Raw genomic sequence first — 115,343 nt, 5'->3', positions numbered from 1 at the left:
CCATTAATTTGCGAGGCACGAATTTTAATTAGCTCCCACAGTTTATGGTCAAGACCGCTCTTCTTCACATACCCTTCTAGTTTTAAAAGTGTTTGAAAAGATTCTGGGCGTACTTTCGTATAATCCAATCTGATTTCCATTTGTCATTACTCCTTTATTTTGAATTTATAAACTCACATTGCGTCGACGATATCGAACAAAGCATGCAGTACTCCCCAATGCATAGTTGAATCTAATTCCCATAATATCTTCTCCGTGTTTAGATAATTTATCTCACGGATTAAATGTCGACAATAGTTATCGTCGATTAACTTCATCTACAATATAACTTTTCCTTTCTGTGTTGTCAACCAGCATCCAACTGGCATTTTTTGCGTGCAAAACTCCCCAGACTTCTATTTGACAAGGTTTATTAATCTATCTAATATGTAAAATATCAACTTTTGTATGTAGAAAGCAGGTGTTTGCATGCAGTATAGTATTGGCGTTGAGTATGCACTGCATTGCTTAGTATATTTGATCGATATTCCACCTGATTCGACTATTGGTATCAAAGAGTTATCTGCCTTTCAAGGGGTATCGGAAACTTACTTGTCCAAGATTTTCGGCAAATTATCGAAAGCTGGTATTGTTAGCTCTGTTCCCGGGGTAAAAGGCGGTTATAAATTAGCCAAGCCTCCTGCGGATATCTCGTTTTGGAATGTCGTAGAAGCCGTTGAAGGGGCCACGCCTATTTTTCAATGTAAAAACATCAAAAATAACAGCTATCTTTGTCGCGACGAAGAGTCTGCGGCATGCGCCAAAGCCACTCCCTGTGTGATTAATTTAACGATGCGTACGGCCGAGGAAAGCATGCGAAATATGCTGCGTAATAAATCCTTGAATTGGCTTAATGAAGAACTCGATCGCGTGTTAACACCAAAGGCGCGCCAAGAAACCCGCGACTTTTTTGCAGGTGGCGTTAACGTTTAATGTCGATCCAACGTTCTACATTTTAATAGATGCGAATAAATTTGATCTTAAATTTATCAAATGAAGGAGAGATCAAATGGCAGGTGAAACGCAGCATTTATACCAATTGATTTTTGGTGGGTGGATCCAACAAGCCTTATCCGTTGCCGCGAAGTTGGGCATTCCGGATTTGTTACAAGAGTCTCCTAAAAGCCATGAACAACTTGCTATAGAAACAAAAACGCATGCACCTACGCTATACCGTTTATTGCGAGCGCTCTCAAGCGCAGGGATATTCAAAGAGTTGGACAATAAGTGCTTTGAAAATGGTCCGCTTGGTGTACTCCTACAGACAGACATTAAAGGTTCTGCCAGAGGCATCGCTATTATGGTAGGAGAAGAATGGGATAGGAATTCATGGAGCAATCTTCTGCACGCCGTTGAAACCGGGGAACCCGCCTTCCGGAAAACGTATGGCATCCCCTTCTTCGATTATTTATCGGAGAACCAAGAAGCTGGAGAAATTTTTAATAATGCGATGTCAGGTTTTTCTAAAGTAATTGGACCTATGCTGGAAGTTTACGACTTTTCTCCATTCAACAAAATTATCGATATCGGTGGTGGACATGGCAGATTGATGGAAGGCATACTGTGCAAACATCCTCATGTAACAGGAGCGATTTATGATCTTCCAGCTGTCATTGAAGGTACAAAAACATTTATTCAGAGCGTAGGCCTCAATAACCGTTGCGAATGCATCGCTGGAAGTTTCTTCGATTCTGTTCCGGTTGGCGCAGATGCTTACATTTTAAGAAGTATTATTCATGACTGGAGCGATGAAGAGTCCATTAAGATCCTTCAACATTGCAGACAAGGAATACTGGATCATGGAAAACTTATATTAATTGAAAATGTCATTCAAACAGATAGCGCATCTAATCCCTTTCTTAATTTTGTTGATTTGGAAATGGCTGTGCTCTTAACTGGAAAGGAGCGTACGGAAGCAGAGTTTAGTGAACTATTCGAAAAAGCTGGATTTAAATTATCGAAAATAGTCCCTACGCCAATGAATAATTTTATTATTGAAGGGATCCCCGTATAAGGTTCCTGATAAAAGAAACAGCGGCAGCCCCGACTGGCAATAAAGTCATGGCTGCCGCTGCATTATGCAATTATCTTTCTCCATTAAACGACACATTAAGCTTTTCAAACTCATCTTTTGTTTGCCCAAATACATACTCGTCGTAATGCTTACCCTTCGTAAAAATCATTTCTCTGAGTATCCCCTCTTGGACGAATCCAAGATGCTTCTGCAAAGCGTGCGAACCTTCATTGAAGGCATACACATAAGCGTTAACCTTACGGTACCGTAATTCCTCAAAGAAATAACGAAGCAAAATCCTTACAGCCTCGGAAGCATAACCTTTTCGCCAATATTTACGGAAGATAGCTACACCGTATTTAAAGGTGCCATTACGTGTGTCACAACTGCTTGCCGTTATGCTGCCAACATGAGTTCCATCGAGTGTTTCAATTGCTAGAAATACATGATTACCTTCGGATTCCTTTGAGGATGTGCGTTCCGCCCAAGCTTTTGTGCCATCTTCAGACCTCGGGAAATATAGGGAATCGCATAGTCTTGCCCCCTCCGAATCCTGGTCATTCTCATGGAATTCTTTCCAATCTGATGGTATCACAGGGCGTAATCTGACTTTAGAACCTGACCAAATATTGGCGACCATTTCAATTCCCCTTCACAGCCTTTGCCCCAATTTTACTATTATTGCTCGGAGAATATCTTATTTTAATTAAACTTTCCTGTAATAGCTAAAATTCTACGCCAGTCTATATCTTTATTTTCTCGGTTTATCAAGACTTGGTCAAAATCCAAAATTGACTTACTCAAGTGAGCGCTTCCATACAGACTTTGTGAAGGCAACCCGAAATCCTAACCTCTGCAAATTTCGAAATGAAGTTGTACCAAACTCACATTGAGCAACAATCAGATTGCACCCTTTTGTTTTCGCATCTTTTAGACGCCTATGCAACATGGCCTGTTGCATGCCATTCCCCCTAAACTCTGGAATTGTTCCTGCCATTGCCAGACAACCTACCCCATCGTCTGCAATGTGCATCATAGAAAATCCAGCTGGCTCGTTTCCAATGAAACCAAGATATAATGACCACGAAGAGTCTTGTTGCAAAAAGGAGAATGATTCTTCATTTTCTGCAATGGTGGGAGGCAATTCTAATGATTTACAAAAAACTTCACTAAATAATTGAACATCAACATCTTGTACATTCAGAATTTGAACAGAAGACTTTTCTATTTCAAATATGTTTGGTGAAGTTGTATATAAGGCGGTATGAAACCCTTCCTGAAAAAAACCTTTTTGGCTGAGTTTTAATGTCATTCCATCAGTGATATCTGTCGGAATGAGATCAATTTTAAAATCAGGATTACCGGAATCGAAAAATGTTAGAATTTGATCCAATAATGGCAAATCAGACGGTCCAAAACACCACAATTTGTTGAAATCATTGGAAAGACCCCTGACTGATAAAGCTGTAGATTGTCCGAACCTTCTTACCTCTACTTGATAGGGATTGCCGCTTCGGTTCCGGATTGCATTCATCCGTCCGAACATCACTTCAAAATCTGAAAACTCAATGCGCCTAGCTAAATCATTTGTTAAAATTAGCTCCATATTACCCTCACCTCCTTCATATCCCTTTGAAAAAGAAAACCGATCCAATTATAATTAAAGGAAATTAGTGGGATTTCCCCAAATTTCTCATCATCATTGTTACCAATTCTTATGTGATACGTATAGCAGATATTCAACTAAACTAATTTATCCCCTTAAATAAAGCAGTGGAATATTTGTCCACATAGTAGACGTATAATAAAACTGAATGATATCGTTAGGGGCGAACCAATCCAATGGAGAGTTCATTACTTAGTGCTTTAAGTGTTTCATTTCTGCTTGTTGCTATGTTAACCCCTATTTTAATATGGGCGTTGCGTAGTTTAAAGCTAACTCAACCTATCAGGGTAGAGTTGCCACCGGACCATCAAGCCAAACGTGGTACTCCTCTGATGGCAGGTATTATCCTACTTATAGGGGTAATTACTTCAACATACTTCCATCCTAAGCCATTGGTACTTTTCCTTGGAGCAACTTTTATTTTATTTGGCTTATTAGGGTTTATGGATGATTTTAAAAAGGCTGCTTTTCAAGACCCCTCTGGTATATCAGGAAAAACGAAACTGATTTTTCAATTCGCTTTCACTATCGTATTGTTATTTGTATTACTTTATCAGTTCAATTTGAGTTCAGAAATCACCCTATTTAAAGATTTTAACCTCCACTTACCAATTTTCGCATATCTGATCCTAATGATGTTATTTATTGTGGGTTCGGCCAATGCAATAAATTTTACTGATGGGCTGGATGGTCTTCTAATAAACGTTGCAATACCAACTTTCTTTTTCTTTTTTGTGATTTCGGAAAGTATTGAAGTACAGACTTTCTCGTTAGTTATGATTGGCTGCTTGTTAGGTTTATTTATGTATAATATTTATCCAGCAAAAGCGTTTATGGGGGATACTGGGTCTCTTGCAATAGGTGGTTCTCTTGCTTTCTTGGCTGTAATTGAAAAGGTTGAAATTTTGATTCCGATCTTATTTTTTGTTTATCTAGCAGAGCAACTATCTGTCATATTGCAAGTTTGGTATTACAAGAAAACCAAATTGAGAATATTCCGAATGGCACCTATTCATTATCACTTTAGTTTGAAGTATGGCTGGAGTGAAAATAAAATTGTGATGATATTCGGATTCATATCTTGGATATCCGCATTAATTTCTTGGATGATTTGGAAATACATACTATAACCAAAATGCTCCTACATCTTCCCTTAATAAACAAAGCAGGTCGCCGCGCGCCTGCTTTATTTGTTATGCAGCTAACGTTCCTACTTGGTCGCTCCCGCTAGCTTGAGCTCTACTTTCGGTGTGATCGTTACTTTCGACTTAGCAAAAGCCGCTGCCCAATCGTTTTGTACCGTTTTCCAAGCTGAATATTGATAAGCCCTTACATACAGCCCAAAGCCGAAAGGATCAACCTCGTTTTTCTGGCATTTCGCGACTAAATCCGTAAACTCTTGCTGGAGCTCAGAAGCGATCGCCTCTTCCAATTGCTTTTGTTGTTTGACGATGTCGAGTTTAAAGTCGCGAGAGGTTAGATCGACAGCCATTTTCAAATCAACGTCAAATGCAAAGCCTGTATGATCATCTAGTCTAGATTTAATTTTCATTTTGATTTTCTTTACGTTTATGGTAATAACATGATCGGGAGGATCAGATTGATTAAGCGTTTCCGCGACAGGGATCGAGAGCGAGATGTCTCCCTTGGCTTCCTTTTGCAGGATCAACAATAATGAGCTCTCTTGCAAACCGACTGAGGTGGCGTACGATCCATCGTCATGCAGCAACCCCGTACCTGTCACTTGGATCTGCTCTTTATCCATCTTTACGTTGGAAATCGAAGGCGTTGTGCCCTTCTCTTCCATTTGCCAAGTTAAATTCTGCAGTGTGGTCGATGTGGTAATAATCCGATGATTCGCCGTATCGATTAACTTCCTCATATGTAGGGAAAGTCGGGGCTTGTCTTTCGGTTTACTATCGAAGATCTCACCGATCGGCCCGTCCACGAGGATCATTCGCGAGGTTACGGTTGATTTGGGATCACGAATAAGTACATCGAGTAACTGAAACCAATCCTCCCTTTTTTGAAGCAGACGCTTACCAAGTAGAATCGTTTGAATTTTGCCTCCTATGGTTAGCCCTGTCGCAATGGAGTCGAATTTCGTACGCGATTCACGTATGGAAGTTACCTTCACTCCGATGGACTCTGATTTTTCCTTCGCTTCCTTATAAAATACAGGGCTTTGCTGAAAGATGATTAAATTATTTTTCTCATCCAAATCCAAGCCCAACATCAGGGTCAGCGAAGAATCCTCTAAAGCCATTTGGTCGTAGCACCCCGTATTCATCAAAAGACTTGCAACGATAATTAGCCCCGTAATTACGCGTTTCATAGCGAAGCCCCCTTTCGCAGCCTTCTGAATAGGGTTGTATACAGCCACAAAAACCAAGGAAATATAAATGCAAAGATGATCCCTGCATTTCCTGACCACTCTTGAAACTTCTGCCCACTGCTATATCCCGGAGCATAGAAAAAGGAAGCCATCAGCAACAATAGGACATAGATCCTTACATAAGGACGATGGTCTTGTTTGCCAAAAATCAGGCTAGACCCCAGTGAGGCATAATACAGAGCAAAGATCCAAACTCTTGAAAGAATAAAAAGATAGCCCACAATCCATATCACTTCAAATCGCTCCATAAAACGAAATTCAATCGTTTTTAATAGCCGAAGCGGAGGCCAATTATAATGCGTGATGCCATCCGGCGGAAAATAAACAAAACAAACGAGCACCGCCATGACATAAATGAACAACGTCAACGTATTGGCAATAAAGACTCCCTTCATCGCTTGTTCTTTGTGTTTCAAAAAGGGATACAAAATAAAAAGCGTTTCAAATCCCTGAAAGGAAAGTGAGGTTGATTTCCCCCCTTGAAGGATAGGCATCCAACCCTCTTTTAGAATGGGTAACAAATTTAGCCAAACACTCTCTCTCAAGGCATACATAAACAAAGGAATCAACCATAAACAGCCCCAAAACGTTAATTCCGCATATCTAGCTAAGATACGAAGATGGTTTCTGGCAATCGTATAAATCGGGATGCAAACTAAAAGCGCGAGTAAGTAATTGGGTGTCTTCGGTAGTAACGTTTGCTTAACTACGGAAAGTGCTGCGAAGGTACTCGAGAAAAAAGCCAGCAGAAAATAACCGACCACCAAGAGGTTTAACAACAGGCCGAGCCATTTTCCAAAATACCTCGGAAGCAAGTCATACAGCGTATCCTCCGGATGGTGCTTCATGATTTGAATGATAACGACACTTAAGATGACTATAATCGCCCAACCAATAAAAAGCGATATCCACCCATCCGTTCCAGCGACCTTGGCCAAATCCGCAGGTAGGGTAAGGATCCCAACGCCTAATTGCGCACCATGAATCATGAAAATAAACTGCATCAGCGTAATGTCGTTCAATGCATACCTTTTCATTCACCATCACCTTTAGGCGGATTTGAAGCTTGTCGTTTTAATTGTGTAGGCCTTGCGTTAAGAGGACGTTTATCCAATTTCCAGAGCGGGAAACGGATGAACGTATCTTTCCAATCTGCAAAACGGACGGGACTAAAGGGACTAAAATACGGTGTCCCCAACGATTCCAATGCAATTAAGTGCCCGATGAGCACCATCGTGCCAATGCCAACGCCCACAAGCCCGAAAAATGAGGCCAGCAGCATCATCGGAAAACGAATTAAGCGAACGGTGGAGGACATATCACTGTTTGGAATAATATAGGAGGATAAACCTGTCAGAGATACGACGATAACCATAATATTACTAACAATTCCTGCCTGAACCGTCGCCTGACCGATTACAATGGCTCCTAATATACCGACAGTTTGACCAATCGGAGATGGCAGACGAATACCCGCTTCTTTCAACATTTCCAAAGTGAACTCCATGATCAAAGCCTCCAGAAGTGGCGAAAAGGGAACGCTAGCCCTAGATTCCCCAACAGACAGCAGCAGCTGTAAGGGAATGACTTCGATGTTAAAGGAAATGACGGAGATATAAATGGCAGGTAATAAAATAGCGACAAAGAAGGCGCTGTAGCGCAGTATTCGCATGAACGATGCGACTTGCCATCCCATCGAATAGTCATCGATATTTTGAAAAAAGTTCACTAATGAAGCTGGTCCCATCAGGACGCCCGGTGACCCGTCGAGTACAACCGCGATTCTTCCTTCGAGAACATGCAACGCTACAACATCGGGCCTCTCCGAAGTAAGAAATTGCGGAAAAGGTGAATAGGGATTGTCCTCAATCAGCTCCTCTAGTTCCCCCACGCCGATGACAGAATCAATATGTAATTGCCTGATCCGATCTTCGAATTCTTGCAGAACTTCTGGCTCGGTGACATCTTCCAAATAGATCAGGCTAGCTTTTACCTTTCCCCTCTGACCTACTTCGATTTCTCTCACTCTCAATTCTTGGTTCGGAATGAGCATTCTAATCAAAGCAACATTGGTGCTTCCCTTTTCAATAAAGCCTTGATGCGCACCTTTGATCGACATTTCTGATTGGGGATCTTGGATATCCCTTTGTGGCAATTTGCTCGTATTCAGTACTTCTACGGTCACTTTGCCTTCCTCAAATAACGCGCTTTGACCTAATAGAATAGCTTGTTTAACTGCGGACCAATCCTCTGACTGAGAAACATTGCCAATCGTAATAAGTTGTCGGATCGGTGTATTCCCTGCTCCCTCGTGCATCAGCGGATGGAGTATATTGTTATGAATCATATCCCTATCAGATAGCAGATCCAAATAGACGAGGATAGCTGATGTACCAGAAGACTTGATCTGAAACTCACGAACGATGAGCCCAGGGATTTCATCTTGCATGCTCTGAAGCCTTGTGTGCGTATCTGCGAAATCAGCTTGAATTGGCATCTTTTCTTGCGAATTGGAACCCATTGTGATCCCTACTTTTTTCACGGTTACTCAGTAGCATGCGGAATAAATTGAATTTTATTCCAAAATAGGCTAATTAGTCTCAACAAAAAAATGACCGCTCCCCAGCTGACGAATGGGAAGCGGTCTCTAAGAAAAGTAAGAAGCCCGAACCTGGTTCGGGCTTCTTCGAAATCCTCTTTAACGAAATGGTCGGAACGCCATGCGAAGCTCCTCGGAGAACAGCAACGGCACCTGCCACGCGGCGAAGTGTCCTCCCCTGGCGACCCGGTTGTAATAGAATAGCTTCGGGTACGCTTCCTTCGCCCAACTAAGAGGAGCCTGATAGAGCTCGTCGGGAAAGACGCTGATGGCGACCGGGATATTATTGACGCCTTTGACAGAGAAGAACGGGAGCTTGTTTTCCCAATAGAGGCGAGCCGCAGAGACAGCCGTGTTCGTCAACCAATAGAGCGTGATGTTATCGAGGAAATCGTCTCGCGAAATGCCCCCGGGGTGACCGAAGAAAGCTCCCGAAATGAGATCCAAGCTTTTCGCGTCATGGTCGAGATTGAATGCCGCGAGGCCCGCCGGCGAATCCGCCAGCGCGGTCAGCGTTTGCGGGCGCCTTCCCATGATCTGGGAGTAACCGACATGCTGAAAGAAGAAATCCAGCTGCATCCAGGCGTTCTTCTGTTCTTGCGTTAAATCGGGGGGCATCGGATCCCCGTTAATGATCGCCGTTTCGTAGGCGGGAGGCACCGTGCCGGGCATGTTGCTGTGAATGGCGAACAACCCCGGGACCTGTTGCACCCCCATCATGTCCGAGACGAGTGCGCCCCAATCGCCCCCTTGGGCCGCGTATTTCGTATAGCCTAACCGGTTCATCAGCACCGCCCAAGCTCGGGCGATTCGAGGAATATCCCAACCGGGCTTGGGCGGCTTGCCGGAGAATCCGTAACCCGGCAGTGAAGGAATTACGACGTGGAACGCGTCCGAGGCCGGCGCTCCGTACGCCGTCGGCCGGGTCAGCGGATCGATGACTTTCAGCAGTTCGACGATCGAGCCCGACCATCCGTGCGTCAGAATCATCGGGATCGCTCCCTCGTGACTCGACCGAACATGAATAAATTGAATGTCCAAGTCGTCGATTTCCGTAACGAATTGCGGGATGGCGTTCAGCCGTGCTTCGAATTTGCGCCAATCGTATTCGGTTGCCCAATAGCGCGCGATGGTTTGAATCGTCTCAAGCGGCACGCCTTGCGACTGACCCGGGGCATTTTCCTTGTCGGGCCATCTCGTTGCGGCGACTCGCTGGCGCAGGTCCATAAGGGCCGACTCCGGAATGATTCCGGGTCGAAACGGTCGAACGGCGGTATTGTCTCTCATCGGCAATCTCCCTTTTTTCCAATGCTAGCCTTTCCCCTATTGATACGATGGTAAAACCCGAATTATTCTCGATATCCGGATATAGCGCAACAGAAATAGCCCCCTGCATCTACGGCAAAAGGGCTATTCTAAAGGGGCATTTCATTTACGCCTCTTTTCCTTACTTATGATGCGGTTCACTCATTAACCGCTGGAGCCGGCTTTCGTTAGCCTCCGGCCCACCAGGTCGCACAGGATCGGCAACAGAACTATCATCAATCCGCTTCAGCCGAACGCTCATGCCATACGCTGAGCTCTTTCAGCTTATTGTTATACGATTCGCGAATCGTGTCTGCAGAATAAGATCCAACCGGCAGCCGGAGCGGCACATTACCGCTTTTAATGACGGAAATAATATATTGCACCGCTTTGGCCGGATCGCCGATCTTGACGTTCGAAAATCCTTTTTGAAAAGCTTCGTAAAGCGGCAGGTACTCCGGCTTCATCGCGGAGCGGTCCATCGAGTGTCCGATAAACTCGGTTGCGAACACGGCCGGTTCCACGATGGTTGTCTTGATCCCGAAGCTTGCGAATTCCTGTGCGAATGACTCAGAGAAGCCTTCGACAGCAAACTTGGAAGCGGCGTAAAGGCTGAACGGCGGATAGGACACTTCTCCGAAGAAAGACGAGAAATTAATGTAATGCCCCGAGCCTTGACGCTTGAACACGGGAAGCGTCGCGCGAATGACATCCAGTACGCCGAACAAGTTAACGTCGAACTGTTTCCGGATTTGTTCATCCGTATACTCTTCCAGCATGCCGAAAAGTCCGTATCCCGCATTATTCACGACAATGTCGATTTGCCCGAATACGTCAACGGCTTCTTGAACGGCGGCTTGAATTTGGTCCTTCTTGGTCACATCCAGAGCAGCAAGATGGACACGATCCGGTGCCAACGCTTTAAAATCCTGAATAGCATCAAGTCTGCGTGCCGTTGCGACGACTTTGTCTCCCGCTTGAAGCAGCTGCTCCACAAAATGGCGGCCAAATCCTGTCGAAGTTCCTGTAATAAACCACACTTTACTCATTGTAATTTCTCCTTTTTATTTGAGATCGATCGTTCTTATATTAGCAAAAAAAAGCTTTACTTAGGCATTAAGCATCGCCATTGTAAAATCGACTATGCGGTGAAGCTTCTCTTTGTCGGTGGAGGTTCGAGCAAGTACGCGCAGCCCCACCATCGTGTTATGAATATTCGCCGCAAGTTCACTTGCGTCATGGGTCGTGGCGAACTCTCCGTTTTCCTGTCCCTTTCGGATCAGTCCGGCAATAAGCTGTTCCGACCTGTCAAAGCTTTCTTCAGCCATAACGTCCACTTCGGGATCCCACGGGGCAAGCTCCACCGCCATATTAACGAGCAAGCAGCCCAGCGGCTTCTCTTCGTTTCCTTCAACCATATAGTCAAATAGAAAACGTAAAGCGTCTTTTGCGTTTTTGGCGCGAGTAATGCCTGAATCAAAGTGCACGAGCAAGGTCTTGGAATAACGGTCGATGACTTTTAGAAACAATTGATGTTTGTCTCCAAACGTATCGTACAAACTTCTGCGATGGACACCCATATTCTCGACCAGGTCGTTAATGGACGTCTTCTCATAGCCTTGTGCCCAGAATAAATGCATCGCTTTTGTCAGAACTTCGTCCTCATCAAATTTCTTCACTCTAGGCATTATGTTCTCCTCCACCCCCTTTCTTTATTCCACATCGAGTACTATACCATAATGAGAACGATCGGTAAATAACATTTTTTACTGGTCGTTCCCGTATTTTTCGCTGTCACTTGTGATAGGGTTCACCGCGCTGTGTGAAACGGCAAGTTTAAAGCCATCCCGTTTAGGATGGCCCTCTTTTTGATCTCGCATCTCTTTTGCAAAAAGAACGTGAATGGAATACTCGAATTTAAAGCAACTTAATCAAATCTTCTAGCTCATTAACCAATACTTTTGCTAGTTCAAAATTAGTATCTTTTAAAGCCAATTCTATTTTCAGTTCAAGCGATTTTTTATTTTGTTCAGTTTCTAAATAGTCTTTACCAAAATGACTAGCATAAATCATCTGTCTAAATTTTCGCATACTCATTTTTCTAATCGTCTTATCGTCAATGATTAACACATAATCCATACCATTTACAACAGAATAGAAATCATGAGAAATCATGAGAATCGCACCTTTATAGTCTTCAATGGCTTTTTCCAGTGCTATTTGTGAATAGATGTCTAAATGGCTTGTCGGTTCATCAAGAAGCAATACGTTTGCTTTACTGGCAGAAACTTTAGCCAATTGAAGCATATTTTTTTCTCCACCAGATAAAGATGCTATCTTTTGATTAACGATTTCTCCTTCAAAGCCATAATTTGAAATATACGATCTAACCTCATCATACGTTTTAAACCCAGCATCCATGAATTCTTCTAGTATTGTATTAGAGTCCTTTAGCACTTCTCCTTGATTCTGAGATAAATAAGCCACTTTAACATCCGCATTTATTTCAATTGAAGCATGATTATTTTTAAAGATATCTCGGAGTAAAGTCGTTTTCCCGGTACCGTTTGGACCAATAATGGCTACTTTATCCGTAGATTTTATCTCAAAGTTAACATTGTCTAAAAGCAACTCACCAAAAGTAACACTATAGTTATTGACATTTACAACAATGGTGTCTTCCATCTCATTTTCAATACCAAAACTAATATTCGGTTGCTTAATATCAACAAAAGGCGCTTTAATTCTACGCGCTTCCAATCTTTCTTGAAACCTAACTCTAGCTTTTAACGCTCTACCTCTAGATGCTTCTGAATTATACGTTGCGATAGCTCTAAGATTATCAATAATGTTATCGTATCTCTCAATTTCTTCTTGTTCAGCAACTGCGATTTCTTGCAACTCAATTTTTGTCTGAAGTAATGAGAAATTGTACTCAATATATCGCCCATCAAACTCTTGGATCTCCATGTTTTCAAGGTGTAGTATTTTGTTGAAACAATGATTTAATAGATATCGGTTGTGTGTAACGACTAGCAGCATTCCTTTGTGAGAATTAATCAGATTTTTAAGCGCATTTAGATTTCCAAAGTCTAAAAATACATCGGGTTCGTCCATAATCATTAAGTCTGGACTACTAAGCATTTCCTTCATCACTTGAATAAGTTTGAATTCCCCGCCACTCAGATCGGATACTCTTAGATCTTTTAGTTTCATGAGGTTTGCTAGATTTAGTTTCTTATTAATGTTACTTTCAAAATCAGCACCACCGATTGAATCAAACGTGTCTAAAGCTAATTGATACTTTTCTAATAACGCATCCATATCCGATGATGTTTCCATCTCCGTACAAATAGCTGTTATTTCATTTTGTATCTTAATAAACTCTTCCCCTATATATTCAAAAACGGTTGTTTCTTTCGTTTTGTCGAATTGTGGGAATTGACTTACATGCCGAATTTTGCAAGTCGGGTCTATTTCTAACTTGCCCTCGAACAAATATCTTTCTGGATCCATCAGTATATCTATTAATGTACTTTTCCCACTGCCGCTTGTTCCTATAAAAGCGCAATGTTGTCCCTCTTCAAGCGTAAATGTAATGTTTGTATATAGTTCTTTTTGGGGAAATGAGAAGGATAAGTTATCAACTTTTATCATAGTATTACCTTTCTTTATAACTAAAATGGTGACTATTTTTAGATGTGTTGCAAAACATAGACTTTGAGTTTACCGTTGTTAGAGTAACACTGTTTAGAACCAACTTCAATCTATTAGTATTTCCATCCCTTGGGGGTCAAAGTTCCATGCTACCTTAACTGTCCTCATAAAAGCACCGGAATGAATTGATAAGGCGAGAATACCTCCTGACGAATAGCCTAGTCGCGGAGCTCGAAGGCGGCGCGGCTGATTCTTCGAGTCCATAGAAGTCCACCCTCTTTTCCTTATGATCATATCACAAGTAAACTAACTAGTTGAGAAAAGGCAACCGATCACTAGGTCGGCTGCCTTCTCTTGTTTCCTTACTTATTTGAATTTGTAGTAACTTGTTGAACCTTTTTAGATAGTAGCTCAGCTAATTCATCTTTTGGTGGAGATGTAATGCCTGGCTTCTTATTTTCTACTGCTCGTAGTTGTATTTCAACTTGGGCTTGTATAATTACATCGTTCACTTCTTTTTCTGATACATTCTTTGAAGCTGCAACTTCAATAACTGTCTTACCTGTATCTAATTCTTTTTGTAGTTCCGCTGCATCCATTTGCAACAATTCAAATAGTTTAGCGTTATTTAACATACCAGCACCAAATCCTTTGAGGATACCCTCTTCGGCTTTCACATAGACCTTTTTTTCTTGGTTAGAAATTTCATTGACTTGTTCACTTTTTTGTACGCTTTGAATCTTTTTTACATTCTCTTTTTCAGCAGCTAGAGCTTGTTCGTTATCTAAATCCCATATATTTCTTTCATTAATTGCGGATTCCGTCCATTTAATCATTGCCTCTTTTTTACTAGAATCGGGTTCAATTCCTTGTGATGCATTAAACTCTTCCTGTGATTTTGCTGCAATTTCAGTAAAGAAATCAATTATCTTCTGTTTTGGAACATTTTTAGATTCTGCAATTTCAACGATGGATTTACCCGAAGCTAATTGTTCTTTCACAGTGGCGGCATCCATATTAAGTAAACTAAATAATTTATCGTAATCTAAGTATTCTGCGCCCGGCCCTTTATATTCAAAATCTTGCGGCTGTCCTTTGGGTGCATCGAATACTTTTCCGCTTGCACTTATTACTTGCTTATCTTTTAATGATAACTTAGAACTAGCAAAGGCGCTTCCTGCTCCTACAACTAATACTGCTGCTGTCAAACCCATAATTAATAATTTCTTTTTCATATGATCACCTATTCCTTTGTTTTTTCTTACCCATAAAATTTATCACCCCTTTGTCAAGTTCAAATGAAGATAAAACGAAGATAGAACGAAGATAAAATGAAGATGATATCAAGATAAACTAAATTAAATAGGCGTTCACCCAATAGAGTGAACGCCTATTTAATTTCAAAACTTAGTTTGTTACTTCAAGACTTTATTGTTTACTTCAATACTTTAATGTCCACCAACACAAACTACTTCAAAACTTATTCGTCAACCGATATACTCAATACTTTATTGTCAACTTCAAAACTTATTTGTCACCCGATAAAAAGAAGGTGTTGGATGACAAATAAGTTTTGAAGTGCAAGAAACCAGCAAACGCAAGGGTTTGCTGGTTATTCTTTTAAAAACAATTTACAAATTAAGTTTTGAAGTGGTGTTTTCGGGTGAAAAGCTTGAATTACAAATAAGTTTTGAAGTACTTTTTACAAAGAATCGAAAAAAGTAATCGTTTTTTGGAGATTATTACATCATGTCGCCTATGAGGTTAGTGGATGTAACATCGTTAAAGACAGTTTGTGAATTTTACTGTAACTACTTTAAAGATAATTAACCGTTTTTCATATACTTAAGGCACTTTTTTGGCACCCTAAAATAACGATGAACACGACAGAGTATTGGCATCATATAAAGTATTCATACTCCGGATTGATTTATCTCAAAGAAGCACCCATTAGCAGACCTGCTGATGGCGTGCTTTTGTGTTTATTCCGGACAGCATTTTACAAAAAAACAAACCAGTTTCAAACCGACTCCGCCATTTTTTGAAGTCTCTTCTAATTACTTATTGCCATTTCCACATCACCGTTATTAACATCATAATCTATCTGTAACATCGTTAATGCTAAATCACAACAGGATAAAATGTACGCCACTCCAAGGATTTTGCCATTAATGAAGTGCAACATCGTTAACGGCATATCACCGATTGTGAGCATACTGCGTGAGCATTTCGTGATCATGTGACCCAAGTTGTCCCCATACCTCAATGGCATTTCGAAAGGGCCACCAGTTATGTAGCCCCTCTGTTTTGACTTCAGAGAACAAACAAATCCCTTATTCGAGAGAGGTCTTTGACTCTTACACCTACCTGTGGTACGGTTCACCTCATCAGGCATGCGATCTTATTTTTGGTCTTATTTTACCTATAAGACGCCCCTCGGTTTTGTGAACCTTGGGGCGACTTATTTAGGCGATCAGCGTAGTATTATTATTTCGATGGAATAAGTAAGGTACGAATCACAGAGGCGACCGCATGTTGAATCCAATCAGATGCGTTATTCATTGCTTCCTCAAGCGGTATGGGAGATTGAGTCGCTCCGATGATAACGTCAATACCAAGCGCATGCAGGGCTATTGTATCCAGAGTGATGCCTCCGGAAACACAAATGACCGGTTTGTTGTACTTCTTGGAAAGAGTCGCAACCCCTGCGGGAGCTTTTCCGAACGCGGTTTGTGAGTCGGTGCGTCCTTCGCCTGTGAACACCAAATCTACCTCTTGGACCCATTTCTCAAATTGAATAGCCTCTAGGACAATATCGATTCCTCGGTTCATCCGTGCGGACAGAAAGGCTATCAGGCCTGCTCCCAAGCCTCCCGCAGCTCCCGCACCTGGCACGTTCTGAACGTCAATGCCAAGATATTCATAAATGACTCTGCTAAAGTTCCGCAAACCATCATCTAGAACTTGCACCATTTCTTGCGTAGCCCCTTTCTGGGGACCGAAGACAACTGATGCGCCTTCCGGTCCACACAAAGGATTGGTAACATCACTCGCAACTAAGATTTCACAGTCAGCGATACGCGGGTCCATGCCGGATATATCGATGCGGCTTAATGAGAGTAGTTCACCGCCGCCGAAGGAAATCTCCATGCCCTGGTCGTTATAGAGATGAACGCCTAACGCTTGAGCCATGCCTGCTCCTCCATCGTTGGTCACGCTCCCGCCGATACCGATGACGATTTGGCGGCATCCTTGATCCAATGCGGCCCTTATGAGCTGTCCAGTACCGTAAGTAGTCGTGATTAACGGATTTAATCGATCCTTAGAAACAAGCAGCAGCCCTGATGCTGATGCCATTTCAATGACTGCCGTTTGCCCGTCACCCATAACGCCGAAGTTAGCCATAACAGGCTCCCCCAGCGGTCCTATTGCCTCAACCTGATGCAGCTTTCCGCCTGTTGCATTTACGATTGCATCAACGGTGCCTTCCCCACCATCTGCTAGAGGAAGCTTGATCACGGTCGCTTGAGGCAATACCTCTACGATCCCCTTCTCCATGCATGTCGCAACTTCCGTGGCATTTAGACTTCCCTTGTATGAATCCGGTGCAACTAGCACTCTCATAGAATCCGCTCTATACTTATTCAACTCGAACCGCTATTGCCTGTGCAGTCAAACAGAGCTCAGCCGCCTTAAAGGCGTGCTTCTGCGTCATTGCGTTCTCTGTGCGATTGAGACAATCCATTATCAGTTCTCCGAAGAAAGGGAAGCCCACTTCCCCATTAAGTTCAATATGCCTTTCTCCTTGCTCATTGGCCATATAAAGGTGATTACCGGTGCGGCAACGCGCCAAATCGATATATTTTCGAAGTTCAATATAACCTGTAGTCCCTAAAATGAACGTCCGGCCATCTCCCCAGGTAGGGAGGCCGCTCGGCGTCAACCAATCGACCCTGAAATATTGAGTAGCGCCATTATCGCCTAGCAGACTCGCATCCCCGTAATCCTCTAGCTCCGGGTACTCTTTACTAGCGTAATTTCCTACTTTGCTGTGCAGCACTTTTGCATCTTCGCAGCCTGCATAATACAAGAATTGTTCTATTTGATGGCTTCCGATGTCACACAGAATTCCACCGTACGTTTCCTTCTTGAAGAACCAATCTGGACGACTGGCCGCGCTTAGACGGTGTGGACCAAATCCAGTAACCTGTACCACCTTACCGATAGCTCCCGTCTGGATGAGCTGTCCGGCGAACACAGCACTTTCTACATGCAGGCGCTCACTGTAGTAAACCATATATTTCTGACCGGTCTTAGCTACCATCTCTCGGGCTTGCCGCAGCTGTTCCATCGTTGTGAAGGGAGTTTTGTCCGTAAAATAATCTTTGCCATGGTCCATCACCCGAAGTCCCAACGAACAGCGCATCGAGGGTATCGCCGCACCAGAAACCAATTGAACCTCTGAATCCATCAATATAGTCTCTTCCGAAGGTGCTACCAATGTCTTGGGATACACCTTCAGGAAGGCCTCTACTTTCTTGGGATCAGAGTCGTAAACCCATTTCAATGTTGCACCGGCCTCGGTTAATCCGTTGCACATACCATAGATATGACCATGATCCAAAGAAACTGCTGCAAAAATAAACTCCCCTGGTTTCACGACAGCATTTGGTTTTCCTTGCGGCGCATAGTTCATTCCATCGCTTCGTTGCACGGTCATCCCTCCCCTTTTCGAAAGTGCTGTTTCATAAAGGCTAAGCTCGGAGCGTACTCCTCTTTATCTTGGACCGTGCACTCTGCAGAAATCATGCCGGTATATCCGGATTGACGCAAATAGGATGCAAACGCAGTATAGGGATACTTGCCTGTTCCAGGCGATAGACGCCCCGTATCGGCGAGATGAATATGGGCGAGCCAATCTTTATGATCGCTTAAGGTCTGGAGAGGCTCATCTTCTTCTTCCATATGATAGAAGTCTGCGAGCGCTCGAATTGGGTCGCGATTAATCATTCTGGCGAAACGACTCGCATCTTCTACACTGTTGATTAAATTGCATTCTCTACGATTTAACGGTTCTACGGCCAAAACAACGCCAGTCCCCGTAAATTCGTCAGCTATCCGCTCCAGCAATCTGACGAACTGCTCTTCTGCCCTGGCCTTCTCCCAACCTTCTGGAACTCTACGGGATCGGCCGCTTCCGAGAACAGAGATTCGTGCCCCGACTTGGTGAAGCGCCTCTGCAGCTCTGGCTACATACCGCCGAATACGGTGCTCATCAATGTCAGGACCGACAACCTTCAGATCAGAAGGGAAAAACAGATTAAATGAATGCACTGGCAATGAACTATTCAAATAGCGAGGTAACTCTTCTTGGTAAGACTTATCATCCTCAAGCTTTAATGCCGTCAGGGCACATTCTATATAATCAAAGCCTGTTACCCGGAGGAGCTCAGCTTCTTCAATTCCTCTACACCAGCCAAAAGAATACATGCGCAATTCAACTCCTTCAACTTAATTCCACTGGATAAGCGTTCCGATCATATTTACGTTAGAGGACAGCATTTCGCGATATAATTGTTCCGCTTCCTGCCAATGAACGCGATCTGTAATTAATTGTTCTAAGGACAATCTTTCATATTTCAGTAGGTTTAGGAACGCAGTCGCGTCATCCCTCCACGACCAAAAGCCTGGCCTGGAATCCGCAACCGGATTGCCCGATATATGCGCGCCTACAACAGTTAACGCTTTCTTATGAACGTCCCTGTAAAAGTTAATCGTGCTATTGCCGCGGGTGCTGCTCAGGATAACAACACGACCGAAATCCCTTGCGGTCTCGAAAGCAGTGCTAATTACTTCAGGGACTCCCGTACCCTCAATGACCACATGGGGGCCTTTGCCCTCAGTTTCCTTAAGCAGCTCTTCTCTCCAATTTTCATCGGCTGAATTCAGTGTTAGGTCTACACCAGAGCGCTTCGCAAGTTCAATCCGATTGTCCGCGCGATCTACGCCAATAACCGGTATAGCCCCGTTCAGCTTAGCCAATTGAATGGCCAGCTGTCCGATAATGCCAAGACCAATGATCATTGCAGATTCACCAAGCTCGATTCTCGCTTTGCGAATACCCTGCGTAGCAATGACCCCTAGCGAAGTAAAGGCAGCCATTTCGAACGATACCCCGTCTGGGATTTTCGCTGCCCGCGCCTGCCGTATGTTACCATAAGAACGATGGGTAATCCCGTGGCAAGCAATACGATCGCCGACTTTGAAATCCGTCACAGCTTTCCCGATCTTCGTGACAACGCCTGCCGAGCTGTATCCAGGATACATCGGATATTTCCCAGAGGTGTTTTCCATATTCAACACAAAAGCTCTTTCCGTTCCAGGACTGATTAAGGATGCGTGAATTTTCACTTGGATCTCCATGTCACCTGGTTCTGCGAGTTCAAGCTCCTTAAGCGCGATAGCTCCTGGTTCATCACTCGTCAACACATGATATTTCATCTACTGTCACCTGTCCTATCCTTATTTGATGTGGATCGGCTTGCCCGTTCTTGCTGATTCATAAATGGATAATATGATTTGCAGTGTCTTTCTGCCTTCCCACCCATTTACCAATGGCTCTTGGTTATTTCTAATGGCAGATAGGAATTCATCGATTTGCAGCATATGGGAATGATGCGAGATATCCGCACTGGATGCTCCGACCAGCGAATTTAGCCCTGACGCCGGAGGTTCATACAGAACCCCGTTTCGCAGCTTCCACTCTTTCACTTCATCATTCTCAATAATGATACTGCCGTCATCACCGTAAATATCGAGCCGCGTACAGAAGCCTGGGTAAGCTGTCGTGTTGCCTTCGATTAATCCAACCGCTCCGGATTTAAATTTAACCGCAGCAACTCCAATATCTTCAACATCAATTCTCGCATGCGCCCTCGTTGCACAATAAGAGAACACTTCATCCATAGGACCCATAATATACTGAAGCAAGTCAATATAATGAATCGATTGGTTGATTAATGCGCCGCCACCGTCCAATGCCCACGTGCCGCGCCATTCATTTTTGTCGTAATACTCCTGGGAGCGATACCATTTGGTATGCGATGCACCGAAGTTTAGTCGACCAAGCTGGCCGGTATCTACCACATGTTTTAATTGAACGATGGAAGAATCGTACCGATGCTGTGAAATGCAGCAGAGTTTTACGTTGTACTCTCTGCAGGATTCGATCAATCGGTCTGCGCTTTCCAAAGTGATATCGATCGGTTTCTCGACAATGACGTGCTTGCCAGCCCTGGCCGCGGCCACTCCAAGCTCGGCATGGCTTCCGCTAGGCGTAAGGATACAGACAATATCGATATCCGCGTTTTCCAGCATGCTATTATAATCGGTGTACCCTTTCGCTCCATATTTAGCAGCAAAGGATTGCGCCTTTTCTACGTTATTTCCATATACCGCGACCAGATTAGCGCCTGGTATTTCAGCAATACTTCTCGCATGGATATCGGAGATCATGCCGTATCCAACGATTGCAAAATTCATAACCTTTTTCATTTTTGAAGACCCTCCGCTATCCTTTTAGCCCGGTAGTGGAAATGCCTTCGACAAAATGCTTCTGAGCGAAGAAGAATATGAGTAAGAGTGGGAGAATGGAAAGAAAGGATACCGAGAACATCGCACCCCAGTTCGTTTTTCCCGTATTGTCCAGAAACATATTCAAGGCAAGTGTTAGCGGATATTTTTCTACAGAATTGATATACAGTAGGTGGGATAAGAAATCGTCCCAAGACCACATAAAGGCGAAGATTGAGATCGTAAATAAAGCTGGCTTAAGCAACGGCAATAAAATGAAGAGGAAAAATCGGATTCTACCCGCACCGTCCACGACGGCTGCTTCATCGAGCTCAAGTGGAATTCCACGAATAAACTGGATTAATAAAAAGATAAAAAATGCACCGTTAAATTCACCCAGCCAGGCCGGAATTATCATCGGGAGATAAGAATCGAGCCAGCCTAAGTCAGCAAACATAAGGTATTGTGGAATAATAATGATTTGCTTCGGAAACATGATCGTGACCAACAGGACAGCGAACCATACTTTTTTGAGCGGGAAATTGATTCTGGCAAATCCATATGCCGCTAATGAACAAGAAAATATAGAACCAAACAAGATGCTGAAAGAAAGAGTAAAGGAATTTCCAAAAAATACATGAAAAGGCATTTCATTGATTGCAAACCATCCATCATGATAGTTCGACCATTGCATTTCTTTAGGAAATAGGGACGCATTGCCGAATATCTCGTCATTATTTTTGAAGCTTCCGAAAAAGAGCCATAAAATTGGATACACCATGATTAGCCCGAACGCGGAGAGCAGTATATGTTTGGGTAATTGTTTTAATCTTATAATAAGCATAAGAGCTATCCTTTCTTTCCATCGGAATCTTCGTAATGGACCCAGTAACGCGAAGCTAAGAAATTAATGATAGTCGCAACACCGATAATAACGAGCAACACCCACGAGATCGCTTGTGCGTACCCCATCTTGAGTGAACTAAATGCTTGTTGGTAAATATAGATAACCATGAATAGCGTTTCATCCACTGGACCGCCCTTGGTAATGACATAGCCTTGTGTGAAAGTTTGAAACGTTTGAATCGTCTGCATGATTAAGTTAAAGAAAATAACAGGCGAAATTAACGGCAGTGTAATATGCAAGAATTTTTTCCAGCGCCCAGCGCCATCTATAACAACGGCTTCATACAATTCTTTTGGCACCTGCTTAAGTCCAGCCAAGAAGATGAGCATCGTAGAGCCGAACTGCCAGACCATTAATATGACAATCGTATAAATAGCCGAATCCGGGTTAAATATCCAATCCTTCCCAGTGATTCCGAACATATGGAGGAATACATTAATCAATCCTTCCCGTCCGAATATTTGCATCCACATGATCGCTACGGCTACGCTTCCTCCGATAATGGACGGCAAATAATAAACGGTACGGTAAATGGATAGACCTGAAATACCTTTGTTTAAGATCATGGCAATGAATAAAGAGAACGCCAGCTTGAGGGGAACCGACAACAGCACGAGCTTTGTCGTCACCCAAAGCGATTTATGGAACCGCTCGTCATTCGTAAAAAGCTCCTTAAAGTTATCCAGCCCGACGAACGAGTAATTCGCGGAGAAATGATAGTCAGTCAAAGCTAAATAAAAAGAATAAATGAACGGCCATAACATGAACACCAGAAAACCGACTAACCAAGGTAAAATAAACATATACCCTAGTGAATATTCCTTTAAGCGATTTACCCATTTTGTGCTCATTATCTAAAACTCCTTAGCATTCATGATAGGGACTGGCCCTTTCCTAATCCTCTTAAAAAAGGGCCAGCCATACCTTACGTATTATTTTTTGAAAATAGCATCGGCTTTTTTGCGGAGCTCTTTCACGGCTTCATCGAGCGTGATTTTATCGAAAGCCAGCTTCTGCATGACTTGGTCAAACAGCTTCCCGCCTCCTCGGAACTCGTCGAACTTCTCTGGAGTCGGTTCCATGAGAGGAAGCTCCTTCGAATAAACTTCACTGTTGATCTTGAATAATTTGCGAGTACTGTCATCGAGAAGCTCAGGCGAATTCGCCAGCATATCACGAACCTTCGAGTTAGAAGACACGCCTCTGACGTTCTTTAGAATTTTTGCTGCGTCCAAATCGTTGATGAAGAAGTCAATGAATTTGGCTACCTCTTCTTGATGCTTCGAATTTTTGTTTATCGTCATGATGACTTCTGTAATTGCAGCGTCGCCGTTAAATTGGTCGCGAGGTACTGGAACCATAGCCAGCTCATCTTTTGTATTGCTTTGCAAGCGACCGAAAATACTCGCGCCACGGAACTGCATGGCGGCTTGACGCTTCACGAGAGGACTATTCTGATTGCTGTCATCTGCTGCTGCAATATCCGGCGGCGTTACAGCGCCCGAAGCGCGCAGGTCTTCCCAATATTGAAGCGCTTTCGTTGCATCCGCGTCGGAATACACGATTCCGTCTTTGGAATACACCGGTTTGCCTGTAAGGGATTTCATTTGTGCGTAGAAGATATCTCCGCTCGCATGTCCGGCCATATCATCCACCGCGCCATATACTTTCCCTTTGGATTTCTCCTTGACTTCCTTAGCTGTAGCGGCATAATCTGCCCAAGTCCAATCTTTTTTCGGTTCTGCGACGCCAAGTTCCTTAAACAAAGTCTTGTTATACATGATTGCATTCACTGCTTGATATACAGGAACTCCCTTTACTTCTCCATTTACCTTAGCTTGTTCCAGCAAAGCATGGTTGATATTGTCCATTCGGATTGACGGGAACTTCTCAACATTAACATAATAATTAGGATCGATTCCCCATGCCAATTCCGCAAAGATAACGTCAGGACCTTGACCGGCTATCAGTTGGGTTTTCAATTTATCCGTAAAGCCATCCCACCCGCCGTACTCAGGAACGATATCGATATTGGCGTTTTTCTCTTCGTACAATTTGATAGCAGCCAGCGTAGCATTATGTCTTTCCTCAGATCCCCACCAAGCAAACCGTAAGGCGACTTTTTCACTATTTCCGCTCCCTGCTTGTTTTGCCCCAGTTGTTTCTGTCTTGCCACTGCCGTTTTCCGCTTTCGAACAGGCCATTACAAGAGAACTGAGCACGACCATTGAAGCCATAACGAGAAGCATTTTTTTACCATTTGCCATTTCCATTGCCCCTTTGACTGTGTGGTGTTTATTTCATACCTCATACTACTGCCAACCACTGAGGTCAAACAATGTTAAATAATTAATCTGATGTTGAAATTTTTAATCTAAAAAAAAAAGAGCCGTAAGGCTCTGTTTCTCCGGATTACTTAAAGAGTGCTCTATATTCAGATGGAGTCAGCCCGACTAGCTTTTTAAATACTTGACCGAAATACCTTGCATCCGCAATCCCAACACTTTCAGCAATTTGGCTCGTTTTCATATCGGTTTGCTCCAGCAATTCCTTGGATTTATCAATCCGATATCTCGACGCATAATCAATAAAATTCATGCCCTTATTTTCTTTGAACCATTTCGAAAAGAAGTTGGGATGCATATCGAACTGCTCGGAGATCAAGTCCAAAGACAGCACCAGGGGATAATTCTGATGGATGTATTCAAGCACCTCACCCAGCTTAGTAGACTCTTTGATGCGGGTGTTATCGTTATTCACTTCCTGAATCAAACGGGAAATTTCGGATACCAAGCTTATTTTGATGGTTTCAAACCGGTCTGCTGTATGAATCAAGTGCATGAAATTCGTTTTCTCTGCATGCCACCTTTCCATATTGAAGAAGGATAACTTAACTAATTCTGTCTCTAAGGCTGAAATCAGATACGTAAGCAATTGCTTGATATGTTTCTCTGAAATCTCTTTCGTCTCAATTTCTCTCACAATATCCGATAACTGCTCCTCTATTTTACTAGGATTCAGCACATTTATCCGATTGGACACGAGGATGATTTTTTTAATGATATCTGATACGTTTTTCCAATCATTCACCTCATCGAAATGATCCCTATATTGAAATATTTGTTCGTCAGGCAATAGGAATTTTTTCTTCAATGCTTTATTCGCTTCCGAGAAAGCTTCAGGAACGTCCTCATTGCTGGTTTTTAGTGAGCTGATCCCAACATTGAATTGAATCTCATGTTCAATCAACGAACTAAGCAAGGAATCGATAACTTCATTCGAAACTAAGGAAACCCACTCTCTCTTACTAATTCGAACAAAATGCCAATGATCAAACTCTATGCTGATTTCTGAGCCTTCTTCTTCCAAATAGATCAAGATGAGCTTGAAGGGATGATCCTGCCGAATAGAAAGCTGCTGATCGACCATTTCCCGTACATCTTCAGACAGATGAGATTCATTGAGCTGATTTCTTAACAAGAAATGATGGGATAGTACGGATAATATCTTATTGCTTTTATCTCTTTCACGCAGCTTTTGCGTACATTTGGCCAACACCTTCTCAAAATCAGAATCCTCTGCAGGCTTCAACAGATAATCGAATACACCCGACTTAATCGCCTGCTGCGCATAAGTGAATTCGTTATATCCGGTCAATAATATGACAAAAATATCGGGATAGCGTTCTTGAATTTGCCTGCTAAGCTCAACCCCGTCGATTCCCGGCATCTTTATATCTGTCAGAACGACCTCTACAGCATTGTGGTTTAACCACTCCAGTGCTTCTCTGCCATTCTCGCAGGCACCCACGCATTCGAATCCATAATTTTCCCACTCAAAATTTTGCAACCCATTCCTGACAATCGGTTCATCGTCTACGATAAGGATATGGTAGGTCATTCAGAGGTTCCCTCCTTTAGCATGTCCTTCTTAAGCCAAACTTCTACAATTGTTCCTTCTTTTTCTATACTATCAATCTTCAAGCCCCATTCTTCGCCGTAAAGAATTTTGATTCTTTCATCCACGTTAGATAAACCTACATGTTTGTGGTCATTGTTGTCCATTGCCAGAAGCGTTTTCAATTTATGATCTGGAATGCCCACACCGTTATCTTGAATGATGAAAAAGATTTTTTCCCCGGATTCTGCGCCTTTAATGTCTACTTGCCCCGATCCTTCCTTCCGTTCTAGCCCGTGTACGATTGAATTCTCAACTAGAGGCTGCAAAATAAACCTAGGAATTCTGTACTGCATAAGCGATTCGGGAACATCCACAATAATGCGAATTCTATCGGAGAAACGGGTTTCTTGTATCTGTGAATAATACCTTATATACAATAGCTCCTCTTCAACCGTAATCAGTTTATCTGTTTTCGATAAAGAAAGCTTAAACAACTTAGACAAAGCTGTAACCATATTAACAATATCAGTTATCTTATGCGACCTTGCAATCCAGTTAATGGAATCCAGTGTATTATATAGAAAATGAGGATTAATCTGCGCTTGCAACGCGTTCCATTCTGCTTCATTTTTTAGAATCTGTTGCTCATAGACCTCATTGATTAAGCTATTTACCCGCTGCACCATCCTGTTATAACTGATAGCCAGTTGGCCAATTTCATCTTTTGACGTGACCTCCATCCTGGATTTGAAGTTGTTTTTCTCCACGTCCTGCATAAGGTTAATGAATTGTTTGATTGGTCTTGTAAAACGCTGTGTCGTCCATATCGCAATAGTTATCGTAATTAGCAAGATGATAATAACCGTATTTAAGAAGTAATTTTGAATCTGTGATGTGCCTTGCAAAATTTCTTCCATTGGCACCGCGGATACGAACATCCAATCCGTTTTTTTCAGTATATATTGCGTAACAAACATCTGATTCCCATTAAACGTCTTGTATCTGTTCTTCTCCGAATTGTCGAACACCAGCGTCTGCGTCAGCTCTTTGACATCTTGATTTCTACCGATAATTGGATTATGGTTGCGATCAATTAGTAAAAGGAAACCTGTGTCCATTGGTTGGAATTTATTCAACACCGATTCAAGCCGATAGCTAGGAATGACAATACGGATGATACCCAATGTTTCATTAAATTTATTGCTTGTGATCATCCTGGAATAGACCATGAATTCGCCATCTTGAATCGCATACCAATATGGCATTCCATTTCGTTTGATAACTTCCTGCACCCATGGCTCAGTTGTATCAAGACTGTTATTGGAATATCCGCCTGAATAATAGAATCCGTTGAAACCTAGGATATCTATTCTTTCAATATCCGTACGTGTTCTTGAGTATTGATTCAATACGTTTCTTACTTCATTGGCATCCACGACTTTATCATAGGTTGAAGTAAGCTTGTCTTTTTTCAGGATGTTCAATATTTGATCGTTCGTGGTAACAAATATGCCGATCTGCTCAATTTCCGATAAGTACATACTTAAATAGCCTTCGCTTTGCTGCAAAGCCTTTAGTGTAATTTCTGCAGCTTGGTTTTCCAGAAGATGATTGAATTTATAATTTGATAAAATTCCGGTTACCGAGATAGGTACGACCCCAATGAATAAAATGATCAACAGTATTTTGTTGCGAAAGCTAAATAAAGTTTTGAACATGGAGTCCTCCTTTTTTATGAACTATGTTAGCACAAACGGATCATAACATAGAAGCAGTATCTAAATAAAAATCCCCACTAGCCACATAACGAAGGCAAGTAGGGATCGAGATATTGCGCAGCCCTTTAACATCAATGTCTTTGAAACTTGCACCCTCGGGTACAGTAATAGGATCAAAAGGTTCGCCAGCGTATTTGTCAATGACATATTTAATGAAAAGCATGACCAGCACATAAACCTTATACTGGCTGGCATCCATACTCCCTTTTAGCTCATCATAACTTGACCAAAGTGAGCTATATAATTGCGATTTTTTAATTGCCATATGATGCATGTCTCAGGCACCTTTGTTTGTTACTTCAAAACTTTATTGTCTACTTCAAAACTTATTTGTCACCCGATAAACAATGTTGGGTGACAAATAAGTTTTGAAGTGAAAGAAGCCAGCAAACTCAAGGGTTTGCTGGCTTTTCTTATAAAATAGATTCACAAATTAAGTTTCGAAGTGGTATTTTGGGGTGAAAAAATGAAATACAAATAGGTTATGAAGTACTTCTTGTAAACCATTCACTACATCTTATTCAACTCTCATAAATTTACAAAAGAAAGATGACCTCTTTTAGAATTGAGAAGTCATCTTCATACGGATTATTGCTACTAGGAATCGTTTTAGTAATATGATCGACTGTTCTCGGAACGCATTTCCCGATAGCACGATTATATCGCCGGGCATTACTGCGTTAGCTTTGGATTCATACAAACGAATAGTCTTGGGCATGCTCGTTGCTGCGTACAAAGTTGCGAATTTTATCGTTCACCATCTGCTCTACTGCTGCTTGACCTAGCTGCAGCTGTTCAGACGGCAGGGCGGAGCAAGATAGATTCGTCATTCGTTCCGTCCTTCCGAGAGCCCCAAGCAGAGCCAGCTCCAAGTCTGTAGCAATATTAACCTTGCTCACCCCACCTCCGGGTAGATTAATTGCATTTCCCATCATTTCCGCAGGCACACCCGAGCCGCCGTGAAGTACAAGGTGAACGGGAGTCAGCTTACGGATGGCAGTTAAACGATCGTAATCGATCTTAGGTGCCTTAACCATATACACGCCGTGTGCCGTGCCGCAAGACACTGCCAGCGCGTCCACCCCAGTCTCCCTGACAAATTGCTCAGCTTCCTGCGGATTTGTATAAAGTTCATCGTCATGATCCGTTTCTATGAAATCGGTAGTACCGATCATCCCGAGCTCCGCTTCGACGGACACTCCACGGGCATGCGCGTATTCCGCCACCTCTTTGGAAATAGAGATGTTTTCGCCAAGCTCCTTCTCGGAGGCGTCAATCATAACGGAAGTAAATCCAGCCTCGATGGCCTCTGCAATCGTGCCGAGCTCCTTCGTATGGTCCAGGTGAAGCACTACAGGAACCGTGATTCCCTCCGATGCAATTCGTTCGTAAAACTCATCAGCAAATTGCTTTGGCGTAATGCCATACCGTTCCAGTTCTTTATGCGAAATTTGAACGATTAATGGGGAGTTTCCTTTCTGGCCTGCGCGCAATACGGGTGCAATCATCGCTGTATACCGCGGGGAGAAGGATCCCAGCGCATAACCTCCCTTCTCTGCAACCTCCAAAGCTTGCTTCAGCGTAATGACATTATGTGGCCTTACCATAAAAATCCCATCCTCTCATCATCTAATCTCATGGCCTGCTATATTGTTGATAGCTCAGACAACCGAGCCAATAACCCCTTATTATTCTCATACAACTCCCGATACAGGGGATAGTAACGGTTGTAAGCCGTGACATTACCAGGGATGGGGCGCACCGGGCTATCGTTCAATCGCACTACCTGCATTCGGGCGTGATCGGCATCTTTATAGATGTGCGCTCCGATGCCCGCCATCATGGCCGCTCCTACGCATGCCTGTTCCTTCATCTCTGTTGAATAAATGTCGCAGCCGAATACATCTGCTATTATTTGTTTCCAAAGCAAGCTCCGTGCTCCACCACCCGAGGCAACAATCTTTTCTGCTTTAATTCCAAGCCCCTTGAATAGCTCTAAACTATCCCGGAGTGAGAAGACCACCCCTTCCATGACAGCCCTTGCCATATGTGCGTTTCCATGCCGTAAGGTTAACCCAGCAAACATCCCTCTGGCGTTCGGATCCATATGAGGTGTACGCTCCCCCGTTAGGTACGGAAGGAACAAGAGACCCTCACTACCAGATCGCAGCCTACCCGCAAGCTCGTCTAAGGTATTATAATCGGTATGCCCCACAACATTAGAGGCAAGCCACTTAAGCGATAGACCTGCATTTAAGGAAGCACCCATGATGTACCAGCGGCTCGGTAGCGCATGATTGAACGTGTGCGTACGCAATAACGGATCATAGATAGGAGCATCGAGCGGCGTGAGCAACTGTCCGCCGGTACCGATCGTACAAGAAATTGTGCCCGGTTCGATAATGCCATTTCCTATCGCCTGCATGGCCTGATCGCTCCCTCCGTAGACAACGACGGTTCCCTCAGCAAGTGGGGTTTCTCCAGCTGCCATTGCTGTGACACAGCCAGCTACGTCCCAAGGTTCACCGATTGGAGGAAACAGCTCGGGATCTATGGTCATTTCGGTCAACAGCTCGTTAGACCAGGCCTTTGTAGTAACATTAAAAGCTAATGTTCCGGCAGCATCGGTGGTGTCCGTTCCGACCTCACCAGTGAGGAGGTAACGGATGTAATCTTTAGGCAGAAGTACTTTCCATATTTGGCTGTAAATTTGCGGCTCATACCGCTTCAGCCACATTAAGGACAGCAATAGCATCCCGGTAGAAGAACCGTTCTGCACCAATTCTCCCAGCTGCTCTTTCGTCCAGCGGGAATCTAAAGCCAACTTCTGTTCAACTGTGCGTTGATCGCACCAGATGATGGCCGGGCGAAGCAACCGACCATTCTTGTCGATGGCTACAAGTCCGTGCATCTGACCCGACAATCCGATGCCGGCAATATCTCTGCCACTAATGCCTGCTCGACTCAATGCCTGAGATATTGTGCGCTTCACAGCGCTCCACCAAATGGCAGGCTGCTGCTCGGCATAGCCTTCTTGAGGGATATGTATTTCATATTCCTCTTGTGAACCGCCTAACAATTCACCGGATGGGCTCATCAGGACTGTTTTGACACTTGAGGTGCCTATGTCGATTCCGAGTAAAGCCTTCACGCAGACCCCTCCATTACTATGTGTAACCCCGAACGGAACTCCAAGGTCTAGGTTGCAACTCCTGTATGCTATCGATATACGCCATCCATTCCTTAAAGGAGTCCATCTGCTGGCCGGTAATCGCTTCCAGCTCTTGCCGGGCATGGCGGACGAGCATTTTACGACGATCCGTGGTGAATTCAGCTAATGATCGTAGGCCTTCCTTATCCCCGCAGCGCGCTAAAGCCCGGCAGATCACAAGCTCCAAATAAGCTTGCCGTTCCTTAAAATAATCTGGCTGCAGCTGCTCCGTCATTACATTACCCTGGAACAGGTGATCACTGCGCAGCTTGCTCAATATCGGTATACAATCCGGATCGCCTAAGCGCTCCGCTATGTCGCAAAGACTGTCAACGTAATAAAATAAGCCATGCTTCGGATCCGTGAGCTTCTCCCATGTCGGTTTCAGCTTGCTTGATGCAATTTCCATTACAGAAATCGCCCTCTTATCGGAGAGCATCGCCATGGTGTACAATAGATAGGCCAGTTCGGGCATGGCACCCTGATCCGGTGGAGAATTGGAATGACGCATTTTGGTACTGCGTGGAGGAAGCTCCTCCTCCTGAAGGAATGGCTCCATATGTTCATACAGTACCGGAAACGCACTTGCATCCCCATGCCAGGCTAACCCTCGAGCAGTCATCAATCGACGGGGCGAAGCCTCGCGATCGAGTTCCTTCCGAAGAAGCGGAATGATCGACGTCCCTGCCGTACATACCTTCACGATAGGGATCGGTTCCTTCCTCACATCCAGGTATCCCATATCGGAGTAGTCATACAGCTTCTGGCCGTCATCCAACTGTTCGATCCAATAGCTCATTTCCTCATAGGATAGCTCGGATGTCTTCAGCTTGCGGATCAAAACCTCTGGAGGCAGCACATCGCATTCCACCAAACGCTTCTGCAGTTCCTTCACGGATAAATCACCCGGGGACACTCCAGTTGCTGCCGACATCGCCGCAGCCAGACCGGCCACGCCGCCCAAATTTTCCAGGTCGGACTGCATTCTTACCGCTGGGAGACCGTCGTGAGTAACCGAGATCGCTTTACCTGCCACCAGTATCCCTTTAAGATCAGTCGGAATCATTACACGATAAGGGATTTCGATTTCCAGGTTTGGCGAGATGAGCCCCATTTTCACCCAATCGGAGGTGCTGTGCCCTTTAATATCGTTATTGCTAAACGCTATGTTGATGACATCCGGCCATTCTCGCTGTATAAGCTGGTCCGTTAAAGTGAGCCTTACCTGTCCTTGGATATGGCGCGACTCCCTAGGAGCCAAGTAAGGTACATGATCGTGCCCGATCATTCGTCTTCTTGCTGACAGAATCGCTCGTGTATAATCGTCGGCATCGCCAACGTCAACTGTGCTTGTGAAATTGTTTTTTACGACTCCTGGACTTGGTTTTGGTGCCATAGAGAACCACAAAGTTACACTTTCCCTCTCCGAGCCGTATACCGTATTTGCGCCCGCCAACATGGCGAGATCACCGTCCCCGGTAGCATCCACTGTCGATTTAGCGATAATCTCCACTACCCCGTCAGGTGTTGCGGCCAACACGCCGGATACTACGCCATCCTCCGAAATGAGCACTTCCAGCACAATGGCATTTAGTAAAAGCTCCACCTTCGATTCCAGTGATGCTTTTAGCAATGCAAACATTTTCCCCTCGATGTTCCACTTTTGTGCGGTTTCACCGGTCCACGGAATACCCATCCACTCATGCTCCGCTGCTGTCCACTCTCTAACCATTTGAGTAAACCCGCTTCGGCGGCCAAACCAATAGCTGTCGACACCGCCCATGGTGCCGGTACCCCCGAGGTCTGTGTTCATTTCAACCAACATTGTCCTCGCTCCATGCCTGGAGGATACTACCGCGGCTGTAACGCCGCTAGTTCCGCCGCCCGCAACCAGCACATCAACTGATATTCGGCGAAGCGGAAGCCTTATTGGTTCAATATCATTCATAAGTTCGCTGCCTTCGTTCTCGAAAACTGCCGCCAGAGCCCCAATCTTACCGCCAAACCTGGCAAGCTTGCCTACATTCTGAAACAGTTCCATAGCCATTATGTCATCCAAATCCGCAGACCCGCTAGCCAACCAGATACCCTGATTCGTCTTAAACGACTGCTCTCCAAAGTAGCAATGCAATGCCGGAAAGCGCAACTCGCGTGATGTAGAAGCAATTTTCGCCTTTTCGAACGCAGGATGGTTCAAACGGAGCCATTTTGCCAGTTCCATGGATGCGAACCTTGCGCGCACCTCAGCTTCCTGTCGATCACCAAGTTGAGCTGTATCAAACGGCATCGCATGCTCGATAAGCAGATGTCCATTTCCCGCATGTCCTTTATGGACGATGCAGGTTGAAGAAATGGATGACGGCAAAGTTAAAACATCTTCGATGAGCTCCTCTTTGACCCCAGTCCACTCCAACGTGCGCCAGGCGGAGATTGCCTCACCTGAAAATCGCTTCGAGCCCGCGCCGCATAATGGCAAAACCGTTTGCTCAGTAGCATCAATGACTCTTTCCGCTTCCACATACTTTCGGCCGAATTTACCGGCTACCTCCACATAATACCGGCCGGCACTTCGGCTCCAGCCTATGGAGCGAACACCGTAGAACAACTTAACGCCGCTGTCTATAAGCACATCCTCAAGCCCGATTTTAAAGAGATCGGGGATGAGCATGTACTCCCCTCTCTCCTTATCGAAAGACGCGCATTCCACCGAAATCCCCACTTCATCGACAAGCTCTTGATACTCCTCTGGCTTAGCCCATGGACGTAAGACCGCGGTCAGTTCAGCACCCAAATATGTGCGCATTTCAATCAAGCAGGTTGTTCTACCAGCTTGAGCGGAAGCACGCGCAGCTGCTACACCGGCTATTCCTCCGCCAATCACAAGCACATCCGTTTTATGAAGCAGGTCAAATAAATTGTTGTTCCGTTTCACTGAAGTCACCCCAAACCGAGATATCTATCATTTTGAAGCCTGCCATACTAAAGACACTCGGGGGTAGCAGAACTAAATCCCCCGAGTGCCGCTCCTTTATTTAGATTGACTTTTAAACCAATTATTGTACTCTTCTGTAAGCTCGGTGCCGCCCTTCGACTTCCATTCCTTCACGAAATCGTCGTACTTCTCGAGTTCCTTCTTATCAAGCACCATCTTCATCAGCTTCTCTTGGGAGAACGTGTTCAACTGCTGACCATATTTGGAAACTGCCGGAAGCAGCGGTGCATTCTTGGTGGCTTCCGTGTAGCCGAATTTTGTATTCTTCTCATTAATGTCGTCATACAGCATTCCCATCTCCTGCTCTTTGCGCGCACGGGCACCGAAAAGCGGTGTATACATTTTCTCCTCGTTGACCGGATAGAACCAGCGTCCCTTATTCAGCTTATCGAACGCTGGGAAGATCGGATAATATTTATCGTTTTGCTTTTTGTATGTGTCTCCTTCGTCACCCAGGATAAGCTTCGTGTAATTCTCGGGGGCAAGAAAAGCATTCGCGTACTTTACCACATCATCCAGCTTCTTGGACGTCTTGGGCACGATGACGAAGCTGGTTAAACCAGCGGTGTTCGTGATCCGCTGCTTGCCGTCCTTGCCTTCAAGCGGCTCCAAATAAACGAGATGTCCGCCCTTCGTATTCAACGCCTTCTCTGCGGCAGAATCAAACGCGCCTAAATATGCGGCACCTATGGTGGCCGAACCGATCTTCTCAATCAATTGCGGCTTCTTATTGGCTGGGAAGTCGGCATCCATCAGCCCTTCACTGTACAATTTGTTTAGGAAAGTGACATACTCTTTACCGCCTGGCGTTTCAATTCCGGGAACTAGCTTTCCGCCTGATTCGACGAATTCGGTGATGTTTTGGCCAAGGCCAAACGCTTGCGCTAACCCGTTCATTTCAAGGAAGCTGGTTGCTCCAGCTGCTGAGAACGGAATTACTTTATTGGCGCCGAGTCCGCCTGGATCCTTCTCTTTAAACGCTTTCAGCACTTGATACAGCTCATCTGGTGTCGTCGGTGCCTTCATATTAAGCTTCTTTAGCCAATCCTCACGGATGACGATACCATCAGTAATTGCCTTGTAGTTAAATGTCGGCAGCGCGTAGATTTTGCCCTCTGAGGAAACAAGATCCCAAGCTTCCTTTGGAAAAGCCTTTTTTAAGTTCGGGCCGTATTTATCAATAGCCTCGTTTAACGGCTGGATTGCCTTATTGCGCACATAAGTGCCTAGCAAGTTGACATTCTTCAAGCTGATCATGTCGTATTCTTGACCGGAGCTCAAGATCAGATTGACCTTGTCGTCTTCATTGCCCATGGAACCGATAATATCATAACCTAGTTTATCTTTAATCAGCTTCTTGGTGTAATCTTCTTCGGGTTCGAACTTATCTAGGTAGCTCAAAAATTTCAGTTGCACAACTTTGTTCTCTTGTGCGGGTGTGGCCGACTTCGTATCTGGCGTCGCGACTGCTACAGGTGAAGCTGTGTCGGATTTACCGCATCCGGCTGCCATAGAGGCTGCCACCGATATAGCGATTAAGCTTTTTACATATTTTGTACGTTTCATATTTTGTTTCCTCCCTTTTTTTATAAGCGTAGGTGATTTATATGAAAGCAATATTGAAGCCGTCGGCGCCTGACGGTTCAATTGGGAAACCTAACTCATTATTCTTTCACAGAGCCAATAACAATGCCTTGAATATAAAATCGTTGCAGGAATGGGTAGACCAGTACCATCGGTAACATGGACAATATGACCGTGGTGTTAATAATGCTTTGTGGAGCAATATTTTTCAGCTTCCCGCCATCCAGCGTAAACCCGCCGGAAGGATCCATCGCCTCAAAAATCACGGTTCGCAAGTACAACTGCAGCGGCATTTGATCCTTCGAGGTAATATACAGCCGAGCTGTAAAATATTCATTCCAAAACTCTACCATGTAAAAGAGCGAGATCGTGGCGATTACCGGTACTGCCAGTGGAAGCATAATCCGAAAGAGAATTACCAACTGCGACGCTCCGTCTATTTTAGCCGACTCCTCGATTTCGTCGGGAATACCCTCGAAGTAATTTTTGACAATAAGCATATTAAACACATTGTTGATCATAGGAAGGATAATACTCCAGCCCGTATCAAGCAGATGCAGCTTATTAATAAGCAAATATTGGGGTATGACTCCACCGCTGAATATCATTGTAAACACAAACATTACGACTATGGGGCGGCGCCCTGGCAGCTTAGGCTTGGACAATGGATACGCCGCAGTGACGGATAACAACACACCCACAATGCTACCAATCAAAGCAATAAATACAGATACCTTAAGCGATGTGAAAAACTGTTTGGCCGAGAGCACATAGCTGTAGGCGGAAGTTTGAAAACCTATCGGCAGCAGTGACACTTCACCCGAAGTCACCGGCACCTCTGCGCTAAGTGAGACGGCTATCAGATTGATAATCGGGATGGAGATAACAAGAAAAAAGATTGTGAGCATTATATAGGAGCAGACAACGAATAATCGGTCGGTTGCTGATAGTGCTTTATGATTCACCGTTTCCTTCTCCTTCCTCTTACCACAGGCTTCTGCCAAGAAATTTTCTGCACATCATGTTGGCGGACATAATGAGTATAAAGCCGATCAGACCACTGAATATGCCGACCGCAGTCGTATATGAATATTCCATTTGCCCAATCCCGTAACGGTACACATACGTTTCTATGACATCCGCACTTTCATAAACTGCGGGATTGTACATAACGAGAATTTGCTCAAAGGATCGGGTTAATATGCTGCCTAGAGACAATAATGTCATCAGAATGATGGTGCTTGCTATTCCAGGTATCGTGATATACAAAATCTGCCTTAGCTTGGACGCTCCATCAATCATGGCTGCTTCATAGATCTGCGGATTAATTGCCGTTATTGCTGCTAAGTAGACGATGGTGCCCCAACCGACTTCCTTCCACATGGCGGAACCGATAATGACATGACGGAAGTAAGCATTGTCATACATAAATTTTATAGGCTTAATATCTAAGCTGAATAGGAAATCGTTCACCATTCCACCGTTTACCGATAAGACATTTAAGAAGATGCCGCCTACGATTACCCAGGACAAGAAGTGGGGCAAATAGATGACGGTTTGTACCAGCTGCTTAAAAAGCCGTATTCTAACCTCGTTAAGCAAGATAGCAAATATCGCGGGCAATGGGATCCAGAACACCATCTTGTAAGCGTTAATGATCAATGTATTCGTTAAGAGATTGTAGAAATCCGAGCTAGTAAACAGCCTGCGGAAATGCTCCAAACCAACAAAGGGGCTGGCAAGAATCCCGTCGAAAATATTATAATCCTGAAACGCAATGACCAAACCGCTGAGCGGAATATACTTGAATATAAGCAAGAGCAGGAGAGAAGGCGCCAGAATCAAGTACAGCTCCGTATACCTTTCTCTACCGACTGTGCGGCTCTTTTTCACTTGGATCACCCTTTCTGTGTAAGCGTTTTCTCTATGCCTTCACTTTATCAAGTTTCCTTCAAAAGGAGAATGCACAGAATATGAATAAAATAAGTAATATATTAAATAAATAACGCAATAAAAAAGACAAGCTTCCCCACGTCAAAATGAGGATGCTTGTCTTTATCAGATAATTACTTAATTGCAGGAAACACGAGCACACAAGCGGTACCTTGCTTCTCGGCACTGATGATGTTGAGTCCATATTCTTCACCAAACTTATACCGGATGCGCTGATGCACATTGCGCAGCCCGCAGCCCTTGGAGTCCCTTACTTGAGCTGCCTTCAACTGCATCATCACCTCAGCAAGTCGATTCTCCTCAATACCAACACCGTTATCCGACACCTCGAGCACTATGAGGCCGTCCACGAGATCGCCCCTAATCGTTATTTCCCCTTTGAGATCCGAATCATGAAGAATGCCATGTATCATGGCATTCTCCACAAGCGGCTGAAGGACAAGCCCAATGGTCTTGTAATCATGAAGTTCGAAGGGTATATCGATTTCCATCGAGATCCGATCTTCAAATCGGTACTTCTGAATATTATAGTAAGCCTTTACATGTCGTATTTCATCGGCGATGGTCACTTCTCTATTAAAGTTCATGCTCAACTGAAAAAAGTCGGATAAATTCCGAATCATATAGCTGATCTCGGCGGCATTGATTTTTACCGCCAACCAATTGATGCTGTCGAGGGTATTATATAGAAAATGCGGATTGATTTGGGCTTGCAGCAAATTTAGCTCCGCTTCTTTTTTCTCCAAATCGGATTTGTAGACGTTCTCGATCAAGTCTCGAATCCGCTCCGCCATCCAATTGAATTTTTTGGTCAAAATTCCTATTTCATCAATCTGGTTGACCGGAAGCTTTACGTTGAACTGGCTTTTCTCGATCGTGTTCATTACATCGGCAAGCTGTTTGATCCTTTTGGTGACTCCCCTGGAGAAAACGTACGAAATGACGAAAGAACATGCAAGGACGAGTAGCGCAATGAACATAAACTTCTGCAGAATAGATGAGCTTCGCTTAGTCACTTCCCTCATTGGTATTTCTGAGACAATATAAAATGGCTTATTGTCTACAGCACGGTAAAGAACCAAACTGGACTTCTTGTCCAACACCACATTCATGCTTCCAGCTTTACTTTCGTGGATGGCAGCAAGCATGTCTTTATTTAGTGATGTTTCGCCGGAATGATCGTCATCCAGTGAGGACAGAATTTTGCCGCTTTCGTCCATAACATAGATACTGTTATCCTTGGTTGCAGACACTGTCCTTAACGCGTTGCGAACCACCGGCTCCCTTATTTCTAATGACACGTAGGCCAAGTTTTCATTCATGTTCTGCAGGTTGGGAATCCTCTTCACCAAGGAAAAGGTGGTCGGGTCAGCGCGCCAGACATCCCCGCTTTCTCCACCGATCGTCTGCTGCTCCGGTTCGATGAGATATCGGTTGGTATCGCCAAAAAAACGGCGTTCCATAGGGAGGAACAGCCGAATGTGAGAAATTCCGTAATTTTTCTCGAACGAGCCAATCATATTCTCTATTTGAACGAAATCTTCATATTGTTCGACGATCTTCTTATCGGTCGGATCGCTGAGGGCGGTTTGGACAACCTGCTGGTAAGAGAATAGATTGGCTTGCTTCTCCACATCGGAGAACATGGTTTGCAGGTTGCTTGCCGCCTGCTCCATAGAGCCGGAGATTAATGTAGAGAAATGCTCTTCGGCGATCGACACATTCTCTTTATAAGCGAAGTAACCGAAGATAATGGTGGAGATGATAATCAAGCAACTATAGAAAAAAAAACCTTCCGTCTGAGGCTCATATTCCGATAAAAGCTGAACCGCTCATGTTTAGCCGAGACTTGCATCATCCTCTCAGGCCTCCTTTTTTAAATTCGGATGGGCTTACTCCCACATATTTCTTAAACACCTTGCTATAATAATTCTCGTTATTATATCCGACTGAAATCGCGATATTAGCCAGCTTAAGCGGCGTTTCCGCAAGCAGCTTCTTGGAATGGTTAATACGAGATTGGTTGATATAATTGTTCAAGGTCATGCCTGTGGCCTTCTTAAAGATCATACAGATATACGCGCTTGTATAGTTGTAATGATTTGCGATTTGGTTTACGGTTAACGATTCATCCCCATACTGCGACTCAATCATTTCCTTGATATTACGAACCAGCTTCGTATCGCGGTCAAGAAAGGTTCCAATAGGCTGCTCCTCCGCAAAGGAGCTAACGCCTAAAGTCTCGGCGATCGGTAATGGCGCTGCAACCGCTAGCATTTCTTCGAGCTTCCTCTTGCTCTCCTTCATTTCAATACGTTCCAGAGCCCGTTCGATCGCTTCTGCGAGCTCTGCCAAGTCCAAGGGCTTGTTAATATAGTCCACTGCATTGTATTTAATGGCAGACTTCAAATACGTGAGATCGGTATACGCGCTGACAATGATAACACTCGCTTCCGGATGCTCCGTCATAAGCTGCCGGGTAAGCTCGATGCCATCCATTTCGGGCATCCGGATATCGGTAACAACCAGATCTGGACGATAGTTGGCAGCACTATCCAACGCCTCCCTCCCATTTGAAGCCTCGCGAATTTCTCCGATGCCCAAGCTGCTCCAATTAAGTGCTTTACATAATGCGGCTCTTGTCTTATTTTCGTCCTCAACAATCAACAGCTTATGCATTCGCCTACACCTCTTCAATTGAGACTTGTATTTTTGATATTATCAAATACGAAATGATTACTCCATTGCCAATTATCCCCAAGTCAGCTATAAGGGGCAGATGTTCTGATTTCCGGTTCGGGTTACCGAGATGGGAACTGCCTGCGGATTTATGCCTTGACATGAAGCATCGCATTCCATAAAAAATCAGGTTTACCGAATCTCCAGTACTCCCTGCATCCTTTATAACGACTGCTCCTCCATAATTTTTCTTTACTAAGCCTTCTGCTTCTAATTGGTTTAGATCACGACGCACGGTTTCCTCGGATATTTGAAACTGCCGCACTAAATCAATGACTTTAACACTACCTTGTTGCAATACCATTTTTCGAATAAGATTACGCCTTTCATCGACGAGCATGAAGAAAACACCTCTTCTTTATAGGAAATGATGTGAATTCATCACTCTCCTAAGAAACCCAACATCTACATACATCACGTATTTATCGACTGATCATGACAGCATTATGAGGCTTTTAACGAATAAAATCAAGATAAATGCCACGTAAACCCCCACAATACCTTACAAATCCACGATTAGAGTGAAAATTTTTAATTCGGCTGATGCGTTCGTTTTGCGTATTGCACTACCGCTATTCATCATCCATTCCCCCTAAAATAAAATATGCGCCCACCCAATGGAGTGAACGCATTTGCAGACTAAGCACATATTCCCTCATATTTCTTGGTATTATTCAATCTCGCATAAGATACCATTTCTATACTTCAAACTTTATTTGTTACTTCAAAACTTTATTTGTCACTTCAAAACTTATTTGTCACCCGATAATTACGAGAGGAAGAAGGTATTCCCCCGCCCATTGACTTTCTCTCTTCCACGTAATAAAATATTTGTACGTAACATATATTTTGTACACGGAGGCTATCCACTCCATGCCACAAGAAAATGAGATCCAAGACAGCTACTACATCGAGTCCCCTGAGCAGGCAACTGTGCTGCTAAATCCGCTTCGCGGTGAAATCATCGCCCAGCTCCTAGAGCCAGGATCCGCCGCGGAAGTGGCGAGGACCTTAGGCGAGACGGCTCAGCGCATCAACTATCACCTGAAAGCGCTGGAGAAAGCCGGATTGGTTCAGCGCGTAGGTACACGCCAGGTGCGCAATCTGGTCGAGGTGCTGTACCGATCGATCGCCAAAACCTTTGTACTCGCCGAGTCACTCAGCATGAAACCTGAAACCTTGCAAAAGCTGAAGGATCAGAGCTCCCTTGCCCATCTCGTGACGACTTCCGAGCGCATACGCCGAGATGCTATGCTGCTTATGGAGCAGTCTGACGTTGGCGAAGTCATTCCAAGTGCGACGTTACAGCTTCAAGTACAGCTATGCACGGAACAGCAGCGGCAAGCATTCATTGAGGAATATGCGGCGATGGTCCAGCAGTTAGTGGAGCGTTACTCGAGTGTTCCGGATAAGGTTCAGGACGCTTACCATGTTTTGCTAGCCGTTTATCCCAAACCGAAGGAATGAGGAGGCATTGCCATGAGTCAAAAGCAAAAACAAGCGCATGAGCAACAAACAAGTCAGTCTCAGCAGGATCGTGTACCTGCACCAGTGTCACCTGTCATTGTTTGGGAACAGCCGATCGAACGTTCAACAGATTCCTCCAGTACGAACAAGGTCATTGCTATTGATTCTTATCGCCGACAAATTTCCATACCTACCATAGATTCCGAAGCAACCGTTACCGTTCGCGAGTTCCCCACTCTTCAAAATGAAGAGCCTATTCGACTCATTATGGTTTCCTCTGGTTTTGGCCAGAAGACTACAGTTCATACAAATACGATCCAATGCAAAGCCGCTTAATGGGCTAGACCATTTAATGGCATTAACAAAATAAACTTACTTTGCATCATAGAAAGGATGATTTCAATGAGCTTCATACCCATGGTTGTCGAACAAACCGCGCGCGGAGAGCGCTCTTATGATATTTATTCCCGTTTACTGAAAGACAGAATCGTGTTCCTAGGCACAGAAGTGAACGACCAAGTTGCCAACGCGATTATTGCGCAATTATTATTCCTTTCTGCAGAGGATCCTGAGAAGGATATTTCCCTCTACATTAACTCGCCGGGCGGCTCTACGTCAGCTGGTCTCGCGATTTATGACACGATGAACTTCATTAAACCGGATGTATCGACGATCTGTGTAGGTATGGCTGCCTCCATGGGCGCTGTTCTTCTAACAGCTGGTGCGCCAGGTAAACGATTCGCACTGCCGAATGCCGAGGTCATGATTCACCAACCTTGGGGAGGCGCACAAGGGCAAGCAAGTGATATTCACATTCGCGCTCAGCATATTCTCAAAACACGCAGAGTTCTCAACGGTATCCTTTCCCAAACCACCAAACAACCAATCGAGAAAATCGAACTGGATACGGATCGCGATTACTTCTTGGACGCTGAGGATGCACGCGCTTATGGATTGATTGATAAGGTAATTTCACGAATCTAACAAACATCTTCGAATAAAAAAGACTACCAAAGAGCCTCACCTCCTTTGGTAGTCTTTCGTGTTATTTCATAGCATTAATAGTTGTGGCCTGCCCCAACATCATCGAATTTGGCATCCGCATTAAACGTGCGAAGCCCGATACTGCCTGTGGAAATCGAGCTATCGGAGATTCCGCTGATTTTCTTCACACCATCCAAATAGCCATCCAAACTATTCTCAATCATCACAAGCTTGAGCGTATACCAGGTGTTCAAATTCACTGTAACGGCGGTCTCCTGAAGCAGTGTAAATGTTCCGCTATTTTTCTTATACAGCTGGAGCTTATCTCCCGTATCATTTAGGCGCAGCATATAATAATTATTGGCATCCTGATACCGACCAATAACGCCCGCTCCTCCGTTAGCGGTGGCTATTTTCACCTTAGATTCTACAAAATAGTTATGCCAAAGCGTGTTGCCATTCGTAACAATCCCTTCCCCCGTTGTTGCACTTTGTCGGAACACTTTGGAAGAATCCGTTACCACGCTCCAGCTGCCAAGTCCCATTGTCCAGTCTGTTGCACTGCCATCCTCAAAGTTATCGCTGAGTAAATCAGCGGGTGGTGTGGCGTTTGGATCTTTTTTGTACGCACGGAAATAATCAACGGCGAACTCTTTGGGATAGGCAATTGTCGTATCCAAAGGCCCCGTCCATCCTGCATTTTCAAAAATGCCCAAATAAAAATTCATCCGATAATTCGGCGAGTAGGCATACGTACGTTTGAGTTGATTATCCACATAAAGTTTAATCCCAGAAGAATCCCACTCCATCGCATAAATGTGATACTCCGTCGTCATATCGAACCCTACATTCACAGCCCCCGCCGAATCGGTTGCATTCGGATCATCCCATTTGTAGAAATTCATCAAGGTTTGCTGCACATTCCTACCTGGATGCTCCGAGATGTCCACTTCCAGCTCTTGCCACGCTTCATCTTCAACACCCGTTGCCCAGAAAGCGGTGTGCATGCCGCTGCCTTTCTGAGACTTCGCTCGGACTTCAAAATAGCCATACTGCGTCGCATATTTAATATCCGTCGGGATATGTTGATAAAGATCATCCAAATGCAGATAATCTTTGGCCGCGGTTTGAATCGAGGAAACCTTGGTCGTTCCGCCTGCCTTATAGGTTAACTGGTCTGGCAGAATTTGAAGCACGATAGCCCCGTCTCTAAAAATGTAGTTGGCTTGTGAGCGTTCTGTTGTTGTCCGCGCTTCTAGAAACTTTGGAATCCACAAACTTTGATTTAGACTCGTGCCATTAAATTCATCGTTCGTGTCTAAGATCCAGCCAGGCTTATTGATTGGATTAGCTGGAAAATCGGCCGCCTCCGCCTTCGGTGCTTGCAGAGCCTGTGGAATCAAGAGCGCTGCGGCAAAGAGGAGTGTCCATGCGCTCTTCATCATTTTCCCCCATAATTTATTCCTGACCATTATTCATTCCTCCTATGCAAAATGTAATCGCTATCATGTTATGACGATTGGCGAGCTGACATGCTCGTTCATGCTTGTTCTTGCAGAAAAAAAGAGACCCGCGTGATTGCATACACGCAGATCTCTCTGTTCTTATAAAGACCGTATCCCATCACGGGATAACGTCAATTTCTCGTATCCACTCTCGGTGATCAGATACGTATCTTCAATTCCTACGACACCTCTGCCCGGAAAGGTGAATTTGGGCTCAATCGCGATGACCATGCCGGGTGCCAGCGGGTATTTGAAGCCCTTGGCGAGAACGGGCAGCTCGTCGATTTCGAGCCCGATACCGTGACCAAGGAATTTCACTTGGTCAGCGCCGTACCCCATGAAGTGGGCGCTCAGCCCAGCTTCCTGCACTTGATCCAGCGCGAGCAGATACAGATGCTCGGCAATCGTGCCCGGCTGCAGCCTGGCTTCCGTGGCGCGGAGAACCGCCTCCGCCACGTCATAGGCTCGCTGCAGCTCAGGGTCTAGATCGCCGATCACGAGCGTGCGCGTCTGATCGATCAAGTACCCGTCGATGGTGCAGCCGATATCGACGAGGATTGGGTCGCCGCGCCGAATCAGCGCGCGGCCTGAGCTTTGCGGGCTGGACGGGTGAAGCCCCGTGCCCCCGGCCGGCCCGTCAAAATAGGTGGGCACCGCTGCCGATGCGCCTGACGCTACCATTCCGGTGATTAACTCGGAATTGTACGCGCGCATGCGCATCAGCCCTTGGTGCCCGCGCAGCCTCAGCTGATGCTCGATGAGCGCCATCAGCTCAAACTCCGCCATCCCCTCACGAATGTGGGGGATGACCGCCTCCAGCGCGTCGTCCGCGACGCGCGCTGCCGCCCGAATCGCCGTGACTTCGTCCGGCGATTTGATCATGCGCTGTTCTCGCACGAGCAGCGAGCCGTCCTCCCAGACCGCGCCGGGCAGCGCGGTCTGCAATCGCAAGTACAGCTGGACGGGTAACACGTCCAGCTCCGTCGCAATCCGCAGCGGATCTCCCGCCGCTGCCCCCATGCGCGCGCGAAGCCGCTCGCCGAGCGTCTTCCAAGAGCCAAGCGCTTCGACAGCCGCTGACGCTTCCTCCTCTGCGCGTACCAAACTGCGACGAACGAGATAGATCGCTTCGCCCTCCGTCGGAATGAACAAATACCCCGTCTGCATCGAGCCGCAGTAATAATATATATCGACATTGTGCGTGACCAGGAAGCCTGACCACCCACGCTTACGCATCTCATCTTGCAGCCCCTGCTGCCTTTGCTGAAAAATTGTCATAACAATCGACTCCTATACGCCGTAGATTCACACCTCACCTCCATTATACATTGAAATAACCTTAATCGCTCAAAAGGGGCTCGATCAGTACTCTATCGGCACTCTTTTCTCACTCTGTTGTAATCTCTCCTTACTCCTTCGACACCCTATCAGCACTCCATCACTACTCTTTCCCTCAACTCAAAACACCATCTCCGCAGAAGACTTAATCGTCCACGTGATCGGCTGCAAAACCGTATAGGTTCTCGGAAAATCCAACCGAATAAACATAATCACCCCAGGTCGTTCAAGCGTGACCGAGTAATCCCGACTGTCATCCCTATACGTGTAGGGAAATATTTCCCCCTCATTAACAACCTTAAACAAGTCAATCACCACCGTGCTCTGCAAAAACGTATCCGGCAGCGGCTCATTTTCCCCGTTTAATCGTAAATTAACCTGCAAATACGAAAGCGCAGCCTCTCTCGCCTTCGTCTCATCAATCGAATGTATCCCTTGTGCCAGCTTCGCCCCATCACTTTGCTGAGCAGCCGCATGTACGGCATTGTTGAGCGCATGCTTCCCCTGAAACACAGTATGCATCGCTAATTCTTCATCGGTTTGCAGGGCATACAAAGACATAAAAACCACGCTCATTAACATCATTAAAAGCAGCTTATACACGCCAGTCCCTCAACTCTCATGGCACATATTCACTCATTTTCATCCCTGTCGCGCCCATACGATCAGAAGCAGCCGGAATCGTAATGCCGACAAGCTGATCAATCACAAAAAGCCGGTGATACGGATATGTCATCGTTAGCTTTAAGCCCGTCCCTCGCCATACAGGTGCGCTCGCATCCATGCCGCCAACTCCTGTGTTGGTGGCAACCACGTACTCAAGATCTCCGACCACGAAGCCTCTTTCCGCCATGCGACCTCTGGATTCTTGAATCATCGCTTCATTAATATATCCATGGCTGCCATTCGCGCCAACCTCGAGCAAATAATCGACTTCCTTTTGCAGCACAGCCTGCCGAACGATGATGATATGCTTATATACTGGTGCGAACATAAACCAACAAAGCATTGTAGCAAAAAGAATAAACACCAATATCTGCTTCATGGATTAATCCGTTCGATAGCCCCATTAATTCTACCCCCGCTATCGCTAACCTGCCTGCGAGTCCCCGTACTTCCTCCAACAACATCGAAATAAATACCGATCACGACAATCATCAACAGCACCGTTACAAGAATAGACCTCATACACTGCCTGCCATCTCTATGGTTGAAGTGCAGTAATATTCGTATTCGCTGTCGTCCCATGGGTATTAATATTTCGTCTCATTCCCGTCGATCCATCATTAATAATCGAAGTAAATAACAACGCAACCACAATCAGCATCATCACCGTAACCAAAATATTTCTCATTTCATCGCTCTCCTTGCGTAATTAGTTAATAGCGTCAAATAATCGTTGCCCTTCGGCAATCCAAGGGTACATAAACACTCGAAATGTATTCAGAATCGGCAGTCCCGCGAGTACAAAAAGCACATACGATACCGTTTCCTTCTTGCTGTCGCGAATCAATTCCATCTTCTCTTTGTAGTCCTGAATGCGCTGCTTTAACAGCTCATAATAGTCCCCATGCTCATTCAACCTGAGCGCATTCAGCGTCTCTCCAAAGCTATGAGCTTCCTCGGTTCCTAGTCTCTTTTTAAAATGGGAAATCGCCTCTTCGGCTCCTTGATACCATTCATTCAGCAATAGCTGAACGTGAGCTCGAATCGATGTCGTCTGACCGACACATAAAGACAATTTGTCATGCAAATTCAATTTCGAATCATTGTAGTACAAGAGTTGGCGACTAATTGCGTAAATATCCCGCACGATGCGCTGTGACCGCTTCTCTTTTAGCTGTGCCAGTACTTTTCCATCCCACAAAAGAAAGATCGCTGCCACCACAGCACCCACTAGCACATACGCAGGCTGTAAATGTAACGAGAGCCACGGGTGCCTGAAAGCCGCATATCCCACCCCTCCAAGGAAAAGCGCACCACCTAAAAGCAACCTTCTTGCTCCCTCATACAAATTCGCATTCATCCAAATCCCGCACCCCAACAACAATTGGCGCTTTTCCTCGACTGATTTCGTACTCATCCCCAGCCATTTATATAACCAAGGAGGTATTTGAACCTCTTTTAGCGCGCTTTTTACTCTCAAAGATCGCCATCTCTTCTTGCGAAGCGGTATATACTTAAGACCGTGATAGATCATCATCATAAAAAGAATAAATAATAGCAAACGCGTAGCAACCTGCAGCATAAGCAACTGGGTGTTGACCAAAACCATGGAAATCACTTCCTCACATTCTTCGCATGGATAAGTAAATACCCATCAAAAACGATATAAATATCAACATAAGTGCATCTAAAATCATATTCCGACCAGCAGGGTCAATCACATAGTACAAATAGGCGTTATCTGCATTCACTTTGAAATTAATCCACATGAACAAAACTAGGAACCCAATTGGCGTAAAATTCGCAATTCGAATTTCTAGAAGTCGATTTCGTTCCATTTGATCAAAACGCTGTGCTTTGCGCATGTCAGTGATGAGCTCCTTCAAGCTATCTCCGACAAAGATTCCCTCTTTCAAGGCCACTCGGATAATCCCCGTAAAATAATCCGCCCAGATATGACCAAGCGTCAGTGAGAAAATCCGCAAGCTTTCCTCCGTATCCCTTTGCGTCATCAAATGACGATATAATTGCTCGAAAACGGGTTTAATCGGATACAAAATTCGATTTTCCTCTAGACAATACCTCAGCGCGATTTTCATATTCTGATTAGGATCCGTCATGTAATACTGATAAAAAACTTCAACAGCAGGAAGAAACTCTAACCTCGTTCGCAATCGGACGCTCACCAGCTTCACCCGAAGCAGTAAATACGGCAGCGAAGCACCAATCACAGTAATGATAAGGGCTCCTTTAAAGGATTGGAAAAACAAAACGCCTGCTAACAAGCCAGCTAATAACCCAATTAAGCTTATTGTCAGCATCGCTCGCATGCTTAATTTCGACTCGACAGATTCCAGCAACTCCTTCAAATGCTTATAAATCCAACTCCATGTCTCCAAATAAGCACTTAATCTCGCGCTAACTGTCGCGTTTTTTACATAGTGCAAGCGGAACCTGGCTTTGCGTTGTCGGATAAGCAACTCTAACAGCGCTTGAAAAACCACAAATACGAGCACAAATAACAACAGAATAAAGACATATTTGGCGAAAATCACCCCTCTAAATCGCCCTCTTTCCCATCCTTTTCGATAAATCCGTGCTCCATCAACAGCGAATAGCTCTCTGCATCAGCCTTTTTAATTTTTCGCGATGCATGAAGCGACAATTTCCCGGGAAATGTCCATTTGTCTGTCGAGTTGTCATAAAGAGCTAGATTCGTGACGAAAACGCATTCATTTTCATAACGGTATTCGACGATTCGTACGATCTTTCTTTTGCCGTGAACAACCTGCATTTCAATGCCGATATGTGTCACAAATTCCGTAATCCGTTTCGTCAAACGCTTGGAGTCCATCCCTCTGCCATCCAGCATACACATGTCAGTAATCGCGTCCGGCACATCCTCCAGTTCACTCACATGGACCGTAGTCAAACTGCCCTCATGACCACGTGTACAAGCACGAACATACAAATTCGCATCTTCATCCCGTATTTCGGCGTGACAAATGCGCTTCGGGGACTGCCTTAACGCCAGCTTAAAAGCCTGCAAACCCGAATGTCTCGGATCCTCCTCGTCTATTTCATATTCGACGATATTTTTCTGTGGGAAATCTCGTTTTAAATTCAACTCAAATCGCGATTCAATCGTAATGATTCGCTCATTTTCGTTCATTTCGGCAATGATCGCTTTGAGTAAGTTTGTTTTACCTGAGTTTGTCGGTCCAATGACGACCATATTCAAGTAAGTGCGGATAAAACAACGAAGTAATTGCTCCATGCGAGCATCTATCGTGGCAAGGTCTGGCGAGGCAAGCGAGGCTAAATCGAATCTTTTTACTGTGTAGAATCGTATCGTTAAGGTCGGTTCCGCTGTAAAGCCGAAGCCAGTCATCGTCACACGCGAACCATCTTGAAGAACAACCTCTGCCCAACGCTTTCTGGGATTGAGGGTATCGTGGTTAAACAACACCAAATTTTGTTGAATTCGCTCTAATTCACGGATGGATGGCAGCTCGTAAAGAGAGGGTTTGGCGATGCCGCCACGCACTTCAAAAATCTGCTTACCCACAACCTGAATCTCTTCTAATCCTTCCTTCTGTTTGAGGACGAGTTCTAGGACATTTAGGCCAATAATTTCGGCAAAAATCGCTTCCGGCAGTGTCGTATACCCGCTAGTCCGAGGTGGGATGTCCGAAAGTCTCTTTTTCGACACCAGATCATGAATGATCGCCAGCAACTTGCCACGATCCTCTTCATAGCCCAGAATCGCACGATTCAGCGTCTCATTATACAGCTGTTTTTCAATCTCTGACCTGCCCTTCAAAGAGACAAGCTCACTGCGAATCTCATGTACCCATTGCTGGAAAAAAGCTTCCTCACCCACGCTAGAGTGTTCCTTACCGCTACCGTTTACATGTACTTCGTTTGTGCGTTCGACTACTCCATCATTAGAATTGGCAGCCTGCAATTTCGGATAGTGATTGAACCCAACAACGGCCTCTTCTGTCCTACGTTCATGCATGTAGGTAATCATCGAAAACCTTTTCCCACTCACTCCCTTCACCTCCTGAAATAGATTTAACTGACCGCTCGTTTACCGGCGATAAGCTTTTGAAACCAGGTCTCTTGTCGCACACTCGCCCTCTGAGGCAGCTTATAGAAGTCAGCGAATTTCTGCGCTACAGCCTTCACCTCATGATGCATCGGATGCGATGAGTTCAACATCTCTATCAGCTTCCCTTGGTTGCAACGAGCAAGCGCATCCCCGTGCCTGCTAACATGTCCGATCAGATGCAGCTGCGTTTCTTTGCGAATATCCTTGATCGTGAATTCACTTTGCTTCGCATGCCGATCCGTTTGGACGGCCATAAGTTCGAAAGCATCCGGTTGTAAACCAAATACAGACCCCACCTGCCTGATCCACCTCGAGAAATCCTCCTGAAAATGCGCAATGTCGCCTGTCGTGACCACAATTTTGCTATCTGCTTCAAGCAGTCCGCTAACCGTCGCCGCATTATCCCAATATGCACTAACTTCTACGATACAGATGTCAAAAGCACCACGTGCCACCCGCAACAAATGGATAACTTCCGATGGCGTGAAAAACTCTGCCTGCTCACGAAGCATATTCCCATATAGGACATGTAATCCATGTGCCTCTTTCGGCTTGTCACAAACGTGAAGCAATCTTTCAGGTGTTAGACTTTGCGCCTTGAGCTCAGCTCTCAACCCATCTAACGTAAAAAGTTGCTCTTCACGCCCCAGGTACCGGTGCAGCTTTGAGCTTTTGAGATTCAAACACAGATAACCGACCTTCTTCGAAGTCTCCATCGCTAACATATAGGCCACGCCAAAAGACGCCAGCGTAGTACCAATATTCGGTGTAGAACCAACGAACGTAATTAATTTCCCAGCAAGCGCTTGATTCGATTGACCACCACCGGCCCCATCAACCCATGCGCGAATTTCATCCGCAATCACAGCCGTACTGCGACCAGGAAGGATATAATCCAGCTTCATCAACTTGCACATTTTCACATACTTCTCATTGATCGAGGCATCATGATAATTCGACAGTAACACAATGACTTTCATCGCTGGAACTTGTCCCTGCAAGCCTTCCAGAAACTCCTCCAGCTCCCCGTAGGATAGCTCCCGATCCGAAAGAATAACGTGCGAGTAGGGTTGCTCCACAGATTTAGGCTGTAAATCATTAACCTCCGAAAATATTCGCCATCCAAACGGTTTCGCATACACCACATTCGTAAGCTCATCAATCAATCGCTGATCCTTCGACACTAGACCGATTTGCAAATGGACTCACCTCTCTTTCACTTAAATTAGCATCGAAATCTAATTCACTTTCCATACCCTACGAGCTTATTTGCGGGATTCACTCCCACATCTTGCACCTCCGCATACTCGTTCCTCGACTCCTTGTTTCCATTTCTCCTCCTTTTTTCCACGACTACCTGTTTACACTTCCTCACCCTCTTTTCGACGACTCCCTGTTTTCACTTCCGCCTCCTCTTTCCCACGACTCCCACTTACTCCACTTCTATTTCCTCATATCCCCGACTCCCAACAACCAATCACCTGCTCCCCCTCTCCCCCTACTCTTCTGCAAGAATCGACGTAGAACTAAAGGCTATCACCAGCTTGGCTTTTTTCGAGGAGCACAGTTGATCAATCTGGAGCCATTCCTTCTCCGTCAAATTCAAATTAATCTGATCAATGGCGCCGTTAGCTTCCAGCCTTGAGGTGTACATCTTTTGCTCATCGCCCTCAACCTTGGATAACAAATTGGAGTTCTTCGGATTATCTACCTCCACATTCGCTGAGGACTTAACAGACGCAACTGTAATTTCCTTCTCTTCAAAAAGCCTGCGCGAACTGCCATCCATCCCCGACACATACATGCGAACTCGATCTCCTGCGCGGATACCATTGGAAACTGTAAGCAGATACTCTTTTGGAATTTGAAAAGTCGCCTGTTGCTCATTGGGAAGGAGATGATAACGATTTACCTTCCACTTCAGAATGGGCTCTTGCGTACCTAACGGAATCATTGATTCCTGACCTACAACATCAGCTAGCTCCGTCATCATACCCGCTGTATAGCTTCCTCTCTGAATCGCTTTGAACTCGACCATATCACCTCGAATCAACTGACCTGCACGAATAAAATCCTTCGGAACCACAACCTGAACCGTCTGCTGCAGCTCTACCTGATTCACTTGCAGCACATATACGCCGTATACAAGCAGCCCAGCTAGCACCGCAGCAACCACACTTATCAGCAGGCTTCTCCTGCGATTCAATCGATCACCTCCTTCGTTTGAACACAACAAAAAGAACGCAAACCTCGGAAAATCCATCTCCGAAATTTGCGTTCTTCGCAAATCAAACTATATTATTATCAATAAGTTCGAAACAATATAATTAAAGTATCACATAAACTTCCAATTTTCAACATCTATTTACAAAATTCCAATTCCAATTATTTCCGACAAGATGCTGCCCGCTCGTTTAACATATCAGTTGTTACCCTATCTATTTGCATTATCCCATCGCCTCAGAAACATCCTACCTACAATCTGTACCCACTATCCCATCCACTCAGGAGCTTCCACTGAGGATGCGCCTACCTTCTATCACTATACTTCCACTTTCCAAAACGCAGGAAATCACCACGCACTCTTCGATAGGAACTTCTATACGCACTATCCCTTCCACTCAGGATGCGCCTACCATTCACCACTCACAACTCTCACCAACTCGAAGCCAATAGAAATTTATTGTATGCTTGTAGTTACCTCAGAATTTGGCTTCAAACGATATCATCACTCAACACCTACTTGCTAAACTTGCAGATACCTCAGAATTTGACTTCAAAGAATATTAACACTCAGCCCATGCTGGCTAGACTTGCAGATACTTCAGAATTTGACTTCAAACAATAATATCACTCAGCCCGCACTTGCTAAACTTGTAGTTACCTCAGAATTTGGCTTCAAACGATATCACACTCAACACCTACATGCTAAACTTGCAGATACCTCAGAATTTGGTTTCTAGCTATATCGTCACCCGACCAGTGCCATCCTTGTAACCTTGTAAATACCTCAGAAAGTGTGTAAGCGTGCTGCTAAGCAAGAAAAAAGAGACCCAGCTTAATGCTGGATCTCCTCAGTAACCTCTGCTAGTGTTGGCAGCGCAGGTATCGCTCCCCTGCGCGTCGTAGTAATAGCGCCGACGCGGTTCGCGAAGGCAAAAACACGCTCAGCCGCACCCACCTCGGCGAGTGCGTCAACGACGGTGTTTGGCGTCACGCCCAGCGACGCCAGCTGATACAGCATGCCGCCGACAAAGCTGTCGCCGGCGCCAGTCGTGTCCACGGCTGCCACGGGCACGCCGGGGATCACGACATCCTGCCGCGCGGTCACGACGCGGCAGCCCTGCGCCCCCAAGGTGATAATAACCACCTTGGGTCCGCTCTGCAGCAGCTGCTGCGCACCTATGGTCGCGTCAACGCCGAGGAGGAACTCGATTTCCTCCTCGCTGACCTTGACCACATCTGCAAGCCCTAGCTGCGCAAGGATCTCGGTCCGAGCGGCATCCGCGCTCGGCCATAGGGCTAGCCGCACATTGGGGTCGTACGACACCAATGCGCCATATTCTCTCGCTCGCCGCGCAGCGTCGAGCGTAGCTGTACGGCAAGGCTCGGCGATCAGCGATACCGAGCCGAAATGATAGACCGCGGCGTCTTCCAGCCACTGCGACTCGACTTCGTCAGCGCGCAGCAGCATGTCCGCCGCCGGGTCGCGGAAAAACAAGAAATCGCGCTCACCGTCCGCGCGCAGCGAAACAAAAGCCAGACCGGTCTTCGCCTCGTCGGTCTGGAGCACAGCCGTCTGCACGCCTACGTCCTGCAGCGTGCGAACTAAGTAATCGCCGAAGGGGTCTCGGCCGATTTTGCCGATAAACCTTGCGTCGCCGCCTAGTTTGGCGACCGCCGCAGCTACATTGGCTGGCGCTCCGCCCGCTGCCCGGCCAAACTGGGTAACGTCGGCAAGCGCTTGACCATTCACCTCGGGCACAAAGTCAATCAACAGCTCACCCAAACACACAATAGTCGACCTGGTTGGTTTGCTTGATATCGTTGATTTGGATGTTTCGGTTATTTTCCCCATATAGCCCATCCCCTCTATTCTTGATAACCGAGCGCGCGCATGACAAATGCCGTCGTTTGCCCAATCAGCGTTTCCATATCCGGCCGCTCTTCCGTAAACATCGGTTCAAAAAAATCCCTCTGCTTATAAAAAAACATAGCACCTAACACAAACATGAGCGTGCTATCCAACGAGTCAAAGGTATACAAGCCATCTTGTCTTCCTTTGTCCAGTAGTTCCCGGACTTTTTTCCATATTGGAAAAACAAGTTCTCTTATTTTCTCCACACGCGGGGTAATCGTGATAATCTCCATCTGAATCAGGCTAATCATCTGCGGATCCTCATTTCGGATCTTCACAACTTCCCTAATCACCATTTGGATACCTGCAAGCGGATCTTCCACTTTAAAAAATTCCGTTAATTTGTCTGAAGGGAAAAATTGTTTAAATATTTCATGGAAAACGCTCTCTTTTCCACCAAAATAGTAGGAAACCAGAGCCACATTGGCCCCGGCCTCCTCACATATTTGACGTACGCTAGTTGCATCATAACCATGTTTAGCGAACAGCTTTTTCGCTGCCAGCACAATTTTCATTTTCATATCTGACTCTTGTTGAACCATGCCTAGCGCCCTCCTAATCAATAGTTAAGCGTTGGATTGACCACGTCTGCGGATGGTGCTGTCTTAGCCCTTTTGACAACCACAACTAACATATCAATGACGAATGCCACCGCAGCAATCAAAAGTAAAAAGCCAACTTCGCTGCCAACACCAGGCCCACCGAACAAGATATTCATCAATCCATTTACTGCATAAGTCGCCGGGAAGTAATTACTGATAGAATGATAGAAATTCGACAGGAGTTCCCTCGGCACAATCGCACCAGAGGAGACCAACTGCAGTGATAACATAGCAATGTTAAATAGCATACCTGCGTTCCCAAACAATGTCAAAAACATTTGTGCAACCAAAGCAAACGTTAATAAGAACAATGATTCGAAGCCCCACAGAGCAACAAAGCCTTTATCTACCTGACCTCCCAATGAAACAACCATGGTGGCACTGATAAGTCCAATGACAACCGCAGCAATCACAGTTATACCAATACGTGCGGCCATTTTTTGCGTTTTAGACAGAGATGCACCAATTAGATTGGTTGAGACACTGAAGTTCATTCCCATGATCATCGTACCCACAATTGAGGCAAGCACAAGCATCATCGGCAGCATTTGATTCGGCATATCCTTTACTTTATTGGTGCTTTGAATGTCCGCGCTTACTTTACTCGCCAGCCCTTGTGCAATCTGAGTTGCTTGCTCAGCCGGAAGCTGTGGATTCATTTGTGTCAGTACTGCCGATGCCCCCGCCGCCACTGCCTCTTTATTGACGGTTGCTGTAATGTTCCCCGCCACAGCCTGCATGATCGACTTCGTCATAGACGGATTCGACTCATTGACTGTATAGCTGATCGGTGCTGTTTGCCCTGGCGTTTGAAGTTTCTTGGAAAAATCCGGCGAAATATACATAACCATCTGCACTTCACGCAAATCAAGCTTGCTTTGTGCTTCCTCATCCGACGCGATAACTTCCGTCTCAAAAGGCAGATTACTCTGCAGGTTTTGAACAATTTTGCCTCCCATTGCCTGATCTTCATTGACGATCGCGATCTTCAAATTCTTCGTATTATCCGATACCCCGGAATACCCTGTCATCCATATAATACTAAACAGCAATTGAAACGTAATCGCTGTGATGATCCCTACCTTCGTTGTCGCTGGCTTTAAAAAAGTTGCTATTGCCTCTCTCATGTGACCACTCCCCTTCATTAAACAATCATTTAAATTAAACGTTTGTTTAAATGATAAGGCAGTTAAAACCATTTGTCAAACATGTAGTACAACAGGAGGGACTACTAACGACACAAATGTTCGTTCCTGGGTTCAACCAATAAATAAACCATCCGAGCCTTATCGGTTCGGATGGCTTATTTCAGCTCTTTCCTCTACAAAATCAACTTAAAAATCTTTGACTCTGCCGGTTCCAATTGAACGCTTATATCTCCTGTTGACTGAAGGGCAGTTGTCTCCCAAAGATCGTGTAACCAATACGTCGCATTTTGGGGCAGACCCATACGTTCGATGGATATACGTTTCTCAACCATTTCATTTTTATTAAAGTTAAACACGGCAATAAAACACTCGTTATCTGCCATTTTGAAAAACACATTGTCAGAAGCAGCATCTGTATTTCCCTCAACAGGAATAAAACTTTCTCCTGTCCCTGCAATTAATAGTAGCTCTTGTCGGCTCAACCAGTTCTCTGCCCTAGTTCTTGCTTCCTCATTGCGGAAATCATCCCCCATGAGAAGAACCGTCCCGGCAATAAGGGAAGCGTTTAGACGACTCCTACCTTCCTGTACCATCGTTGGTTCTTGGTTGAAGCTCTTGTATAGTACGGTGTGGTCAGGATCGTTGAAAGGGAATAGGGTCCCATTCATCCACCAACCATATGTGAGTGAATTCAACATATACTCCGTATCTTCGAGTGTACCAAAGGCATCGCATGAAATGCGCCTGCTATGCGCGTATTGATGTGGAAACATAGGCGCGATGGACAAATTTATAAAGAATGGACGTCCGATAACCATGGGATCAAGCCTGGTCTTGATTAACGCCATACCAAGGTTGTACGCTTGAAGTCCTGTACGTACTTCTTTATCGAAGTGCATGCCTTCCAAAGCACCGTGTCCTAGGAAGTCGAGTTTAATGTACTCGAAGCCCCACCTGACAAAACGTTCAAGTTGCCATTCCGTACGCATCAAATTGCCAGGATGTGTAGGATCAATCGCAAGTCCTCCGTCCAACTCGGGTAAAATTTGCCCATGTTCATCTCGCAGCAGAAGATCTCGATACGTATACTTGCCATCGGTGCCTTCCACAACCCGATCGAAATCTTCCCCCCAGAAAGCAAAGGGTGTCCAATAAATGCCGGGTTTTTGTCCATTGTCACGAACGTGACGCACGGCGTCTTCGAGCTGCTCCTGCGATAAGTTCGTCCAAAAGGAATCGAAGTTTATATAGACAGTCCCCTGATGATGGAACCCGCCATCGTGCAAGCTCTTTAAGAAGTCCGACGTATGGGTGTAAAGCTCGTAGTCGAGTTCTCCCCCTGCCGCCGACCAGCTATTCCATCCGAACGGAACACCGTGTTCCCATTGAAGCGGTGGCACTATCACAGCATTGGCCCTCCCGTATTCCTCCAGTCCAGTTCTGTAATCTTCATACATGCCCACAAAGATGCGTGGTGAAGTAACTGTTTTGCCGATCAGCGTACCGTGAGGCATGGAATCGCGTGTATACTCCCCTGCTGCTCCACCATATACCTCCAGATGGTGTATATCCGCTCCTTCACATCCGACCACTTTCAGACCGGTTTTCCAAGTGTCATGTGTAACAGAACCAACAACTAACCCTTTTCTCGATACAGGCTCAAAAATAGCCGTTACCTCGTAGCTTTCCACCTTATTCGGCATGGCTATTGATTCGTAACGCACCCACTTGTCGTTATCGAAAGGCATCAACAACGCACGTAGTTCCTTTACCTCTATGTCCAAAGAAATCGCTGATGATCCCATAGCTGGATTCACCGTCAAGGGAGAAATATAGTTCGTCTCCAAAGCTTCCGATTTACCCTCCAGCTCGACTTGAACGAAAAAGTATGGCACTTTTTCATAGAGCCAGAACGTCTGCGTCATAACCGGAAGCGACTCATCTGAATGAATCACAGAGAAGCGGTAACCTGTGCCGAAATCATCATGGATCATGTGAGTGCCGCTAACGGCCAGTTGGTGCTCTGAATATTCCGTCGAAGCAAAGTATTGGCTTTCGATCCGGGCTGCACTGTAAGCGCTGCTCAAGCGGCTCCCGGAATCCCATTCATATTCGGTTAATCCGCTTGCTAAATCGACGATTATTCGGCACAACCCATTTTCTACAACTACTTGCCCGTTCAACTCTTGAAAGATAATCGTACTGGATATCATCATTATCCGCTCCTTCATGCCTATTTAATAAAGAAGGAAGCCGAACAGTGCATCGGCTTCCTATCTGCATCCTCTCTTACTTCCAAAGATCCATGCGTTTTTTGTAGTTGTCGCTCATGATTTTCTCTACCTTCTCGTCACCTGCTGCCTTCATATCGGCAAGCATTTTATCAAACAGTGCGGCTGCATCCGTTTCGGACTTGGAGATGATTACTTTCGTAATTGTCTGGCTCATAATATCTGAAATTTTCTGGCTGACTAGCGCATCTGGGGTGCCGCCGGCAGGGCCGAGATTATCATAAGCCGCTGTTTCCCACACCGTATCAGACAAGTTCTTCAGTGCCATCTGGTCGATCTCGTTACGTTGGTAACGTCCCGGTAAATCAAATGGCGTACCGTCGGAGCCTTTACCGTTCTTCACGAACCACGTCCATTTACGAATACCTGTTTTCTTCGCGTAGTTATCCCAATCATCTTTAAAACCTTGAAGAACTTCCGGACGCGGTGTATGCTTGCCGTCCTTCTTATCCCAGTGCACACCCTCTATCCCCCACATGAGAAGGTATTGGCCTTCTTCGCTAGCCAGGAAGTCAATAAGTTTCATCGTTCTTTCTGGGTTTTTATTCGTTTTTGTGATCGCTATCGCATCCCAACCGAGCGAGCTTTTAGGTCCTAATGTCGTTTTTGCCGGGTCAACGCCAGGTCCCACAAGTTTATATGGATAAAGTTGATTTTCAGGTCCGCCTGCTTTCTTAAGTACACCGTTAGGCGTACCAAAATCCCAATAAGCGCCTGGCGATGCAAATACGAGTCCGTTAGATATTTTTTGCTCCCACGTTTGCTTCTTGTTGACTGGCCATTCCGGATCAATTAATCCTTGGCGGTACAGCTTATTCAAGTACAACAACATGTCCTTATATTTTGGGTCTTTCACATCGTACTTCAGGCTTCCATTATCTTCGAAGTACGTCTTCATTCCCCACATGCCTTTAAACGTTCCGAGCACAGCGCCCATGTTTTCACCATTGAAGCTCATTGGGAATACGTCTTTGCCGTCCACTTTGCCAAGCTTTGCCTTAAAATCCTTCAATAGCGTCTCAAATTCATCTGCCGTGAATGGCTTTCCGCCTTCAGCTTTGTCCGGAGCAATCTGTTTAAGCCAATCCTTGCGCATATTTATGCCGAATACAGGCTCATTCTCCGGGCCGTACCAGTTAGAAAGATAGTAGTTTTTCCCGTCGGTAAACCGCGTCTTTTTCAACGTGTCCCCATACATTTTCTGCACGTTGGGACCGTATTTCGCAATTAGATCATCCAGCGGAATAATTGCCCCTGCGGCGATGTACTTACTAACGATATCTCCGCGATCCATTAAAACAAGATCCGGCAAATCGCTGCTGGCGAGCATCAGATTCAGCTTTTCGGAAGGATTGCCTGTTGGCTGCTGAATTTCAATCGTAACACCCGTCCGTTTCGTAATTTCCTTCGCAACATCGTTCGTGAAAGCATCACCCGTATTTTTATCAAAGAACGTCATTTTAAGCGGTGTCGTATCGTTTGCTTTGTTATCGGTTGCAGCAGCTGGCTTATCGCTTGTAGAGGCCGTATTTTCCTTCGTAGAGCAACCGGCGATGACGGAACCCATAAGGAGCGTTGAAAGCAGCACATTGAACGATTTCCTGGTTTTGAACATAGAATTAAATCCCCCTTGACTAATTGTATTGGAAACATCTGACTACATGGCTTACTAGGGTATTAACCTATCCACTGTGGCTCCCAACCACCGCCTTTCAAGAATGAGCAAACTGGATTAGGCTTTAACAGCTCCCACTGTCATCCCTTTGACAAAATACTTTTGCAAGAATGGATACACAATGACAATAGGCACCGTTGCCACGATCGTTGCAGCCATACGGATCGAATCCGATGATACGGCGAGGCGTTTCGCTGAATCCGCCATCTGTTGCGCATCCGACACCATAGAGGATGTCTGATATTGATTCAAAATTTTGACGAGAACAGCCTGCAGCGTCTTCAGTTCAGGCTTGTAGGTGAATACATAAGAATCGAACCAAGAATTCCAATGTCCGATCGCCGTAAACAAACCGATCGTAGCAAGCACTGGAGTCGTCAGCGGCAATACGATCTTGACGAAAATTTGCAGATCGTTCGCGCCGTCCATTTTTGCAGACTCATCTAATTCCCCAGGAAGCTGCTGAATAAATGTGCGTACCAGAATCATAAAAAACACATTCATAAGACCTGGCGCAATGTACACCCAGAAGGTATCAATTAGGTGCAAACTCTTTAAGATCATATAGTAGGGGATTAAGCCTCCGCCAAAGTACATCGTGAATATGAAGAAAAGTGTGATGAACTTTCCACCGACCAAATCACGCTTGCTGAGCGGGTAGGAAAGCAGACTGATTACCAGAACAGCAAGAGGTGTGCCGATCAGTGTGCGTGCTAGCGTCACTTTGACCCCATTTATAATCTCCTGATCGCCTAAAATTTGCACATAGCTTGTTAAGGAAAACACCCTCGGCCAGAAATATACGCCGCCCCGGATCGTATCCTCAGCACTGTTTAAAGACAGGACTAGAATGTTCCAGAAAGGGTAGAACGTTGCAATAAACACCAGAAAGAGGAACGCATAAACGAACCAGGTGAAAACGATATCGCCACTCGATTTTGTTCTCATTCAGACCCACCATTTCCTATCTATTTCTTATTAGAACAACGATTGTTGATTCATTCGCTTGGAGAACGTGTTAACGCTGACCACCAGTATGAAGGCAATGACTGATTTGAACAATCCAACCGCAGCACCATAAGAGAACATGCCATTCTGCAGTCCGTATCTGTACGTATAGGTATCAATAACGTCCGAATATTTCAATATGGTGTTGTTTTGCAACAAATACTGCTGATCGAACCCCGCGTTCAAAATACCTCCTATTGATAAAATGGCCAGAATGACGATCGTGGGGCGTAAAGATGGAAGTGTGACATGAAACATTTGGCGTATGCGGTTAGCACCATCAACTCTTGCTGCTTCATATTGTTCGGGATTGATAGCGGATATTGCAGCCAAATACATGATTGCGTTAAACCCCATATCCTTCCACATGTTGGATACGGCAATGATCCCCCAGAAATAATGGCCATTTTGGAAAAATTGTACCGGTTGTTCCGTAATGTTCATTAGCATCAACAACTTATTAATTAGACCTTGCGAAGATAACAGCGTTATGATGATGTTTGCAGCGATAACCCAAGATATAAAGTGAGGCAAATACGATACCGTTTGTACCAATTTTCTGAATACCCCGGTCTTCACCTCATTGATCATAAGGGCCAGCAGAATCGGTGCCGGAAATCCAACCAACAGTGATAAGATGCTTTGTGCTAATGTATTGCGCATGATGATATAAAAATCACCGCTTGAAAAGAAGTACCGAAACCACTCAAAGCCGACAAACTTGCTCGTAAAAAACTGGTAAAAAAAAGAACCTCCGCCGGGCGAGTAATTGATGAACGCCATGTACAAGCCGAACATTGGACCATATGAAAATAAGATGGTAGAGATGAAGGCCGGCAGGATCATGAGGTACAAATATTTTTGCCCCTTCATTCTTTTAAGTCGCGCTTCCATATGAATAACCTGCCTTTTCCAGGCTGCGGCGGCTTGTGCCGCTCAGTCACAACCATAATCATTTTGTATATTTTCATTATAGAAATGAGCAAAAAGAAATTCTATACAAGTTTCTTCCGAAACATATTCCAAATGAACGATCCTTTTACGAGATCATTGTTTATTTGAGCTATACGTTTTACAATACACTTGGTAAGATTTAAGCGTTCAGAAAGGTGGTAACGCTTTCGATGTACAGCATATTGCTTGTAGACGATGAAAAAATAGAGCTCGAGATGCTAGCCGAATACGTTCGCTGGGGAGACATGGGCATTCGTGTCGCTGGAACGGCTAAAAACGGCAGAGAAGCGCTTCAACGCATGGAGGAACTTCAACCTGATATCATATTAACGGACGTTCGTATGCCAATCATGGACGGACTAGAATTCAGCAGACGGGCTAAACAGATCAATCGCAATGTACAGATCGCTTTTCTAAGTGGTCACGATGAGTTTCACTATATTAAAGCAGCTTTATCCGTGGAAGCGATCGGTTATTTGTTGAAGCCTCTCGACATGGGAGAGCTCCAGCATTTAATGGTGAAAATCAAACAAAAGTGCGAGGAATTCCGGATTTCCTCCCAAACTTCGGAAGTACTAAAGGAATCCTATCTGAGGGAGCTGCTTCTAGAAAGTAATCCCTTAAATAGATCTCAATGGATCGAGAAACTGTTATTGCTGCCATCCCAGATACCATCGAGCGGTCTTTTTCAAATGTTATATATAACGGTTGATCCTGTTAGCAATTATGGTGTGGAGCTCGTGACACTTATCCGCAATTTCACGCAGGCGGAAATTCCCCATTCCTTTCTCTGTCAAATTAAAGAAGGAACATTCGTACTACTCTGTCACAAGCTTGATATATCGTCATTAGAGCTTTACCAAGCATCAGAGCAACTGATTCGGTATGTAAACGACAGGAACGACGCCATCATTTCAATCGGTGTATCCGACGTTCGTATGGGCTTGGATAGCCTATACGAATTAGCTGTAGGCGCCAAACGAGCGAATGAAAGCAAATTTTATTTCGGTTTGGGATCGTGTATAAAGGCCGCTCAAGCTATCCAGCCGGTTTACAAAGACGTGAACCCTGAACCGGTAATTGCATCACTTTGTCATGCCATTTCCCACTTGCAGGAATCTGCAGGCATCACCGTGATTCAAGACTTTTTCGAAGAAATGCGTACCTCGAAGGTCGACCGGGATCTGGTTTGCTCAAGCTCGCTGCGGCTTATTACGGCCATAGAGCAGCATTTTGCCAATTTAATCGGAGGTGACTCCGTCAATTCCATGTATGTCGACGATTGGAAGCGTATAGCCAATTATTCAACCATAAATGAAATCGAAGATCACATTCTGGATGTCTGCCATTCCATCCTCTCCCTGATGAAGGACAAGGACAAGGACAAGAATCTCCATATCGTTCATCAAATCGTTAGTCTTATCGACCGCAGTTTCAGCAGACAGTTAACCATCGAGGATATCGCTAAACAAGTGTATCTGTCACCCAATTACGTACGCACCTTATTTAAGGAAAAAACAGGAGAAACGATATTGGAATACTTGACACGTGTACGGATTCATCATGCCGCTGAATTGCTAAAAGATAAATCCAAAAAAATCCATGAGATTGCTGTATCCGTTGGATACGAAAACGTCTCTTATTTTTGCTCCGTGTTTCAGAAGTTCAAAGGAACGACCCCCAATGAGTACAGGAAGAAACTTTTATGATAGAAAGACAATTGCCATTGCCACTCCGGTTTGTAGCCAAAACGTTTCTTAATCTCAGTTTGAACCGTAAATTATTCGCCGTCTTTTGCATCGTTTCGATCTTACCGTTATTGTTTTTCGTCAAATATTCTTATGACACCACCAAACAGGAGTTAACGACGCAAATCTACTCTAATATGATTGCAACGACTGATCAAATTAACACAAACTTGGAAACAAAGCTTGATTCCTATTCGAAAATATCAGCTTCCATTTATTTGGATAATACGCTTCGTCTGCTATTGATCAAAGATTACACCGAAAACGAAACAGAGTACTTGGATTCCTATATTTACTTCAATAATGTGATAAAAAATGTATTGGCAACAAATCCCGATATTCGGGCGGTATCCATCTACATTAGCAATACAACATTTCCTGCGGATAGCGTGTATATTAAGCGAATTGATGCGGCAGCAAAAGCCACCAATTGGTACGCGTCAATCGCCAACTCTCACGGTAATGTGACATACAGCGTTTCCGCAACTACAGATGCCACTGAGCCTGTATTCACGTTGGCGCGTTTGCTCAATAACAACAGCCTTAACTTTCCTTACGGTATACTTACGTTCGAAATTGCCGAAGCCGACATTTATCGGCTCATGGAAAAGGAAGATAAACATAAAGATATTTATATCGTCAACGAGAACGGCAATATTTTATCCAACCGCAATAAAGCGCTTCTAAATCAAAATATCGACACCTTGATCCCCGGTACTTTCGGTGAGAGCGTATCAGGAAGCTTCGACAGCATGTACAATGGTGAGAAATCGCTCGTTGTTTACAACACGATTAAAAATGGCTGGAAAACGATTTCCGTTATCCCCTACAAGAGCTTCATTACGAACGCTCAAAAAGCATCCAAACGAATTCTACTCATAGCTTTGGGCAGTATAGCGATCTCTGTTGTTTTAATTTATATAACCGCACGCTTTTTTACCAAACGGATTGAATCCCTGCTTCAAGTCATCCGACGGGTAGAAAGGGAAGATTTTAATGTCAACATGACTTTTATGGGGCATGACGAAATTGGACAGTTATCCTTTGCCTTTCAAAAAATGATTGGTCGCCTGAAAGAGTTGATCAACGAAGTCTACAAGAAGGAAATTGCCACGAAAGAAGCAGAAATGAAAATGCTGCAAGCCCAAATCAATCCGCATTTTTTATATAACACGCTGGCGTCTATTTCCGCATTATCCGTTAGGCATGGAGATAACACGATTAATGAAATGGTCTCACATCTCGCCAAGTTTTACAGAATTTCCTTAAATAAAGGAAAAATGATATTACCCATCAGTGAAGAAATCAAACTCACTAAATATTACATTGCCATTCAACAGCGCAGGTTCGAGGGACTGCTTCGGCTCCACTATGTGATTGACGATTCTGTTCTTGTGTATCAGACGGTCAAGCTGGCGTTGCAGCCATTTGTCGAAAACGCCATCAATCATGCCATTTGGGATGATGAAATGGGAATTAATATTATCATAAAAGTATACAAGGATGATCGCGATATTTATCTGGAAGTGATTGACGACGGAATGGGCATGCGGACAGAAACACTGGAACGTGCTCTGAATAAAACCGACAACGTCTCGGGGTACGGAATTACCAATGTTGACCAGCGGATCAAATTAGCATTTGGCGACGAATACGGTGTTATGCTTTATAGTAAGTTTGGCATCGGGACAAAGGCGCAAATTCGTATACCGCTACACGGTATTAGTTCTCAAGCATGATTGAAAATGTGAAACAAAGGGGCTCTTGCAAGAGCCCCTTTTTCTTATGACTATTTACTGGCATTTTGGATGAAGTAATCGATGTCGGCAATCAGAATGTCAGAAAACTCTTTGGTGATCTTCTTGCCGACGGTTAAAACTTGCACAAAGATTCGCAGCGCTTTTAATTGCAGGACAGTCGCTTCTTTATTATGGCTGCGCACAATCGCTTCCACTTTGGCAAGCAGCTCCTTGCCCTTGTCTGAAATGGTGATCGAACCATTCGCAACACCAAAATTGATGAGATCCATGAAATGATTGGTATCGATCTGTACCTGCAGCGTATACGTACTCGCCGTCACATTGCCGGCCAGATCTGTTCCGATGATCTCGATCTCATGGTTTCCAACGGCTAAGGATGCAGGTGCAGCTTGAATTGGATTGCCCGTGATTTTCTTATCCAGTTGAACGGTGCTGTTGCTCATGCCGCTTAACGCATCCGTGATCTGAACAGGCAGGCTCAACGGATCTGTTTGCCAGATGGTTAATGGACCATTTATTCGGACAAGGGGTGCTGTGTGATCGATACCTACAATCACTTGCTTGGCTTCCTCCACATTACCGTATCGATCCTTCGAACGATACTGAATGCTGTAAATGCCTTCCACGGTTAGCGTTACTGATCCGTTAACTGTTATCCAATCTCCGCCATTCAGCTGATATTGCGTCAACAGCAAGCCGGTGCCTCCCGGTTGATCTGCTGCGTTGAATGTCAACTTGATGTCTTTGTTGGTAAAGGTTCCAGAACCACTGATCCCACCTACGACGACGGTTGTCGTAGGTGGAATAGAATCAAGCTGAAGCTTAAATAGTTTAGACTCGGCAGGCTTCAGGGTTACGTCTAGCTTTCCGCTCACCTTATCCTCGACTCCCGTCCATAAATCAGTTCGTAGATAGTTACTGTCGCCATTCAATCCAGCACGGGCCAAATCGATGGACTTCGTCGAAGAGGAAGCTCCGCTGTAATTGAAGACAGCCACGTAGTATGTGCCATTGTGATTAAGCACGAAAGTCTCGGCCGCATTGGCTCCAGTATTCCCTTCCACTGCTTGGAAAGCCTTACCTAGTAAAGCAACCTGGTTGACTGCCTTGTTTGTCAACAATTCGTTCATGTAGGCTTGTGCGGTCTCATTTTGAACATCATCCGAATTCAAGAAAACCGTGCCTGAAATAACGGCTGAATTTACTCTGCTACGTGCCTCGTCCATGGAACTTGCCCTGGACAACGACATATGATCTGGGTCGGTGTACGGGTAAATCGTTCCATTCTGCCACCAACCATAAGTGAGCGAGTTCAGCTCGTATTCAGTTTCACTGATTTTGCCATATGCATCACATGAGATTCGTCGGCTGTGTGCATATTGACTTGGGAATAATGGCGCAATCGATTCGCTAATAAACATGCTGCCTGCGATGACAGTATTCACGTACGCCATCCCTTGATTATATGCTTGAATACCGGTAGTCACAGTTGGGTCCGAGTGCTTTCCTTCCAAAGAACCGTGCGTTAAGAAATCCAATTTGATATAAGTGAAACCAAAAGCCTTAAATTTGCCCAAATAATAATCCATTCGTTTCTTCGTGCCCGGATGAGTCGGATCAAGTGCATAAGCACCGTCCAGAGTAGGCAAGATCTTTCCCGTGCTATCCTTCAATACAATGTCTCCGTACGTGTATTGATTGTTCGTCCCCTCAACCGTCTGACTCATATTATTGCCCCAGTAAACGAAGGGTGCCCAATAAATACCGGCTTGCTGACCATTTTGACGGATTGTTGTCACCGCATTTTGCAACTGGGTATCCGTCAAATTGTCCCAATAGGAGTCCAAGTTAATGTAAAGTGTACCTTTGTTGTTAAAAGAATGGTTTTGAAGGTGATCCTTGAAGTAATTCGACGTATCTATGACATCTTGGTAGGTGAGATTGCTGCCGTAGGCCCCCCAACTGTTCCAGCCTACCGGAACTTCTTGGGCAACAGGTCCATGGAAGCTTAATGGCGGAGTAAACACGGCGTTCGCACGACCGTATTCTTCGAGACCGGCACGGTAATCCGCAAAATAGCCAACAAATACGGTTGGTGACGTTACTTCAGTACCAGATATACTCCCGTGAGGCTCTACGTCGTGCGTCACGTTGGAAGACGCTCCACCATACACCGTGAGGTTATTCAATTTATTATTAAACCCGTTCCAGCTAATACCCGTCTTCCACGTATCGTGAGTGACAGACCCGATCACGAGACCATTCCGAGTCGCGTTATCGTAAATAGCTGTTACTTCATAACCCGTATTCGAAGTGTTGATCGATTGAGCCTTATACCGAATCCAATTATCATTATCAAATGGGACAAATAGCGCTCTGTTATCCGTGTAGCTTCCAATATCCACACCGCCACTATTGGTCACAACAACAGGAGCTATGGTATTCGTCGTCATAGATGAAGTATTTACCGCTTTTAACTGAGTCAGAAAGAAGCTCTTTCCTTCATACACGGTATAGATTTGATGAAGTGTAGGTTTACCAGGCGATTCGTTGATAACGGTAAAACGAAGCCCCGTACCGAAACCGTCATGAACCGGGACGATCGCAGCATCCGATAAGGTATGCTGTGGATAACTCTTATTGGTGACGAGCTCGCCCAATTGTAGGCTGCCGTAAACGCCTTTTACAATTTTGGCATCCTTCCATGAATAATCTGCCATGCCGCTATCCGTATGGTATGTAATGGTCATATTACCGTTCGAAAAAGTCGCGCCATACGTATAATGCGTTACGGAGATGGAACCGTACTGTTTCGACTCGCCGGGATCGCCAAGGTTGCTGTCGACGTTATCATCTTCACCAGGATTCGGTTCAATTCTCGGACCGACTACGATTTTATCCAGATCCGGGGAATAACCGTTGCCGTCAGCAAATTGGATCGTGTTGCTGCCAGCCACTAAAGCTAAAGGAATAACGTAAGTATTCACCGTATTCCAGTCAGGAGTTTTCGGAAAATCATATGTCTCAGAAGCACTACCGTTTGCACTGACTTGTACGGAACGAGGGTCGCCGGATATATAAGAAACCGTTACTTGATAATTCCCCGTTGAACCCACTTCAACGCCATTAAATTGTAAGGAACTGCCTTGATATAAATTGCCTACTTTTTTGCCTTCAGAACAGTTGTTGCAATTCGAAATGCTTGCTTTTCCAGCAAGTGTATTAGCGGATGCTTCTGCTTCATAGGTTACAATTTTAGGCGAAACAGCGATCATATCGATATCAGGGGAGTAAGCATCGCCGTCAGACAAGATGATCGTGTTGCTGCCAGTCTTTAAATTAAGATCAATGTCAAACGTGCCGATCGTATTCCAATCCGTCGTTTTCGGCAGATCATACAACTCGGACGTCCCTCCGTTTGCACTGACTTGAACAGATCTGGGGTCACCGGAGATATAGTATAGTTTCACCGAGTAGATACCAGGTGCATTCACTTGGATTTGATTGAATTGCAGTGAGCTGCCTTGATACAAATTACCGACTTTCTGGCCCCCTGAACACTTCCCGCAATTGGACACCGATGCTTTGCCAGTAAGTATATTTACAGCAGACTCAGCTTCGTAATTGTGTGCGAATGGCGGTTCTGTTCCGCCTCCGTCACCTCCTCCAGGATTTTCAGTTACTTTGGAAGCGATTACTATCTTGTCGATGTCCGGCGAATACCAATTTCCATCTTCAAACACGATCGTATTCGTACCGGCATTCAGTTGAAGCGTGACGTCAAAAGTGCCAACCGTGCTCCAGTCAGCTGTTTTGGGAAAATCGAAGTTTTGCGCACTCCCTCCATTTACACGGATGTTCACCGCACGAGGATCGCCGGATATGTAAGAAACCGACACCTTGTAGCTACCGACTTCGTTCACGGTAATGCTATTGAATTGCAGTGAGCTACCTTGATAAAGACCACCTACCTTCTTTCCTCCCGAGCATACAGCGCATTCGGCTACTGAGGCGTTACCGCTTAAAACATTAACCTGGGCTTCCGCTTCATAGGTTTGACTTTCCGCATAAGCTGTTTGAACGCCAATACCGGTGTTGGAAGGGAACGTCAAAAACAAAAGCAGAAATAAAGCTACCCATTTCGTAATCCTTTCTCGCATAAAATCTCTCCTTCTACAATGTAATTACATTCATGTCCATTATAGGAATGCAATCAAAGAGATCTCTACACGATTATTTTCAGATCTATAACGTTAATTAACAGTCTTTTAATAACGGTCAATTCCGAGACAAACACCTTATCGAACTTGATGGCGGCGAGGTACTTATATATTTTACATAAAACGACAATATTCGATTAAATTATGGTAAAATACCCCTTAATAATATTAACTTATGAGATAGGTGGTATTACATTGGGATATACAGCTAGAATCATTTCCGCAATCATAGTTAGCTTTAGTGCGATAGGCTGGAGTATTTATTCGTATACTATAAATGGTTCTTATGAAGGTGGATGGAAACGCTTCATTATCTCTCTGTCGGTAACAATTCTTTATGCCATATTAGGTTGGTGGATAGGAAAGCAATTTGATAAAAGTAAATTTTATTATCAAAAATTTAAAGAAAATGAAGCGGAATTATTAAGTAGAGAACAACAATATAAATCTTTGTTTGAAAATAATCAGGATGCAGTAGTTATGTTGGATCTTGAAGGAATGATAATTAACGTTAATTCTATAGCAGAACGAATATCTGGTTATAAAGCTGATGAAATTGTAGGTAAATCCGTTCAGATTTTTTTTCCCAAAGAAAATTTGAATGATCATCTTGAGGGTTTGGAAAAAGCAAAAAAAGGTGAAGGACAACAAGCTTCATTACATATCATTCATAAGAAAGGTAATAGTATTAAAATATTGGCAAAGACAGTTCCTATTGTTATAGATCAAAGAATTACGGGTCTGTATTACATAGCCAAAGATGTGACGGAAAACGAAAGATTAGAGAATGCCATATCGGATATTTCGAAAGTTGTATCTGCTCAGGTGGGTGAAGTGTTTTTTCAATCCTTAGTGCAATATACCGCTAAAATGTTGAATGTGGATTATGCCTTCATTGGTGAATGGATTGGTGATGATAAAACTAGAACCATTGCTTTATGGAACCATGGGGAAATCGTTGATAATATTGAATATATTTTAGCAAATACACCTTGTGAAAATTTAAAAAACGGGTTCCGTTCCTATCCCACAGGTGTTCAACAGCGGTTCCCATTGGACAAGATGTTAATTCAATTAAACGTTGAGAGTTACATGGGGATTCCGTTAATTGATTCAAAAGGTCATATTTTAGGGATATTTGTATTTATGCACCATAGCAAAATAGAGAATAGTTCATTAGCAGAATCATTATTGAAAATCTTTTCATCTCGTGCTCAAGCAGAAATGGAACGTAGACAATATGAACAAAAAATTATTCACTTAGCTTATCATGACGCTCTAACCAACCTACCCAATCGCAACCTTTTTGTTGAGAAGTTTACAATGTATATGGAAAAGGCAAAAGTGGAAAGGGAACAAATAGCCGTTTTGTTTATGGATATAGATGGGTTCAAATTGGTTAATGATACGATGGGGCACGAATCAGGAGATTTATTATTAAAAAGTCTGGCTATGCGACTAACAGGTATCGTAACGGATGTTCATTTGGTTTCCCGCTTTGGTGGGGATGAATTTACAATACTAATCCCAGGAACCACGGTCGAAGAAACGACTAAAATTGTGCGAAATATTATTCATGAGTTGCAAAAACCATTCCTAATCAAAGAGAGCGAAATTCAGATTAGTCCAAGTATTGGAATCAGTATGTATCCCCTTCATGGAAGTAACATAGATCATCTAATTAAAAAGGCCGACGCTGCCATGTATTGGGCGAAAGACCAATGGAACGAAAAATATAAATTTTTTACAATTGGCGATGAAAAACCTAATCAAAATGAACTTATACTGAAAAAAGAGATGGAAAATGCTTTAAAAAATGAAGATTTTACACTTTACTATCAAGCTAAAGTCAACACAATGACTGGTGCTATTACTGGATTAGAAACATTAATTCGCTGGAACCATCCAGAAAAGGGATGGATTCCACCTAATAACTTTATTCCAATAGCCGAAAGAACAGGTCTAATTAATCCAATTGGTGAATGGGTGTTACGTGCCGCGTGTAAGCAAAATAAAAGATGGTTGGATTTGGGTTATCTTCCATTGCGCATCTCCGTTAATATCTCAACACCTCAGTTAAAACAAAGAGATTTTATAAAAATGATTAAACATGTATTAAGCGAAACAGGACTTCCTTCTAAATATCTTGAGCTTGAAATTACAGAGAATATGAGTATTTTAGATTTTAAATATACCAATATTATTTTAAATGAATTGAAGAACATGGGTATTCATATTTCAATTGATGATTTTGGAACGGGTCATTCATCACTTCATTATTTAAGTAAATTGCCAATTGACACGGTGAAGATAGACCAATCTTTTGTTCAAAATATGATGAATAGTAATAGCGATTTAAAGATCGTTGAGGCTATCATTTCAATGTCAAACAGCTTGAACTTACATGTAATTGCTGAAGGAGTTGAAAGTGAAAGTCAAATCAAAGTATTGTCCAGTCTTGGATGCTTTGAAGTACAAGGCTATTGGTATAGCAAGCCTATTCCAGCTCATGATTTTGAGACCTTATTAGTAAAAGGAATAAACAAGATTTCATCTTAAAATGAGTAAGTATGAAAGTAATGCAGCCCCTATAAAAGTTAGGGCTGCATTTTTATTTTGAGAACTCACTCGTACCTCTGCCCAGACTTGTCTTGTCATATTAATTATCCGTCATTCAGTCAGATGTCCAAGCGTACAGCTATTTGCCTGCATTAAATAGTTTAGAAACACAGAAACGGAGGTTTTCTTACCTATGGCATGTGATAATTCGGCTGCTGCTTTAACTTGCAGCTCAGAGAGAAATTTCGTTCAGGATAAAGTATGTACGCCATGGACCGGCACAGTAGATGCCACAGATGTAGAGATTGTCGCTTACACGAATAATATTAATCCGAACCTTGTGGGTACGGGATATGTGAAGTTCGATTCGGGACCTGCTGCTATTCTGTTGGATGTATTGAACAGCGCAGGAGATCCCATTTTAGCGGCCCCCATTTCAATTGCACCTGGAACCAGTCTAGCTTTTACTTACCAACGCTTCGCCACGATACAGTTAACACTGCTTGGAATAAACGATGGTTTATATCAAGGCGAATTTTGTATCACAACCCGTTATTCGATTCAATAATGCCATTTGTCAACTAAAGGAGGTACTCATAATGTGCTCTTGTAACACAGCTCTTTGTTGTTGTGCGCAAAAAACCTACGTACAGGATAAAGTATGTACGAATTGGCTGCTGCCTGCATTAGGTACAACCACTGTTTACACCGATAATATGGCAACTCTGATTAGCGGCACCGGATATGTCAAGAATGAAACGGGGACCGGTAACATTACGGTTGCTTTTCTACGTTCGGCAACTCCCGTCATAACCGCTATAGTAGTGCCACCAGGAGGCAGCTCCTCGTTCACTGTCGCGCGGTTCGATACGATTACTGTTGCATCAACAGCAGCTGCAACCGGGGAATTTTGCATAACCGTGCGATACAGCATGTAAGAAGTACGCTACATTTGAGGTGGTTTTTCACTTAACCGTGAGAAACCACCTTATTCATGCTCGCACCATGGATGTTCGGATTGAATTTGGAGTGTAGTGGAAATGGCGTACTTGCCTTCTACATAACCCATCTCGTCATTCAGTGAAGAGATGGTAATTGCTTTGACACCTTGGCCTATAAAATTTATGGTACTTCCGGGAGGAATGCTCAGTCGTTTGTTATCGACGTCATCGGTTTCAATGTCAACCTCTAGTGCTTGGGTGCTGCTCGAGCTCGAATATATACTAATCTGAGCCACTTCGATCCTGGACTCCACATCCATCTCCCATATCCGAAATCCAGGCTGATTGCCTTGAAGAAGTATATTACCGCAGCATTCTTTATTGATCATTGTCAGAGGAGGTGGCGGAGTAGGTAAAGAATGGCAATGGTGGTGCTTAGGTGATGGACAAGGCTTAGGTGGCGGGCCAGACTTAACCGTTGGCTTACATATTAGCTTTAGCTTAAGATTAGGTTTTGGATTGAGGTCGCATTCAGATTTTGGCCTTTTGGTTGGAAATCGGCTGCGAGAACTAGGGAGAACGGTGTGTGTGATCCTCATCAACGTTCGACGATAATGCCGCTTTTTCTCCTTTGGTCTACTGACACTCCCTTTGTTTAAGGATAGGCAGGATGACGATGTCTTGTGAACGATGGTCAGCTCTATAAACTTTTTCCTCGCGCTCTTCTTGTTCATCGCCCCTCCTCCTACCTTCGGTGTGTCGATTCCTTTTACATACTTATATTAGATGAATGTTCTCCCTCAATGGTTATACATGTTTTTGATTTATTTCACTAATAGACTATGCAATCTGATGCATCGACCACACAACTCCAGTCGTACCATTGCCTATATTGATTGTAATCGTTAATCCAGACGCATTATAGAATAGACCGACAACATCGCCCGCCGACAACGCAACGTCCCCAGCCAATGTAATTTCACCAGTTCCCAATACTGCGCGCAAAGTTAGGATCAATACTATGTTAACATTTAAGATAGGTAGAAAACCGCTCACCAAATTGACGGCGGAAGGGGATGTTCGCTGCACAGCAAAAAAAGGATTAACTCCGGGGCCTAGGCTCACGCTGATAGCTGCAGTCGTGGAGTAGTTAATTGTTGCCAGTATCGTATACCTTCCTGTTGTCGGTACCGTGAAGTTGCCGGTAACTGCGTTAAAGTTCGCATGTCCATAATAAGGACTAGCCGTCGACCAATTTGTAAGCTGTGTACTTGTTGCAATGGATAGCGTAGATAAGAATGCTGAAAATCCAGTCGACGCAAAATTCGGTCCAATTGCACCGGTTGCTCCAGTTGCTCCGGTTGCTCCAGTTGCTCCGGTTGCCCCAGTCGCTCCGGTTGCTCCGGTTGCTCCCGTTGCTCCGGTTGCTCCAATTGCCCCCGTTGCTCCCGTAGCTCCGATTGCTCCCGTTGCCCCTGTTGCTCCGATTGCTCCGGTTGCACCGGTTGCTCCAGTTGCACCGGTCGCTCCAGTCGCTCCCGTTGCTCCGGTTGCACCGGTTGCCCCAGTCGCTCCGATTGCTCCAGTTGCACCGGTTGCCCCAGTCGCTCCGATTGCTCCAGTTGCACCGGTTGCACCCGTTGCCCCTGTTGCTCCGATTGCTCCCGTTGCTCCCGTTGCTCCCGTAGCTCCAGTTGCACCGGTTGCCCCAGTCGCTCCGATTGCTCCAGTTGCCCCTGTTGCTCCCGTTGCCCCTGTTGCTCCGATTGCTCCCGTTGCTCCCGTAGCTCCGATTGCTCCGGTTGCACCGGTTGCTCCCGTTGCACCGGTTGCCCCAGTCGCTCCCGTTGCTCCCGTAGCTCCGATTGCTCCGGTTGCACCGGTTGCTCCCGTTGCACCGGTTGCACCGGTTGCGCCTGTTTCTCCGGTCGCCCCCGTTGCTCCGGTCGCTCCGACTTCACCAGTTGCTCCGGTTGGACCGGTAGGACCGGTTGGACATACGCACGGAATGCCGCTGCAGCTTAAAGCGACTGAACAAGAACATTGTCTATGTGATCTTTCTTGAATTTCATCCTCATCTCCAGGACCGCAATAGTTCACGAATCATACCCTCCTAAGGCAAACCAAACAAGAAACCTTACTTGCTTCAAACGACTCTATTACTAGTAAATGAATTTCAGCTTAATATGCTTGTACTCATGTCTCCCCTTGGATAAAATATACCCATGCGAAAAAGACCTTCCGAAGTTTTCATTGTAGATACTTTCATGTCGTTAGATTACAAAAACCGCAAACCCCAGCATGCGATACTTCACATGCCGAGTTTGCGGTTAAAAAACCATTTTACATACTTTTCTTATGTAGCTCACTAGAATTTCGCGCCCAACCGCGGTATTTTCGGTAGCCTCGGCGCACAAGGTGCAGCAGGAGCTCCGGGAACGGCAGCCTACGCAGCCATGGGAAATAAAAGCGATTGTAGGCGCGCTTCAAATCGTCCCACATCGAGCAATCGTCTTCTTTCAAGAAATCCGATACGTCGACGACCAAGCCTCGGCCGCCACGCTGCATCACATTCTTGCCATGCACATCATGCGGTTTCAGTCCCCGGCTAACCGCATACTCCAGCGCTTCATCGATATCATGCAGTACTTGACGAGAAATCGGGATGCCGCGCAACACACATTGATATAGCGTAACGCCCGTTAGTCGGCGCAGCACGAGATAAGAGTCACCCGCATGCAGACATTCGGAGTATGCGGGGTGCTTGCCCAGCCGTCGATATATTTCTTTTTCATCCTCTAAGCCCGGCCGCCCCGGCGCATACACCTTCACCACCATATCCGGATAGCTTGGATGCATCAGCACAGCCGCATAATTACCCGCCCCGACAAGCTGCCACGGCTCAGGGACACTATAAACGACGATCGGGTCATAAGGCCGCTCACTGGCAAGCTGCAAATTCGGAAGCAATTGTGCTTCAATTACTTCGATCCAACGCTTCTGCACGCACCTGTCACCCCCATCTATTAATGTGTGGTATTATACAAAAATATTTAGTAATATGCTAGAACAAAATTACTTTGTCATTCATCCACAATGAAAGTAGAAATTATGTTCATCGTGTCGGCAAACGCCAGATTAAAAAAGATACCTATAGGCTAGACACAATAATAAAAGTGTATAGGCTATGGGTATCTAATTGTATGAGTATGATAAGTAGAGAATCAGTTTCTTCTACCGGCTAAAAAAGTACGCATGACTTGCTCTGCTTTCTGCGTTAACAGCTCAGGCGTTCGACTCATCGCCTCCTGAAGCGATATGGGTCCGTCCACGATACTATGAATACTTGTCATACCATATTCATAAAGCTTCTCAATCCCTTGTCCGACTGAGCCTGATAAGACGATGACCGGAATGCCAAGCCGCCCCGCAGCCTGTGCAATCCCCATCGGCGCTTTGCCAGAAGCGGTCTGGGCATCCGTCTGCCCTTCGCCAGTAAATACGAGATCCGCATCCTTCAGATGCTCATCGAGCTTAGACATTTCGATCACCACATCGATACCACGTTTCGTGCTTGAGGGGAAGAACGCTTGAAACGCACCACCAAGTCCTCCCGCTGCACCAGCCCCCGGCAGCTGATGAACAGCTGTACCGGTATGTGTTTCTATGACGTCGGCCCAATGGGAGAGCGCTCCATCAAGCGCTTCAACTATCTCCGGCGTCGCACCTTTCTGCGGTCCAAAGACACGCGATGCTCCATGTGGGCCAATGAACGGATTCGTGACATCGGAAGCAATTGTAAATTGCGATTCACCTATGCGTTCATCCCACCTGGAGGCATCGATGCGCTTAATGTGAGGCAAGGCTTGTCCGCCAACCCCAATCTCACGCCCTTCTTCATCCAAAAGCTGCAAGCCCAATGCTTGCAGCATGCCGCATCCACCATCGTTCGTCGAACTGCCACCTAGCGCAAGTATAAATGAGCGATATCCGTGATCAAGCGCATGCCGGATCAATTGACCGGTACCGTACGTTGTCGTCACCATTGGATTTCGGTACTCCGCTGGAACTAAAATCAATCCGGATGCCGCCGCCATTTCAATCACACACGTGACACCGTCTCCTAGAACACCATACGTGGCGGTCACCTCATCTTGCAGCGGGCCTTGCACAGGAACAGACATCTTAACACCCTGCGTTGCCTGCACAAGGCTATCCACCGATCCTTCTCCCCCATCTGCGATAGGAATAAGGACGGTTTCTGCCTCAGGCATAGCCCGCAGAATACCGTCTCTTATCGCCATGGCTGCCGCTTCAGAGCTGAGACTACCTTTAAACGAATCTGGTGCAATCACGATTTTCATAAAACTAGTCTCCCGCTCGGAAAGCATTTCCCGATTATTTCCCAAAATAGTAAGTCTGAGCTCCACGCACTTCGGTATCTACTGCAAAAAGCGCCCCCGCATGAGGTTGGCTCAGCAGCTCTTCATTTGTAAGACCGCATGAAGCCGTTGTAATGTACAGTGTACGTAGCTCCGGCCCCCCGAACACGCATGAAGTGACGAGTGCTGCCGGAACTGGAATGCTTTCAAGACATTCTCCCGTATTCGGGTTCCATCTGGACACCTGCCACCCATTCCAATGGGCAATCCATAGCATGCCTTCGGTGTCAATGGTCATGCCATCTGGCCATCCCTCAACAGTTTTAAAATCAATGACACAGCGAGGGTTTGTGATATTCCCTGCTGGGTCGTCATAATCAAAAGCCATCACTTGTTCTGATGCGCTATCGATAAAATACATCGTCTTATGATCCGGACTCCAAGCTAACCCGTTCGAGATCGTGACGTTATCCAGCTTCTTATGGCACTCCAAGTTTGTATCCAAACAGTATAAGCTTCCAGCTCCCGGAGCATCGTCAAGGTCTTTGGTGCCTGCCCAAAACCGCCCCTGCGGATCACATTTGCCATCGTTGAAACGACTGTTAGACAAATGCTCCTCAGGATCATGGATAGGTATCAAGATACCATCATCTAACGAAAGTGAATGGTAGCCCTTATTCGTGACAACTAGAAGACCGCCGCTCTTATCGGTTACTACAGCACTTAAAGTTTGTTCGAAGTGATACACTTGCTGCCGTCCGGAAACTGGTTCCATGACATACAGACTGTTGCTTAGGATATCTACCCAAAATAATAAGCCATTTCGTGCGTCCCAAGTGGGACCCTCGCCTAACAAGGCTTTAACGTCTGCAACTACTCGAAGAGAGTTAGCCAATATAACGTCACCTATCCTTTAGAGATCTGCTGCAAACGTATTGCGAAGTGTACCAATTCCCTCAACTGTCGCTTCCACAACATCACCAGGCTTCAACCATACCTGTGGCTTCTTGCCCATCCCGACTCCCGGTGGCGTTCCCGTACTAATGATATCACCCGGTTGAAGTGTAATCGTCTTAGAAAGAAATGAGATCAAATGCGGAACATCGAAAATTAATTCCTTCGTGTTCGAATTTTGCATCACTTGTCCGTTCAATGTCAGTGAGATATTCAGTTTTCCAGGGTCTTCAATCTCATCTGCGGTAACAATCCACGGACCTGTAGGCGCGAACCCGTCTATGGCTTTTCCACGCGTCCATTGTGGTTCGTTCAGCTGAATATCGCGGGCACTGACGTCATTCAACACCGTATAACCGAAAACGTAATCCATCGCCTCTTCTTTGGATACCTTTTTTGCCGTTTTGCCAATAACCACTGCAAGTTCGACTTCGTAATCACATTGAGAGACTTCGCTCGGGATCGTAACGAAATCTTCGTGTCCGGTCAAACAGTTGTTGTACTTTGGAAAAAGCACAGGAACCTTCGGTACCTGCATATTGGATTCAATGACATGGTCATGATAGTTGAGTCCGATACAAATAATTTTCTCTGGGTCTGTCAGAGGTGAAGCTAGTTTGACATCCTCCAAAGCATACACAGCACCATTTTCCGCAAGTGAATTGAGATATTCCTCGGCACTCTTACCAGATGCGGCAAGCCCACGAATTACATCACGTGAACTGCCAGATACGTTTACTGCTTGAATGGTGTTTTCACCTTTTACAACTCCGACTTGCAACTTATTTGGGTCCTGTTTTGTGTAAAATTGCAGTAATTTCATCCTATATGTCTCCTCTGATTCATTATTTTATATCTTGATGCCAACCTTTAAGATGGTTTGGTAGTAATAGAAAATTGGGTAGTAATATTGCGCAAACTTCTTCGGACTATCTCCCCAGAAAATGAGGGCATCACCAGAGATTTCTCTACCTTCTCCCTCGCCCCCACGGATATCGATGCCTTCGCGGAACGTAGCTCGACCCGCTTCCAGAAACTTCACTTCGCCGGTAAATTCATAGGCATAGGACAACGCCTCTAGACAGATCGGATTGCTGTGCAGTTTCTGTGTACTAGGTAACTCTTTATAGTAAAAAAGACCTGTTTCTTTCACATAACAATGCTCCAAATAATCGTCCATCACGTCCACGATCATTTGCTTGATCCGTTCTTGTGGGCGAACTTTATAGTAGCGCATCAAGCTGTTGACAGCTACGCAAATCATGAAGCCTGACCGATACACGGTGTGATCCGTAGCAGGGGACAAGAATGTGCCGAATTTATTTTTCCACGTTTCAAAATGGTCGACAATGCGATCTGCAGCTTCCAGCCATTTCTCTTCATAAGTTTCATTATATAAGGCTGTCAAACTGCGAAGCGCCCAACCACTTTCTCTAGCGGCAATGCCTCCCTCTCCTTGGTAACGGGGAGTACTTAAGATCCTTGTTATGTTGTCACCAATCCCAATGGCTGCCGCTAGCGCGGATTGTTCGCCGGTCATGTGATAATAATCTAGCAGGCCTTCGACCCACTCGTGACAAATTTTAACGACTCCTGTTACATGCTTAGCTGAGTGCATGATTTGCCCATTTTGACGCAAAGGATCCTCGCTATAATGGCAAATATCCACATCCATCCAATGCTCTGCGCCTCTTAGCATGTAATCATAGAATCTTCTTCTTCCGGTTCTCGCAAACAAATGCATCATGGCATGCGGAAGGTCATACTCGTTGTTCACCCATACCCAATCGCCGCCGCCTCTGCCTTGGAACGTATAGTTCTTATCAGGCGCATCGCCCCAATGCAGCATACCGAAGGTCTTCGCTCGGCCGTCCGCCATGCGATAAAATCCACGCTCAACCCAGTCGATGAATTGATCGCCTGGGATTGCCTCGATAATCCCGGCCCGCTCGTAGGCTCCGCGCTCCAGCACAGGATGATCCGGCATCTGCATTTGCAGACTGCGTACATTAACCTGTTCCAGCGTTTCTTCCGCTCCATGCACATGAAGGAAAAACCGATGGGTTTTGGCCATGCCCTGCATCATGGTAATGGGATGTCCCGCAGGGATAATGCCCACGTTGATTTCTTCAGATGTCACATCCAGAGACTTAGGTAAGTTTTGTGGGGCCTGGAACAACGTAACACTAATTCCACCTTGATTCTGTTCATGGAAATCTGCCCAGAATGTTCCACAAAATGTTTCCGGGATGTCTTCAATAAACTCTTTTTTCAGAGATTCTGCCGTAAAGGCATACGACAAATGATCTCCCTTTACTCCGCTCTTGGACAACCTTTTATCAGCACCAAAGCGGCTGATTCCTAGTCGAAGCTGCTCGGATTGCAGAATGTCCTGCGCAGATTGAATACGCAGCTCGGCAGCATGTATCACTTGCTCCTTGTCCGACTCCTTGTTGATAATCTGATAATCGACCATCAACCACGGTTTTCCGGCAAACGCATAGACCCGGACTACGAAATCGAACCAGCGATTCTCGTCAGCACTGAGATGCTTCCCTTTCGCTTCAACCGAGCACCGAACAGGACCCGCTTCGAGAACTCGCCAGCCTTCAGTGGAAATTTCGCATACATACTCATGGTTTGATTCATCTCGAAGCAACGGCCCCACTACGCTATGCGTCGGAAAGCCATCCTTGCGCTTCAACGACTTGAATAAGCCTGTTTCACCCGGAGCTGACAAATCGGCTTCCAGCGCACCTGTCGTGATCACAAGCGATCCATTGCTTTGCTGAAGCCCCACTGGTTCCGATGGCAAAACCGTTTCATGATCCGTTGAGATGATGAATGATTTGCCAAGATTAGCCGGAAGATCCGCAAGGAAGTGCAGCAGCAGCCACTTCACGGAGCCATCAGGCCACGTTGCCGTTACTCGGCACTGCGTCGGTACCACCTCGTTGCCGTCTAGAACAGTTACTTTTGAGCTATCGGACACAATCCCTTCCGCAAAAGGAACAGCAATCGTGCTTGGTTCTTCATGGCGTGGAAACTTGGAAAGCTTCTCAAAACTCAATGAAATGTTCATCGTATTCTCCTTCTTCCTCTAATTCTTAATACTCATCCTCATCTGCTTATACTCGTCATCAATTCGCTTCCGTTCAGGATGGGTTTCTACCGTCGTTCTTTGTTTAAGCAAGCTCTGGCATTCCAACATATGCTCAATCAGTTTGCTTTTCAGATCGCTCTTTATGCCAAACAACGTCTCATCCTTCGATCTATTCGTAATCTCTTGTGGATCCTCCTGTACATCAAACAGTTCTTCGCCACCAGAAATATAATGAACATATTTATATCTACCGTCATACACCATGGAACGTCCTAAAAATTCGCTAAAAACGTATTTATTAATCGGCTTGTCAGGGTTCTCGATTAATGCCATTAAGCTTTTTCCTTGCACCGTTTTCGGTTTGGGAGCCTGACAAATATCCAAGAACATCGGCATCAAATTAACCGTGCTTACCAAGGAATCACAAGTGCTGCCTTTCGCCACACCCGGTCCATACACAAGAAGTGGAACTTTGACCATTGATTCGTAAAAGAAATATTTATAGGATAAACCATGGTCACCCAGCGCATCCCCATGATCGCTTGTAAACACGATATACGTATCTTCCAGCACGCCTTTTTCCCTTAATACATCTAGCATCTTGCCAATGCCTTCATCGATCAGAGAGATTGTCGCATAGTAATGCTTTCGCCATCTTCTAATTTGCTCGGGAGTTGCCTTCGTAGGATCGATTCTGAAAACCGAATTATTCTCCGTATCCCTGCAGAACGCTAATTGCTCTTCCAACATATAGTTCGCTTCTACAGAACCTTGAATTGGCTCAGGAATCTCACATTCTTCATACATATCCTTCATTTCTGCAGGCGGGTCGTAGGGATCGTGCGGGCTTGGAAAACTCACCCAAACGGCAAATGGCTCATCACCATTCGTTCCCAGCCATTGTGCCGCGCTTTCTGCAACAAATACATCTGGGTGGAACTTCTTTTCATGGATAAAATAAGGTGCTCCGAGTGATTCCTGGTACTCAGGAAACTCAACCGGACTCGATCGGTCCAATCCATTGTGTTTTAGGAATGTATAGTGGTCATCGGGTAAATAAAAATGCCGTTTATCCTCACAAATAATTCGCTCTTTAAATCCGCCTAGTTGATCCCACGGGGTAAAATGCATTTTGCCAATTGCTGCCGTTTGATAGCCTTCCCTGCCAACGATCTCGGGCCACACTGGTGTCCCTTCAGGAAGATTGGTATCGTTGGATAATGTCCCGACGACAGAAGGATACTGCCCACACATCATGGCAGACCGGCTAGGTCCGCATACAGGAGCTGTCACGTAACAGTTGTTAAATACCATGCCATTATCAGCAATCCAATCTAGACTAGGCGTTTTCATAAAACCCAACCCATAACAGGGCAGTGAATCCTGCCTTTGTTGATCCGTTGTAATAAACAATAAGTTCTTTTTTTTCATTTTACATTTACCTCCGTTACATAGAGCTGTATCGTTCCGCTTCGGTCGGAGGCGAATAAAATGCTGTCAGCCTTCCAGCTAAACGTCGGATGGCAATGCGACATTTGGGAGCCCCATGAGGTATGGTGGGTACATAACGTTTCCAGCTCTGTTTGACCATTGTTCAATGTGATGAGGACAATATCATCGACTTCATCCCCGACCAATAGGCTGTTATCGTTGTTGGCATGATAATGATTGCAATAATGCGGCATCGGAATCGTTTTGAGCACTTCGCCTTTCTCATCAGCCAATCCGATATATGGCATTTGCCCGCTTTCCTCCGCAACGATCGTAGCCTGCGTTCGCTTCGAAGTAATGGTGCCGTCATGCCCTTTTCTGCGATTGTCGAAGAAGATTAAGCCGTCTCGCGTCCAAAACTCATGCCCGACAGAATCATCCTCCTCCTGTCTAAAGCAGGGAATTACTTTACCCGAGGAAATTTCCAGCAGCCAAATACGTTGATGCACCTGGTTCCACGGACCCTCATGACAGAACATGGCCAGATCGCTGTTATGCGGAGAAAATTGGAAATGCCCCAGCCAGTGGGTATCTTCAAAAGCATTATAAACCTGAGAACCATCCAAATGGGCAATCGTGACAAAGCCCCGTTTGATCGCGTACATCGTCTCCTTGAAGCCGGCATAGTTATTGCCATATTTTATGGAGACATCCTCGTTACGGCAAAAGCCCACTAGCTTTTTATCCGGACTAATAAAAGGAGACCATAACGTCATGCCCTCGGTTTCTTCGTAGACAACGGTTATCTCTCCCGTTCGGGTATTGGCTTTTTTGATCTTGTTGCCGCTAATGTAGACTAACAGCTCGCTGTCTGGTGTCTTCGTGCTGAAGCCAGTATGGCCGACGCCTTCGGGCTCATCTGTTATTTGTGTAATTTGACCTGAAGCCAAATGCATCTTGAAAAAGTTGTACAGCCCCCGGTCACTGCCGCGATCGGAGAGAAAGTAAATTTCCTTATCTCCCAACGAAAATGAATTGTCCGTAAAATACAGATGAACATTGTTGGAAGAGCCATCGGTCAGCTGCCACACCTGTCGTCCCGTCTTTTCATCGATGTACGATTTCTTTTCCGATGGATATACTTTACCTATCAATGGGTTCACTCTCCTATGGATCTAGCTGATTTCCAACGATAACTCCCACTCATTGATGCCGCCACCCGGCAATACCATGCAACTGTCCCATGCATGAGCAATGCTCACATTATCCAAATACCCTGTCGCTGGCTCCAAAGCAAGATGATAATGATCATTCCAACCGCCGCCATTCAACCAGAAGGCCAAGTAAGGTATCGTTTTTACATCAAAAATAAGTTTAAATTGTTCTCCGGTAGCTTCCTCCACAACGGAGCACCAGCCCTCTTGAAGGGGCGCTTTTACATAAAACTTATCGGCTACGCCGGAATGACGGGCAGGCATCTTGTCTATTTCTACTTTGGCCCCGTCCTCACCAACAAAAGCTGGCCACTCCTTCACCGCTCCCCATGTTCCCAAACGCTGATCTAACGAAACGGTCGTTACGATTTGGCCTACGGATGGCGGCAAACAGATGCGCATGGATTCCGTAGCGGCAATGATCGGATGTGGAGCCCACAAATAAGGCATATCATGCTCGCTCAAATTCGTTAAACGATAAGAAAAAAATACCTGACTGCCTTTTAAAACCATCTTTTTCTCTAGTTGGTAAGGCAGCCCTCGTCCTTGAGCAGCAGCATGCATCTCTAGGTCGGAAACTTTGTTGCACGCCCACGGCAATGCCCATACTTCTCCGTGATCGGGAATTTGGACGTGTTTCCATGGATCAACCGGATAGGAACAGCTATCTATGCTTGGAAATAATTCATCCCAACCGCATCGATCCCACTCCTCCCACAAGCTGCCATAGCGGGGCTGGCGAAACCCTCCTCTTTCTACTGGTCGATCCATCCATTGTTTTCCCGTCTTTTTATTGATGAGCGAACAGATTTTAGTACCGAGTGCAGGAATGATGTCAATCAACAGGTGCTCATTTTCCAAGCGGATTTGTTCCATTCAACCACATCCCTTTACCATCGTGGGATTATACAATGAGCAATTCGTGGAACTCGCATGTGCGCGCGCCATGGATAACGAACGGGTCTTGGGAGGCAAGCTTTTCAGCTTCTTCCAACGAATTCGCGTTGTAAATAACCATGCCCCCTGCTCCGTCTACAAAACGAGCTTTGAGATAGATGGCACCCTTCTTTTCCAGATCCTCCAAATAAGCTAAGTGAGCCGGTCGATGGAGTCGATTCTTTTCCTCATCCAGCATCGGCAAAATCGCGATGTACTGTTTCATAGCTCAGCCAACATCCCTCCGTCAATTACTACACCAGTGCCAATCATAAATGGCGCCTCGTCGCTTAACATAAAGCAAATAAGGTTGGCAACTTCCTCAGGTTTTCCGATGCGTCCAAGCGGCTGGGCATCTTTCCATTCCTCATTTAAATCAGCACCATGCAATCCGCCCAATTCCGCGTATCTGTTCAACATGCCCGTATCTGTCGCGCCTGGAAGAACCGCGTTGACGCGAATCCCTTTTTTGGCGTAATCGATCGCCATACTTCTGGTTAAAGCCATTAGCCCGCCCTTTGAAGCTGCATAGGCTGCATAGTTTGAAATGGTTGCTTGCGCGTGAACGGAAGCGACGTTAATAATGACGCCTCCGCCACTATTGATCATGTGGGGAATGCCGTATTTTCCCAACAAGAAAGCGGAGGTTAAATTCACATTGATCGTGTTGTGCCACTCCTCCTCAGACAAATCGACAACTCCAAGCATGGATTCAATCGCAGCGCTATGGACAATGCCATCCAGCCTGCCAAAGGTATCAACCGCAGTCTGGATCACCCTCTGTATATCGTCAGACTGTCCCACATCGGTTTTGACGAAAATAGCTTTTCCTGCCGAGCCTTCCATCTGCTCCAGCGTTTCCATCGCGTTCTTTTCAGAACGGTTGGCAATGACGACGTTGGCTCCTTCTTTGACCAAACGCAGGGAAGTGGCTCGGCCAATGCCGGTTCCGCCGCCGGTAACAATGAAAACCTTTTTCTCAAATCGCATGGTATCGCCCTCCTTATTTTAAGGATGTAAAGTAATTTTGCTGAATTCGGTTTTACCTTCCACTAAAGCTTGGAAAGTGTCAGCTCCATCAGACAAGCTGCGTTTCGCCAGCCAACCTGCCGTTCTGATTTTCCCGCTGACCAGCATCTGAACCGCATGTTTAAAATCCGCATCGGTGTAGGAATAAGAACCGAGTATGTTCACCTCTTGACGGACAAGATGATTCATTTTCAGAGGAGATTCATCGCTTCCCAAGCCAACCAGCACAATGTTTCCGCCAGGATTAATCAGCTGCAGCGCTTGCTGTCTCACGGCAGTTGCACCGACGCAATCAATAATCGTGTCGATTCCCCGCTGAGCGAACAGCTCCGTCACTTTGTCTTCCACTTGTTCAGGCGTCGCAATCTCAGCACCCAGAAACTTGACATGATTCAGCCGTACTTCCTGCCGATCCACAACCAACACTTTATTCGCACCCATATTCAATGCCGCCTGCAACGTCAGCAAGCCAATCGTTCCGGCACCATAAATAAGGAGATCATCCAAATACGGAAGACCGAGCTTGATCGCATGGATGCATACCGCTAACGGCTCCGCCAACGAGGCGACAGAGGCATCCATTTCTTTGGGCACGGCGTACAAACTGCTTAAAGGTACGGTCACGTACCCAGCGAAAGCACCCGGCCGATGAATCCCTATCAGTTCACGGTGACGGCATAGATTGCGCTTGCCTATTACACAACGGTCGCAAGAGCCGCAAGAAATGAGCGGATTAGCTACAACTTTGTCTCCTATGGAAAACCCTAGAATTGAGCCTGCTCCATATTGGATGTCAACAATTGTGCCACAAAATTCGTGCCCCATAACTAACGGAGGAACTCTCACACTGCTATGACCCAGGTAACCTTCCAATTCGCTGCCGCAAATCCCTGCAGCTTCGACCTTGATGAGGGCCTCTCCTGGAAGCGCGCGCGGATCTTCCATGTCCTCAATGCTTAATTGCCTCGGTCCGTTATATACCAGCGTCTTCATGCGGACTATACCTCCACACCATTGACGATATGCTTCGGACGCTCTCCGTTAAATATGCGTTGTACTTCCAAAGCAGCGTGACGCTGCAGTCGGTTCAATGAACTTTCCGAATACCAAGCGCAATGGCTTGTAATCAAGCACTGCTCTATTTTCAGCAGAGGACTGTCCAGCGCAACCGGCTGCTGCTCCAGTACATCCAGTGCTGCACCGGCAATCTGGTTACTCGATAGCGCTTCAATCAGACTTTCAGTGTGAATGACCGCTCCTCTGGACGTATTGATTAGATAGGCCGTTGATTTCATTCGCTCAAAAGCATCACGATTGAAAATATGCTTCGTATCCGACGTTAGAGGAAGATGAACGGAGATCATATCGCTTTGTTCCAGCAATTCATGCCAATCAACCTTCTGCGTGTTCATTTGCTCAAAAACAGGCTGCTGCACATATGGATCGTAGCCGATTGTGTTGATACCGAAGCTTTGCGCTCGCTTTGCCACATCTTTCCCGATATTGCCGAAGCCGGCAATGCCTAACGTTTTCCCTTGAAGTCCCATAAGAGGACGGCACGGCGTTATTTGCCATACGCCACGGCGTACTTGGGCAACAATTTGCGGAATTTTGCGAACGCTCGAAAGCAGCAAGGACATGGCATGATCGGCGACTTCCCCCGTCCCATAGTCCGGAACGTTGACAACAGGAATATTTCTGGCCTTGGCCGCTTCAATATCCACATTGTCTACGCCGACGCCGTACCTGACGATGATTTTGCAGCGCTCCAGGCTATCGATGACTGCCTTCGTGATCGGCGCTCTTTCTGTAATAATCGCATCTGCCTGTTTCGCTAATTGAAGCACTTCTTCCGGTGTTTTGCATTGACCCGAAAGGAGGTTAACGCCCATTGGCAACAAGACTTCTTCTTCTTGCTTTAAATCCGGAAACCCGTAATCCGTCACTACTACCGTGTATGTTGTCATTAATTACACTCCTTCTCCATTGTCGAATAGCACTCTACGAACCACTGGGCAACACCATCTACGATTGCAGCCAAATAAGACTGTCCTTGCTCGGCGGAAGCGGCCTCACTGCTGTCCGTAATCCCATCAGCGCCGGTTAACTTGCCATGATAGCCGATAAACGTGCCAGCTCGCCCGCCAAATATCCAATCCAGCTCGGGATGCTCCTGCGGAATGAGATCCTTACGTACAAGTCGCTCATCAAGCGCAAGCATCAGCGAAGTTTCAAAACGGCCTGCATGCCCTGCCACCATCCCGCGATTTTCTTCCCGAGCAGCTGTAATCGCATCTCCAGCAGCGTTCCAATAGGAAGCGGAAGCGACCCACACCGGATGCTGAACAACTAGGTCCTGTGCCGCCTGGTTCATGATGTTGGCATTCCCGCCATGCGAATTAATAAAGATGATTTTGCGAAATCCGTCCTTGATCAAGCTTTCTCCGATTTCCTTGAGCATCCGTAAGTACGTTTCCGAGGAAAACGAGAGCGTGCCGCCAAAGGCAAGATGATGACTGGAGCAGCCAATCGACAGTTGCGGCGTCAGGAGCAGCTTCGCTTTTCCTTCTGCTGTCGCTTTACGCACAGCCTCAGTGCTCACATGTTCGCAAATCAGGCTGTCGGTATAGACACTAAGGTGCTTTCCGTGTTGCTCCGTTGCCGCCAGCGGCACAACTGCGGCGTATCCTGCCCTTGCACATTCCGTAATTTCTTCCCGTGTCAAATGGTGAAATAGGAATGTATCCATAGCGTGCACCTCCATTTATGGTAATTGATCTGAAATACGCTGTATTCACACACCTAAATAAACCATTTATTGTAAATCTAAAGTTGAGCTAACACGCGATCCATTGCCACCAATGTCTCTTTAATATCCGATTTTGTGTGTGCCGTTGAAATGTACCAAAGACCATTCGGACGGAGTAATACGCCTTCGTCCAGCATCAATTCGGCAAAGCGGCTATATTTGGCTGAGTCGCGTTTATTGAACGTATCGAAGTCGTTAACTTCCACGGCATCAATAAACATCATGTGAAGCACAGGACCGATTTGGTTGACTACGCCAGAGATACCATGCCTGCCCAGCAAAACGCGTATTCCAGTAGCAAGCTCTATAAATAAAGCTTCCATTTGTTCGTAAGCAGCACCGTTGTAGTGCGCGAGGTGGCTTATTGTAGAGATCGCTGCTGCGGTAGACACACAGTTTCCGTTCAGCGTGCCCAGATGGCTCACTTTACCATCATCCACGAGCTTCATGATTTCAGCTTTACCAGCCACAGCACTAATGGCAATGCCGCCGCCCATCGCTTTGCCGATAATGACTAAATCAGGAAGGATATTGAATCTGCCGTGTGCTCCTCCCAAGCTAAGTCGAAACCCGGTAATGACCTCATCCATAATCATAACGATATGGTGCTCTTCGGTCAGCTTGCGGATCAGCTCTAGATAGCCTGGCTTAGGCTGGATGCAGCCGGAATTGCACATGACCGGCTCCGTAATGACAGCTGCGATTTCATGACCACGCGTGCGGAGCACAGATTCTAAGGCAACAGGATCATTCCAAGGAAGCAGGATGATATCTTCTAGACTATTTTCGCTTTGCCCGAAGGTACCAGGAGGGATGGTAGAAGCTTGGTCGTCGGAAGCTTTTTGACTCATGTCCGAGCTTGGAAAAGAGGTGAAGATTGAATCCGACCAACCGTGGTAATGGCCATGGAAGCGCACGACCTTTGTTTTGTTCGTGAAGGCACGAGACAATCGGAGCGCCAGCATAACAGCTTCCGTTCCGGAGCCGCTTAGCGATACTTTCTCAGCGCAAGGAAGCACCTCTGTCAGCAAATCAGCAAGCTGAATTTCCCCATCATGCTGAAGCCCATAGGTAGATCCATTGAGCAAGGCTTGATGAATACTTTCGGTTAGTCCGTCATGCGCATGACCCAGAATTAATGGACCGTAGGCAAGCAAGTAGTCGATATATGTATGGCCATCCACATCTCGGATGCGTGCACCTTTTGCTGACGCTGCATACAAGGGAGTTGGTTTCATTGACGCACGTAAAGAGCTGGCTACCCCGCCTGCAAGATGCTGTTTGGCTGCTTGATGCTTAGCAATCGATTTGTCATAAGTTCTCATTGGGATGCCTCCTTGTACGACATGGAATTAAGAGGATAAATAGGACGAGTTAGATGTACATATTGAAAGTGGAAAAGGTTTTCGCCACAACAGCCTGGCGTATCGACTTGTGTGATTTTTTTGCACATAGGGCCAAAAGCAGTCTTCCATGCAATAGCAGATTTCACAACGATGACATGAAAGTCTTCAGCGCGTAAACCTACCGACGTGACATGTCCAAGATCCCATGGTGCTGTACGTTTTTCTGTTAAAATAACGGTTAAATTTCCGGCTTCGATGACAGCCGTTTTGCCCATATCTGCCCATTGACCAGTCATATATGGACCGATATGCGTATATTTCCCATCAAATAAAAGCCGGATGACACCTGTAATTGGAACTGGCTCACCATTCAATTGATCGCTTTTACCGCCGATTGCTGCCTCAAATACCGTGCCAACACCTTGGTGATGGGCAATTTGAGCGGCTTCCTCGTCGCGAATCACCATGAGACATTTTCGAGGTGCGTTGATGAGATGCTTCAATACGTGCGTCGCATCTGCCGGAGCGCCTCCGCCTACATTATCCGCACCCTCTACGAGAATGACGGGTCCATTCTCTTCAGTAAAAGCCATCGCAACAGCTTCAGCTGCCGGGTATCCATTGCTTCTCAGCTTATCCCGCAGATCCCATGCCATATGGCTAAGTTCTTCGGCATAATGCTCAGCAAGTGCCTGATCGTTATTCGTCGTCACCACAAAAGAAACGCCTGCATCAGGGACATCGCTGTAGGGAAAGCCGCCAGCTACGGTAACATTGAGTACCTTCGGATCACGCTCTATGGCGAACGCACGTTCCATGATTTCCTGCATCGGACCAGCTACGTCAGTCAGCATCACCTGCGGTACTAGGAGTAAACGCGGTTGAACGAATGCACGCACTGGCTTGATCTCTCCGCGGATCGTCTGTGCTAACAAATGTACCGCCTCCACCGCTCTTTCATGGGCATCTACATGCGGATAGGTGTCATAACCTACAAGGATGTCGACGTGTTCCACCATGTGAGCGCTGATATTGGCATGCAGATCCAGTGTTACGGCTAGGGGTTTGGAGGGACCTACCTTTTCTCGAATGCGGCGAACGAGTTCACCTTCCATGTCTGGATATCCTTCGGCTACCATTGCGCCATGCAGAATGGCAACGATTCCTTCAGCTGATAAATCAATAGAGGATACCACTGAATCGAAAAGGGCCTCCACTGTTCTACGGCTGACCATTCCGCTTGGAGGTGCCGCGGTGTACAACCCGCATGCCAAATCCGCGAGCTCCAATCGAGCCCCATCGATAACGCCGCCCATAGATGTTCTCGTATGCTCATATCTTTGATGAAAAAGATCGTTTCCTTCGATCCATTCCGGCGCAAAATCGTCCATTTCGGTCATACCTGGTGAGAATGTGTTCGTTTCATGAAATATGCCGACAATTGCTAGCTTCATATAGTTTCTCCTCCGTTTCTCGCGTATGGTTAGCCTTCGCCTCGTTTGGCGGGAGCATAAGCGATTACGTCTATTTCTACCAAATAAGCCCCGAGATCAAGAGGAGCGGATGTTCTAGCAGGGTAGGGCTGTTTGAAAACTTCAGCATACGTTTTGTTATAGCCAGGAAAATCATGGCCGTGGCTTACAAATGCATTGGCTTTAATTACATGATCAAGTGACAAGCCTGCTTCCTCAAGAATGATTTCTATGTTGCGCAGGCATTGTCGAGTTTGTTCTTCAATGGTGTGACCGACGACTTGATTGGTAACAGGATCAACACCTACCTGCCCAGAAACGTATACGAAATCCCCAGCTTGAATCGCGTGTGAGAATGGAAGTGGAAATTGTGGGGCATTTTCGACATTAATGCTTTTTGACATCCTATATCCCTCCCTTTCAAAAATAGTATTCCGAAACAGTACTATGCAGGATACTGGCTAGCTCACCCCTCTTGAAGTAACTGCCAGCACCTACCGGGAAGATCTGATCGAAATAGTTGGATATTGCCTACATCGGCTACTGTAACAAAACAAGTGCGCCCGTCAGGCCCGCCAAAAGTCAGGTTGGTGCAGTCTTTGCCCGACAATGGGACTTCCAGCAGCACCTCGCCACTAGGCGAAATTTTGGCAATAGTTCCTTTTCCATGACGGGTTACATATAAATTTCCAGCTATATCGCAACGCATCCCATCCAATCCGAAATCAGGGAATTCGATAAGAAGCCGTTTATTGCTTATTTGATAGTCCGCAGATAGATCGTAGGCCCAAATTCGGCGTTGTCGTGTTTCATTGACATACAGTGTCTTCTCATCTGGACTGACTTCTATGCCATTTGTCGTTCCCATGTTGGCTTCCAATAAAACTGCTTTGCCGTATCCATCAATACGCCAGAGTTGTCCCGTGGAGTCCTTCCAATTGGGGTCGCTAGCAAAAATAACCCCGCTTGAAGTAATCGCAAGATCATTAGGTTGATTCATAGCCGGTTCATGAACATATATGGAGATTTGGCGCGTCGCGATATCGACTTTGAGAATATTATGGCCGGTATGATCGGCAATGAACATGTCTCCTAGCCGATTCGTACGAATCCCGCAGCCAGTGCTTCCATTTTCCAATTCAAGAAATACAGAGCATTCGGCTGCAGGCGTTACCCTTCCAATTGTATGTCTACGGGCAAAATTCACAGCATATAAATTGCCTTCCAGGTCGCAAGCAGGTCCTTCAATGCTCTTGGTGAAACCAAAGGGTTCTGTAAAAGGCCGACTAATAAAATTGGAATCACTCATCGAGGGAAGCTTCCTTTCCATCCAAAGTTACCGATATACTTTTTGACTTAGTTCTTCGCAAGCCCGCTTGATCCATACATGCACTTTATCCCAGATCTCTTCCGTAATGCGCACCTCCGGAACGGATATGCTTATGGAAGCTACCGTTTGGTTAGCAGCATCAACGACAGCCCCGGCGACACAATGCACGCCGATCACCGTTTCACCCAAGTTGTAACCAATACCTTGCGATTTTACTTTTTCCAATTCCTGTTGTAACTGCTTGAAAGAGGAAATCGTTTTACTTGTCACTTGTTCCAGTTTTTCTTGCGGATAAAGCGTGTGCAATTCTTCTTCCGTGAAGTCGGCAAGCAGAATTTTACCGGAAGCCGTTGCATGCAGGGGAAATACATCATTCTGATTGGGCGTAAACCGCAAGGCTTGGCTGCTTACTTTCTCCCCAAGATACAACAGCTGGTTCCCGCTTCTCACGGATAAACTGACCGTTTCGTTTAAATCCTCCGAGATCTTATCAGCTATCTGATAAAACTCGCCAGTCAGACTCGTATTCTGAATATAACGATTGCGAATCGTAAACAATTTATATCCAATACGGAATTGCTTTCCGGACTTGTCTGTCTCCAGGTACCCACGGCTCAACATGTTCTGTAAAATGAGGTAGGTGCTGCTGGCAGGCATATTTAAATTTTTGGCAATTTCCGATAAATTATAGGAATCGGTCCCTCCGGTGAATAACTCAAATATGTCCAATACCCGGTCAGCTGATTTGACTTTATGCGCTTGTTGTTTTTCCAATTCGTAATTCCCCCTTTGAAGTCGTTTCATATACATGAAAACGCTTTAATTGTAGCTTATCCGATTGCTTATGAAAAAACAAGCATTCCAAATTTTTCCGGAACATGGAAATTCCTCTGTGCTCCAGTCGGCGACCAAGCCCAATAATGACGCTGATTTGTGGGATCTTCATCAATCCGGTAAAGATTGATTCTCCAGGTCATGCCCGGAGCAGGAGGCGGGTCGAAGGAAGTGACAGGAAGCGCCATGTCGTACACGGCAGTCCCCTCTTCTGGCCACGTTACCTGAGTCAGCAATCCGTCCAGATTCCAGCTGGCATCGACCTTCTGTTTCTGTCCTACTTCTTTATCAATGAGAGCATCGAATACAACGCCCCGGGGACTTAGCTCGAATTCTTTATAAAACCGCCCCTCCCCAATCTCATCGATGAAGATTTCTACGACATCTTCCTTATATATAGGGTCGTCTCGATTCTCATACGTGGCAACAATATGATCGTCGGCGCATTCAAAGCGCACATGGATATAGCTATCGGTGCGGCACATTTTCACGGTTGTGTTTAAACGCGCCTGTTCTCCCGTTACGGTATCAACAAGCGCTACGCTCTCTATTTCCTCCCAGCGCACTTCGGTTCCACTCTGATAGATGCAGTTGTAAACATACGCAACCATAGCCTCTATTCTCCCTTATTTCCGCTTCTGGGCGATGACATCAATTTCAACGAGCAAATCATAATTCAAGTCACAATAAATAGCTGTACGGCTAGGAAAAGGGCTAGTGAAGAAACGTCTGTAAATGTTATTGAATTCCTCATACAGCTTTCTATCGCTCAAATAAATATTACATTTCACTACATCGTCCAAAGTAAGTTCGGCAGCGGCGAGAATCCGTTTAATGTTTTCCATCGTCTGAACCGTTTGCGATTCCAGATCATTGCCAACTACGGCGCCTGTAAGCGGATCAAGACCACCTTGCCCCGATACGAATACCAATGAGTCCGTTTGGATCGCTGGAGAGATCGGTTTACTGCTGTTTGAACCCATTATCTCAGTTCGCATAAAAGACCTCCATATTTTGTAATGTAAGAGTAGCTAGCTCGTATATAAACCTGGGTCATACGCAACGCCCCATGCGTCTAAAGACAACGGACGCCCCAGATATAAGGATTCCATGGCCGTATTGATGAGGTAAGTTGTTAACAGGTTTCTTTCAATCGGGCATGGAGGTGTGCCATAAAGCACCATCTCTTCGATCAGTTCGGTCAATCTAGTAAAATGGCTGTACGGCCGCTCTCGCCCCGTATTGCAATACGCAGCGATACTAGCGTCTGCATGATCCTGAACCGCAAAGCTCCATCTCGTAGCAAATTTAGGAAGCTGCGCCACATACCCCATCGTGCCGTCATTATACGCGACAACGAATAATGCGGGATCGTGGCATTCATTGCGGGGATGCCTTCCGGCTAGCTCCGGCTCGAGTGCGAGTGCCTTCATCATCAGCGCCTCCGGCCATTCCGCTCGATCCATCGCTTCCCACATTTCATCGCCAGCCAATGCATGCACGGATGCAACACCCGACTCGGCGCCACGCCGATGCTCAGCCTGAACCTGCAGCACTTCCATGCCATGAAATCCGTAGGATTCATGCCCGCCATGGCTGACGACAAAGAAAGTACGGCCTCCCTGTAGAAAGGAGCGATCGAAGTGAGGCACATAATCCGTATATGGAATGGAGGATCCAGCCATGAAAGGAATACCCCGACGCTTAACTTCCTCATAAATCCACAGCGCATCCGCATTATCGTAAGAGAAATGCTTATCAAGGAATATCGGTACACGGATTTCGTGACGATCCATGGCAGCTAGCGTCTCTTGCATAAACCGCAGCCGTGGATACAAGTGCTGTTGTTTCTCATTCCATGGGTAATCCCCATGCTCTCCGATGACGACAACACCATCGATGGTTCGCTCAGGAGCGTCCCAGGCAACTGCCTCCTCAATGGTGGCGCAGATCGCTACACCATGCTTAGCGGCCAGTTCCCGACTCAAGTCTCTATCGGTGACTTGCTCAACGTACATCGCAACCAGCTCAACTTGCGGTTCATAGCCAAGCTCGCCGAGCAGCCTGCTAACAATCACATCTGCGTGCGAATTGAGCTTATACTGAGTAATTATCGCTGCGACTCGCTTCTTCATCCTTCAGCCGCCTCCATCTTCATCGGTCTCATATCCGAATTCCCCCGTCTATCGTATACAGTGATCCCGTTATATACGAAGAAGCATCAGACAGCAGAAAGGAAGCAAGCTCGGCCACCTCGTCTGGAGTACCGCTGCGTCCTAGCAAGAAATTTTTGCGCATCTCTTCCATCTTTTCGGGCGACAGCTGCTTCGGTTCTTTCACGTCTCCCGGGATGATTACGTTAGCTCGTATGCCGTGAACGGCATTCTCGGCAGCGATGACCTGCGTCAAGAAGTTGACCCCAGCTTTGGACGACCCGTATGCGCCTTCTCCTGCCCTCGGTTTTACGCCAAGAATTGAAGATGTATTGACGATGGACCCGCCTCCGGAATCCTTCATTAACAGGATGGCATGCTTGCTTATGAGAAATGTCGAAGTGAGCGTGCCTTGGATAACCTGATTCCAGTCCTCCAATGTGTATTCCGCAACCGGCTTTCGATTCTGCGTATAGCTATTATGGAATGAACCATCCAAGCGGCCAAAATGCTCGCGAATTTGCTGGAACATACCGGCGACCTGATCTCCGTCGCTCGCATCAGCCTGCACGAAAAGGAGACGATCTGGGCCATACTGTTCTCGAAGCGAAGTCATACGGGGTGACTCCTCCGCAGCTACCCAATCATTGGCGATGACCTTGGCTCCTCTGGCCAGAAACATCCGTACCGAAGCGAAGCCAATCTTGCCAAGCGCACCGGTCACAACAATCACCTTGTCCTGAAGCGGTAAATCCATTTGATTCCCTCCTGCTTTCGATAATAGGCTACACTGCTAGCCCCAATTCCGGCTTATCCCTTCAAGCCAGTCGATGCCATCCCCTGAATAAATTGCTTTTGGGCAAACAGGAACACGACGATAACCGGTATAGTGATAATGAACGCAGCAGCCATGACGATCGGAATTTCATTCGGTTGGTCATTAACCGCCTTGAGAAACAAGAGTCCAAGCGGCAAGGTGAACATTTTGTTATTCGTTAAATACAACATGGGGCCGAGCGTACTGCTCCATGCACCAATGAATGTAAATACAGCAAGCGCCGAAAGCGCAGGTTTGGACAGCGGGATATAAATGCGCCAGAGCACTCCCCATGGGGTGTAGCCATCTATAAGTGCTGCTTCAAAAAGCTCCTTGGGCAATGTTTTATAAAATTGATGCATCAGAAAAATACCGAATGCGCCTCCCAGGAAGGCTGGCACAACTAACGGATAATAGGTGTCAAGGGCGTTAAGATTCTTCCATATGAAGTACTGCGGGACCATAGTCACCTGACCAGGTAAGATCAAAGTCGACACCATTGCCAGGTAAATCCATTTTTTTAATTTAAACTCAAACATGGCAAGCCCAAATGCGATAACGGCACAAGAGATCATAGTTCCACCGACATCGAGAATGGTTACAATCGAGCTATTTAACGTGTAACGGGCAAAATGCACATTTTGGCTGTTCCACGCGTCAACGTAGTGCTGCCAAGTTATCGGATCGGGAAACCACTGCGGCGGCATCTGCAGCACTTTCGCGCCAGTTTTGATCGAGGTCACGACCATCCAATAGAATGGAATGAACATGCATAATCCGCCTATGATTAGAAACGAATAAAGCAGTGTTGCGCTTAGTTTGGATTCTTTAGTCATAGTGCACCCACCTTTTTTCCATTGAACGTTGGAAGATCGTAATGATCAGGATTACAATGAATAGCAACCATGCCATTGCGGAAGCAGGTCCCATTTTGAATAAAACAAAAGCATCACGGTAAATCATAATATTCACTGTCAGCAATTGGTCCCTGACTCCACCTGGCGAACCGACCAAGGTAAGGAATGAATCAAAGGCATGAAAGGCTGAAATCGTCGAAAGAATAAGCACCATATAGGCCATCGGCGAAACGAGCGGAACGATAATGCGTCTGAACACTTGCCACTTGGAGGCACCATCTAAATCTGCCGCTTCGTACAACTCTTTCGAGATATTTTGCATACCTGCCAGCAGCAGCACCATGGACCCCCCGATACCTTTCCAAACATTCGCGATGGCTACACTCCCAATAACTACCCACCAATTCGGATTATCTAGAAATTTGTACGGTCCCAAGTTAATGTAACTGAGAAGTAAATTGACTACACCGAAGTGAGAATTCAGGATCCATGACCATACCATACCTGCTGCGATCCAGGGCGTAATAACAGGTAAGAAGAAAATAACTCGGAAAAACCCTTTGAAACGGATAGCCTGGTTTAACACATACGCTGCGATGAACGCGATACCCGTTTTTAGCGGCACAAAGATCAAAGCAAAAAAGAAAATATTGCGAAACGAATAATACATTTGCTTCTCATGAAAAATCGCTTTCCAATTTCGGAGACCAACCCACTGCGGAGCATTGAACATATCCCACTTCGTGAAGGTTAAATACAAAGAAAAAATAAAAGGATACGCTGCGAAAACGAGAAACCCGATGACAAATGGCAATGTCAGTATATATCCCCAATAATTGTACCTTTGTATGACACAACACTCCTTACCTTCATAAATAAAGGAGGGAGGCTTAACCTCCCCACCAAAAATTGCGATATAGTTACTTGTTGTTATTGATGACCGTTTTTAATTTTTCATCAGCTTCCTTCAAACCTACATCTACCGTTTTGCTCCCTTTGAACATTTCGATGAAGACCGGCTGGACAGTCGTTTTCATTTCGTTCCAGAATGCCGTTTCATCCGTAGTCACACCTGCTTGGGCAACCCCATCCGTGAATGCCTTTTTGTTTTTCGGGTTGCTGTTTACATCTAACTTGGCATTAGCCGATACTTTGAGTGGAAGTGAAGCTCCGCTTGTAGCCAGATATCCCTGAGCATCCTCACCTAAGAAGTATTTCATGAATTCCCATGCTGCATCCTTCTGTTCCTGCTTCGCTTTGGAAAAGATCATCCACGAGTTCGCAACAAATGGAACATTTCGTTTGCCGTCATAGCCTTTAGGAACCATGACTGTATCGTAGTCCAGATTCGCATAATCTTTCTTAAACGGCAGCTGTCCGCTGTATTGCATAATCATCATGCCAATTTTGTTTTCACCGAACATTTGGGTGATTTTCCCGTTAGCTTCCAAAACATCGAATTTTGGAGCAATGCCATTCTTCATTGTATCTTGCCATGCAGTAATACCCTGTACAGTTTTTGGATCCATGAGCATTGACTTTGTTTTCGTTTCATCCAGCCAGCCGCCTCCGTAGATCTTCGACCAGAGGTAGAAGCCCTGCGTCAGATTGTTTTCGACGGACATGCCGTAAATATCTGTTTTACCGTCGCCATTGGTGTCTTTAGTCAATTTTTTGGCTGTGTCCAACAAATCCTGGAAAGTCCAGTTATCCGTTGGAGCCTCAATGCCTGCGTCTTTGAAAATTTTCTTGTTATACGCCAGCGCAGTCGGATTCAAGCCGTGCGGAATACCCCACACCTTGCCATTCGCGTCCCTAGCTGCATACAAAGAGCTGACATAGTCACTCTCTTTAAGATCCCGCTTAATATAAGCTGTCAGATCTTCTGCTACGCCTCGCTTCCCGTAACCAAGAATAATCGCATTTTCCTGGAACCAGATATCCGGAGGATTGTTGCCAGCAATTTGCGCTGTAATTTTCGTAGCAAATTCAGCCCAAGGCGCGTCCTGAATTTCAAGTTTTATATGAGGAAATTTCTTCTGAAAACCTTCGATAATCTCTTTTTTGGTAACGTCATAGCTTCCTGGCAAGCCTACCTTAAGTGTCACTTCTTTGGGAGCGGCAGTTCCCGCAGTCGCAGCAGGAGCATTACTGACCGTTGCTGTTGATTCTGTTTGACCGTTACCACAAGCTGTAAGCGTTACTACCATCATACTGCTCAATAAAACCATACTCGTCTTTTTCAAATTAAAACCCTCCCATTTATGTGTACTTAATCATGTAGAACACCTAGTTGGAATCGCTTTCTTATGTAACTTAATTATATCCCGACTATTAATTCACGTCAATGAAATGTTTTCACATTTATGAATAAATCCCATAAAACTCCCCCCATTAGCCTGAAATAACCGAACTAATATCATCGCACGCACCAACAATCCTCAATTAGTCCGAATTAGCCGAACTAAATCGCCCCAAACGACCCCCACCTGTGCAAAATGAACATTTAGTTCGGCAGAATCGGACTATTCATGCTTTTCCGCACGAAATCCCCGATTTAGTTCGGAAATATCGGACTACCGTCACTCTCAGCGTCTTGAAAAATATGACTCCTGACATAGTCAGAAGCCATATTTTTACAGCGTAAAGATCTGACTTTATTCAACTAAAATCTACTACGTTCTATTGAGGTAAAATAGCGGCAAATGGATCAGCCCCGTCGAGAAGAAATTCCACAGTGGTTGTCTGGCCGTTGTATACGTAACTCATCTTCGCAAGCTGATTCGTTTTAAGCAACGGAATCACAGCCCCTGCGTTAGCTGGGTTGATAATCCAGTTATTGGATTGCAATCTAACGGTAGATACGCCTTGAGGAACGGTAACAGAGTAGAAATAGTTGCTAATATCAACCGTGTTTCCTGCAGAAACACCGCCTATGATAATTTTGTGGAAACCGGTATTGATAATCTGCAATTCATAAGCACCTTGATTACCGAACACATTGAAAGTCGCAGTGTCTCCGTTGTGATAGGCCAGCGTCTGGTATACCCAGTCCGATTGTACAATAGAGAGTTTACTATCTCCGTTTATGCCTGTAACCGTGATCGTTTCGACAGGCACATTGAAAACATTAGCTTGATTTTCGTACAGTGTCACACCCGGGAACGTATACGACATGCCGCCTTTGCGAACACGCACCGTATACTTTCCTGTAGTCAGGCTGCCATTTTCAAAAGGAATAACAGCGCTGTTACTATAGGTGCCCGCGTTAGTCCATGAGGTCTTGTAGTACTCTACCATGACATTCTCAATGCCTGGGAAGTTGACCGCTAGGCTGGTTGAAATAGGCTTCTCAAATGGTACGGCCGCACCAACCGTTGCAAGTTCAGCACCGGTTCTCTTAATCGGTGTGGCGGTCGGGTATCCAAACAAAACTTCTTTATCCGTAAGCGTTGTGATCACAGACATGTTCGTTGGTGTTGTACTTAGGTTAGTTAACACGCCTATGGATGCTGGGAAAGGAGCAGCATTCAGCGGAGATGGTAATTCCACTGTTACCGTGCCTTGTGAACCCGAAGTTGACGATAATGCAACCGTATTGCCAAGGTCGGAACTTAAGTTTCTCAGTTTCCCTTTTGGCAATGCCACAAAGACGTTACCCCCCAGAGCTGCGCCAGAACCAGAACCTGCACCGATGTTGGAAGCTGAGGCTGCTTTAGCAATAGCTGTTACCTGCGTATTCTCGCCGTAGATCAGGATGTTTCCGCTTGCACCGTTTTCTCCGCCGCCGATGCCTGCGCCCATTGCAGTGGTCACGCCGCCGCCTGTGGCCGTAATCGTTCCGCCACTGATGATAATATTGCCGCCTGCGCCATTCTTACCTCCGCCGATGCCCGCACCCGAGGAACCGCCGTTCGCCGTAATCGTTCCGCCGGTGAACGTGATGTTGCCGCCCGTGCCGAGGGCGCCGGCACCGATGCCTGCGGCTCCATTAGCACCTGTGGCCGTAACCGTTCCACCGGTGATCGTGATGTTGCCGCTTGCGCCGCCGTTGCCACCCCCGATGCCAGCAGAGCTGCTGCCGCCTTTGGCAAGCGAAATCGTGCCGCCGGTGATCGTAATGTCGCCGCCTGCGCCGCCTCTGCCGCCGCCGATGCCTGCGGCATTCCCGCCGGCTGTCGCCGTAATCTTGCCGCCTGCGATTGTGATGGCACCGCCTGCGCTGCCTTTCCCTCCGCCAATACCGGCGCCTTCATTGGCACCAGTCACGGTAAGCGTTTGGCTTGCATCCGCTGCCTGTATGGTCAAGGCGCTGCCTACTGGCACGCCTATTCCCGCTCCATTGCCGACGGTAAGTGCAGTGTGTACGGTGGTGATGCCGTTGATGCCCACAAGCGTGAGCGTATTGCTTCCCGTCGCGAAGTACAGAGCTGCTTTAGCTTGCGCGTCAGCTGATTTCATTTTAAGATTGTTGATCGTCAACGCGTTATTGCCTTCGTTAATGATCGCCAAGCCCACAAACTCAACGTTAGGATTGCCTTTGATTGTAAGAGGCTTGTTCAAAGGCACGTTAATTGTCACGTTGCCAGTTGGTGAAGTCGTAAAGCTCGACAAGTCGAGCATACCGGCAAATTCCGGATTGTTTAGAACAGCATTGACGCCAGCTTGATCCCAAGAATGGGGTATCGCTGTGTTTAGCGTAGTCCATTTTGCGTAAAGAATTATGCTTTGTGTAATAACGCCAGTCGCAAAATCAAAAGCGTTTTGTAATTCTCCATCCGTATACCAACCTTCAAAAGCATATCCATTTCTAGTCGGATCTGCCGGTTTGGCAATCGTTGCTCCGCTGGTAAGTTCGGAAATCGCCGCAACAGCCGATCCGCCATTCGTATTAAACGCTACGGTGAAACTTTGGATGCTCGGCTTCCATTTGGCATAAAGAACGGTATCCGCTTCGACGGCTTTGCTGAAATCGAACTTGTTCGCATACGTTTCGTCGAACCAACCAACAAACGTATAATTCGCTCTCATCGGCGTCGGAGGTGTAACGGTTTCACCGAGCGACTCTCCGTTGGCATGAACGGTCACAGTTGCATCAGATGTAACGCCGTCATTGTATTTATAAGTAAGACTATAGTTCGTATCATAGTCACCTTCCGTTACATAAACGGAAATCGGCAGCGAAAGACCACCGTCTAACTTAACTAGAAAAGCTCCCTTGCCTTTTGCCGGTTGACCCGTTAATACATTGGCTTTTGTATTTGCAAGGTCAGCAAGACCTTTAGTTATGGTTGTTCCGAATTGCTCACCCAAGAAGTTTTTACCGATTTTCTTAGGGTAACCTGTTACAGTAAGTACCAAATCGACACCTTGTGTGATCGTACCTTGGGTATTTCCTTCTGCATTTGTCACCGTGAACCAATCATAATCACTGTTTTTCCGCAAATCATACTTAGTTCCAGTCGGAATACCGGCTGTTTTAATCATGACTTGCTGCGTCGTATTTCCTGTAACGTTAAGCTGATACTTACTGCCACTTGATCTTAAAGCTGTTGGTCTGGTCGGAACGATCACATCTTTGCCGCTTTCTATCGCACCGATATCAGGTGCTGCGCCAGCGTAGTCGGCTGCGGTTACAAAGTTATTAATCGTTGTGCCCTTATCAAAACCAAGGCTTCCGCTTGTTTGGCTCAAGTCACCTTCAGCTCTATTCGTGAAAGTTGCCTTTTTGCTTGAATCCGGATTGATTGCCGTTACAGGTGTTCCAATTTTTTCACCGGTTATCCCATTTGGCTCAACAATTGGCGGAGGTCCACCTGTCGTACTGAAAGCATTCGTGGTTACCCCAGATCCGTTAAACAAGTCGTAATCGTAACTAGCGCCAGGATAATTGTAAACGTGTTTAATCGTAATGATGACCTGGCCATTAGCCAAAGGACTATCCATCGATTCGATAATATTATTTCGATAATACGGTCTGTATATTTGACTGTCTTTGCGGGTAATATGACTAGCTGAGCTAAGAATTGTATTGTTGAACAGATAGTTAGCGCCTAACCCCATATTTGCTTCCTTCGCAGCTGCTCCGTGCTTCAGTGCGCCTTGAATCAAGCCCCATTCGTCACCCAAGTTTGTTAGGACATTTCTATACAAATAAATGGGACCAACATAATTCGTATCCAGACCTACGCCATTCGCGACCCCTTCTATTTTGTTGTTATAAAATCTTACGTTCATATCCGAGCCTTCTAATTCGACACTGTCGTCTTGGGTATATGCAAAATAATTTCCGTACACATCGGAATCTTTACCGACACCGCCGTCTACTTCACCATTTCCCCAAGTTTCAATGGCATCGTTAAAACGATGATCGTCGCTTCCGACAATGTCGTTGTATCGAATAACGACACCTTGCCCGCCCCTTGCGTACATGGCGCTGACACCTTGCGGATGCTTATCGTCCCATTCAGGGTACCACGCTCGACCGCCGCCGCCGTTCCATGCATTAGTTTTGGTTCTTGCATCATGAATATAGTTCTTTTCAATGACGAGATTGCTTGCGTCGCTTACAAAAATACCAGAGTCATTGTTAACAGGCGTTGCGTTGGCAGAGTAACTTTGCCCTGTACGCAAGTCAACAGCCAGGTTTGGATCCGCATTTGCCACTACCGTTTGCTTGGCTAAGTATTGTGTTGCTTCTCTTCCGAAATTTGAAATATCACTATTCACAATTCGGATGTGGTGACTTGAACTGAGAACCGATATTGCGCTTCTCTTGCCGCCACGAATGATTAAGTTCTCCAAAATCACATACTCGGACTGTGCGATCGATACCGCTTCCCAAAATTCGTCCGTTACTTCGATAACCGTACTTCCATCCCCAATGATTCGGATATATCCGTTTTCTGTACCTCTAAGCCCTTGAACCGACAGCGGTTTTCCTGGCTCATATATAGAAGCAATAGGTATATTTCTAGCAATTGGAACGTCTTCTTTCCATGTTCTGATTTGCTTGGTGTATGTTGAACCATCCTTAAGGACTTTAACTTGCACTTCATAATCCGTGTCTGGTTCAAGACCGACAATAGAGCCTCTGAACTGCTTGTTGACCGAATCCCATGCCAGTGCAAGTCCGTCTTCCCACGTTGCAACTCCTACTTTTCTGAATTTCACCTCATTAGCAGGGTCAGGAACAACCTGTATGGTGGTGACTGGCGATGTCGGAAGCTTATAGGCAATTGTATCTCCGGGAGTCGTATAACCGGCATAATTCAGATACAAACTTAAATTATTGAACGTGGTCCTTAAAAGTAAATCGTTACCTGTATTGGGTATGCCGGAACCACTTTGAGCAGAGCTTGTAGTAATGGTCGTTTTAAACTCCTTATCCGGCCTGCCGTCTGAGTAGTGAATTCTCACTCTAATGATGTCGTTGCTGCCGCCGCCGGACAAATAACTAAGGCCACCTTCAAAGGCTCCTGTTGCCGCATTATAACCAGGCTTAGGCGCAATTAACCAAGCGTTTCCGGTATTTCTCGGTTGGGCTATTACATAGTTTGCCGGATCCGCTGACTTCCGCCATACGGTTACTTCGGCATTCGGATCGTCGCTCGGAATACTATAATATCCGTCTCTCGATTTGCCCACGGCAGTTATATCAACACCTGGTACAGCTACCGGCAAAGCGGCATCAGCGGTAATATGACGGTTTTCATCATAGAGAACTTTTGCCGTATTGCTCGTTGCATCCCACGTGTAGGTTGCTTCAAACGCATACATAACAGTATCCAAGGGGATAAAACTTCTAATCCCTTCTTTGAACGGCATTTCCGTCGTAACCGTTGAGCCGTCTTTTAATGTAACTTCATTACTTCCGTATGTAACTGTCATTTCGTAGTAATCATTTTTTAAAGTGAAGGCTTTGCCATCGATAGACTCATAAAATACCGAATATATATAATGAGCTATTGCCTCGGCAGAAACCCAAATTTTTCCGTCGATAAACTTAGGCGATACATCCGATTTCATGTTTTTACCGTTCACCGTGATCTGGATAGGAGATGCCGGCTCTTGAATCTCGACAGGCTGATGTACATAGGCTGCAAATGCTGAATTAGGAAGAACAAGTGACATGATAACTGCAACAATAAGTAGAAATCTCATAATGGGTTTCCTTTTAATTGCCATGTTAATAAAATCCTCCTTTTTCATTTGTTGATTACAATTATGAATGAATCCGCCTTTCTTTTCTTGAATTGCACGATGTGTATCCATCCCTCCATGGAAGCGTTTTCTATGACACTATGATTATATCTCGGTCATTTATACACGTCAATGAAACGTTTTCACACTTATGAATTCAATAGTTGTCATAAGCCAGTTCCGATGTATGAAAGCTGCAGAAAATAGGGAAGTTTTTCGCGAGCTTAGCTATTTCCTCAGCGGGCACAGTTTCAAGTTCGGTTAATCGACGGACTCTCGTTATTTCCGCCATTTCCTGATAAGTGATAATCATATCAGCCTTCTTGAACAACTCCGGTCCCCATCTCACAGAAAAATCAATATGACGGCGTTCGTCAATCAAATCAAATTCACAGGTAATCGCAGACAATACATCGCCAAATTTCCAAAACGCTTCCGCTGACTTTCGCTTCTTCTTGAAGCCGCAGGCTTCACCTAATAGGGTTAAGTTGGAATACAATTCGGTAAAGTGTTCTTTGACATCCCGCTTGCCTGGACCCCCCAGCCACTGGAATTGGTCGACTGAATAGCCCATTTGCAGCAAACGGCGCATACCCATCTGACTATGACGAAATTCATCCCACATGTGACGGGCCAAGTCAAAGTAAAAAGGTAAAGGCATCCGATCCACATAATAATAAATGCAGGACAACGTCTCTCCAGCAAAAATCTCAGTCGCATAGATGTATATCATTTGTTTCACACTGTCATGCAGCACAGACATACTGGTATCCGTATACGATTTTTGCGGTTTTGGATTCGTATAACGTGGATATTTGTTTTCCAGCTTTGCCTTCTCCGGAAGCGGACCAGCTGGATCCTGCACCAGGTTAACTGGCCAGGTCACAGTGTTCACATCATCTACAAAAGCATTTGCTTGGAAGACGGCCCAGACCGTAAGGATATACCGTTCCCATTCCGCCAGCTTTCGCGACTCTTCTTCACTTCCACAATGGACAAACTGCAACTGCTCATGCAGCCAGCGCTGTGTGGCTTCCCGCTCAATGAAGATGATCTTGATCTGGTCCAGTGTAGGCGCATTTAAAATCGGATCCAGTTTGGCCACCAATGCATCATATTGGATATACAGATGTCTATGTATATATAAGTAACTGACCAGAAAAGTGTGTTCATCTGGCGCGCCAAACATTCTTTCGAATGCCTCCCGCGTGATATCGGGCATCCAATCCTTGTCATGCATACCGCCAGGCAGCTCCTCGATACGTTCATACAAGCACTTCACATTCCGATTGTGCACATAGCATAATCGACCAAGTTGAATCTTCTGCTCATATGCCGGAATCGCCGGTATCCACCCTCCAATTAATTTGGATAGCGCCAGCTCCTGCCAGAGTAAATGCTTCAGTTCGTTGCACGTATCCACAGGCCGCAAGAAACGATTTTTCAGAAAGCTGTGCTCCGTTTCCATATTCTGCTGCAAACCTTCAAAATCTTTTTCGTCTTTCATATCAGCATAATCCCTCCAGTGGCAATGACTTGTTTTACGAACTCTTCCATACCCAGAAAAATAGAGGCCATCCACAAGCCCACCCACGAGGGAGGGAACGAGGATACTCTATTTGCGAATAAATAGGCAAAATCGTCATCGAAAGGGAACGAGAGTATCCTATTTTTTCGAAAAACACTATAAATCGCGAAAATCAACCAATTAGCGCCTCTACGTTCCCTTTGGATAAGATTTCATCCGAATTCAGCCAAATAGCGCCTCTACGTTCCCTCTGCGCTCTGCGACTAGTCATGCAACTTAATATCGGCAATGGCAGGGGCAGCAGCTTACATTACGTGTACAAAAAATGCTGTCCTATAGTAAAAGAATCTACTATGGGGCAGCCTATTCATCCTAGTCTCCTACAGCTATTCCTGTTTCCATAATCCTTCTCGAAACGAGTGCCCATGTCGGAAATACTTGCCTCTGTTCTCCAACCGATGCAGCGCCTCCTTAACAGCGATATCGACGGCCGCGTCGATCGTCTCGTTGCCGAAAGCTGCGCTTGAATCCCTCGCATCCATCACACCTCCGACACCAATAAGCGGCTCCCCTTTCGGAGGAAGCAAGTCTAGTCTAACCGTCTCTGGATGAAGTGCCATCATGTGCGAAGTCTCCCACCCAGCTGCATGATCACCGGCACATTCGTACCGATCTTCCACCAGCATATAATCAACAAACGCCCAAGCCTGCATGCCGGTGCTGCTGCGACTATACAACCGCTTGTTGAACAGCATCGCAGCCGCTCTAGCATGATCGATTAGCGGATAATGTCCGGCAACTAACACGCCTACCCGAAAGCCAAGCGATTCCGCTTCCGCAAGAATATGCAGGAGAAGCTTCTCGTAATTGATCACTTGTTCCATGGCGGAAAAAGGCATTCGTTCCGGAAGAAAATTGTCAGGATTCAGCTGCATCATTTCTGCAATTTGCTGTCTGTCCGCCGCATTCGCCTCCATCAAGCCTTCAACCCGGCTTTCGCCGTAGTACAATGGCGGAAATACAAGTCCGCCTCCCTTTTGTGCACATCGAATGGCAATGCCTTCAGCTTGCAAGGAGTCGGCTCCAACTGGATTATGCAAGCCATGCCATTCCAGCGTGCCTATGGGTATGTAAACGACCGGACACGCCGTTCTTCTAGCAATAATCTGCTCAGGGCGAAGCATGTGGTATCTGACTTCTTCGCTCATGGTCCACCTCACTCTCCACTGGCCCAATAATTTTTCAATCGTTCAACCTCAATGCCAGCCAGCATCACAATGCCGATACCGTGTGTATCGTTGGTCTTCCATGGCAAATCATCCTTATAATAATCAGCGGTGAACGCATATTTGGATCCCGTGCACACCCCATGCACATTGCCGTACTGGTCGACCGCCCTGCTTGTTAGTCCTTTCCAAGCAAGCCCAATGGAAGCTTCAAATGCGGAACGGTTATCCTTCAAGATACCCAAACGCAAGCCTCGACAGAAGGCGTAAATGAACATGGCCGTGCAAGAGGTCTCTTCATAAGAATCGGGATGGGTTAGAACTTGATGCCACAAACCATTTTCCCCTTGCAGCGAAAGTAATCCCTCACAAAATTCTTGAAAAAATGCAACTAAATCTCCTCTGCGCGCGTGAGCCAACGGCAATACTTCCAATAGCTCTGACAGCGAAAATAGAGGCCAACCGTTCCCACGGCCCCATGGCACATAGGTGGCTGTATCAAATTTGAAATCATAAACATGCGACATAATTTTCAGCTCAGGCATGTATAAATACTTTTTGTAGGCCATAAATTGCTCAGCTGCATCATCCAGAACGGCCATATTCCCCGTGAGTAAATAATAGCGTTTCATGAACGGGGTGCTCATATACAAATCATCAGCCCAAAGTGTTTTTTCCATGTAATATCCAGGACTTTCCCGATAAAATGCCCCGTCCTCTCTACGTTCGTGACGGTTACAGATGAAGTCTGCTATCACTTCAGCTACTTGCAAATAGGTACTCTCCTGACATTCTGTATAAGCCTCTAGCATGGCAGATCCAAACGAACCGCAATCATCTAACATATCCAATTCAACTAACTGATGGTTTACCCAAGGGAAGCCGTACTGTTTGCGATCCCAACGCGCATAATCGTAAAGCTTGGTACACTCCGATATATGATTAGTCACATATCGTACAATGTCTTCACGCCCCAGCATTTTGCCTGCCTGCAGCAATCCATACAGCGTGACGCCAAGCGGATAGTTCCAACGCGCATGATTCGCGTTCTCCAAATAGGGACGAACCCACGCATCCGGTTGATCCAGCCGCCAGTAAAGGCCTCCGTTCTCTGGTTCCCAAACGGTATACATCGTTTGCAGTTCGGCAGCCGTATACTCCCTTTCACTTTGGAAAGGTCCTGCATACACCCAGCGCTCTTCTGTACCTTGGATGGGATGCGGAAGCTCAAACTCACATAATTGACCATCTTGATAGATGTCTACTTGAAAGCCCCAATCCTTCCCGCCGCTTTGTGAACGCACCAAGAGTTGATGCTGCCCATAGGCCAGATCGATGTCAAAATGGATAGGTTCTAATGCCTGAGCTTGGAAGACTTCGGTGCCGTTGATCCACACGGTTAGTGCTGCACTCTGGTTGGTTCCCCTGAAGGAATAGCGTTGCTTCCCTGGAGATTGGCAATTGAGACGCGTCCAACCATAAGCATATTGACCCGGTTCAACTTGATCTCTGAACATTCTCGTGAAAACAGGTTGCTTAATCTGCTCTGCTTCCCATTTCAGCGATGGTCGCCATTCAATGCCCGACTCCATTTCACTTTGCCCTAGTACAGGCAACGCATGCTCTTTAAAAACATCCGCATCTACGGGAAGCGAGTAGATCCATCCTGCTTGACCTTCTCGCTCCATGAATGGGGATAAGGCAGGAGGTGTAGTCCATTTACTGCGAATTGTCCCCAGGATACAGCCGAACCCGGATGGCGTTTTACGCATTTTAATTAAAATCGTTGTCCAACCCGAACTCAGCGGTATTTTCAAATGACGTTTGTTCGCGGGATTCAGCTCATCAAGCGTCTCTGTCTTATAGAGCAGTTGGCCATCTACATACACCGTTGCCGGTCCGTAGCAGCTTAGTGCTGACTCGATAACCCTATCCGTATCACTCCATATTTGGGTAAAGGCATAGCCAAACTGCCCGTTTTTCGCATCAGGAAACTTCTCACCCAAGTTGAGGTCATACCTGGCATCTGCCATTTGCTTAAATCCTTGCCGGCTATACAACCGCCAAGTAAATGAATTTGAAGGATGGGTCCCGATATAGTGGTTAGCAATATTTTCCAATATACGCGGGGTATTAGAGCCGCATCGCGCTTCTATACTTTGCTGCTTGTCAAAATGCCGTGTTGTCATCATTTGTGTTTGCTCCTCAATGAAATCGTGATTATGATTTCATTGTAGCCACATCCTATCATATTGTCTTTGCCCTGCATTGTGTTAAAATGTTGTTGTATTGTGATTTGTTTAGGGGAGGTCGTCCTACTGAGTCTCATTAAGGATTTTCAACTGAATACTGAACCGGTCCAAATGTCATTTCGCCGTCGAACGACTGCCGTCTGGGACATTTATCATGCTCACCAAGGCATGGAATTTATTTATGTGCATGAAGGGGAAGGCTCCGTCATTATTGATCCTTTTATGTACGAGATCAAACCAAACACATTAATATTTTTCCAACCTTATCAATTGCATCGGGTCAAAATAGATCTGAATACACAAACCGACAAATCCTACGAACGCTCGAAGTTTTTATTTGAACCTTCCCTTGTCGATAACATGCTGAGCACGTTGCCTAAATTGCAGAGCTTTTTCCGTTCCTTGTGGAAAGACACGCTTAGCAGCCAAGTCTTATACTTGCCTGAATTACCGCCGGAATGGGATGTTCAGATGAAGCAATTAGAATATGATTTACAGGTGATTCCCAAAGAAGAACACATGGAAGTGTTCACGATCTTCTTGATCGCTTTCCTACAGGGTCTGCGAGTGCATTGGCCAGATAAACAGGACCCCGCTTCTTCCGTCCTACGTCCCACTCATCATGTAGAACACATCATGAAATGGATTGACGACAACTATCAGCATCCCTTTAAACTGGAAGACCTAGCAGAATCTCTACACTTAAATAGCACTCATGTATCTCATCTCTTTCGCAAATTTACCGGCAGCAGTATTACGGAGTACTTAACGGCCAAACGATTAAGAGAGGCTAGTTGGCTGCTCAGAACCACATCGGAGCCCATTCATGATATCTCCACGGCTGTCGGGCTGAGTAATGTGTCTTACTTCTGTCAGTTATTCAAAACAAATATCGGAACCTCTCCGCACCAATATCGCAAAAACAGCGCACATTCCCTATAAGGGGAATGTGCGCTGTTTTTGCATTTTGTATAGGGCCGCGATTTTCCTATTCCCGATCTACACGGCTGAAAGTTCTCTTACGCGACTAATTTTAAGGGTGCAGTCTGCTGGAACACGAATATCGAGCTCTGCATGCTCAGGCGCTGTCACAACAAGCGAGGCAATCCGCCCATTCTCGGCCTTCCAAGCAACATCTATGCACCCGCCTTGCGGCAGCGGCACCGTTCCACTAGCCCAACTCAAATCGCCGATCAACGGTTCGATGATCACCTTTGCCCACCCCGGAGCGGCAGGGCGTACGCCTAGCACATAGGCACCCAGGAAATATCCCGGAGCCGCCGACCATGCATGGCAATGGCTGCGCGTCAAATCATTCTCGTTCGCACGATTGACTATCGTGTGTCCGTACATTTCCCAGCACGTCGTCGCCTCGTTATCGAGCATAAAGCCGAAGTTCTCACGCATGTCATCGATCATCCATTGCACGTTACCGGATTTCATCAACGTTTCGTAGTAGAAGAATGACATGAATGGACTTCCGATCGGCACGAATCCTTCTGGTGTGGCAGTCAAGTACTCACTCAATATCGCATTGCGCTCCCCTTCAGCAACACCGACGAGCAGTGCCATCACTTGCGTCTGCATGCTGAAGATGTTCGAGCGTCGACCTCCCGGATGAATACAATCGAGATAGGCGCCACGTTCCTCACTCCAGAGATGCTGATTGATCGCTGCTTTCATTCGGACAGCCAACTCGATACATGCCGTCCCCTGTTCAGGCAAGCCAGCGAACTTCGCGATGGCCGCCGTTTCTTCCAGCGCCTTCACCAACATCATATTTTGATGTGTGACGATACCATCATTAGGTTGATCTATTGGCGCCCAATCCAGTAGGTTCCAGCCCTTCATATCTAATAAATCATCGGCGTTTAGTCGCTCCAAATACGCTTCCAACGTTCGAAGCATCTTCGGCAGCATTTCCGCTGCAAAGACACGATTTCCTGTATGCTCCGCATACTCCCGACAAGCAACGATCCAAAAGAACGTCCAGTTTGGAATGACACTCGTCCATGCGCTAGGTACCTGGTCGCCATATAATGGTGTCTGGAACTCAGATCCCGGAACTAGACGCAGGCATCGCTCTACAATCGCTGTCCCTCCAAAGGTATAATAATTGACAAGCGCTTCGTTGCGACTGTCTCCTACCCAAAATGCCTGCTCGTAAGCCGGACAGTCGACAAACGTATCCTCCATGCAGAGCTTCGTCGTATGCTTAGAAATTTCCCAGATCTGATTGAGCTTATAGTCTGAACTTCGGAATACACCAATCTCGGGAGCCGGGTAGTTGCTTTGCACGACTCGGACATCACGGATCAGCACCGGCTTCTTCGCACCACGGACGGTGACAATCAGATAGCGGAACCCTCTGCGGATCGGTGATGCGTAACGTTGAGCGCCTTCCCGCGTCACATAGCGAAGCGTATTGTCCAAATGGAACGTATGCTGAACATACACATCTTTCCGATATTCAATGCCATACCAATCGACGGTAATTCCCGCTTCGGCTTCCAGTTCAAATTCAAGGAACCCGCTCCACTCCTTGCCAAAATCGAGCATGAACTCGGTGTCTCCAGATTCAAAGACAGGCACAACACCGGGGTCCGTGGAAGCGACAGCGATGCGTTGCAGACTGACTGGAACGGTAAATGCCTCCGATTCGCGCTTAGCGAACTGCGGCATGAAGGCATCTTCGCCATTAGCCAAGCTATGAGGAACAGGCTCAACCGGGTAACCCGTCGCACGCAGTTCTTCAATGCTCGCTAACGGAGCAATCCGTTCAGCAAAGCTAACTTTCTCAGCTTCCCACGAGGCGAACAACTCATCTTGGTCGAGATAATCGATACAGCTGTACGAGAATGATGGACCTATACGAACGAAGGGAGATATTGGCTCACACGCTTCTGCAACCTCTAGTGGCGATAACCACGCAATCCCTTTATCCGCATCAATACCAACTCGGTTACTATGACCATGCTCAGGGCCATACACCGTATATAGCAAAAGATGATCACCTGCCGGCAATTTGGCACGAATGTGCGTTAGCGGCGGCTCCACTTCCCATTCCTTTTCCGAATAAAGCTTCTCTCCAAGCCGAACCACACCTAGTCCACCCACGTGGAGCGTGACCTTCACGTCCGCTTCCTCGCGCAAGCGAAGTAACGTTCCGAAAGCGCCGCAAAAGCGGATATGATTGGCGTTCTCTTCTCCTGGAGCCTTCATCAGATGATAGGCGTCAATAAAAGCAGTAAGTTGATAGGGGACTACCCTATTCAATGAGAGCACACGCTTAGGCAGAACAGGCTCCTCCGTCAAGTAAGGAATGTCCCTCGGCACTAGCCGCACCCAAGGCGCCATGCCTGCTGGCCCGATGACCTCCGCCTGCTGCCAGTCGGAATCGAAATACTGAGCAGACGTCCAGTCTTCCGCCAGCTTCCTGCCATCGATGCGTTCCGAAAAAGCTAACTGGCAAGACATCCGGGAGATAGCCGGGTCCTGTCCAGCATGCACGGACGTCCGCCAGTCTGACCCCGTTTGGACAAGCGTCACTTCGTTGTCACCTACAATAGCATCAACCTGCGCAAGCAGCCCGCCTCGTTCTCTCAAATATTGAAAATTGGAGACACCGAAATGCATCACTTGTACCGCAATGGTATTGACTTCGCCACGACGAAGGAGATGCCCGACTTCATGGGCGTCATAGAAAATATCCGTCGGGAAATAACGCACTGGCCCCCTTCCGACTCTCTTTCCATTGACGTAAGCTTCATAGCGGGAATCCGCTGTAATCCATAAGATCGCCTTCGCCAGCGTTCCCAAATCCTGCGGACAGATGAACGAGGTTCTGAACCAGCGCCATTCATTGCGCGGACTTTCCTCGGACCCTCCCCAGATCCAGCTGGCTTTCCATGGCGTGCTTTTTTCGATGATAGACATGATCCTATACCTCCTTGACATAAATAACTCCGTTTTCTCATCTTATATCATTTTAAATGTAAAATTGGGGGGTATTTATGACATATCTATAGGGTATGTACGA

General features: G+C 45.7%; 94 protein-coding genes (1 of these 94 only partly in view). 12 read left to right on the top strand and 82 right to left on the bottom strand.

The window, feature by feature from the left end; all coding sequences use genetic code 11:
* Positions 1-140, bottom strand: the 5' end (the start) of a protein-coding gene (locus tag AC58QO_RS27835; protein WP_497271313.1) for a carboxymuconolactone decarboxylase family protein. It extends 322 nt beyond the left edge of the window; the window shows 140 of its 462 coding nt (coding positions 1-140); the start codon lies at positions 138-140; its stop codon lies beyond the left edge, outside the window.
* Positions 141-468: 328 nt separating this feature from the next.
* On the opposite strand from AC58QO_RS27835, the gene AC58QO_RS27830 reads away from it, so the two are divergent.
* Both AC58QO_RS27830 and AC58QO_RS27825 read left to right on the top strand, forming a co-directional pair.
* The gene (locus tag AC58QO_RS27830; protein WP_497271311.1) at positions 469-972 is read left to right on the top strand and encodes an Rrf2 family transcriptional regulator; all 504 of its coding nucleotides are present in this window, start codon (positions 469-471) and stop codon (positions 970-972) included.
* A 76-nt stretch (positions 973-1,048) separates the two neighbouring features.
* On the top strand, positions 1,049-2,053 hold the full coding sequence (locus tag AC58QO_RS27825) for a methyltransferase (protein ID WP_497271309.1): 1,005 nt from the start codon (positions 1,049-1,051) through the stop codon (positions 2,051-2,053).
* Between the two features lie 70 nt (positions 2,054-2,123).
* On the opposite strand, the gene AC58QO_RS27820 is transcribed toward AC58QO_RS27825, so the two are convergent.
* Together AC58QO_RS27820 and AC58QO_RS27815 are read right to left on the bottom strand one after the other, a co-directional pair.
* The gene (locus AC58QO_RS27820) at positions 2,124-2,693 is read right to left on the bottom strand and encodes a GNAT family N-acetyltransferase (RefSeq protein ID WP_497271307.1); all 570 of its coding nucleotides are present in this window, start codon (positions 2,691-2,693) and stop codon (positions 2,124-2,126) included.
* A 156-nt stretch (positions 2,694-2,849) separates the two neighbouring features.
* Entirely contained in the window at positions 2,850-3,659 is an 810-nt protein-coding gene (locus AC58QO_RS27815) for a GNAT family N-acetyltransferase (RefSeq protein WP_497271305.1), read from the bottom strand.
* Positions 3,660-3,895: 236 nt separating this feature from the next.
* Here AC58QO_RS27815 and mraY point away from each other — a divergent pair, with 236 nt between their 5' ends.
* On the top strand, positions 3,896-4,849 hold the full coding sequence (gene mraY / locus AC58QO_RS27810) for a phospho-N-acetylmuramoyl-pentapeptide-transferase (RefSeq protein WP_497271304.1): 954 nt from the start codon (positions 3,896-3,898) through the stop codon (positions 4,847-4,849).
* A gap of 80 nt (positions 4,850-4,929) precedes the next feature.
* Here the strand turns inward: mraY and AC58QO_RS27805 are convergent, their stop codons facing one another.
* From AC58QO_RS27805 to AC58QO_RS27670, 28 genes are all read right to left on the bottom strand, one after another.
* Positions 4,930-6,054, bottom strand: a complete 1,125-nt coding sequence (locus AC58QO_RS27805) for a Ger(x)C family spore germination protein (protein ID WP_497271302.1) — start codon at positions 6,052-6,054, stop codon at positions 4,930-4,932.
* Positions 6,051-7,151: a GerAB/ArcD/ProY family transporter gene (locus AC58QO_RS27800; protein ID WP_497271300.1), complete on the bottom strand. Its 1,101-nt coding sequence runs from the start codon at positions 7,149-7,151 to the stop codon at positions 6,051-6,053. The genes AC58QO_RS27805 and AC58QO_RS27800 overlap by 4 nt, the downstream gene beginning before the upstream one ends.
* On the bottom strand, positions 7,148-8,635 hold the full coding sequence (locus AC58QO_RS27795) for a spore germination protein (protein ID WP_497271298.1): 1,488 nt from the start codon (positions 8,633-8,635) through the stop codon (positions 7,148-7,150). Before AC58QO_RS27795 ends, AC58QO_RS27800 begins: the two co-directional genes overlap by 4 nt.
* Positions 8,636-8,812: 177 nt before the next feature.
* On the bottom strand, positions 8,813-10,000 hold the full coding sequence (locus tag AC58QO_RS27790; protein WP_497271296.1) for an epoxide hydrolase family protein: 1,188 nt from the start codon (positions 9,998-10,000) through the stop codon (positions 8,813-8,815).
* Positions 10,001-10,254: 254 nt separating this feature from the next.
* The gene (locus AC58QO_RS27785; RefSeq protein WP_497271294.1) at positions 10,255-11,067 is read right to left on the bottom strand and encodes an SDR family NAD(P)-dependent oxidoreductase; all 813 of its coding nucleotides are present in this window, start codon (positions 11,065-11,067) and stop codon (positions 10,255-10,257) included.
* A gap of 60 nt (positions 11,068-11,127) precedes the next feature.
* A complete protein-coding gene (locus AC58QO_RS27780; protein ID WP_497271292.1) occupies positions 11,128-11,706 on the bottom strand; it encodes a TetR/AcrR family transcriptional regulator in 579 nt (192 codons plus the stop codon).
* Between the two features lie 229 nt (positions 11,707-11,935).
* Positions 11,936-13,675 carry an ABC-F family ATP-binding cassette domain-containing protein gene (locus AC58QO_RS27775; RefSeq protein ID WP_497271290.1) on the bottom strand — a complete coding sequence of 580 codons (1,740 nt, stop codon included), beginning with the start codon at positions 13,673-13,675 and terminating at the stop codon, positions 11,936-11,938.
* 362 nt (positions 13,676-14,037) lie between these two features.
* On the bottom strand, positions 14,038-14,910 hold the full coding sequence (locus tag AC58QO_RS27770) for a hypothetical protein (protein WP_497271288.1): 873 nt from the start codon (positions 14,908-14,910) through the stop codon (positions 14,038-14,040).
* Positions 14,911-16,162: 1,252 nt separating this feature from the next.
* On the bottom strand, positions 16,163-17,299 hold the full coding sequence (locus AC58QO_RS27765; RefSeq protein WP_497271286.1) for a glycerate kinase: 1,137 nt from the start codon (positions 17,297-17,299) through the stop codon (positions 16,163-16,165).
* A 16-nt stretch (positions 17,300-17,315) separates the two neighbouring features.
* On the bottom strand, positions 17,316-18,389 hold the full coding sequence (locus AC58QO_RS27760) for a Gfo/Idh/MocA family protein (protein ID WP_497271284.1): 1,074 nt from the start codon (positions 18,387-18,389) through the stop codon (positions 17,316-17,318).
* Between the two features lie 2 nt (positions 18,390-18,391).
* On the bottom strand, positions 18,392-19,165 hold the full coding sequence (locus tag AC58QO_RS27755; RefSeq protein WP_497271282.1) for a sugar phosphate isomerase/epimerase family protein: 774 nt from the start codon (positions 19,163-19,165) through the stop codon (positions 18,392-18,394).
* A 21-nt stretch (positions 19,166-19,186) separates the two neighbouring features.
* Complete coding sequence (locus tag AC58QO_RS27750) at positions 19,187-20,176, bottom strand: zinc-dependent alcohol dehydrogenase (protein WP_497271280.1); 990 nt, start codon at positions 20,174-20,176, stop codon at positions 19,187-19,189.
* Between the two features lie 21 nt (positions 20,177-20,197).
* The gene (locus tag AC58QO_RS27745) at positions 20,198-21,229 is read right to left on the bottom strand and encodes a Gfo/Idh/MocA family protein (protein ID WP_497271278.1); all 1,032 of its coding nucleotides are present in this window, start codon (positions 21,227-21,229) and stop codon (positions 20,198-20,200) included.
* A 16-nt stretch (positions 21,230-21,245) separates the two neighbouring features.
* The gene (locus AC58QO_RS27740) at positions 21,246-22,091 is read right to left on the bottom strand and encodes a carbohydrate ABC transporter permease (RefSeq protein WP_497271276.1); all 846 of its coding nucleotides are present in this window, start codon (positions 22,089-22,091) and stop codon (positions 21,246-21,248) included.
* A 5-nt stretch (positions 22,092-22,096) separates the two neighbouring features.
* Positions 22,097-23,005 carry a carbohydrate ABC transporter permease gene (locus AC58QO_RS27735; protein WP_497271274.1) on the bottom strand — a complete coding sequence of 303 codons (909 nt, stop codon included), beginning with the start codon at positions 23,003-23,005 and terminating at the stop codon, positions 22,097-22,099.
* 81 nt (positions 23,006-23,086) lie between these two features.
* Positions 23,087-24,421 carry an ABC transporter substrate-binding protein gene (locus AC58QO_RS27730; protein ID WP_497271272.1) on the bottom strand — a complete coding sequence of 445 codons (1,335 nt, stop codon included), beginning with the start codon at positions 24,419-24,421 and terminating at the stop codon, positions 23,087-23,089.
* Between the two features lie 145 nt (positions 24,422-24,566).
* Entirely contained in the window at positions 24,567-26,054 is a 1,488-nt protein-coding gene (locus AC58QO_RS27725; RefSeq protein ID WP_497271270.1) for a response regulator transcription factor, read from the bottom strand.
* On the bottom strand, positions 26,051-27,772 hold the full coding sequence (locus AC58QO_RS27720) for a sensor histidine kinase (RefSeq protein WP_497271268.1): 1,722 nt from the start codon (positions 27,770-27,772) through the stop codon (positions 26,051-26,053). Before AC58QO_RS27720 ends, AC58QO_RS27725 begins: the two co-directional genes overlap by 4 nt.
* A 40-nt stretch (positions 27,773-27,812) precedes the next feature.
* Positions 27,813-28,106, bottom strand: a complete 294-nt coding sequence (locus AC58QO_RS27715) for a type I restriction-modification system subunit M N-terminal domain-containing protein (protein WP_497271266.1) — start codon at positions 28,104-28,106, stop codon at positions 27,813-27,815.
* Positions 28,107-28,524: 418 nt separating this feature from the next.
* Positions 28,525-29,439, bottom strand: coding sequence for a class II fructose-bisphosphate aldolase (locus tag AC58QO_RS27710; protein WP_497271265.1), 915 nt, complete (start codon positions 29,437-29,439; stop codon positions 28,525-28,527).
* A 38-nt stretch (positions 29,440-29,477) separates the two neighbouring features.
* The gene (gene xylB, locus AC58QO_RS27705) at positions 29,478-30,983 is read right to left on the bottom strand and encodes a xylulokinase (RefSeq protein ID WP_497271263.1); all 1,506 of its coding nucleotides are present in this window, start codon (positions 30,981-30,983) and stop codon (positions 29,478-29,480) included.
* Positions 30,984-30,999: 16 nt separating this feature from the next.
* Positions 31,000-33,975 (bottom strand): FAD-dependent oxidoreductase, encoded by a 2,976-nt coding sequence (locus AC58QO_RS27700; protein WP_497271261.1) that lies wholly within the window; start codon positions 33,973-33,975, stop codon positions 31,000-31,002.
* A 96-nt stretch (positions 33,976-34,071) separates the two neighbouring features.
* Positions 34,072-35,601 carry an extracellular solute-binding protein gene (locus AC58QO_RS27695; protein ID WP_497271259.1) on the bottom strand — a complete coding sequence of 510 codons (1,530 nt, stop codon included), beginning with the start codon at positions 35,599-35,601 and terminating at the stop codon, positions 34,072-34,074.
* Positions 35,602-35,699: 98 nt separating this feature from the next.
* The gene (locus tag AC58QO_RS27690; protein ID WP_497271257.1) at positions 35,700-36,584 is read right to left on the bottom strand and encodes a carbohydrate ABC transporter permease; all 885 of its coding nucleotides are present in this window, start codon (positions 36,582-36,584) and stop codon (positions 35,700-35,702) included.
* A 19-nt stretch (positions 36,585-36,603) separates the two neighbouring features.
* Positions 36,604-37,512, bottom strand: a complete 909-nt coding sequence (locus tag AC58QO_RS27685) for an ABC transporter permease (protein ID WP_497271255.1) — start codon at positions 37,510-37,512, stop codon at positions 36,604-36,606.
* 173 nt (positions 37,513-37,685) lie between these two features.
* Positions 37,686-39,344, bottom strand: a complete 1,659-nt coding sequence (locus AC58QO_RS27680; protein WP_497271253.1) for a sensor histidine kinase — start codon at positions 39,342-39,344, stop codon at positions 37,686-37,688.
* An 82-nt stretch (positions 39,345-39,426) separates the two neighbouring features.
* A complete protein-coding gene (locus AC58QO_RS27675) occupies positions 39,427-40,251 on the bottom strand; it encodes a response regulator transcription factor (RefSeq protein ID WP_497271251.1) in 825 nt (274 codons plus the stop codon).
* A gap of 4 nt (positions 40,252-40,255) precedes the next feature.
* Positions 40,256-40,651 (bottom strand): DeoR family transcriptional regulator, encoded by a 396-nt coding sequence (locus AC58QO_RS27670; protein WP_497271249.1) that lies wholly within the window; start codon positions 40,649-40,651, stop codon positions 40,256-40,258.
* A gap of 533 nt (positions 40,652-41,184) precedes the next feature.
* Between AC58QO_RS27670 and AC58QO_RS27665 the strand changes: the two genes are divergently transcribed.
* The 3 genes from AC58QO_RS27665 to clpP all read left to right on the top strand — a co-directional run bounded on the left by AC58QO_RS27665 (position 41,185) and on the right by clpP (position 42,762).
* On the top strand, positions 41,185-41,778 hold the full coding sequence (locus AC58QO_RS27665; protein WP_497271247.1) for an ArsR/SmtB family transcription factor: 594 nt from the start codon (positions 41,185-41,187) through the stop codon (positions 41,776-41,778).
* A gap of 12 nt (positions 41,779-41,790) precedes the next feature.
* The gene (locus AC58QO_RS27660; RefSeq protein WP_497271245.1) at positions 41,791-42,114 is read left to right on the top strand and encodes a hypothetical protein; all 324 of its coding nucleotides are present in this window, start codon (positions 41,791-41,793) and stop codon (positions 42,112-42,114) included.
* A gap of 66 nt (positions 42,115-42,180) precedes the next feature.
* Positions 42,181-42,762 (top strand): ATP-dependent Clp endopeptidase proteolytic subunit ClpP, encoded by a 582-nt coding sequence (gene clpP, locus AC58QO_RS27655; protein ID WP_497271243.1) that lies wholly within the window; start codon positions 42,181-42,183, stop codon positions 42,760-42,762.
* A gap of 74 nt (positions 42,763-42,836) precedes the next feature.
* On the opposite strand, the gene AC58QO_RS27650 is transcribed toward clpP, so the two are convergent.
* The 18 genes from AC58QO_RS27650 to AC58QO_RS27565 form a co-directional block, all read right to left on the bottom strand.
* On the bottom strand, positions 42,837-44,234 hold the full coding sequence (locus tag AC58QO_RS27650) for a family 16 glycosylhydrolase (protein ID WP_497271241.1): 1,398 nt from the start codon (positions 44,232-44,234) through the stop codon (positions 42,837-42,839).
* Between the two features lie 132 nt (positions 44,235-44,366).
* On the bottom strand, positions 44,367-45,545 hold the full coding sequence (locus tag AC58QO_RS27645) for a M24 family metallopeptidase (protein ID WP_497271239.1): 1,179 nt from the start codon (positions 45,543-45,545) through the stop codon (positions 44,367-44,369).
* Positions 45,546-45,725: 180 nt separating this feature from the next.
* Complete coding sequence (locus AC58QO_RS27640; protein ID WP_497271237.1) at positions 45,726-46,208, bottom strand: hypothetical protein; 483 nt, start codon at positions 46,206-46,208, stop codon at positions 45,726-45,728.
* A gap of 16 nt (positions 46,209-46,224) precedes the next feature.
* Positions 46,225-46,650, bottom strand: coding sequence for a hypothetical protein (locus AC58QO_RS27635; protein ID WP_497271236.1), 426 nt, complete (start codon positions 46,648-46,650; stop codon positions 46,225-46,227).
* The gene (locus AC58QO_RS27630) at positions 46,647-46,793 is read right to left on the bottom strand and encodes a hypothetical protein (protein ID WP_497271235.1); all 147 of its coding nucleotides are present in this window, start codon (positions 46,791-46,793) and stop codon (positions 46,647-46,649) included. Before AC58QO_RS27630 ends, AC58QO_RS27635 begins: the two co-directional genes overlap by 4 nt.
* Positions 46,794-46,809: 16 nt before the next feature.
* A complete protein-coding gene (locus tag AC58QO_RS27625) occupies positions 46,810-46,959 on the bottom strand; it encodes a hypothetical protein (RefSeq protein WP_497271233.1) in 150 nt (49 codons plus the stop codon).
* 21 nt (positions 46,960-46,980) lie between these two features.
* On the bottom strand, positions 46,981-47,880 hold the full coding sequence (locus AC58QO_RS27620) for a hypothetical protein (RefSeq protein WP_497271231.1): 900 nt from the start codon (positions 47,878-47,880) through the stop codon (positions 46,981-46,983).
* Between the two features lie 13 nt (positions 47,881-47,893).
* Positions 47,894-48,826 (bottom strand): hypothetical protein, encoded by a 933-nt coding sequence (locus AC58QO_RS27615; protein ID WP_497271230.1) that lies wholly within the window; start codon positions 48,824-48,826, stop codon positions 47,894-47,896.
* A complete protein-coding gene (locus AC58QO_RS27610) occupies positions 48,823-50,325 on the bottom strand; it encodes an ATPase, T2SS/T4P/T4SS family (protein ID WP_497271229.1) in 1,503 nt (500 codons plus the stop codon). The genes AC58QO_RS27615 and AC58QO_RS27610 overlap by 4 nt, the downstream gene beginning before the upstream one ends.
* 23 nt (positions 50,326-50,348) lie before the next feature.
* Positions 50,349-51,584 (bottom strand): CpaE/TadZ family protein, encoded by a 1,236-nt coding sequence (locus tag AC58QO_RS27605; protein ID WP_497271228.1) that lies wholly within the window; start codon positions 51,582-51,584, stop codon positions 50,349-50,351.
* Between the two features lie 299 nt (positions 51,585-51,883).
* On the bottom strand, positions 51,884-52,591 hold the full coding sequence (locus tag AC58QO_RS27600; protein ID WP_497271226.1) for a CpaB family protein: 708 nt from the start codon (positions 52,589-52,591) through the stop codon (positions 51,884-51,886).
* 852 nt (positions 52,592-53,443) lie between these two features.
* Entirely contained in the window at positions 53,444-54,463 is a 1,020-nt protein-coding gene (locus tag AC58QO_RS27595) for a PfkB family carbohydrate kinase (protein WP_497271224.1), read from the bottom strand.
* Positions 54,464-54,477: 14 nt separating this feature from the next.
* Positions 54,478-55,065 carry a TetR family transcriptional regulator gene (locus AC58QO_RS27590; RefSeq protein ID WP_497271223.1) on the bottom strand — a complete coding sequence of 196 codons (588 nt, stop codon included), beginning with the start codon at positions 55,063-55,065 and terminating at the stop codon, positions 54,478-54,480.
* 17 nt (positions 55,066-55,082) lie between these two features.
* The gene (locus tag AC58QO_RS27585) at positions 55,083-56,252 is read right to left on the bottom strand and encodes a YhgE/Pip domain-containing protein (protein ID WP_497271221.1); all 1,170 of its coding nucleotides are present in this window, start codon (positions 56,250-56,252) and stop codon (positions 55,083-55,085) included.
* Between the two features lie 194 nt (positions 56,253-56,446).
* A complete protein-coding gene (locus AC58QO_RS27580) occupies positions 56,447-58,489 on the bottom strand; it encodes an alpha-galactosidase (protein WP_497271219.1) in 2,043 nt (680 codons plus the stop codon).
* Positions 58,490-58,562: 73 nt separating this feature from the next.
* A complete protein-coding gene (locus AC58QO_RS27575; RefSeq protein ID WP_497271217.1) occupies positions 58,563-60,179 on the bottom strand; it encodes an extracellular solute-binding protein in 1,617 nt (538 codons plus the stop codon).
* Positions 60,180-60,296: 117 nt separating this feature from the next.
* Positions 60,297-61,187, bottom strand: coding sequence for a carbohydrate ABC transporter permease (locus AC58QO_RS27570; protein WP_497271216.1), 891 nt, complete (start codon positions 61,185-61,187; stop codon positions 60,297-60,299).
* Positions 61,188-61,217: 30 nt separating this feature from the next.
* Positions 61,218-62,141, bottom strand: a complete 924-nt coding sequence (locus tag AC58QO_RS27565; protein ID WP_497271214.1) for an ABC transporter permease — start codon at positions 62,139-62,141, stop codon at positions 61,218-61,220.
* 230 nt (positions 62,142-62,371) lie between these two features.
* On the opposite strand from AC58QO_RS27565, the gene AC58QO_RS27560 reads away from it, so the two are divergent.
* Together AC58QO_RS27560 and AC58QO_RS27555 are read left to right on the top strand one after the other, a co-directional pair.
* Positions 62,372-63,910, top strand: a complete 1,539-nt coding sequence (locus AC58QO_RS27560) for a response regulator transcription factor (RefSeq protein WP_497271212.1) — start codon at positions 62,372-62,374, stop codon at positions 63,908-63,910.
* Entirely contained in the window at positions 63,907-65,688 is a 1,782-nt protein-coding gene (locus AC58QO_RS27555; protein ID WP_497271210.1) for a cache domain-containing sensor histidine kinase, read from the top strand. The genes AC58QO_RS27560 and AC58QO_RS27555 overlap by 4 nt, the downstream gene beginning before the upstream one ends.
* A gap of 50 nt (positions 65,689-65,738) precedes the next feature.
* Here AC58QO_RS27555 and AC58QO_RS27550 read toward each other — a convergent pair whose 3' ends face one another.
* Positions 65,739-69,869, bottom strand: a complete 4,131-nt coding sequence (locus tag AC58QO_RS27550) for a carbohydrate-binding protein (RefSeq protein WP_497271208.1) — start codon at positions 69,867-69,869, stop codon at positions 65,739-65,741.
* Positions 69,870-70,124: 255 nt separating this feature from the next.
* Here AC58QO_RS27550 and AC58QO_RS27545 point away from each other — a divergent pair, with 255 nt between their 5' ends.
* From AC58QO_RS27545 to AC58QO_RS27535, 3 genes are all read left to right on the top strand, one after another.
* Positions 70,125-72,488 carry an EAL domain-containing protein gene (locus AC58QO_RS27545; protein ID WP_497271206.1) on the top strand — a complete coding sequence of 788 codons (2,364 nt, stop codon included), beginning with the start codon at positions 70,125-70,127 and terminating at the stop codon, positions 72,486-72,488.
* 193 nt (positions 72,489-72,681) lie between these two features.
* Positions 72,682-73,056, top strand: a complete 375-nt coding sequence (locus AC58QO_RS27540; protein ID WP_497271204.1) for a DUF3992 domain-containing protein — start codon at positions 72,682-72,684, stop codon at positions 73,054-73,056.
* 31 nt (positions 73,057-73,087) lie between these two features.
* Positions 73,088-73,426 carry a DUF3992 domain-containing protein gene (locus AC58QO_RS27535; protein WP_497271203.1) on the top strand — a complete coding sequence of 113 codons (339 nt, stop codon included), beginning with the start codon at positions 73,088-73,090 and terminating at the stop codon, positions 73,424-73,426.
* A 50-nt stretch (positions 73,427-73,476) separates the two neighbouring features.
* On the opposite strand, the gene AC58QO_RS27530 is transcribed toward AC58QO_RS27535, so the two are convergent.
* The 31 genes from AC58QO_RS27530 to AC58QO_RS27380 all read right to left on the bottom strand — a co-directional run bounded on the left by AC58QO_RS27530 (position 73,477) and on the right by AC58QO_RS27380 (position 111,244).
* Positions 73,477-73,818 carry an S-Ena type endospore appendage gene (locus tag AC58QO_RS27530; RefSeq protein WP_497271334.1) on the bottom strand — a complete coding sequence of 114 codons (342 nt, stop codon included), beginning with the start codon at positions 73,816-73,818 and terminating at the stop codon, positions 73,477-73,479.
* 451 nt (positions 73,819-74,269) lie between these two features.
* Complete coding sequence (locus AC58QO_RS27525; RefSeq protein ID WP_497271201.1) at positions 74,270-75,529, bottom strand: BclA C-terminal domain-containing protein; 1,260 nt, start codon at positions 75,527-75,529, stop codon at positions 74,270-74,272.
* Positions 75,530-75,772: 243 nt separating this feature from the next.
* Positions 75,773-76,435 carry a serine/threonine protein kinase gene (locus AC58QO_RS27520; RefSeq protein WP_497271199.1) on the bottom strand — a complete coding sequence of 221 codons (663 nt, stop codon included), beginning with the start codon at positions 76,433-76,435 and terminating at the stop codon, positions 75,773-75,775.
* A gap of 218 nt (positions 76,436-76,653) precedes the next feature.
* Entirely contained in the window at positions 76,654-77,793 is a 1,140-nt protein-coding gene (locus AC58QO_RS27515; RefSeq protein ID WP_497271197.1) for a glycerate kinase, read from the bottom strand.
* 34 nt (positions 77,794-77,827) lie between these two features.
* Positions 77,828-78,706 (bottom strand): SMP-30/gluconolactonase/LRE family protein, encoded by an 879-nt coding sequence (locus AC58QO_RS27510; RefSeq protein WP_497271195.1) that lies wholly within the window; start codon positions 78,704-78,706, stop codon positions 77,828-77,830.
* A gap of 18 nt (positions 78,707-78,724) precedes the next feature.
* Entirely contained in the window at positions 78,725-79,588 is an 864-nt protein-coding gene (locus AC58QO_RS27505) for a fumarylacetoacetate hydrolase family protein (protein WP_497271193.1), read from the bottom strand.
* Positions 79,589-79,615: 27 nt separating this feature from the next.
* Positions 79,616-81,847, bottom strand: coding sequence for an RIFT barrel domain-containing protein (locus tag AC58QO_RS27500; RefSeq protein ID WP_497271192.1), 2,232 nt, complete (start codon positions 81,845-81,847; stop codon positions 79,616-79,618).
* An 18-nt stretch (positions 81,848-81,865) separates the two neighbouring features.
* Positions 81,866-83,299 (bottom strand): sulfatase family protein, encoded by a 1,434-nt coding sequence (locus tag AC58QO_RS27495; RefSeq protein WP_497271190.1) that lies wholly within the window; start codon positions 83,297-83,299, stop codon positions 81,866-81,868.
* On the bottom strand, positions 83,296-84,453 hold the full coding sequence (locus tag AC58QO_RS27490; protein WP_497271188.1) for an oligogalacturonate lyase family protein: 1,158 nt from the start codon (positions 84,451-84,453) through the stop codon (positions 83,296-83,298). Before AC58QO_RS27490 ends, AC58QO_RS27495 begins: the two co-directional genes overlap by 4 nt.
* Before the next feature lie 21 nt (positions 84,454-84,474).
* The gene (locus tag AC58QO_RS27485) at positions 84,475-85,389 is read right to left on the bottom strand and encodes an aldose epimerase family protein (RefSeq protein WP_497271186.1); all 915 of its coding nucleotides are present in this window, start codon (positions 85,387-85,389) and stop codon (positions 84,475-84,477) included.
* Between the two features lie 28 nt (positions 85,390-85,417).
* On the bottom strand, positions 85,418-85,675 hold the full coding sequence (locus AC58QO_RS27480; protein ID WP_497271184.1) for a YciI family protein: 258 nt from the start codon (positions 85,673-85,675) through the stop codon (positions 85,418-85,420).
* On the bottom strand, positions 85,672-86,439 hold the full coding sequence (locus tag AC58QO_RS27475; RefSeq protein ID WP_497271182.1) for an SDR family NAD(P)-dependent oxidoreductase: 768 nt from the start codon (positions 86,437-86,439) through the stop codon (positions 85,672-85,674). The genes AC58QO_RS27480 and AC58QO_RS27475 overlap by 4 nt, the downstream gene beginning before the upstream one ends.
* 18 nt (positions 86,440-86,457) lie before the next feature.
* The gene (locus tag AC58QO_RS27470) at positions 86,458-87,471 is read right to left on the bottom strand and encodes a zinc-dependent alcohol dehydrogenase (protein ID WP_497271180.1); all 1,014 of its coding nucleotides are present in this window, start codon (positions 87,469-87,471) and stop codon (positions 86,458-86,460) included.
* A gap of 5 nt (positions 87,472-87,476) precedes the next feature.
* Entirely contained in the window at positions 87,477-88,445 is a 969-nt protein-coding gene (locus AC58QO_RS27465; RefSeq protein WP_497271178.1) for a C-terminal binding protein, read from the bottom strand.
* A complete protein-coding gene (locus tag AC58QO_RS27460; RefSeq protein ID WP_497271176.1) occupies positions 88,445-89,227 on the bottom strand; it encodes a creatininase family protein in 783 nt (260 codons plus the stop codon). The genes AC58QO_RS27465 and AC58QO_RS27460 overlap by 1 nt, the downstream gene beginning before the upstream one ends.
* A 77-nt stretch (positions 89,228-89,304) precedes the next feature.
* Positions 89,305-90,612 carry an aspartate aminotransferase family protein gene (locus AC58QO_RS27455; protein WP_497271174.1) on the bottom strand — a complete coding sequence of 436 codons (1,308 nt, stop codon included), beginning with the start codon at positions 90,610-90,612 and terminating at the stop codon, positions 89,305-89,307.
* Positions 90,609-92,087, bottom strand: a complete 1,479-nt coding sequence (locus AC58QO_RS27450; RefSeq protein WP_497271172.1) for a M81 family metallopeptidase — start codon at positions 92,085-92,087, stop codon at positions 90,609-90,611. Before AC58QO_RS27450 ends, AC58QO_RS27455 begins: the two co-directional genes overlap by 4 nt.
* A gap of 29 nt (positions 92,088-92,116) precedes the next feature.
* The gene (locus AC58QO_RS27445; protein ID WP_497271170.1) at positions 92,117-92,509 is read right to left on the bottom strand and encodes a RidA family protein; all 393 of its coding nucleotides are present in this window, start codon (positions 92,507-92,509) and stop codon (positions 92,117-92,119) included.
* A gap of 62 nt (positions 92,510-92,571) precedes the next feature.
* Positions 92,572-93,414 (bottom strand): SMP-30/gluconolactonase/LRE family protein, encoded by an 843-nt coding sequence (locus AC58QO_RS27440; protein WP_497271168.1) that lies wholly within the window; start codon positions 93,412-93,414, stop codon positions 92,572-92,574.
* 27 nt (positions 93,415-93,441) lie between these two features.
* Positions 93,442-94,209 carry an IclR family transcriptional regulator gene (locus tag AC58QO_RS27435; RefSeq protein WP_497271166.1) on the bottom strand — a complete coding sequence of 256 codons (768 nt, stop codon included), beginning with the start codon at positions 94,207-94,209 and terminating at the stop codon, positions 93,442-93,444.
* 68 nt (positions 94,210-94,277) lie between these two features.
* The gene (locus tag AC58QO_RS27430) at positions 94,278-94,880 is read right to left on the bottom strand and encodes a carbohydrate-binding family 9-like protein (RefSeq protein ID WP_497271164.1); all 603 of its coding nucleotides are present in this window, start codon (positions 94,878-94,880) and stop codon (positions 94,278-94,280) included.
* A gap of 15 nt (positions 94,881-94,895) precedes the next feature.
* Complete coding sequence (locus AC58QO_RS27425) at positions 94,896-95,267, bottom strand: RidA family protein (RefSeq protein ID WP_497271162.1); 372 nt, start codon at positions 95,265-95,267, stop codon at positions 94,896-94,898.
* Positions 95,268-95,300: 33 nt separating this feature from the next.
* Positions 95,301-96,404 (bottom strand): hypothetical protein, encoded by a 1,104-nt coding sequence (locus tag AC58QO_RS27420; RefSeq protein ID WP_497271160.1) that lies wholly within the window; start codon positions 96,402-96,404, stop codon positions 95,301-95,303.
* A gap of 28 nt (positions 96,405-96,432) precedes the next feature.
* Complete coding sequence (locus tag AC58QO_RS27415; RefSeq protein ID WP_497271158.1) at positions 96,433-97,179, bottom strand: SDR family NAD(P)-dependent oxidoreductase; 747 nt, start codon at positions 97,177-97,179, stop codon at positions 96,433-96,435.
* A 53-nt stretch (positions 97,180-97,232) separates the two neighbouring features.
* A complete protein-coding gene (locus AC58QO_RS27410; RefSeq protein ID WP_497271157.1) occupies positions 97,233-98,075 on the bottom strand; it encodes a carbohydrate ABC transporter permease in 843 nt (280 codons plus the stop codon).
* On the bottom strand, positions 98,068-98,910 hold the full coding sequence (locus AC58QO_RS27405) for a carbohydrate ABC transporter permease (RefSeq protein ID WP_497271155.1): 843 nt from the start codon (positions 98,908-98,910) through the stop codon (positions 98,068-98,070). The genes AC58QO_RS27410 and AC58QO_RS27405 overlap by 8 nt, the downstream gene beginning before the upstream one ends.
* A gap of 106 nt (positions 98,911-99,016) precedes the next feature.
* Positions 99,017-100,342 (bottom strand): ABC transporter substrate-binding protein, encoded by a 1,326-nt coding sequence (locus AC58QO_RS27400; RefSeq protein WP_497271153.1) that lies wholly within the window; start codon positions 100,340-100,342, stop codon positions 99,017-99,019.
* A 436-nt stretch (positions 100,343-100,778) separates the two neighbouring features.
* Positions 100,779-106,283, bottom strand: a complete 5,505-nt coding sequence (locus tag AC58QO_RS27395) for an InlB B-repeat-containing protein (protein ID WP_497271152.1) — start codon at positions 106,281-106,283, stop codon at positions 100,779-100,781.
* A gap of 172 nt (positions 106,284-106,455) precedes the next feature.
* The gene (locus AC58QO_RS27390) at positions 106,456-107,805 is read right to left on the bottom strand and encodes a hypothetical protein (RefSeq protein WP_497271150.1); all 1,350 of its coding nucleotides are present in this window, start codon (positions 107,803-107,805) and stop codon (positions 106,456-106,458) included.
* Between the two features lie 407 nt (positions 107,806-108,212).
* Positions 108,213-109,034: a creatininase family protein gene (locus tag AC58QO_RS27385; protein ID WP_497271148.1), complete on the bottom strand. Its 822-nt coding sequence runs from the start codon at positions 109,032-109,034 to the stop codon at positions 108,213-108,215.
* Positions 109,035-109,042: 8 nt separating this feature from the next.
* Positions 109,043-111,244 (bottom strand): glycoside hydrolase family 88/105 protein, encoded by a 2,202-nt coding sequence (locus tag AC58QO_RS27380; RefSeq protein ID WP_497271146.1) that lies wholly within the window; start codon positions 111,242-111,244, stop codon positions 109,043-109,045.
* 99 nt (positions 111,245-111,343) lie between these two features.
* On the opposite strand from AC58QO_RS27380, the gene AC58QO_RS27375 reads away from it, so the two are divergent.
* Positions 111,344-112,246: an AraC family transcriptional regulator gene (locus AC58QO_RS27375; RefSeq protein WP_497271144.1), complete on the top strand. Its 903-nt coding sequence runs from the start codon at positions 111,344-111,346 to the stop codon at positions 112,244-112,246.
* Positions 112,247-112,303: 57 nt separating this feature from the next.
* On the opposite strand, the gene AC58QO_RS27370 is transcribed toward AC58QO_RS27375, so the two are convergent.
* Positions 112,304-115,240: a family 78 glycoside hydrolase catalytic domain gene (locus AC58QO_RS27370; RefSeq protein WP_497271142.1), complete on the bottom strand. Its 2,937-nt coding sequence runs from the start codon at positions 115,238-115,240 to the stop codon at positions 112,304-112,306.
* Between the last annotated feature and the right edge of the window lie 103 nt (positions 115,241-115,343).

This window comes from Paenibacillus sp. J31R30, assembly GCF_059692115.1.
Note: the sequence above shows the minus strand (reverse complement) of the source record. Positions and strands in the feature narration are given on the sequence as shown.

Coding starts and splice junctions, on each gene's coding strand:
- AC58QO_RS27830 (WP_497271311.1), top strand. CDS start 469: ATGCAGTATAGTATTGGCGTTGAGTATGCACTGCATTGCTTAGTATAT.
- AC58QO_RS27825 (WP_497271309.1), top strand. CDS start 1,049: ATGGCAGGTGAAACGCAGCATTTATACCAATTGATTTTTGGTGGGTGG.
- AC58QO_RS27820 (WP_497271307.1), bottom strand. CDS start 2,693: ATGGTCGCCAATATTTGGTCAGGTTCTAAAGTCAGATTACGCCCTGTG.
- AC58QO_RS27815 (WP_497271305.1), bottom strand. CDS start 3,659: ATGGAGCTAATTTTAACAAATGATTTAGCTAGGCGCATTGAGTTTTCA.
- mraY (WP_497271304.1), top strand. CDS start 3,896: ATGGAGAGTTCATTACTTAGTGCTTTAAGTGTTTCATTTCTGCTTGTT.
- AC58QO_RS27805 (WP_497271302.1), bottom strand. CDS start 6,054: ATGAAACGCGTAATTACGGGGCTAATTATCGTTGCAAGTCTTTTGATG.
- AC58QO_RS27800 (WP_497271300.1), bottom strand. CDS start 7,151: ATGAAAAGGTATGCATTGAACGACATTACGCTGATGCAGTTTATTTTC.
- AC58QO_RS27795 (WP_497271298.1), bottom strand. CDS start 8,635: ATGGGTTCCAATTCGCAAGAAAAGATGCCAATTCAAGCTGATTTCGCA.
- AC58QO_RS27790 (WP_497271296.1), bottom strand. CDS start 10,000: ATGAGAGACAATACCGCCGTTCGACCGTTTCGACCCGGAATCATTCCG.
- AC58QO_RS27785 (WP_497271294.1), bottom strand. CDS start 11,067: ATGAGTAAAGTGTGGTTTATTACAGGAACTTCGACAGGATTTGGCCGC.
- AC58QO_RS27780 (WP_497271292.1), bottom strand. CDS start 11,706: ATGCCTAGAGTGAAGAAATTTGATGAGGACGAAGTTCTGACAAAAGCG.
- AC58QO_RS27775 (WP_497271290.1), bottom strand. CDS start 13,675: ATGATAAAAGTTGATAACTTATCCTTCTCATTTCCCCAAAAAGAACTA.
- AC58QO_RS27770 (WP_497271288.1), bottom strand. CDS start 14,910: ATGAAAAAGAAATTATTAATTATGGGTTTGACAGCAGCAGTATTAGTT.
- AC58QO_RS27765 (WP_497271286.1), bottom strand. CDS start 17,299: ATGAGAGTGCTAGTTGCACCGGATTCATACAAGGGAAGTCTAAATGCC.
- AC58QO_RS27755 (WP_497271282.1), bottom strand. CDS start 19,165: ATGTATTCTTTTGGCTGGTGTAGAGGAATTGAAGAAGCTGAGCTCCTC.
- AC58QO_RS27750 (WP_497271280.1), bottom strand. CDS start 20,176: ATGAAATATCATGTGTTGACGAGTGATGAACCAGGAGCTATCGCGCTT.
- AC58QO_RS27745 (WP_497271278.1), bottom strand. CDS start 21,229: ATGAAAAAGGTTATGAATTTTGCAATCGTTGGATACGGCATGATCTCC.
- AC58QO_RS27740 (WP_497271276.1), bottom strand. CDS start 22,091: ATGCTTATTATAAGATTAAAACAATTACCCAAACATATACTGCTCTCC.
- AC58QO_RS27735 (WP_497271274.1), bottom strand. CDS start 23,005: ATGAGCACAAAATGGGTAAATCGCTTAAAGGAATATTCACTAGGGTAT.
- AC58QO_RS27730 (WP_497271272.1), bottom strand. CDS start 24,421: ATGGCAAATGGTAAAAAAATGCTTCTCGTTATGGCTTCAATGGTCGTG.
- AC58QO_RS27725 (WP_497271270.1), bottom strand. CDS start 26,054: ATGACCTACCATATCCTTATCGTAGACGATGAACCGATTGTCAGGAAT.
- AC58QO_RS27720 (WP_497271268.1), bottom strand. CDS start 27,772: ATGTTCAAAACTTTATTTAGCTTTCGCAACAAAATACTGTTGATCATT.
- AC58QO_RS27715 (WP_497271266.1), bottom strand. CDS start 28,106: ATGCATCATATGGCAATTAAAAAATCGCAATTATATAGCTCACTTTGG.
- AC58QO_RS27710 (WP_497271265.1), bottom strand. CDS start 29,439: ATGGTAAGGCCACATAATGTCATTACGCTGAAGCAAGCTTTGGAGGTT.
- AC58QO_RS27695 (WP_497271259.1), bottom strand. CDS start 35,601: ATGAAACGTACAAAATATGTAAAAAGCTTAATCGCTATATCGGTGGCA.
- AC58QO_RS27675 (WP_497271251.1), bottom strand. CDS start 40,251: ATGCATAAGCTGTTGATTGTTGAGGACGAAAATAAGACAAGAGCCGCA.
- AC58QO_RS27670 (WP_497271249.1), bottom strand. CDS start 40,651: ATGCTCGTCGATGAAAGGCGTAATCTTATTCGAAAAATGGTATTGCAA.
- AC58QO_RS27665 (WP_497271247.1), top strand. CDS start 41,185: ATGCCACAAGAAAATGAGATCCAAGACAGCTACTACATCGAGTCCCCT.
- AC58QO_RS27660 (WP_497271245.1), top strand. CDS start 41,791: ATGAGTCAAAAGCAAAAACAAGCGCATGAGCAACAAACAAGTCAGTCT.
- clpP (WP_497271243.1), top strand. CDS start 42,181: ATGAGCTTCATACCCATGGTTGTCGAACAAACCGCGCGCGGAGAGCGC.
- AC58QO_RS27650 (WP_497271241.1), bottom strand. CDS start 44,234: ATGGTCAGGAATAAATTATGGGGGAAAATGATGAAGAGCGCATGGACA.
- AC58QO_RS27645 (WP_497271239.1), bottom strand. CDS start 45,545: ATGACAATTTTTCAGCAAAGGCAGCAGGGGCTGCAAGATGAGATGCGT.
- AC58QO_RS27635 (WP_497271236.1), bottom strand. CDS start 46,650: ATGAAGCAGATATTGGTGTTTATTCTTTTTGCTACAATGCTTTGTTGG.
- AC58QO_RS27630 (WP_497271235.1), bottom strand. CDS start 46,793: ATGAGGTCTATTCTTGTAACGGTGCTGTTGATGATTGTCGTGATCGGT.
- AC58QO_RS27625 (WP_497271233.1), bottom strand. CDS start 46,959: ATGAGAAATATTTTGGTTACGGTGATGATGCTGATTGTGGTTGCGTTG.
- AC58QO_RS27620 (WP_497271231.1), bottom strand. CDS start 47,880: ATGGTTTTGGTCAACACCCAGTTGCTTATGCTGCAGGTTGCTACGCGT.
- AC58QO_RS27595 (WP_497271224.1), bottom strand. CDS start 54,463: ATGGGGAAAATAACCGAAACATCCAAATCAACGATATCAAGCAAACCA.
- AC58QO_RS27590 (WP_497271223.1), bottom strand. CDS start 55,065: ATGGTTCAACAAGAGTCAGATATGAAAATGAAAATTGTGCTGGCAGCG.
- AC58QO_RS27585 (WP_497271221.1), bottom strand. CDS start 56,252: ATGAGAGAGGCAATAGCAACTTTTTTAAAGCCAGCGACAACGAAGGTA.
- AC58QO_RS27580 (WP_497271219.1), bottom strand. CDS start 58,489: ATGATGATATCCAGTACGATTATCTTTCAAGAGTTGAACGGGCAAGTA.
- AC58QO_RS27575 (WP_497271217.1), bottom strand. CDS start 60,179: ATGTTCAAAACCAGGAAATCGTTCAATGTGCTGCTTTCAACGCTCCTT.
- AC58QO_RS27570 (WP_497271216.1), bottom strand. CDS start 61,187: ATGAGAACAAAATCGAGTGGCGATATCGTTTTCACCTGGTTCGTTTAT.
- AC58QO_RS27565 (WP_497271214.1), bottom strand. CDS start 62,141: ATGGAAGCGCGACTTAAAAGAATGAAGGGGCAAAAATATTTGTACCTC.
- AC58QO_RS27560 (WP_497271212.1), top strand. CDS start 62,372: ATGTACAGCATATTGCTTGTAGACGATGAAAAAATAGAGCTCGAGATG.
- AC58QO_RS27555 (WP_497271210.1), top strand. CDS start 63,907: ATGATAGAAAGACAATTGCCATTGCCACTCCGGTTTGTAGCCAAAACG.
- AC58QO_RS27550 (WP_497271208.1), bottom strand. CDS start 69,869: ATGCGAGAAAGGATTACGAAATGGGTAGCTTTATTTCTGCTTTTGTTT.
- AC58QO_RS27540 (WP_497271204.1), top strand. CDS start 72,682: ATGGCATGTGATAATTCGGCTGCTGCTTTAACTTGCAGCTCAGAGAGA.
- AC58QO_RS27535 (WP_497271203.1), top strand. CDS start 73,088: ATGTGCTCTTGTAACACAGCTCTTTGTTGTTGTGCGCAAAAAACCTAC.
- AC58QO_RS27530 (WP_497271334.1), bottom strand. CDS start 73,818: ATGATCAATAAAGAATGCTGCGGTAATATACTTCTTCAAGGCAATCAG.
- AC58QO_RS27515 (WP_497271197.1), bottom strand. CDS start 77,793: ATGAAAATCGTGATTGCACCAGATTCGTTTAAAGGTAGTCTCAGCTCT.
- AC58QO_RS27505 (WP_497271193.1), bottom strand. CDS start 79,588: ATGAAATTACTGCAATTTTACACAAAACAGGACCCAAATAAGTTGCAA.
- AC58QO_RS27500 (WP_497271192.1), bottom strand. CDS start 81,847: ATGAACATTTCATTGAGTTTTGAGAAGCTTTCCAAGTTTCCACGCCAT.
- AC58QO_RS27495 (WP_497271190.1), bottom strand. CDS start 83,299: ATGAAAAAAAAGAACTTATTGTTTATTACAACGGATCAACAAAGGCAG.
- AC58QO_RS27485 (WP_497271186.1), bottom strand. CDS start 85,389: ATGGAACAAATCCGCTTGGAAAATGAGCACCTGTTGATTGACATCATT.
- AC58QO_RS27480 (WP_497271184.1), bottom strand. CDS start 85,675: ATGAAACAGTACATCGCGATTTTGCCGATGCTGGATGAGGAAAAGAAT.
- AC58QO_RS27475 (WP_497271182.1), bottom strand. CDS start 86,439: ATGCGATTTGAGAAAAAGGTTTTCATTGTTACCGGCGGCGGAACCGGC.
- AC58QO_RS27470 (WP_497271180.1), bottom strand. CDS start 87,471: ATGAAGACGCTGGTATATAACGGACCGAGGCAATTAAGCATTGAGGAC.
- AC58QO_RS27465 (WP_497271178.1), bottom strand. CDS start 88,445: ATGACAACATACACGGTAGTAGTGACGGATTACGGGTTTCCGGATTTA.
- AC58QO_RS27460 (WP_497271176.1), bottom strand. CDS start 89,227: ATGGATACATTCCTATTTCACCATTTGACACGGGAAGAAATTACGGAA.
- AC58QO_RS27455 (WP_497271174.1), bottom strand. CDS start 90,612: ATGAGAACTTATGACAAATCGATTGCTAAGCATCAAGCAGCCAAACAG.
- AC58QO_RS27450 (WP_497271172.1), bottom strand. CDS start 92,087: ATGAAGCTAGCAATTGTCGGCATATTTCATGAAACGAACACATTCTCA.
- AC58QO_RS27445 (WP_497271170.1), bottom strand. CDS start 92,509: ATGTCAAAAAGCATTAATGTCGAAAATGCCCCACAATTTCCACTTCCA.
- AC58QO_RS27440 (WP_497271168.1), bottom strand. CDS start 93,414: ATGAGTGATTCCAATTTTATTAGTCGGCCTTTTACAGAACCCTTTGGT.
- AC58QO_RS27430 (WP_497271164.1), bottom strand. CDS start 94,880: ATGGTTGCGTATGTTTACAACTGCATCTATCAGAGTGGAACCGAAGTG.
- AC58QO_RS27425 (WP_497271162.1), bottom strand. CDS start 95,267: ATGCGAACTGAGATAATGGGTTCAAACAGCAGTAAACCGATCTCTCCA.
- AC58QO_RS27420 (WP_497271160.1), bottom strand. CDS start 96,404: ATGAAGAAGCGAGTCGCAGCGATAATTACTCAGTATAAGCTCAATTCG.
- AC58QO_RS27415 (WP_497271158.1), bottom strand. CDS start 97,179: ATGGATTTACCGCTTCAGGACAAGGTGATTGTTGTGACCGGTGCGCTT.
- AC58QO_RS27410 (WP_497271157.1), bottom strand. CDS start 98,075: ATGACTAAAGAATCCAAACTAAGCGCAACACTGCTTTATTCGTTTCTA.
- AC58QO_RS27395 (WP_497271152.1), bottom strand. CDS start 106,283: ATGGCAATTAAAAGGAAACCCATTATGAGATTTCTACTTATTGTTGCA.
- AC58QO_RS27390 (WP_497271150.1), bottom strand. CDS start 107,805: ATGAAAGACGAAAAAGATTTTGAAGGTTTGCAGCAGAATATGGAAACG.
- AC58QO_RS27385 (WP_497271148.1), bottom strand. CDS start 109,034: ATGAGCGAAGAAGTCAGATACCACATGCTTCGCCCTGAGCAGATTATT.
- AC58QO_RS27380 (WP_497271146.1), bottom strand. CDS start 111,244: ATGATGACAACACGGCATTTTGACAAGCAGCAAAGTATAGAAGCGCGA.
- AC58QO_RS27370 (WP_497271142.1), bottom strand. CDS start 115,240: ATGTCTATCATCGAAAAAAGCACGCCATGGAAAGCCAGCTGGATCTGG.